Source organism: Flavobacterium sp. (assembly GCF_040379285.1).
GTDB lineage: Bacteria > Bacteroidota > Bacteroidia > Flavobacteriales > Flavobacteriaceae > Flavobacterium.
The window spans coordinates 1-101,564 of sequence record NZ_JBEILJ010000003.1 but is presented as its reverse complement, the minus strand read 5'-3'; the positions used below and the strand labels follow the sequence as shown (position 1 = coordinate 101,564).

Sequence of the window (101,564 nt, the reverse complement as noted above, 5' to 3'; positions counted from 1 at the left end):
TAATGGTCATCGTTGCCGTAGTGGCACACTGTCCCGCGGTTGGGGTAAATGTAGAGGTAGTCGTTGCCGTATTGTTCAAAGCGGGTGACCATGTTCCGGTAATGCCATTATTAGACGTGGTCGGCAAGGCCGTTAGTGTTGCGCCTTGACAAATGGGAGGCACTTGCGTAAACGTCGGAACGATATTCGGATTCACCGTAATGGTCATCGTTGCCGTCGTCGCACACTGTCCTGCTGTTGGGGTAAACGTATAGGTAGTCGTAGCAGTATTGTTTAAAGCGGGTGACCAAGTTCCGGTAATGCCATTATTAGACGTAGTCGGCAAGGCTGTTAGTGTTGCGCCTTGACAAATGGGAGGCACTTGTGTGAAGGTCGGAACGATATTCGGATTCAACGTGATGGTCATCGTTGCCGTCGTCGCACACTGTCCCGCGGTTGGGGTAAAGGTATAGGTAGTCGTAGCAGTATTGTTTAAAGCTGGAGACCATGTTCCGGTAATGCCATTGTTTGACGTGGTCGGCAGGGCTGTTAGTATGGCCCCTTGACAAATAGGAGGAACTTGTGTGAAAACGGGAGTTATACCTGGCGTCAATGTTACTGTAACATTAGCAGAAGCATTCGTACAAGGTGGTATTCCTATAACCGTGTAGGTATAGGTTCCAGGCGCATCCACCAAAGGATTAAAAACCCCAGTACCACTTGCTAGTGCAGGGGACCAAACACCACCCGATTGCGGCGTTCCTCCAAGAATAGTAAATAGATTTACAGAAGGACCCAAAGCACATACGGTTGTATTGGCTGAAGTCCCAGCATTGGCAGCTGTATTTACGGTAACCGTAACAATCGCTGTGTCGTTACCACAGGCGTTGGGACCTGTAACGGTGTAGGTATAAGTTCCCGATGAATCTATGGCTGGATTAAAAACTCCAGTACCACTAGCTAGCGGTGGAGACCAAACACCACCTGCTTGTGCAGTAGTCCCTAATAAAGGAAATAAATTAACAGAAGGGTTATTAGAACAAACCGTCAGCGACGCATCATTCCCAGCATTTACAGGATTAGAAACTGTGATGGTAACGGTTGCTGTATCGGGTGGACAAGCTGCATTGGTAACCGTGTAGGTGAAAACGTACGGACTTCCCGCTGCGGTTAAAGTATTTATATTAACTGTTCCGAGATGACCATTGGAGGTAGGTAAAGGTCCGCTCCATGTTCCAGTCGTTTGTGGACTACCGCCTAAAATTGAAAATAAATTGCGATTGGGATTTACGGTCAATGCGTTGGAACATAAGGCTAATGTACCATCAGTTCCAGCATCGGTAGGTGGTAATAATTGTACTGTAATTTCTAAACGGTTAACGCTTTCACACGGCGGATCCACTGTAGTGGCATAATAAGTCTCTCCATTAATCAGTGGTGTAGAGGAATCTAATACAACTGCCGAAGAAACTGTAGCATACCAATTATTAATTCCACTCGCTTGTAAATTAGCAACCGTAGGCGTATTTCCTGGTGAAAGACAAAAAGATTGTATCGCAGGACCTGATGGAACAGGAACCACACCCACATTAACAAAAACGGCCAAACGCGAAGTCTCACATCCCGTATCAGGATTCGTTTGACTTGCATAATAAATGGTGTTGTCTGTTAATACGGTAGTTGTTGGCAATGGCGTACCTCCCGAAGGCGTTGTATACCATCGAATGTTATTTCCATTGGCAATCAAGTTTGCAATTGTCGCTTCGAGAGGATTATCAACACAAACTCCCTGAAAATTTTGTCCTGTAGGTGCTGCGTAGATGGTTACTGTTACAGGTTGCCGTGTGCCACAATTCCCAGCCGCATTGTCAGCGAAATAGGTTGTTCCATTGACCAAACCTGCATCGGGTGAAAGGGGTGTTGTCGAAGAGTTTGAACTGAACCATTCTACTCCTCCTCCATTGTTAATCGCATTTAAACTAGCAATCGTGGGCGATTCTGTATTACAAAAAGATTGAGAGGCATTGGGTACGGTGGGACATTGCGCGTAAGCCCATTGGGAGAAAATGAATATAAAAATCCCAAGCCCGTTATAGAGAGATTTGAGTGTAAAACGTTGTAAAGAACGATTCATAGGCGAAATCAAATTAGGGTATTACTACTTCTTTTTGATTTTTCCCTTTCCGAGTCTTTCAAAGATACAAAAAAAAAACAATCATCGCTTTTATCAAGGCTTGATTTCTTTTATTGTTCCGTTAATTTCTCGTTGTAAAAGAAAAATAGTACGATTCTCATAGTGGTCAAGACTTTTTGAATCGTATTCAAATTGAAGAAGTGTTTGTTTTGTTTTATCGTGTTGCAATGAATAGGACAAACCTTGTACTTGCGCCATTCGTAAAGCGGTATCAAATACTATGTCAAACCCGTGCATATAGACCGAATCGGGGTCATCGCGATATACTTTTCGATATTGGGACACAAAATTTATGTAGGACTGATTTTTTTCTATGGGTGCGTATGTTGGATATAGTGTTCGCAAAATGTTCATGCGAAGCGGGGAAATGTTTTTATAGTAATCAATCAACTTGGGTTCCAATAAAGCCACTTGAATATTGTAATCAGTTACAGCATTGAGCAAAGTATTGGTTGAACTAATAATCATACTATTCTTGGTAGTTTCCAAGATAATTACATTCATTTTACCTTTTACCAACAACCGTTTTAAGTCCTCATTATCCAATCCTGTTCGTTCAGATACCACTGCGTATTGGGCTTGAGGTAATTTTTTGAGAATTTGCTGTTTTTTATTGTCATCCGTATAACTACTCACTACAATTACATTCGCATTTAAGGGCACCAATACATCAAGCACCCGCTCTCTCACTTTCATTTCGGGTTGAATGGCTAACACTTTTTTGGATTTCAACCCTTCTACTTCCACTTCTGTAATCAATGGTAGTGGCAGAAATGCCATCTTTTGAATGGAACAGTTACCACTTAAAAAGGCAGCATCCATTCCTTTCCATACGCGATCAGCTGTCATTTTCTTTAGATCAAACGATTTTTTAGCGCCTTCCGCATGAATCATTTTTGAAGAAATCGTATATCCTAAAGTATTTAAAGAATCTAGTGCTTTTTCAACCCCCATGTGATATATAATCTCGAGTCGGGAACTTTCATCAGCTATCTGAATATCGGGAAATGTTTGCTTGGCGCGTTGCCAATCGGATTCTGAAAAAGAGACCATAAAAGCAAATCGCTTTACTGATGTAAAATCGGCTGTTTTAAGCACATCTTTATACTCCATCGTTGAGGAAGCTTCTTTTGAACTAACACCTTCTTGGGTTGGATTTGGCGCTTCTTTTGTTGAAATTACTTCAGGGAAAGGCACAACTTCAACGGCCGATGTTGCAACGGTATTGGAAGTTTCATGTATAACTGTAAGAGCGTCTTTTGGCATTTTTATCACCATTCCAATTTGCACTCCCTTAGAAAGTATCGGATTTAGTTCTAAAAAATTCATGATTTTCATATTAGCCCGTTTCGACAAACCAAATAAAGTCTCTTTAGGCTGAATGGTATAATCCACCAAATCATCACGATTTAAACGCGCTGAAGTATCAATATTTTGAGTTAGTGATTCCGCGGGAACTTCATTAGATATTTTTACAGATTCGGGAGCGATTTTCGTTTCCACAGGAGCCGAAATCTTACTTTCCGCTAAAACCGCTTTTGTTGGAGGAGGAACTAAATCGTTTTTTAAATCGTCTTGCGCTTTCGCAACTGGCGCAATGTCGTTTCCTTCAGCGATGCTCGTCGATGATTCGATTGGAATACGTATGCGCTGTCCCGTTTGTAACATGCGTACAATTTGCGGATTTGCTGACTCTAAAGCATTTATGGTTACCTTATATCGACGCGACAATCCAAACTTAGTTTCGCCAGCAACTACCTCATGCCAAATCCCTTTATTATTGGTATTTTGGCCTGCAGGAACATACAACAACTGTCCTTCTTTTAAAATCCCCGCAATACGATCCCGATTCATCGCCATCAATTCGGCTAACGATATACCAAACCGCTTTGATAAGCCAAATAGCGTCTCCCCTTTCAACACGGTGTAATCCCGAAGATTCTTACTTTGCACCTGTCGTCGATTCGAAGACAAATCTTGTTGATATGAAGTCGTTCCTTTCACTTTCAGCACATGTCCTGCTTGCAATCCCAGAACAATATGTGGATTTTGCTCCTCCAATACCGAAATGCTAATCCCATACAACTTCCCTAAACCAAATTTCGTCTCACCGGGTTGCACGATATGAGTTTTGAATTCATTCAAGAAATTTTCAGACTTTACCGCAACAGCAGTTGATTTTTGTGAAAGAATATTCTTGCTTTCCTCAGAGCTTACTGCCTCCGAAGCACGGTCAATAACCATTGATTTAGGAATAACCAACACATCATTTGCCTTCACCCCTTGCGCAGCATTGGGATTCAATTTAATAATATCGTAAGGAGTTACCTTGTAACGTTGCGCTACTTTTGCAAGCGTCTCACCCTCAGCAACTACATGGGTCTTTTGGCCTTCTTGCGCTAAAACCAATTGGCCCGCAAAAAGCAATGTTATTAACAACCTATGAAGCGTGATTTTTTTAGGGTTTTTCATCAATAAAATTATGTGAAAATCACACTAAAATTAAAGAAAAAACCGCTGTAGGAGACCTCCAACAACGGTAGTTATTAACACGTTATTAACACTAAATTAAAAGTTATTAATAATTTTAGGCAAGTTATTAAAAATTAGAAGACAAACATCGCACGCTCCCCCATCAAGGCATTAACTTCTTCTGTCACTTGCGCAATAACGTCTTCATCGTTGGGATTCATCAAAACGCGATCGATAAAATCAACCACCGCCTCCATATCGGCTTCTACCAAACCACGGGTAGTGATAGCAGGCGTTCCCACACGTATTCCAGAAGTCACAAATGGGGACTTATCGTCAAAAGGCACCATGTTTTTATTCACCGTGATATCGGCTTTTACCAATGCATTTTCGGCATCTTTTCCGCTGATTCCTTTGTTGCGCAAATCAATCAACATCATATGATTGTCGGTACCTCCCGAAATCAAATGATAGCCTCTTTTAACAAAGGCATTGGCCATGGCTTGGGCATTTTTTTGAACTTGTAATGTATATCTAAAAAATTCATCGGTCAACGCTTCCCCAAACGCAACGGCTTTAGCTGCAATGATATGCATTAAAGGACCGCCTTGGTTCCCAGGGAAAACCGACATATCCAACACATGTGACATCATACGAATCTCCCCTTTTGGAGTGGTCAAGCCCCATGGATTTTCAAAATCGTTCCCCATCATAATCATCCCGCCACGAGGTCCGCGTAAGGTTTTATGGGTTGTTGTCGTTACGATATGGCAGTGTGGAATCGGATCGTTTAACAAACCTTTGGCAATCAAACCCGCGGGATGTGAAATATCGGCCAACAATAAAGCGCCAACGCTATCGGCGATTTCTCGGAACCGCTTGAAGTCCATGTCTCTCGAATAGGCCGAAGCCCCTGCAATAATCATCTTAGGCTTCTCTCGCAAGGCAATCTCTTGAATTTTATCGTAATTCAACAATCCCGTTTCTTGGTCCACACCATAAAAGACCGGACGGTATAATTTTCCTGAAAAATTGACTGGAGAACCATGCGTCAAGTGCCCTCCGTGCGATAAATCAAATCCTAAAATCGTATCCCCAGGTTTTAAACAAGCGGCAAAAACTGCCGTATTCGCTTGCGAGCCCGAATGCGGCTGCACATTCACATAGGCGGCACCAAACAAGGCTTTGGCACGATCGATGGCGATTTGCTCCACAACATCGACGACTTCACAACCCCCATAATACCGTTTTCCAGGATATCCTTCGGCATATTTATTGGTCAAACAGGAGCCTGCCGCCTCCATCACTTGATCACTCACGAAATTCTCGGAAGCAATCAGCTCAATTCCATGTATTTGTCGGTCCTGTTCATCCAGGATTAAATCGAAGATTTGTTCGTCTCGTTGCATTTTTTAAGGGTTTTTCATTAAAGCTCCCCAAAATTACAAATTCTGTTGGTCAAATAGATTGGAACATCTATATTTGGTTGTAATTTTTTCAACAATAAATCAACATAGACCCTATGCCGCATTACGCAAATAACCCCGATCGAAAAACTTGGCTTACTGTGCCCGAAAACAGCGATTTCCCTATTCAAAATATTCCTTTTGGTGTTATTTTAACCAAAGAAGATGTGATCACCATTGGCACTCGGATTGGTGATTTTGCTATTGATATGGGTGCTTTACAGCAATTAGGCTATTTTGACGACTTGGGACTCCCCGACGATATGTTCCTACAAGATTCCTTAAATGATTTTATTGCCTACGGGAAAAAGACATGGCGTCAAGTGCGCAACCGGCTCTCTGATTTGTTTGAAATCAACAATCCAATCTTACGCGACAATGTTGAACAGCGTAAAATTGTGATTTTCCAAGTACATGATGTAGAAATGTTATTGCCAGTTCAAATAGGAGATTACACTGACTTTTACAGTAGTAAAGAACATGCTACCAATGTTGGGAAAATGTTTCGCGATCCCGAAAATGCATTACTCCCCAACTGGCTTCATATTCCAGTAGGATACCACGGACGCAGTTCCACCATCATCCCCTCGGGTGTTCCCGTCCACCGACCCTTAGGTCAGACGCTACCCGCCGATGCCACAACCCCTGTTTTTGGCCCTTCCAAATTGGTTGATTTTGAATTGGAAATGGCATTCATTACCACCGATGCAAATGTTATGGGGGAACCCGTACCAATATATGAAGCGGAAGATTATATTTTTGGTATGGTACTTTTCAACGATTGGAGCGCTCGTGATATCCAAAAATGGGAATATGTTCCGTTGGGTCCCTTTTTGGCCAAAAACTTTGCCTCTTCGATCTCGCCTTGGATTGTGATTATGGATGCGCTTGAACCCTTCCGTGTAGCCAGTCCAACGCAAAACCCACAACCCCTTCCCTATTTGCAACACGAGGGAAATCATGCTTTCGACATTCATTTGGAAGTAGCTTTGCAACCTGAAAATAGTACTGAAACTGTAATTTCCCGATCCAATTTTAAATACATGTATTGGACCATGGCACAACAACTCGCGCATCATACCATCAACGGTTGCCGGGTAAACTCGGGTGATATGATGGGAAGTGGAACGATTTCGGGTCCCACAGAAGACAGCTTTGGCTCTATGCTTGAACTAACCTGGGGTGGGAAAAATCCGTTGCGTCTTACCGATGGTTCTGAACGAAAATTTATTCAAGATAACGACACTGTCATCCTCCGTGGGTATTGCCAAAATGATCGGGTACGAATAGGTTTCGGCGAATGCAGTAGCAAACTTTTACCTGCGGTTACTTTTAATGTGTAAAACCATGAAACAAATTAGTGTATTCTTTATTGCCTTCTTTTTCGTAGTAAGTTGCGGCGTTCGCCAAACACAAAACGCTTTAGCCGAAGGAAATTACGATGAAGCCATCCAAATCGCTATCGATAATTTACGCCAACGAAAAGACGCCAAAGGAAAACAAGACTATGTTCTTTTTCTCGAAGAAGCCTTTGCCAAAGCCAAAGCACGCGACTTGCAACAAATTGAACTTTGGTTTAAAGACGCCAATCCTTCCAATACCGAAAAGATTTACAATACCTATGTCGCCCTACACCAACGGCAGGAACGTATCAAACCCTTATTACCCCTTCGGGTTATCAGTCAAAACCGAAAGGCAACCTTTGATTTTGACAACTATAGTGATGAAATCGTGAGCACCAAAAATGCTCTGGCCAAACACCTTTATGATAATGCCAAAGCACTGCTTGCTACTCGAGATAAAATGAATTTTCGCCGAGCTTTCGACGACCTTAACTATTTGCAAGAGCTTAGCCCCGGATTTAAAGACAGTGCCAAACTAATCGATGAAGCGCGTCAAAAAGGAACCGATTACGTTCATGTATACACCAAAAATGAAACGCAAATGGTTATTCCTATTCGCTTGGAAAATGATTTGTTGGACTTTAGCACCTTGGGGCTCAATGATCCGTGGACTGTCTACCATAGCAATCGCTTGAAAGGAATTACTTATGATTATGGGATTATGGTCAATTTTAGAGCGATCAACATCTCCCCTGAACAAGTAAAAGAACGTGAATTTGTGAAGGAAAAACAAATCAAAGACGGGCAAAAAAGACTTTTGGATGCCAATGGCAATCCCGTGAAAGATCAACAAGGAAATTTCGTCATGGTCGATAATATGAAAAATGTATCGATCACGATTTTTGAATTCCGCCAGTTCAAAACGGTACAAGTTACGGCCAAAATTGACTATTTGGACCTAAAAACCAATCAATTGCTTAACACCTATCCGTTGAGTAGTGAATTTGTATTCGAACATATCTATGCGCGTTACAAAGGCAACAAACAAGCCTGTGAAAGCAATTATCTTCCCTTTTTCGAACGGGTAGCCGTCCCTTTTCCAAGCAATGAACAAATGGTGGCCGATTCGGGACAAAATCTTAAAAATAAATTGAAAGAAATTATCAGTCGGCATCGTTTGCGAAACTAAACCAATATAAATCCATTTGATACGAAAAATCATCATCAGCGGCATCACTTTATTCGTATTACAAATACTTAATTTTGTTCTATGCACTGAAGTTTTTTGTAGTAGCTGTGATTATGATGCGACCCATTTCTTGTTTCAATTCTTTTTTGAAATTGATGCCCTAAATGAGTTCAGCGTTTCTCCTTCCCCAATGAATATTATTACGTGCTTAGCGGTTAGCTTGTTGATGGGACTCATTTATCCCGACCGAAAATAAATACAAAAGAAAAGCTTCCCCTATTCACGTTTTATTTTTAGCTACTTTTGCAAAAATTTTTCAAATACTATGGCAAATGTAAATGTAGGTTTGGTACAAATGTCGTGTACCCACGATAAAGCCGCCAACCTTGAAAAAGCAATTCGCGAAGTGCGTGTAGCCGCCGAAAAAGGCGCCCAAATTGTTTGTCTTCAGGAATTATTTACTTCCTTATATTTTTGTGATGTCGAAGATTACGACAACTTTCAACTTGCCGAAGCCATTCCGGGACCGAGTACGGATGCACTTTCTGCAGTTGCTAAGGAACTTGGTGTTGTAATTATCGCCTCTCTTTTTGAAAAACGTACACACGGCATTTACCACAATACTACTGCGGTACTAGATGCCGACGGTACCTACCTCGGAAAATACCGCAAAATGCATATCCCCGACGATCCAGCATTTTACGAAAAATTCTATTTCACTCCCGGCGATTTAGGATACAAAGTATTCCAAACCAAATTTGCCAAAATCGGAATCCTCATTTGTTGGGACCAATGGTATCCCGAGGCAAGTCGTATCACGGCTTTGATGGGTGCCGAAATCTTGTTCTACCCTACCGCTATCGGATGGGCTACCGATCAAGACGAAGAAACCAACCAAGACCAATACAACGCTTGGCAAACCATTCAACGCTCCCATGCCGTAGCCAACGGCGTTCCTGTTGTCAGCGTGAACCGCGTAGGCTTTGAACAAAACGGGGCTATGAAATTCTGGGGCGGTAGTTTTGTCGCCAACGGTCAAGGTAAATTGTTATACCTAGGCACCCACGACCAAGAGGAAACTACGGTCGTACCGCTCGATTTAAACCAATCGGATTATTTCCGAATGCACTGGCCTTTCTTACGCGATCGCCGAATTGATAGCTATGCTCCAATCACCAAACGTTTTATTGATGAAGACTAATTTGGCGACCCCAAAAGCATTAGGCTATTATTTTCCCGCCGAATTTGCCCCTCAAGATGCACTCTGGCTCTCGTGGCCGCATAAAGAAGAATCGTGGCCGGGTAAAATTCATACCATTTTTGATCCCTATGCCGAATTTATTTTGCAAGTGGCTTCGCACCAACGCGTATGTATCAATGTAGCCGATGCGGCCATGCAATTGTTCGCTGAAAATAAAATTAAAACCTCCGCATACGCCCAAAGAATCAGCGATTTCGCTAACCGTTGGGCACGCATCACATTTTACCATCATCCCACCAACGACGCTTGGTGCCGCGATCACGGTCCAGCCTTCCTTCTACACAAAACAGAAGCCAAAAAAGCCATTGTGGATTGGGGCTATAATGCCTGGGGTGGTAAATATCCTCCGTTTGATTTGGATGATGTGATTCCGACGAAAATCGGTGAAAAACTTGGTTTACCCGTATTCAACCCAGGCATCGTCATGGAAGGTGGCAGTGTAGAATTCAACGGTCGCGGTACGCTCATGACCACCACCGCTTGTTTACTCAACGAAAACCGCAATCCGCACCTAAACCAAGCCCAAATTGAAGACTACCTCCACAAGTATTATGGAGTCGATCATATTCTTTGGCTCGGCGATGGCATCATCGGTGACGATACCGACGGCCATATTGACGACATAACCCGATTTGTCAATGAAGATACCGTGTTGACCGTAGTGGAAGAAAATAAAAACGACGAGAACTACGAAATCCTTCAAGAGAACTTGAAATTGTTGCACCAAATGCGTTTGGAAAACGGCAAGCAGTTGAATGTGGTGGAACTCCCCATGCCGAAACCGGTGATTTATGAGGACCAAATTCTTCCCGCTTCGTATGCCAATTTCTATATTTCCAACGAAACGGTGATCGTACCTACGTTCCAAGACTTGAAAAACGACGATCGCGCGTTAGACATTATCCAGCAATGCTTCCCCACCCGCCGTGTGGTAGACATCAACTCCGTCGACCTCATCTGGGGTCTCGGCAGTTTCCATTGCTTGAGCCAACAAGAACCATCAATTACCGTATAAAAAATGAAAGACCCTCAATTGGGGCTTTGTTATTTTTAATAAGGAGCAAGAACCAAGAACTACAATCACGCATCACCCGCTTTTCGTTATATCCCCGATAAATCGGGGGATGCCACTTCTATCGGGGCTAAAAAAGAACACGAGGACTTCAAAACACGTTACCCTAACGATGCTAAGGCCGAAACCTGAATAGCTTCGTGAGAAGCATCATACACCGCTTGCCCCGCTTTGACCACAATCACTTGCGGCGATTGATGCACCACGCTCAAACGCTCGGCAATAGCATTGGAGATAGGTCGGTATTCCAACAAATCTAAAAAGTAAGGGGTGATTTTACCCTCCAAATTCCAATCGGTTTCAAATTGGCGCAACGCCATCCGACTGATACTGCAACGGGTACTGTGCTTAAAAACCAGTACTGGATGCGCGTGCGATTCCTGAAGCATCGACTCTAAATAGTTTAAATCCGTTAATTTAATCCATTTTATTTTCGAAGAGGGTTCGGGGGTGTTTCCGCCAAATAATGATCCAAATAGACTCATAGTTCCTTTTTTTCAAAATTACAAAAAAAATGAGGATTAGATTACTGACATTGAAGCTTGTATTTCACGCCAAAAAGACAGCAAAGGAGATGGAAAGAACACTGATTTTCAGCCAATTTGACAGCCAAATACCAATGGAACGTTTATTGACGAATACATAATGACGTTTTTAAAAACGTTTATTCCACAACACACAAAAGAGAACCATACCATGAATTTAAAAAACTTAACCATCAAGTCCCAAGAAGCCGTGCAACAAGCCCAACAAATTGCACAAGCTTTTGGACACCAACAACTCGAAAACGAACACCTTTTCAAAGGGATTTTGGAGGTCGATGAAAACGTAACGCCTTTTCTCTTGAAAAAGCTAAACGTGAATGTCGAGTTGTTCCAGCGTATTCTCGACAGCACATTACAAAGCTTCCCCAAAGTATCGGGGGGCGAAATCATGCTGTCGCGTGACGCCAATACCGCCCTTACCGAAGCGGGTATTATCGCCAAAAAAATGAACGATGAATACATTTCCATCGAACACTTGGTATTGGCCATTTTTAAAACCAAAAGTAAAATCGCGCAAATACTTAAAGACCAAGGGGTAACTGAAAAAGGACTCGAAGCCGCCATCGCTGAATTGCGTAAAGGCGAACGCGTCACTTCTGCCTCCGCTGAAGAAACCTACAACGCCTTGAACAAATACGCCAAAAACCTCAACGAGTTAGCCCGAACCGGAAAACTCGACCCTGTAATTGGTCGTGACGAAGAGATTCGACGCGTATTGCAAATTCTCACCCGCCGCACCAAAAACAACCCCATGTTGATTGGCGAACCCGGGGTAGGAAAAACAGCTATCGCTGAAGGTCTCGCCCACCGTATTGTCGATGGCGACGTACCTGAAAACTTGAAAGATAAAATCGTCTATTCCCTCGATATGGGTGCCCTAATTGCGGGAGCAAAATACAAAGGGGAATTTGAAGAACGACTTAAATCCGTGGTGAAAGAAGTCACCTCAGCCGAAGGCGATATCGTTCTTTTTATTGATGAAATCCACACCCTTGTAGGAGCCGGAGGTGGTGAAGGCGCTATGGATGCGGCTAATATTTTGAAACCGGCTTTAGCACGTGGCGAACTCAGAGCTATTGGTGCAACCACCTTAGACGAATACCAGAAGTATTTTGAAAAAGACAAAGCGCTTGAACGTCGTTTTCAAAAGGTCAATGTGGACGAACCCGATACGGAAAGTGCGATTTCGATTTTGCGCGGTATCAAAGAAAAATACGAAACCCATCACAAGGTGCGTATCAAAGACGATGCGATTATAGCGGCGGTGGAATTATCACAGCGCTACATTACCAATCGTTTTTTACCCGACAAAGCCATCGACTTGATGGACGAAGCCGCTTCCAAACTTCGCATGGAAATCAATTCCAAACCCGAAGAATTGGATGTATTGGATCGTAAAATCATGCAGTTGGAAATCGAAATTGAAGCCATCAAACGCGAGCAAGACGAAACCAAATTAAAGTCCTTGGGCTTGGATTTGGCCAACTTAAAAGAAGAGCGCAATGAGATTTTCGCCAAATGGAAGTCGGAAAAAGAAGTCGTAGAAAACATCCAAAATGTAAAACAAAGCATCGAGGACTATAAACTGGAAGCCGAGCGTGCCGAACGAGAAGGTGATTACGGAAAGGTGGCCGAATTGCGCTATGGAAAAATCAAAGAAGCGCAAGAACAGCTCAATGCGTTGCAAACCCAATTGCAAGAAAATCAAAAGGGCGATTCGTTAATCAAAGAAGAAGTTACCCATGATGATATCGCCGAAGTAGTAGCCAAATGGACTGGCATTCCCGTTACCAAAATGCTGCAAAGCGAACGCGAGAAATTGTTGAAATTGGAGGACGAACTCCACAAACGCGTCGTGGGTCAAGAAGAAGCGATTGCCGCCATAAGCGATGCAGTGCGTCGTAGTCGGGCCGGATTGCAAGACGCCAAAAAACCTATTGGTTCTTTCCTATTCTTAGGAACCACCGGTGTTGGTAAAACCGAATTGGCCAAAGCACTAGCCGAATACTTGTTTGACGATGAAAATGCCATCACCCGCATCGACATGAGTGAATACCAAGAACGCCACAGTGTGAGCCGTTTAGTAGGTGCACCACCCGGTTATGTTGGATATGACGAAGGGGGCCAATTGACAGAAGCCGTGCGCAGAAAACCGTACAGTGTGGTGTTGTTGGACGAAATCGAAAAAGCCCATCCTGATACCTTCAACATCTTATTGCAAGTCTTGGACGAAGGACGTTTAACCGACAACAAGGGTCGTTTGGCTGATTTCAAAAACACCATTATCATCATGACCTCCAATATGGGTAGTGCCATCATCCAAGAGAAGTTTGAAAACCTCAAAGGAAGCGTAGAAACGGCAGCCGAATTGGCCAAAGACGAAGTGCTGGGCTTACTCAAACAAATCGTGCGCCCCGAGTTTTTGAACCGTATCGATGAAATCGTCATGTTCACGCCTTTGACCCAAGACAACATTCGTCAAATTGTTAACTTGCAATTGAAACACGTGACCAAAATGTTGGCGCAACAACACATCACCATGGATGCAACACCCGAGGCGGTCGATTATTTGGCAACCAAAGGTTACGATGCTGAGTTTGGCGCACGCCCTGTAAAACGGGTAGTGCAACGCGAAGTCTTGAACCAATTGTCCAAAGAAATTCTAGCCGGAACTATCACCACCGACAGCATCATATTATTGGATAGCTTCGATGGTAAATTGGTCTTCCGCAATCAATAAGTAAAAATAAAAAGGTTGGTTTAGTTGAAAACCTAACGTGCACTTCGGTGTGGGTTAGGTTTATTTTTTGCGTTTAAATTTGTACTTTTCAAACAAAAAAAACATGGAATATTCACTCTATGCCACCGCTTCTAACGGAAAACGTTTAGCCGCCTACCTCGTTGACATTATCCCTATCATGATTTTGGTTTTATGTTATTACCATTGGGTTCATGGATTTTCGATTTTTGATGTCCAATTGAAAAAAGAGAATCCTGAAGGGTACGCGACCCTTCGAAGTGCAATTCGCCTGCATAGTTTTGGTTTTTGGGCTTTGATGTGTTTTCTATTGGAAGCATCCCCATGGCAGGGTACGTGGGGCAAAAGGTTGATGGGCATCAAAGTGGTCAATGGGATGAATGAGCCCCTGAGCTGGGGACAATCCCTTAAGCGAAATGTATTAAAAGTTCCAGCCTATTTGTGCTTTGGTTTGGGATTCCTTTGGATACTCCTCAATAAAAACCGCTCGGGAATTTATGATGCCTTTGCCCATACCAAAGTGGTAAACCGTTGAGAATAAATTCATTCGGAAACGCATTTTGACCAAATCATATTTTTTGTACGTTTACATGAGCCAACCAAAATAAACAATGTATGAAAAAATATGTTTTACGCTACAGTATAATCGCCTCCCTCATTATTGTAGTATGCATGATCATTTCAACGGTTTTGTATGCACATTACAATCAAAAACCGGCTTCCATGGCCATTGGTTTTGCTGGCATGTTGCTGGGATTTTCAGCCATTTATTTTGCATTAGAACGTTACAAAAGAGATCATTTAGGACATCTTCCCTTCTTAGAAGCACTAAAAATCGGACTTAGTATTGCAGTCATTGCCTCACTCAGTTATACAATAGTGTGGATGCTTGAATTTCAATGGGTATTTCCTAACTTCATGGACCATTTTTCTGCCGATCAAATTGCGCAACTCAAGGCTTCTGGTTTAACAGGCGAAGCGCTTCAAACGGAATTAAATAAAGTTTCAGAAATGGCAGAAAACTACAAAAATCCATTATTTCGTTTTGGGATAACGTTTTCAGAAATATTTCCATTTGGATTGATGATTGCGTTGTTAGCTGCCTTTATTTTACGCAAAAACATAACCTCTTAAAAAAAGAATGAAGCCGTTTCACAACCAAAGACGGTTTTTATATATCACTTGAAGCCTACGATTTGCTCCTCTGCGGCAATCACATCTTCTACATACTTTTTGTAATTGAGGTATTCGGCCGTGTCAATATCATTCCAATCCAAGGTCACATCACGGGTTACTTTTAACACATTCGGACTCACACTTTCAAAGCGGACGCTATACGAGTGTCCTTTATATTGATACGATTTACTCTCGGGAATCTCCGAAAATTTTTTGCCCGCAGGTATGGTCAAAATAACCTCACTGTGGTAGGCATTTGAATTTTCATACTTAAAGTACTGAATTGGATAATTGCGTTTGTCAAGAGCCACGATATCGCGCGTATACACTTTATCCAAGAAGGGAATTTCCGTAATTTTTAAGTTCCCTACATTTTGTAAACGCTCGGCTATGGTAAAACGCGTTTCAAATGTGATTCCTTTTTCAAACGTATCGTTTTGAATAGATTTTGCACTTTGGAAGGTTACATTTTTCTTCAATTTATTGTTGTAATCTTCTTCTATACGCTTTTTGCGAATGTCTTCAGTAGTCGCGTCGGAGAACAATTCGTTGTAATACGATTTGTTGGCGCCTTCTACGGTAAATGTGTTGACAAAGGTTTTTACATTTTCATCTAAAGTCACTTCGGTTTTGGCGCGCGCCACATTGCGAAGGACATTGTCAAAAGGAATACGAATAATTTGGGACTTTTCATTCTCCGCTTTGTCAAATGAAATTACCAAAGCATTGGCCGTATACAAACTGCTAGGCAACGCTTTAAAAGGTAAATACTTATCGGTCAATTCCAAGAAATGATCTTTACCATCCAAAGTCACTCGTACAATACAATGGTTGAATTCATTGGTAGGAAGGGCCATGGAAGAAAATCCGTTATCATTGGTCATCACCAAAACCAAATTCGCTTTTAATCCTGCTTGCTCCGCCAAAGCCACAAATAAGGTGGAGACATCTTTACAATCGCCCAACCTCGTGGTGATTGTTTTGGATGGTTTTTGAGGCACGTGACCACTTTGACGAAAATCTTGATAGCTGTACTTGATGTTGCTTTCTATATAGGTGTAAATCGCTTTGGCAATAGCTTCTTGAGACATCCCTGTTACTCCTTTTGGGAAAATTTCGGCAAACGTTTTACGCGTCACTTTATCTTGCTTCAATTGCTTTTTCACCAAATCCGAATACCAATTCGTTATTTCTTTCCAACTCTTAATCGTTCCAATGCGAATCGTATTGGTCAAATCCGAATTATCGGCGGCATAGGGTTCTTGCAAAGGCATCGCGGGAACATTCGTGCGTTGGTACAACGTGAGGTTCTTTCCGTTAATTTTCTTTTGCGTAGGAGTCACATTTCCATTGGAAAAATGTGTTAAAAACTGAACGTCTTGCGGATAAATAATCCCAAAAATCACCTCAACTGCAGGATAAAAACTATTGAAATAGCAGGAAACATCAAAATCGCGGTAAAAACGTCCATACGAGTTTTCATAACGCTCATATTGAATGTAAATCACATCGCCCACTTTTAAATCGGTGAATACCAAAGTTCCACTACCCTCTTCGGCAGGAACAATTGTACCGTCTTGTTTCACTACCTCCGACTTTAAAAGCGAATTGCGATACGATTGCATATTGTATTCTTTCATTTCCTCGATTCCTTGCTCGGAAGTAATCTCATACAGGTAAGTCACTTTTGACTTACGACCTCCTTCAGGAAGTACGTTGACAATGTATTCGTCCAACAAAACGGTTACCCCAAAATCGCCTTTTAAAGTCGTATTGCGTCGTTTTTTGATAATTTCATTAATGTCTTTGGAAGCCACTTCCTCGATTTCATCGGGTGTTTTGGTCATATCATACAACTGTTTACGCAAATTACTATTTCCCGAATTGTGGATCAAAGACTTACGGAAATACACCTCTGCTTCTTTGAGTTTGTTTTGATTATTGTAAATGGTTCCCTTTTGCTGCATCAAACGGAACGAATACGGGAAGTTTTGTAACGCCCGATCAATTTCTACCATCGCTTCATCATAGCGTTTTTCTTTGATTAACAAATCGGCATAATCATCGCGCAATCCGTTATGGAAAGGATAACGGTCGGATATTTCTTTGGTCAAACGCATCACATCTTCTTTACGGTTGGCATCGTCATAGTAAGAAATCAAATTCTTTAGCGCGGTAAAATTCTCCCGCTTGGTCAGCATTTCCTCCATCATGGCGATTGCTTTACTTTTATCGTTTTTCAACCGTTCGTATACATTGATAAAAGAAGTGATGTAAAATTCGTTGTAATTTGAATTAGAAAACAATTCTTCCAATTTGGTGGTCATCTGATTTAAATCGGATTTCCGTGATGCCAATATAAAATCAAAAACCGTGTTGATTGCTTCCGATTTTACGGATTTCAATTTCTCTCTAAACTTTTCCAATTCGATAATTGAAGTCGACCGCAACCAATCGCTGTCTTGCACTTTCATCAAGAAATTGTAATAATATCCTTCATCATTGACCTCAATGTTTTTGGCTACCTCTTCCGATTTTTGATTTTCCTCGCGATTGTTCAAATTGGCAATTTGCATCACTTGTATCAAGGAAGACTTCGGATAAAGCTTAGTCAATTCTTCAATAATATCGGTCGCTAGTTCGTTTTTACTATTGTTATTGTACGCTTCTAATAGCAAAATTTTGTATAAAACATTATCGGGATTTTGAACCAATTTTTGTTTAAAAAAGGCTTCATGTTCCACTTCCAATTCAATAGGATTGAGTTGCTCAAACGTTGATTTTTGATAGGGCTTAAACGTATTGTATTTGTTCAACCCCTGAATTTCATTTCCTTGAGCGTCCAAAAGCGATACAAAGAAATTGTCGTTAGATCCATCCGTAGAAATTTTCACCAACAAACGATTCATTCCTTGGGGCAAGGTAAACTTCATCCGAAACGCATTCATGTCAGTTGCGTCAACATCATTATTGCTGTAAATTTCGGTATCGTTGAGGAAAAACTTGATCGAACTACTTGCACCAAAATTCAAATACACTTCTTGCGCTTTGGGGTTGTCCAAAAACAATTGGGCGTACATGATTCCATCGCCATACTCTGCTTCGTTATTAAAAATATGATACCCTTCTCGATCGAGGTCAACAGGGTTGTACCAGCCTACTTTTCCGTTGCTGTTGGCATCAAATAATTTGTCATTATTGGCATAGGTTTCAGGTTCATATTCCGTATCAAAACCACTGTCATTTAGGTTTTCAAATACCCCACAGTATTGCCAAGAATCAAGCGCTTTCAATTGGGCAATAGCTTTTTCAAAACCCGCAAAATCGCGACGTCGACGGTCACAGATGGCTTTGAAATAAAGTACTATAGGGTCTGTTCCAAACAAGGGATGGGCTGCGAGTAAATCAATCTTTTTGTACGTGTACTCGTTGTAACCATTCCCATTGGGACTGTCCATCACATAGGGTTTGTAGAAAATTGGGTACAAATACGCACGATCTTTACAAGTCGCTAGAAATTGTTTTACAAAAGTGTCATCAAAGGACATTTGCCCCATTTCGTGCGTTAAAATCGCATCAAGAATTAAATACTCAGCTTGCGTTTCTTTCTTGGATTTCAACTCTTTATCAAAGAGTTTCCGTGCTTCTTCTCGCTTGTTGGCGAGTAGTAAATCCCATACTTTTTTTTCTGAAGTTTGGGCTGTAAGAGTTTGTACCAATACCAGGCAGATAATTACAATTTTTTTCATAAAATAAATTGGTTTCTAATAGAACGCCAATATAGAAAGAAAATTGAATATCTTTTTAATTTTTATTTTCCAGTAAGGGAACAAATTTAAACTCACCCAATTCGTGCTTTTCAAACTGGGTTTCATTTTTTCGGATCAACAAGGTCATCACCTGCTCTTTTTCACCTACGGGAATGACAAGTCGACCGCCAATTTTTAACTGTGCCAGCAAGGCTTGGGGTATCGAAGGGGCTCCAGCAGTAACGATAATACGGTCAAAAGGCGCATGTAGAGGCAGTCCTTTATAACCATCGCCAAACGACAAATGCTTGGGGCGGATACCCAACTTGGGAAGGAGTAAGGAAGTGGCTTTGAAAAGTTCGTTCTGACGTTCTACCGAATATACTTTGGCACCCAATTTACATAGCACGGCCGTTTGATACCCACTCCCCGTTCCGATTTCAAGGACCTTGTGTTCTTTTTGAACTTGTAGCACTTGCGATTGAAAAGCAACGGTATAGGGATGTGAAATGGTTTGTCCAGCGCCAATGGGAAATGCCTTGTCTTGGTAGGCAAAATCTTCAAAAGAGGAGTTGAGAAATAAATGGCGTGGAATTTGTCGAATGGCTTCCAAAACGGCAGTATCACTAATTCCTTTGGATTGTAATTGGGTAACCAATTGATTACGCATGCCTTGATGTTTTGGGGTGTCTTTCACAAAAACTATTTTTTCGAGCGTAAAAGTACACGGAAATCTGCCAAGTTGCAAATGGAAAAGCACCTGAAAAAAGGGGCAAAAAATCGAGAATATTTTCTGACTCTTGCCCATGATTGTTTTTTGATTTATTGCTACTTTTGATAAAAATATCAAACTATGCTGAAGGTAGGCGTTCTCGGTGCAGGCCACTTAGGAAAAATTCACTTACGACTTTTACAACAATCTGAAAAATACGAATTGGTAGGCTTTTATGATGAAAATGCTGACTATGCTGAAAAAATAGCCGCCGAATTGGGATACCACCGGTTTGAAACCATCGCCAAACTGATTCACGCGGTGGATGTTGTCGATATTGTAACACCTACCTTATCGCATTATAAATGTGCCAAAGTAGCTATTAAATCGGGGAAACATGTATTCATCGAAAAACCCATCGCTACTACGGTGGCCGAAGCCGAAGAAATTATTGCTTTAGCGCAAGAATATGGTGTTCAAGGGCAAGTGGGTCATGTGGAGCGCTTTAACCCCGCATTTCAAGCCGTTCGGGATAAAATTGAGAATCCCATGTTTATTGAAACCCATCGTTTGGCAGAATTTAATCCGCGGGGAACCGATGTGCCTGTAGTTTTGGATTTAATGATTCACGATATCGATGCGATTCTAAGTGTCGTAAAATCAAAAGTGATAGCGGTACATGCTAGTGGCGTATCGGTATTAAGTCAGTCGCCCGATATTGCCAACGCCCGTTTGGAATTTGAAAACGGTTGCGTTGCCAATATTACTTCGAGTCGAATTTCGATGAAAAACATGCGTAAGTCGCGCTTTTTCCAGAAAGATGCCTACATCTCAGTGGATTACCTCGATAAAGTTTGTGAAGTCGTAAAAATGAAAGAAGCTCCTGAAAATCCGGGGGATTTTGATATGATTTTGCAAAATGCGGAGGGCGAACGGAAACAGATTTACTTCGATAATCCTGCTGTGCCCCCCAACAATGCTATTTTGGAGGAATTGGAAACCTTTGCAGAGGCCATTCAAAACCATACTACGCCTGTTGTTACCCTAGAAGACGGAACCGAGGCATTACGGGTCGCTTGCCAAATTATTGAAGCGATGGAGCGTCAGAAATAAGAGGCTCATTTTAAAAACAAAAACAAAAACAAACTAAGATAAAACACGAATGAAAACAGTTGCAGTTATCGGTGCAGGAACGATGGGAAATGGCATTGCTCATACGTTTGCACAAAGCGGATTCACCGTAAAATTGATTGATATTTCTGAAAAGTCTTTGGAAAAAGGCATGCAAACCATCGCCACCAATTTGGATCGTATGGTAGCCAAAGGAAGCATTTCTGAGGAAGACAAACACAAAACCATTGGCAACATAATTACTTATACCGACATGAAAGATGGTGTGGTCGGAGTTGATTTGGTGGTTGAAGCCGCTACGGAGAATGTAGGTTTAAAATTGAATATTTTCAAACAATTAAGTGATTTGTGTGCGCACCATGTCATTTTAGCCACCAATACTTCTTCCATTTCCATCACCCAAATCGCGGCACAAGTCGTGCATCCAGAACGTGTCATAGGGATGCATTTTATGAATCCCGTACCGATTATGAAGTTGGTGGAAATTATTCGCGGGTACAATACCTCCGATGAAGTAACCAAAATTATCATGGATTTATCGGCGCAATTAGGTAAGATTCCCACTGAAGTTAACGATTATCCCGGCTTTGTCGCCAACCGAATTTTAATGCCTATGATCAATGAAGCCATCGAGACCTTGTACAATGGTGTGGGCGGCGTCTATGAAATTGATACGGTTATGAAACTAGGTATGGCACACCCGATGGGACCCTTGCAATTGGCTGACTTCATCGGATTGGATGTGTGTTTGTCCATTCTGAATGTCATGTATGACGGCTTTAAAAATCCGAAATACGCCCCCTGCCCCTTACTAGTCAATATGGTAATGGCGGGTAAATTGGGTGTGAAATCAGGCGAAGGCTTTTACGATTACAACGAAAGTAAAAAAGCGGAAAAAGTCGCTAAGCAGTTTTTGAAGTAGCGATGAGACGTTGGACTTTAGACTTTAGTCGTTAGAACAACTAACTCATAATTCATAATTTATAATTCATAATTCATAATGTCCACCTTGCTCCCTTTCAAAGCGGTTCGACCCGTAGCGGATAAAGTTGCCTTAGTGACGTGCCGAAATTACGACGATTACAGTCCGGCTGAATTGGCAGCATGGCTCAATTTTAATCCCTATTCGTTTTTGCACGTTATCAATCCAGCCTATATGTATGCCCAAAAAATTACCTTAGACAAACGGTTCAGAGGCGTGGCGCATAAATATCAGGACTTCAAAGAGGATGGCATTTTCGTCTCCGAAAACACGCCTGCTTTGTATTTGTATGAGATTCAAACGAAAAATCAAACCTTTACGGGCATCGTAGGAGGCACTTTGATTGAGGAATATAAAAAAGAGGTCATCAAAAAACACGAAGACACCTTACAATACCGCGTAGAGTTGTTTAAAGATTATCTGCATCAAACCGGATTTAACACCGAACCCGTATTGATTACTTATCCTGACAGTCAGGCGATAAATTCTTGGATTGACAAGAAAAAACAAGAGGCACCGCTTTACCATTTTTCGACAACCAACAAAGAGAAACATACGCTTTGGCGCATCGATCGCCCTGAGGAAATCCAATGGATTCAAACACAATTTGAGGCCATACCCGAACTTTATATTGCTGATGGTCACCACCGTTCGGCTTCGGCTGAATTGCTGTATGATGAAGTAGGCGATGAAAACCATCCCAATGTAAATGCTTTTATGAGTTTTTTGATCGCCGAAAGCAATGTAAAAATTTACGAGTTTAATCGAATCATTCGAGATTTAAACGGCCATTCCCTAGAAGCATTTCTAGAAGCATTGGAGACCCATTTTATCCTTAAACCCAAAGGACAAGAATTGTGGAAACCTCAGGATAAGTTTGAATTTGGGATGTATTTGGATGGTATTTTTTACGCCTTATTTTATAAACAAGAGCATCCCAATGCTGGACTTTTAGAAAATTTGGACGCACAAATTCTGTACGATTATGTTTTGCATCCCATTTTGGGTATTGAAGATCTTCGCAATGATGAACGCATTGAATACTTGCCGGGAAAACAATCGTTGCTTAATTTGAAAGAATTGGTCGACGAAGGAGAATTTGAAGTGGGATTCATGCTCTACCCCTCCGATATTTCTGAAATCAAAGCCTTGGCCGATCAAAAATTGATTATGCCTCCAAAGAGTACGTATATCGAACCTAAATTTCGAAGTGGCCTGCTGGTCTATGAATTATAACCCCAAACGCTATGCGCATCGCCGAAAACATCCAAAACATCAAAGCCACACTTCCACCAGAAGTTACGTTGGTAGCGGTGTCTAAGACCAAACCCGTAAGAGACCTGTTGGAAGCCTATCAAGCAGGGCAACGCATTTTTGGTGAAAATAAAATCCAAGAAATGACCGAAAAATGGGAACAACTTCCCAAAGACATTGAATGGCACATGATAGGTCATGTACAAAGCAATAAAGTCAAATACATGGCCCCTTATGTGACATTAATACACGGCGTAGACAGTTTGAAATTATTGCAAGAAATCAACAAACAAGCGGCAAAAAACAACCGTGTTATCGACTGCTTACTCCAAATCCACATTGCCGAAGAAGAGACCAAATTCGGCTTGGATGCTAGCGAACTCGAAGCGATTCTAAACGCAGCGTCATTTCATAGCCTGCAAAATATAAAGGTCATCGGACTCATGGGAATGGCCACATTTACCGAGGACAACGCACAAATTCAAAAAGAATTCCAATTTTTAAAATCGCTTTTTGACCAGTACCAATCGGTTCAATGGCCCAATTTTCAACTACAAACTCTTTCCATGGGGATGTCCGGCGATTATCAACTCGCTATAGACTGCGGTAGTACCATGGTACGAATTGGGAGTAGCATTTTTGGAAAAAGATAAAAGTGGTAATCACAATGGCAATGGCAATGGCAATGGAAATAGCAATGTAAATTACAATAGCAATGACAATGGCGATGGAAATGTAAATTACAATAGCAATGACAATGGCGATGGAAATTACAATATCAATGGCAATGGCAATGGCAATGGCAATCGCAATAGCAATGTAAATTACAATATCAATGACAATGGCAATGGAAATGTAAATTACAATAGCAATGACAATGGCAATGGAAATTACAATATCAATGGCGATGGAAATGGAAATTACAATAGCAATGACAATGGCAATGGAAATTACAATATCAATGGCAATGGAAATGTAAATTACAATAGCAATGACAATGGCAATGGAAATTACAATATCAATGGCAATGGAAATGTAAATTACAATGGCGATGGCGATGTTTGCTGCAAAATTCTTTTAGTTTATTATGGAGGAAAACAATGTTTTTAATGATAAAATTTTCAATTTTGAAGATAGATTAGTTCGTTTTGCGGGAGAATGTATTTTCTTTACTAGAAATTTGAACAAATCATTTGAAAATAAATATTATAAAAATCAATTAATCAGATCTTCTGGAAGTTCTTCATTGAATTTTGGTGAAGCACAGGGTACTATTAGCAATAAGGATTTTGTTTTTAAAGTTAGTTTAGCAGTTAAAGAGTTAAAAGAATCTAGAAACTCTTTTAAAAATTTTTGACTACATTAAAGAAGGTGATGAAAATATTAGAATTTTATTACTCAAAGAAGTTGAAGAATTATTTGCAATTGCCTCCAAAATGATAATGAACAAAAAATGATTTATAAATAGCAATGACAATCAAAAAATTCAATTTTTTAAATTTTAAAGATTCTATTTGATTTTTGAAATTGATATTGAAATTGATTTTTGACATTGATATTGCCATTGATTTTTGAAATTGATTTTTGACATTGATTTTTGACATTGATATTAAAAAATGTACGTAATACTCGACATAGAAACTACCGGCGGCCAATACAACGAAGAAGGCATTACCGAAATTGCTATCTACAAATTTGATGGAAATGAGGTTATCGATCAGTTTATTAGTTTGGTCAATCCCGAGATACCCATCCAACCCTTTGTAGTGAAGTTAACGGGTATCAATAATGCTATGCTTCGTAGTGCTCCCAAATTTTTTGAAATTGCCAAACGCATTATCGAAATTACCGAAGGCTGTATCGTTGTTGCGCACAATGCCTCTTTTGATTACCGCATTCTCCGCACGGAGTTCCAGCGATTGGGGTACGAATTTAAACGGCCCACCTTATGTACGGTGGAATTGTCCAAAAAATTAATTCCCGATCAAGTATCGTATAGTCTTGGAAAATTAGTTCGTGCCTTGGGCATCCCTATGGCCGACCGACACCGTGCGAGTGGTGATGCGATGGCTACCGTGAAATTATTTAAACTATTGCTCGCCAAAGACACCGAAAAAGAAATTCTCAAAGGGTTGGTGAAAACCGAAATTAAGTCGGGACTTTCCCCAAAACTTCTCGATATAGTGGAAGCCTTGCCTACGAAGACAGGAATTTATTACATCCACAATGAAAATGGCGATTTGATTTATATCGGGAAAAGTAAAAACATCAAAAAACGGGTTAATCAACATTTTACGGGCACCACCAGCAAAAGCAAAAAAATTCAACGCGAAGTGTTTGCCGTCACTTACGAAGAGACGGGCAGCGAACTCATTGCTTTGCTTAAAGAAAGCGAAGAAATCAAGATTAACAAACCCATTTACAACCGCGCGCAACGCAAAAGTATTTTTCAGTGGGCCTTGTATGAAGTCCTTAACGATCAAGGGTATTTAAGTCTTTTACTTCAAAAAGCCGATGGGCGAAAAAAAGAAATTACGGCTTTCAGTAGTGTTCAAGAGGGTAAAAACTATCTATTTCGCATCACCGAAAAATTCCAACTTTGCCAAAAAATCAATGGGTTGTATGAAACCCAAAACAGTTGCTTTCAATACAAAATCAAAGAGTGCACTGGGGCTTGTATCGGTGCCGAATCCCCCGATAGTTATAACGCTCGTGTCGAAGCCTACCTTGAAGAAACGCAATTGGGTAACCAAACCCTTGTGGTTATCGATCGCGGCCGACGTACCGACGAACGCAGTGCTGTTTTGATTGAAAATGGTATTTACAAAGGCTATTGTTTTTACGATTTGAATTACCAAATTCACAACCTCGAGATTTTAAAAAATCTTATCATCCCTATGCAAAACAATCGGGATACCCGCTCTATAATTCAGGGCTATTTACGCCGTCATAAAGTCTTGAAAGTGCTCACTTTTTAATTTTTTTGAAGGGCTACTGAAAAACAACATCTCCCCTCTTTGTTGGTTAACCTTTGGTTTGAGGTAAAAATTGTAAGTCGCATCCAAACCAAAATTACCTGTCAATAGAACCATTTTGCTACCTTTGAACCCATGCAAGCGCCACCTCTTTTAATTACGGTTATCGGTCCCACCGCCATCGGGAAAACAGCTCTGGCCATTGCATTGGCGAAGCATTTTGGCAGTGAAATTTTATCCTGTGACAGCCGTCAATTTTACAAAGAAATGCGCATCGGTACCGCAGTTCCTAGCCCCGAAGAACTTGCAGCCGTACCCCACCATTGCATCCAACATATTTCGATACAGGACACCTATAATGTGGGCAACTTTGAAACAGAAGCATTGCAATTGCTAAACCAACTGTTTCAAAAAAATCCGATTCAAATTATGGTGGGGGGCTCGGGCCTCTATGTTGATGCGGTCTTGCGCGGCTTTGATGAATTTCCAACTCTAGAGGGGACAATTCGAGAAACGATAAACCAACGATTTAAGGAAGAAGGTTTGGCCTATTTGCAGGAAACATTGCAAAGGTTAGACCCCCAGTACTTCAACAAATTGGCCGCTGAAAATACGCAAACCCTACAAAATCCACAACGGATGAAACGTTTTGTCGAAGTTTGCTTAGGCACGGGAAAACCCTACTCCTCCTTTATTGGAAAAAAAGAAAAGGTACGTCCTTTTCAGTCGATTTGTATCGGATTGGAAGCCGAACGCCACGAATTGTACGACCGTATCAATCGAAGAGTGGATCAAATGATGGCCGACGGACTTTTGGAAGAAGTTCGTGCCCTCTACCCGCAACGCCATTTAAACGCCCTTCAAACGGTAGGTTATCGCGAACTATTTTCTTATCTTGACGGCGATGTGGACTTGCAAACTGCTATTGAAAATATCAAAATGAATACCCGTCGATTTGCGAAACGACAAATGACCTGGTTCAAGCGCGATCCTGATACGCTTTGGTTTTCTTACACCACTCCATGGGAAGAAATTGTTAAATCGTTGCCCTTTTCGACCAAGCAACGCAACCTATAGCGCTTGAATTCATCATCTTTATAAACCTTGTTTTATGCGCTTATTTAGTGGCTTACTCCTCTTGTTTTTGGCCAGTTGTGGCATTCCGTATGACGGAGAAACTATTATTAATATCGAAGGACGTGTTGTCGATGCGTACAACCAACCGCTCCCAAACCAGCGAGCCTACCTCGGAGCTTCGTATGGTGACGATGGGTATGACACCGCTACCTACAGAACTGTAACCGATGGGCAAGGTGCTTTCCGCTTAACGCTATTTCGACCGAATGAGGGGGCTGACTTGATTTTTGAAGAAAACAGTACTTATTTGCCCTTGATTTGTACTGGATTGCATAAATCCAACTTTTCTGGATTGCAATGGAATCTCGGAACGCTTGTTCGGTATAAAGCCTCTGACTTGGTTTCGTTGACTATTGTTGTCAATACGGTGAATCCCAATAGTATTTTGGAGCAATTAAATCTTACGGGAATGATTTACACTCCCAACTATGATTTTCATACCCTCACCTCAGGAGATCCAATTACGTTGGATTATCAAGTGCGAAAAAATCAAACCTGTACGTTGCAGTATAAAGTCAAAAATGGACTTACCCAACAAGTGTCCGAATTGGCTATACCCCTTGTGATTGCTGAAACGAATGTAACCTTCACCTTAAACTTATGAAACGAAAATGCTTAGTAATGGTACTTGTCGTTTGGAGTACACTTGGACTTCAGGCGCAAAAAGTAAAAAAAGAACCTTGGATTGATTTTAATCCCGCTTTTCGTTTTGGATTTCAGTATCCTCAGCTGGTTGGTTCCAATTTTTTTGCCGACGATTTAACCGAATCCTTAGGATTTCACAGCAGCTTGTCTCTGGTTAAAATAGCCAATTTTAGGGCCACCGTGGGTTGGGAATTGCAAGGCTATCGCAACAACAATCCGAATCGGATTGGCAATTTTAGTCATATTCAATCGAGCACTGCCCTATTTCAAGTTGAATATGAACATCCGCTTAACGGACGGTGGGTGTTAAATCCAACGCTAGCGTACGGCCAAAGTCGGATTACCTATCGTGCCACGCGTAGCGGCACAACCCTTGCCCGTCAAAGTTGGGAAGAAATACGCTTGGGATCGTATCTGAATTACAGTTTTGATAAAACCTTTGTAGGGTATGTAGGATTGCATTATGCTTTTTTATACAATGACGATATCAAGGCGTCTCCCGCCGATGAGGACTACTTTGGAAAAGGAAAGAAACTCGTGCTTTCGCTGGGCATTTTAATTCACTAATATGGCTATATCGCCTCAATTTACGTCGCGCTATTTGCAAGAATGGACCATTAATTTTTTACAGTGTTACCCAAACGGAATGTTGAAATACACTGATTTGTGCAATCTATTGCAACTCACCGCAGGGGCACATGCCGATCTTGGCGGACTTAGTTATAGGGCCATGCAGCGCCACCATCAGGCGTGGGTATTGAGTCGGATGCGGGTCGAGATAAACGCCTTACCCCGTTGGCAGGATACGGTAACGGTGAAAACGTGGATTCATGCCTTGGAGAACTTCCGATCGACGCGTTGTTTAGAATTATGGCACGGAGATGAGAAATGCGTGGGTTGCGAAACCTATTGGGCGGTTTTGAATACCCAAACCCGTCGCCCTGATACGCTGGTTTTACCGAACGATCATTTTTTGCGCTATGACGAGCGAGCTACGGCTTTACCAACGCAAAAGATAGCTTTACCGAGCTCGATTGACACGATTGAACATTATCACATTCGTTTATCTGATTTGGATATAGTGAATCATGTAAATAATGTAAAATACTTGGAATGGTGTTTGAATCATTGCGATCCGCATCGTTTGTTTGAAGGACGTTTGCGGGCTTTTGACATGAATTTTATGCGGGAAATGCATTTAGGTCAAGAAGCCGAAATCGGGCACCACAATGGCGTCTTTGTTGTATCGCATGAAGGAAAAAACTGTTTCGCTTTGGCGATGGACTGGGTCGATTGATGCAGTATGTAGCGCCGGGATAGTCGTGGAAAGTTCGCCTTTACGGCCCAACTAGCAAAACCCCGAAAACAATGCGACCTTGTGAAGCGCTTGTTTTCGGGATTTTTTGCTTTGGGGCGTTGGGTGGCTTGAAACAGATAGCCCGAAAAGCGCCCAAAAAAAAATCCCCATCTTACGACAGGGACTGGAATTATTTTTTGACAACCAAACGGAATCCTTCGCCGTGGATGTTGAGGATTTCGACATTGGGATCGTCTTTCAAATATTTACGCAATTTGGCGATATATACGTCCATACTACGAGAGGTAAAATAATTGTCATCGCGCCAGATTTTGGTCAGTGCCAATTCGCGCGGCATCAAGTCCTCGACATACAACGCCAAGAGCTTCAACAACTCATTTTCCTTGGGTGAAAGTTTGATGGGTTCATCGCCTGGGAAGGTAAGAAAACGCAATTTGGAATTCAAATGAAACTTTCCGATAGTGAATTCGAACTGGGTATTTTCGGCCTTTGTTTCGGACGATTTACGTTGCATAATCGCTTTGATTTTCATCAATAAAACTTCTGAATCGAAGGGTTTATTGAGGTAATCATCAGCGCCCACTTTATAGCCTTTGAGCACATCCTCTTTCATGGTTTTGGCGGTTAAGAAAATCAAAGGAATTTCTTTATTTTTCTCACGAATTTCTTTGGCCAAGGTATACCCGTCTTTGTAGGGCATCATAACGTCCAATATGCAGAGGTCGTAGGCATCTTTTTTGAATTTTTCGAAGCCTTCCATACCGTTTTTGGCCAGTGTCACTTCAAAGTCGTTAAGGGTTAAGTAGTCTTTGAGGATAGCACCAAAATTTTGGTCGTCTTCTACAAGTAGGATTTTTTTTGTCTCTTTTTCCATGGTAATCTAGTTTATCAGTGGGATTTTAATGATGAATGTACTTCCTTTTCCTTTTTCGCTTTCCACGAAGATTTGACTGTTGTGATCGTCCACTATTCGCTTCACATATGCCAAACCTAACCCGTGTCCTTTTACGTTGTGCACGTCACCGGTGTGTTCGCGATAGAATTTTTCAAAAATTCTTTTTTGAGCGGTTTTGCTCATCCCTATCCCATTATCCTTTATTTTAATCAGTATAAAATCCTTAATATTTTCAGTGCGTATTTCTATAACGGGTTCTTCGGTAGAATATTTTATCGCGTTATCCAAAATATTAACAATTACATTTGTGAAATGTACATCGTTGAGTAACACGGTGCTTCGGGTAGCTTCACAATGACTTTGAATGCTTCCGTTGCGATCTTCTACAATTAAATTCACGTGCTCAATAGCATCATCAATAATTTCATGGATATCACGAGGTTCTTTGCTAATGTCGAGCTCTTTCTTTTCGAGCTTGGAAATACGCAGAACGTTTTCTACTTGAGCATGCATTCGTTTATTTTCATCGCGAATCATTTGAAGGTAACGAAAAACCTTCTCTTTATCTTCAATGACTTTGGGATTTCGAATGGCATCGAGGGCCAAGTTGATTGTCGCAATAGGTGTTTTGAACTCATGCGTCATGTTGTTGATAAAGTCCGTTTTGATTTCAGAAATCTGACGTTGTTTGATCAACTGATGCAATGCATTGGCATACGCAATAATGATGATGAGTGTAAATACGATGGACAAAAGGGTAATGGCTAAAATTTCGGAGAAGAGAAACCTCTTCTTTTGTGGAAAATTAACCAAGAGATTGTAACGGTTGTGACCGTCATTATCGATAAGAATCGGAATGGAATAGGTCGAATATTTATCGTAATTAAAATGCTCTGATTTGATTTTGGTCGCCAATCCGTTGCTATAGACATCAAATTCAAAGGGCGTATTGATACCGTATTCTTTGAGTTCGGCGTTGAGCAAATTCTTGAGTTGTGCTACCGTAATTCGCTCTTGAATCGGTTTTTGTGCAGCTACGTCTTTGTAGGCAATTTCAAACTGAACATCTTGAAGAATATCCACAGTTCCGTCGCGTTCGATAGAAATATCGGGCGTCAATTTATTCTGCAAGCCTTTGTCTTCAAATTCTTTACCGTTAAAAACAGTGGTTTTTCGCTTTGTGGTAAAGTTTTTTACGGTAGTACTATCATCATTTTTATCAAAGAACGACTGCATGATATAATAATCCTCCATCGTGATGCTGTTGGAGTAGATTATTGTTTGGTTTGTTTTTTTGTTTCGCTGTACGTATTTATACTCCAAAAAATCTTCTTTTTGAGGTAGTTTACCCGTACTTTCCTTGAGTTGGTTGTAACGATTTAAAAACGAGTATTTTTCTTGTTTTTCAAGCTTTTCGGCTACATTCCCAAGGACTTGCTTCACGTGAAATTTGAATTGTTCTTCGCTTTTTTCAAGGGAACTATTGAACCAATACACCTGTACCAAAATGATTCCCAAAAGGGAAATACTCATTAAGAAAACCAGGAGGCGAAAAACAAATTTATTCATCACCTCAAAATTAAGATTTTAACATTTTGGATGTTAATGTATTAACCAAACATTAACACAGGCGTGTTTTATTGCTTTTTTTTCAAAGAAATGAGGATTCCCTCGATTTGACGCTTGGTTTCTTCAAAATTTTCATTTTGAATGACATACTGACTGCGTGCGACACGTTCTTGATCGGAGAGTTGATTGTTGATTCTTTGTAGAATTTTTTCTCGAGTAGTTTGATCGCGTTTCAAAACACGGGCGATGCGTAATTCTAAAGGAGCGGTTACAGTAATCACAGCATCACAATCTTTATAGCTTCCACTTTCAAAGAGAATGGCAGCTTCTTTAAATACAATGGGTTCGCGTTGGTGTGTGATAAGCCACTGCTCAAAATGTTTTTTTACCGCGGGATGCACGATGGTATTGAGTTGTTTGAGCTTTTCGGGATTATTAAAAACAACGGCCGCCAACTTCTCACGGTTCAATTTTCGTTCTTCATTGTAAATTTCAGGACCAAAACAAGTCGCAATTTGAGCTACAATTTCGGGAAAATCCATAACTTTTTTGGCCTCGAGGTCGGATATATACACTGGATACCCTTTGGCGATAAGATACTGGGCAAGTGTTGTTTTCCCACTTCCGATTCCTCCTGTTAAACCGATAATTTTGGTTTTTACAGGGGTGGTATCTACGATTTTCTGAATGGGAGCTATGAATTTATCAAGTGCCTTTTCGACCGACTTGTGAATAGGCTCTTCGGCTTCTTTATGAATATGAATTTCTTCGGTGAGACGGGTTTCTTTAGTAGTAAAAAACAATTCAGGGAAAGCCTCTTGCGGATTTTTCTTTAGCCAATGGATTTGATAATGGGATAAAAGATAGCCGCTTCCATATCCTTTAAATTGTTTCCACACCGCAACAATCGAGAGTAGGCCGATCCATGGATTGCGGTTTTGAATCGAGGACACTAGAAAAATTAGGGCAAAATACCCCATATACATTCGCATTCCCCAATCCCATAAAAATAGTAACCCCAAAAAGGAAACCAAGAATCCAGCCATAAACAAAGTAGGAAACCAAAAAGTAATCTTGGCATATTCGGGATACCAACGGTTTAAAATAGGCCGTGCTTTACCGAATTTGTTGACTTGCAGGCTAAATTTATCCCAGTCAATTCGTCGTTTGTGAAAGACATAGGCCTTTTTAAACAAACGTGTTTTGAATCCCATTTTCCACAACCGTATGGACAAATCAGGATCTTCACCGGGATGTATATTTCCGAAACCTTGTGAGGCTTCGAAGGCCTTTTTGGAAATCCCCATATTAAAACTACGGGGTTGAAACTTATCAATTTTCTCCGATCCACCGCGGATTCCACCGGTAGTTAAAAAAGAAGTCATGGCAAAATTGATGGCCCTCTGAATCGAGGAAAATGACTTCAGGGCTTGATCGGGCCCTCCAAAACAATCTACATAATTCGAATTTAATTCTTTAACTACCTCCGACATGTAATGTGGTGGAATAATACAATCGGAATCAAAGATGATAAAGTAATCTCCCTTGGCCACTCGCATCCCAAAATTTCGGGAATCGCCAGGCCCCGAATTGGTTTTATAATAATAGGACAGCTGCAATTTTTGCGCATATTTTTGCACAACGGCTTTACAATCAATACTGGATCCATCTTCTACAATAACGACTTCAAAGTCGGGATAGGTGGATTGCACCAAACTCGAAAGAAGTTCATCGATTTCGTCAGGTCGATTGTATACAGGGATAATGATCGAAAACTGCATTCCTATTTTTTTGGCAAATATACTCGATACCAAAAGAAAATGTCCCGATACTTCGGGACATTTTTTAAGGTTTAACTAGGATAAAATTATTGTTTTATCACTTTAAGTGTTTTTACTTGTTGATTTACAGTGGAACGAACTAAGTAGGTTCCGGCAGGCAATTGCGAAAGATCAATTTGCGAAGCCGTAGCTTGAATGGTTTGTGACCAAACTGATTGACCTAACATTGTAATCACTTCAATACGGTCAATAGGCTCAGAAGCTGTTACTTGCAAGATATCTTTCACAGGATTTGGATAAGCGGTAAACTGTACATCGTTAAACCCAGTGGTGTTTAAAGAAGCATCATATACCGAAAGTCCAAAGTTACCTTGTCCACCGTTATACCCGAATGCACGAACCAATACTGTAACTCCAGGCGTAAGTCCGGTGAGAACTAATCTAGAATGACCTACAGCTACTTCAGGAGCACCATCATCATCACAACCCACAGCAGTTAATACTGTACAGTCGCCAATGTAAGCTTGAAGTACGGTATCAATTCCGGCACCCCCTGTGGAAGTACCTGCAGTTTCAATGGTGGCATTTCCTGAGGTAGGAACAACAAAACTATACCAAACATCTTTTCCTGACGTTGCAAATCCAAGAGCACCGCAAGGCGGAGCTGGAGTTTCAGTACTCAATGTAGCGCCTAAGTTGCTTGTATCAATATCTTGATCGGCATATACACCGCCAACGGTCAACGCAGTCGGTGTTGCACAAGAATCATTGTTGGGTACAGGCGGTGGCGTTCCACAAGTTACTGCACGTGTTCGATCTTCTTGATTGTCAGTACATTGGTCATCGGCATGGGTAATAAAACGGATAACACCTGTCACAGTAGCCGTCCATGTTACTGGAGTTATCCCTGAAGTATAAGCCAACGTAGCGTCAGCATTAGCAATTGTAATAAAGTCCGATGCTAATGAACTTGTGAAAGTATACTGTACCCCAGCAGTCACATTTACATTGGAATATTCTCCTGCCCAACCAACTGTGGTGATGGCTTGTGCCGTTCCAATACAGGCAGGAGTAAACGTTTGAGTGGGGAATATTCCATTAGGCGTATCCAAACAAACAGTAGTAGCACAGATATCATTTACAGTAATTGCCAAACGGGTAGTACTTTCACATCCCAATTCATTTTGAGAAGCAAAATAGGTAGCGCCATCCACTAAAGGAATCGAAGTTGGAAGCACATTTCCTCCCGTTGCGCTGTCATACCATACAATTTGTGTCCCTATAACCGATAAATCGCCAATAGTTCCATTGGTACAATAATCTTGCGTTGGATTTCCTGAAGGCGCAGCTGAAGGCGCTGTAACGACCAACACCAATTCAACAATTGAAGTACAACCCAAACTATTTTGTCCTACAACAAAGATTATCTCGCCATTGGAAGCTACATAAGCTGTAGGATTAGGAATTTCATTCACGAGATTTTCAGCATCGAATAAATCCAAATAAAAGCTGTAAGTAAGACCCGTTTCATTGGAAATTAAAGAAATTGCACTTGTCAAATCTACTACCTCATTCGTATTATTATTCAAATCACACAAAGTAAGCGACGCACCTGATAATACTGGTAGCGGAACAACATCCACTGTAACCTGTAAACGTTGAAAACTCTCACAATTTAAGGTCTGCGAAGCATAATACGATGCACCATCCGCCAAAACTGTCGAGGCACTTAGTGGGGTACCCCCGGTTGGTGTTGCATACCACTGAACAGCGGTTCCATTGGCAAATAAATTGGCAACAGTAAATCCGTTCCCACAAAAACTTGCGATAGCATCCCCTGTTGGAGCTGGCGTTGTTGAAGCACAATCGTAGGCAGCTATTAGAAACTCACCAAAAGCATCGTTGAAATATTCCCAAGCGTTAACGTATAATACTTGTCCCGGATTTAATCCGTTTAAACTGATTAACGAAAAGTTACCATTGGTACTGCTATCATCATCGCAAGCGAGTAATGTTAACGCGCCACAAGTCCCCGAGTAAACTGCCATTCCAGTATCGGTAACGGCACTGCCCGACAAAGCATTAGTTTCCAAAGTCACACTTCCTGAGGCAGGAACTGTCACGGTAAACCAAACATCACCTCCAGCAAATTCAGCACATCCTGGTGCTGGCGGATTGGAGTTAGTAGCAGAAACGTTTGTAGTTGTAATTGGAATGTTGTTAACATTTGTACCGACTGTTAATGCAGTTGCATTAGCACAATCGTCGTTGGCAGGTGGTGGAATCAACGTACGAAATGAAAACGGACCCGTCCAAAGACTTGACTCATTTGGGTTACAAATCGCACTGATGTAAATATCATATAAAGTATTTGGGGTTAAACCAACCAATACATAAGGATTTATTGTAACAACAGTTCCATTACCGGCTGTAGGGGCTGCTCCTCCACTAGGAGTGACATAGATTGTCCACTGTGTTTCAGTACAACCAGCTGTCCAACCAATAGTTGCTGATGTAGTCGTAACATTTGTTGTAATGATATTGGAAGGTTGAGGACAAGCTACCGCGGTGGTAATCGTCACATCGTAATCTTCGGTTTCTCCATAACCATATGAAGCACAGGGATCAATTGTATTTCCGGGCGTATCCCACACATCACGAATGCGCAGACGATGGGTTCCTAGCGGTGGATTACATGCTAAAGTTATGGTAAACGTCGCTGTACCATTGGGGCCAATGGCAGCCGTTGTAAATCCAACACGCTCATTAGTTTCAAACACTCCATTATCGTTGTAATCAATCCAAGCGGCCATATTTTGATTGCCAAATGTTCCCACCGTTACTGAAACAGTATACGTTCCACCTGCTTGTAAGTCAGCTGTATAGTTAGGCTGCCCTGTAAAATACGTATATGAAGGATTCACAGGATTCGTTCCTGAGTTGTTTGCCAAAGTAGTGCCATTGATTACAATATTTGAAATCAAATCGCCATCGGTTTTCCCAACGGTATAAATAGGTACACAATAACAAGCATTTGGGGCGGTCATGCCAACTAAAATTGGTGTACTTTCAGCACTTTGGCCAGAAGCGGTACAGGTTACCACACATTTATAATAGGTTGCCACAGTTTGTGACGCCGTATAAGTTTCTGCATTTGAAATTCCTGTTGCATTGGTATACGTAACATTATCTGAAGAAACCAACCATTGGTAGGTCACCCCCGAACCCGAAGTAGTATTTTGTAATGTCACGTTAAAAGGGACAGCTGCACATGCTGTAGCACTCGGAACAACAGTATTCCCTGGATTAGGAGCTCCAGTACACGAAGGAGGTGGTGTCCACGCAAAAGTCAATCCCGAAGTTGGTGCAATGGTATTGGAGAGTAATACTGTAGCCGTAGCCGTAGTTCCAGCAATAGTCGCATTCCAATCGGTAGCAGTACTTCGGTTAGAAAAATTAGAAGCTGGATTATTGGGTGCAGCACGTAAACCACAATCGGCTGTAGTAGCTGTTGCATTATTGGTCATTGTTCCGTAAATAACTTCAACAGCATTGGTAGTTTCTTGTAGACGAATTTGAAAATTGAATAAATCGCCTAAAGCCAAGTACTTTGCATAATTTTTCCATTGCACTACCAAAACACGGTTAGGCGCTGAACCTATTAATTCATAGCGAATTTCAGACCCCGCTTGAGCTTGTAAATCGCGTGAAAAACCAGCAATTCGAGCCACTCTATTACTAGCGACAACAGTAGAAATTGAAGATAGTGGCGTATATGATGAAGAGGAGTTCATGTCCACGGCCGGCGTAAATGTGGAAGACCCTAAAGAAATCCATCCGTTGGTATTCACGGCAAAACGGTCATAGGTTGTACCATTAAAAACAAAATTGAATCCGATGGGTAATCCCACACCTGTGAAAGCATTCCCCCCCAGAGGAACAGCCGGATCCAAGAATCGTTCATCATCGCTTGCTGTGTTTCCTAAGACAGTCCCTCCAGAAATAGCCGAATACGTGCCATTACTTTGTGAAAAAGTATATTGACTTAACGTTTGACTAAATCCTAACTGTAGAAACAACAACGCTAAAATCATTGTAATTTTCTTCATAAAATACTTTGTTAGGTTTAATTTTTTGCGTGTTAAATGTAGTCAAAAAAAACAGCCTGAAAAAATATTCAGGCTGTTGGTATTTTAATGTTTAAAATTACTGGGAAATACTAGGAATGGATACCACTTCATTTACATCAGCTAAATAGTCCACTCCTTCAAATCCGAATCCGAATAAATTTAGAAAATCATTTTTATAACCGGCCAAATCGCCCAAATCCCCTAGTGATTCTGTGTTGGCTTCCTCCCACAAACGGGCAACTTCTGCCTGTACATCGTCACGCATTTCCCAATCGTCAATACGAATTCGATTTTCAGCATCTACTGAAATGGGGGTTCCAGCATACAAACGTGCACGATACAAGCGGTCCATTTGCTCGATACAGCCTTCATGAATACCTTCCCGTTTCATAATTTTATACAATAAAGAAATATAGAGCGGGATAACTGGTATAGCCGAACTTGCTTGCGTTACTAAAGCTTTATTGACAGAAACGTACGCTTTTCCACCTAGACCTTGTAATTGCTCGGTGATGGTTGCTGCCGTAGCCTCCAAATGATCTTTTGCGCGACCGATGGTTCCATTACGATAAACCGCTTTGGTCACCTCAGGACCGATATAAGAATACGCCAAAGTCATAGCTCCTTCGGACAGTACACCTGCTTTTTGCATGGCGTCGATCCACATACTCCAGTCCTCGCCTCCCATAACTACAACCGTATTATCAATATCCTCTTGCGTTGCGGGTTCGATTGAGACTTGAGTTACATTTCCCGTATGAAAATCAACAGTTTTGTTGGTAAATGTTCCTCCAATTGGTTTTAATGACGAACGATGTAAAACACTCGTCGTTGGATGCATCCGCACTGGGGAAGCTAAACTGTAAATCACTAAGTCAACCTGACCCAAATCGGCTTTAATGGTTGCAATCGTTTGCGCTTTGATGGCCTCCGAAAAAGCATCGCCATTGATACTTTTGGCATACAATCCTGCAGCATGAGCTTCTTGTTCAAAAGCAGCTGAATTATACCACCCTGGTGAAGCTGTTTTCCCTTCTGTACCGGGCTTTTCAAAAAAGACACCAATGGTAGACGCGCCACATCCAAATGCACTTGTAATGCGAGAAGCCAAACCAAAACCGGTTGAGGCTCCAATGACCAAAACGCGTTTTGCTCCGTCAATCTTCCCTTGCGCCTTGACATAATTAATTTGATTTTTTACATTTTGCGCACAGCCTGTTGGATGAGCCGTCAAACAAATAAATCCGCGCATTCTGGGTTCGATAATCATACTTTTCTATTTAAAGTTTTATGTACTTCGCCAAAGATAAGGCATTTTTTTAGTTAAGCAATTCACGGGCTTGCCCGATTGCAGCAGCAGTAACTAATTCTCCCGAAAGCATTTGGGCGATTTCTTGAATTCGTTCTTCTGCATTCAAGGCTTTTATATTGGACTTGGTTCGGGTATCGTCGTCCTCTTTGTATACTTTAAAATGGTGTTGCCCTTTCCCTGCAATTTGTGGCAAATGGGTAATTGCAAAAAGTTGGATATTCCGACTCATACCGCGCATGATTTCACCCATTTTATGGGCAATTTCTCCTGAAACACCGGTGTCAATTTCATCCAAAATTAAGGTAGGTAACTGAATTTTTGTAGACAATATCGCTTTAACAGCCAACATGATACGCGACAATTCACCCCCTGAAGCCACTTTCTTCAAACTACCTAACTGGGCGCCTTTATTGGCCGCAAAAAGCAATTGAATTCCTGTATTCCCTTGCAATGTAAAGGTTGTTTTCGCTGGAAATTCTATCGCAAACTGTGCATTTGGCATTCCTAAATTGGCTACAATTTGCTGTATTTCTCCAACTAATGGGCCAACAGCTGCTTGACGATTTTGTGTAAGTGTCTGGGCCAATTGCTCTAATTCTTGAAGATACCCACTCACCTCCTGCTCCAATTGTACAATTTCGTCATCTAAGTTGGTGAGGGAAACCATTTTCGATTGAAGCGACGCTTGAATCTCCAACAAAGCATCGATGGTGTGCACTTGATGCTTCTTTTGTAGGGTGTAAATCGTTTGCAACTGATCTTGAAGGCTTTGCAATGTTTCAGGATCGGCTTGTAATTCTTCCGTCCCTTGATGCAACTCGGCAGCGATATCATCAATTTCGATTAAAACACTCGATATCCGTGTTAAAAATTGTTGGTATTCGGGTGAAAAAGAGGCAATTTTAGAAAGCGCATTTTTAGAATCTTTCAATTGATCGACAACGCCAAACGACTCACTTTGCATTGCACTGAGGACTTTAGCCAATTGGGTTTGAATCAGTTCAACATGGGTTAGCTTCTCCAATTGCGATTCCATTTCTTCCTGTGAGCCCGCAATCAATTGAGCGGCTACCAATTCTTCCCACAAAAAAGAATGGTAATCTTGTTCTTGAAAGGCTTGCGCTCGAGCCACTTGCTTTTCTTGTAAAGTTGTTTGTGCTTTTCGATAAGCCTTTAAGGCATGCTGATAGGTAGTGACGATTTCGATATTTCCTGCAACAGCATCAACGAGTTGAAATTGAAAATCGTCGTCATTCAGCGCTTGCGTCTCATGTTGGGAATGCACATCAATTAACTTAGCGCCCAACGCTTGCAACTCCGATAAATTGACAGGCGTATCGTTGATAAAAGCTCTTGACTTGCCTGAGGGTAATATTTCACGTCGAATGATTGTTTCGGATTCATAATCCAAATCGTGTGCTGCAAAGAAATCCTGAAGTTGATAAGAGGAAATCGAGAAATGCGCTTCAATCACACATTTTTGATTTGAATTTTTTAGTGCAGATAAATCGGCGCGGTTGCCCAAGACCAAACCCAATGCACCCAATAGAATCGATTTACCGGCTCCCGTTTCACCTGTAATTACCGTAAAACCAAAAGAAAAATTAACCGAAAGTTTTTCGATTAAAGCGTAATTTTCTATCGAAAGGGCTGTAATCATCTAGGTATTTTCGATACAATTAAAATTTTATTGAATTCCACTTGCTGCTGTTAAGAGGAGAAATTCGCGATAACTTATCAACGATTCCTTCGGCAGGAACGGCTGGACCACCTGACAATATTGCCACCAATTCATCGGCTTTGGCATCAAAAAACAATCGCGTTAAAAAGGCATTGGGACGTGTTTTGTGCAATGCTTCCAAACTGTTGATCGACTCTACAATCGCCTTTTTACCTGCCTTTAGGTCTTTATGCATCAAATCTAAACCTTGAAAATGATACTTATAAATGGCTTCCAAATAGGGTTTGAAGGTCCCCGACAACAAATCGGCTACCAAATAGTAGCGATTATTCGTTCGATCCGATTGCTGCCAACCCTTTCCACCCGCTGGCATGGCCAAATTGACGACTTCTTGCGCTTTTTGGAAATAGGGTAAGCCACTATCCAACTCAAAACTTTCGGCATCAATACCCAAAATAATATAGATGTAAAACGCCAATGTCGACAAGAGGTTGGAGTCATAACTGTTGGGGTTGAAATACATTTGCTGAAATTCAACATATTGAAATTGAAAATCTTTATCATTGATATTTAACAAGTTGGAGCTGTATCCCGAGTTAAAAATAGGTCGCGAGGATTGTACTTGAATACTCGCGTCAAAATTGTTGTTCTCATACGCGTTAATCGTAATAAACATGCTACAGCTAATTTTTTCTTGGTTTTCAAAAGTCTTCTCCGTCCAAACCGTTTTATTGATAAAATCATTGATAGAGGTCTCCAACGATTTAAATATTTGAGTGTTGACATTGGTAATTTTATCGTAGTTGATTACCACCCTACAGTTGATTTCTTGAGCATTTACGGTCCATACGGATAAAATCAAAACCAATAAAAGGAGCAATTTATCTTTCATAATGTTGTATTACTTTTTGCAAAATTTCATGGGCAACAGCCTCTTTCGACTGTAAAGGCTTGGGTTCTACTGATCCATTCCGATCGATGAGCGTTACTTTGTTGGTGGGTGTTCCAAAACCAGCACCGGCATCACGAAGGGAATTTAGCACAATCAAATCTAAGTTTTTTTTCGCAATTTTCAACTTCGCATTTTCAATTTCATTTTGCGTTTCTAGGGCGAAACCAATTAAAAATTGGGCTTTCTTTTGCGCACCTAATGCGGCTAATATATCCTTGTTTTTGACTAAAGTTAAGGTCAATGTTTCGTCTGATTTTTTGATTTTCTCCTGTGCAACAACTTCGGGTCGATAATCGGCCACTGCAGCAGCACAAATCGCCGCATCAACCTCTGGAAAATAGTGGATACAAGCGGTATACATTTCCTCAGCCGTTTGCACATCAATACGGTTCACCGCTGCATTTTTCGAGGTCAAAGCCGTTGGACCTGTAACCAAATAAACCGTAGCACCTAAAGAAGCAGCTACTTCAGCGATATCAAACCCCATTTTTCCAGAAGCATGATTTCCAATAAACCGAACCGGATCAATGGGTTCGTAAGTGGGACCGGCGGTTATCAATATTTTTTTATCGTGCAAAGGCATTTTCCCGAGTAAATCGTTTTCGAGAAATGCCACAATATTTTCGGGTTCGGCCATACGTCCTTCGCCCGATAATCCGCTGGCTAATTCTCCTTTTTCAGCGGGTATCATGATGTTTCCGAATTGCTGCAACAACTGAAAGGAAGCCAACGTTGAGGAATGTTTGTACATGTCCAGATCCATGGCAGGTGCAAAATAAACGGGACATTTTGCCGAAAGATAGGTAGCAATCAACAGATTGTCACAGTTCCCATGGGCCATTTTGGCCAATGTATTGGCGGTAGCTGGAGCAATCAACATTAGGTCGGCCCACAATCCTAATTCCACATGATTGTTCCATTGTACCTCCTCATCGTCGTTGTAGAACGAACTGTAAACAGGGTTTTTGGAAAGCGTGGCGAGCGTTAGGGGAGTTACAAAATCAACAGAAGCAGGTGTCATGACCACACGGACCTGAGCACCTGCTTTGATGAGTAATCGAACCAATGTAGCGGATTTGTAAGCAGCTATGCCTCCGGAAACCCCGAGAACTATTTTTTTACCGCTCAACACTGCCATGGGATCAATTTTTATTTCGATACGTCTTTATGATAAATTTTACCATCCGCCCATTCTTGTACGGCAAGCGCATGGGGTTTAGGCAACTTCTCATAGAATTTTGAAACTTCGATTTGTTCTTTATTTTCAAAAATCTCCTCCAAGCTATCATTATACGTCGCAAACTCTTCTAATTTTTCAATCAATTCCTTCTTGATTTCCGTATTGATTTGCGTAGCTCTTTTGGCCATAATAGTAATAGCTTCGTAAATGTTACCGGTTTGCTCTTCGATAACAGCACGGTTGTACGTAATTGTATTTACGGGTGCTGTTGTCTTTTTTAAATCCATTTTACTCATGACTTTGAAAATTGTTGTAAATCTTTATCAATTTGTTCCAACATAACGTCGGCTTTGCTTTTAAATTTTGAATCGCCTTTAAATTTAACTAAAGACTGGTAAGCGCCTTTGGCATTGTTTAAGCGCTCTTGCATTTTGGAAGGAACACTGTTAATGGCCAATTGAAAGGCAGAATCCAATTTAAGGTACAGTGCTTCTTCTTTGAAAACTGTCCCCGGAAAATCAGATAAAAAGATATCGAAAGCTACTTGCGCTGCCTTGTGATCACCAATAGTGTTATACTGTTTGGCTACTTCAAAAAATTTGCGTTCTAATTTGACGCGCAAGTCTTTTGCAATAGCATTCGCCTGAGACATGAATGTTGAATTGGGGTAACGATCAATGAACTCTTGCATTTTAAAAATGGCTTTATCTGTTTCTGTTTGATCCAAACTATAGGTTGGAGACAATTCTGCAAAACACTTGGCCGATAAAAAGAACGCTTCCTCAGCACGAGGATCTTTGGGATATGAAGAAGCAAAACCTTCCAATTGATAGGCCGCTAGATAATACTGTTTCGTATTGTAATACGACATCCCAAAACTGTAGGACATGTCCTCTTCTCCCGATTTGCCTTTGTAAACTGGGGCAATGATTTCATACAACCGTATTGCCTTGTTGTACTTTTGTTTGTCGTACATTTTTTTGGCCACCGCTTTTTTTACTTCGGTATCTTCCGATTTAAATGCTTTTTGGTATTCGCTACAGCTTACCAAAAATAATCCAAGTATACTAAGAATCAATCGTTTTTTCATTCGGAAATAGGTTCTTTCGACTTTCGCCAAAACGAAACGCAAAAGTAGGTATTATTTGTATAGCTTTAAAATATTTTTTTATAAGGGAAATGCATCCACAAATTGCTTCAATCGTTGCGATAAATCGGAAGAAACGTTAACCAAAGGCAGACGAACAGTATTCTCGGATAACCCTAAATGCATAAACACCTCTTTGATTCCTGCAGGATTTCCTTGTTCAAAAATCATATTAATCGCATCAGCCAACTGGTAATGAATGGCATAGGCTTCATCCACTTTTCGATTCAAACCCAAACGTACCATATCAGAAAACGCTTTGGGAAATCCTTCGCCGATCACAGAAATCACACCACTTCCACCTGCCAAAACCATCGGTAATGTGATCATATCGTCGCCCGAAATCACATGAAAATGAGCGGGTTTATATTGCAACAACTGCATCGCTTGTACAATATCGCCTGCTGCTTCTTTAATGGCCACAATATTGATAAATTCTTGCGCCAAACGAATCACGGTAGCTGGCAATATATTGCTCGAAGTTCGACCTGGAACATTGTACAAAATAATGGGTAAGGGAGAGGCTTCTGCGATTGCTTTAAAATGCTGATAAATTCCTTCCTGCGTTGGCTTGTTGTAATAGGGCGACACGGATAAAATTGCGGTAAAAGCAGATAAATCTCGTGTCTTCAACTCATCAACCACTTGTGCTGTACTATTCCCTCCTACTCCCAAAACAAGCGGCAAACGACCTTGGTTGGCCTGAATTACGGTTTGAATTACCAACTCTTTTTCCTCAGACGTCAGGGTAGCACTTTCGGCAGTTGTGCCTAAAACGACCAAATATTCAATTCCGTTTTCAATTTGAAAATTGACAATTCGAGTAAGTGCTTCTGTATCAACAGCACCCTCTTTTTGAAAAGGAGTTACCAGCGCCACACCGGTACCAATTAATGCTCGCATGCTATATTTTATTAAGGATTTTTAAGTATTTAAATAATTCTTCAGTGAATTGTGAATGATTTTCTGTTTCGGTTGCAATAATCAAATCATTCAATTTCTTGTCTACGCTGGCAAAACCTGCTTTAAAACCAGAGCGGGCTGATTGCGAAATGAATTGCAATATCCCTTTATTAGTAGGATAATAATTGATGAGTAAATCGTAATATTGAGACATAAAACGTTGCACAACGGCACTTTCAAACGACCCCGTCCATTTAAAATCGCGGTATGAAAAAACGGGATAATCAAAGGTTTCTTTTTTTGAAATATGGTCTCGGAAAACTAATATCTCAATATTTTCAGGGCGTATCCCTTTTTTGATTAACCCACGAATCAAAGCGTCTTTGTCCTGAAAGCAAGTTTCATCCAAGATAATACCCACCTTTTTCACTAAATCACTGGAGGTCAATTGCTTGATTTCAGTCCATTTACGTTTAACGATTTTTTTAAGTGATATGTCCTTTAATCTTTGGAAAAACATAGTATTTTTACTTACTACAAATTTAATTAAATTCAACTGCATTGCACATGGTAAAGCTAAAAAAGTATCGCAGCTTGCGAAAGTACTTTGTTTTTATCTTAACATTTGGCATCCTTGTGGCTTGTCACCGAAATCCGTGGACTTCCACGCGGGTTACGGGAACTAAAATCGCTATAGCAGAGAGCCAGCCGATTGATTCCACTGTCGAAGCGGTAATACAACCCTACCGTCAACATATTGAAAAAGACCTGAGCACGGTGTTGGCTTATAATCCCGAACCTTTAGACAAATCAAAAGGAAAATGGCAAACGAACATCGGGTGTTTTATGGCCGATGTCACCCTTGAATATGTCAATAAAACTTTGGTGCAACGCGGTTCAGCGCCCGCTGCGATTTGTTTGCTCAATCATGGGGGAATTCGAGCGGTTATTCCTCAGGGTGACGTTACCGCACGAACGGCTTATGAAGTCATGCCCTTTGAAAATAGTGTTGTGGTTCTTGCGTTAAAAGGGACCCAGATTAGCGCGATGGTCGATTATCTCCTGCAAGAAAAAAAACCGCATCCTTTGTCGGGTTTAAGCTTTACCTTACATGATAACCATGCTGAAAGTATTTTAGTGCAAGGCATTCCATTGGACGAAAATAAAATTTACCGTGTTGCGACTTCAGACTATTTATCCAATGGTGGCGACAACATGACCTTTTTTAGCAAAGCCTTGGAAACGGAACAAACGGATTATAAAATCCGAAATTTACTCATCGATTATTTTAAGGCTACCGATACGATACGGGTAAATTCCACTCCGCGAATTATCATTAAAGAATAACAAAACAGCATGAAACGTAGAGAATTTATCAAAACAACAGGAGCTGCAGGGGCTTGTGTAGGGCTAGGAAGTCTTGGGTTAAGTAGTTTTACGAATGCTGAAACAAAACAGATAACTATTTTGCACACCAACGATGTCCATAGTTATGTTGATCCTTTTCCCGCCAACCACCCAAAAAACCCTAATAAAGGGGGAGTGGCACGTCGAGCAGCGGTCATCAAAATGATTCGGGAGGAAAATCCCAATGTATTGTTGCTAGATGCGGGCGATATTTTCCAAGGGACGCCCTATTTTAATTATTATGGGGGCGAATTGGAATTCAAACTCATGAACTTGATGGAATATGATGTGGCTACGATTGGGAATCATGATTTTGACAACGGCATTGACGGCTTAATGACCCAACTAAAAAAAGCTAATTTTGAGATGGTCTCTGCCAATTACGACCTGAAAAACACGGTGTTGGACGGACTTGTCTCGCCGTATACCTTGAAAATGGTTGACGGAGTAAAGATTGGTATTTTTGGATTAGGCATTGCCTTACAAGGACTTGTCGATGTTCGCAACAGTAAAGAAACCAAGTACTTGGATCCTGTGGAAATTGCATCGGATACAGCCCGAGTGCTACGTGATGAAAAAAAATGTGACCTGGTCATTTGCCTTTCCCATTTGGGATTTAAGTATAACGATGATGCTTCAAAAATTTGCGATGTTCTTTTGGCGCAAAAAACAGAAAACATCGACTTAATCATCGGGGGACATACCCACACTTTTTTGGACAAACCGGTTGTTGAGTTGAATCGTGAAGGGAAAAAAGTGTTAATTAATCAAGTAGGATGCTACGGTTTGAATCTAGGACGTATCGATTTTTACCTTACCAACGATAAACAGTTAGCGTCGAAAGGTACTTCGATTGAAATTGGGTGATTCGGTGGCTAACGCAAAACGATAAAAAGCATAAAACCCTAATACATTCAACAACATCGCTAAGGGACGCATGATTTGCGAGTGAACCTCAGCTAAGTAATACTTTTCGATATAAATCACCAATTGCAAGCCCAAAAATAACAAGATACTGATTAAAAGAAGTGAATGTACTTGGTTGTCATCCATCACATAGACTGAAATGGCTATTCCTCCAAATACTGCGGCAATGATGTTGTGAAAAAACACCATAGCAACAGCATTATCGGGCACATCATTGGCAGCAAAAAGATAAAAAAAGATAAAAGCTAAGGGCAGTGTTGCCAATATAAAAGCAAGCCAATATTTAATTTTGACATGATTCAAAATAAAATACAAAAGAAACAATCGGTGCATGGTAAAACAAATGATTCCATAAAACAAACTTTCAACGGTGTTGGGGATAAACAGAAGATTGGTCAACGCGGAAAAAACCATTATTCCCACAAAAACAAAGCTTCTTTGCTTTGAAATCAAAAAGTACATACCTAACAAAATAAGAGGAATCATGGGCTTTGAAATGTATATAACAGGCAAGATTCGAAAATACTCACCCACCAATTCAATGCCTCCGTTACTAAAATAGAGCACCGTAAATTCAGATACTAATTGATGTGAAAGTCTTGAATTCATTATATAAAATTAACTTATTTTTTGTAATAAATATCCTTTACAGCTGATTTTTTCATTAAAATATCCGAAGTCAAGACCATGTATTTGCATAAAAACACATGCCCTAAAAGAAAGAAAATCATAGAGAAAGGCTTTAAATAATCGATATTTAGATAGTATAATTTCACGCCAAGCACAAATAAATTGAGTGCAAAACATAAAGCACTCATAAAAAGGAATTTGCTCGCATTATCATGGATTAAAAAATAAGCGCCGAAAGCAATTCCACCCAACAATGCCATAACTAGGGCTTGAGCAATTAACATATATAATTCGTATTCAATTACATCGGTATAAACCAAATGAATAACACTCAAAAACAAAAACAAAAAGGGAGCTGATCCCATCAACACCGGTTTTAATCGTATCCCACGAGAAAACTCAAATTTCCAGATTTCAAAAACAATGATAATCCGAAATACAATAAAACAAAGTGTGGCAAAAAAAAGGAAATTAGAAGAAGGAAAAATAAAAGCCATATTAGCCAACCAGTTGAACAACAAAGCGACTAAATACCCTTTGTTTATTGAGGAAGCCTTTAAAAAATAACAGTAAGCCAGCAAGGGAAGAAGCAACGGCTTGGTTCCATAAATAATCGTTTGTTGTTGGAAAAACTCGGCAGCAATTTCAAGCAACGAAACCATCCAAAAAAGATGAAACACAATGGAAATGCGTGCCTCCGAATTCAATAATGCCATTAGTTTATTTCTTTACTTTTGGGATGATTCAATACAAAAAGAACAAGGGAGATATAGGACAAATAATGGCACAAATGATGCAATACATCCAAAACAATAAGATTAATTTTTATTGTAAATAAAACATAAAACACTTGTGAAACCAAAATGGAAACGGAAGTGATTAATAGAAACAAATTAGACAACTTCATCGAATAAAGTCCGTTGTAGGTTGTCAGTCCATTCATCGCTACCAACGTCAGTCCAAAAATGGCAATTGCAAAAGGAAGTATTCCCTTTTCTTCCCTGAAAATACTCACTACGGTAACCCATAAATAACCCAAGAATAAAAACACTAATACTAATGAAATAGCATTAATTGTATCCCAATAAAAACGCTTACTTTCGCGCAATGCCAAACGAACAATAATCAGGTTTCCTATAAAAAAGGGAGCTAATAAGTAAAGTATTTCCTGTTCAAAATTAAATAAGGCTATCGCGTCACCAATAAAACAGACTATCAGGAAAAGTGCAACACTTCGAGAAACTTTTTTGGTATTGCCTAAATAATAAAAAGCAAGTGAAGGAATGATTAATGGCTTGCAAAACAACAAAATACCATTCCACTCCATAGCTCTGGAAAGGGAAGCCATGATTGAAAAAACAACAAAAAAAGCTAAGGCTATTTTATCAATTTTCATGCAACAAGGTTAAATATTCATCTTCAGAAATAATTGGAACTCCTAATTGATTTGCTTTTTCAAATTTTGCGGGTCCCATATTGGCACCAGCGATGACATAATCAGTTTTGGCTGAAATCGAACTCCCTACTTTACCCCCATTATCTTCAATGGACTGTTTCAATTCATCACGGTTAAATTTTTCAAAAACACCCGAAACAACAAAGGTTTTACCCAATAACTTCTGTGTGGCATTAGGGTTAAATTGCTCGAATACAGCAAACTGAATTCCATACTCCTTCAATCGTTGAAGGATGCGTTGGTTGTTGGTATTGTCAAAAAACTCAATAACGCTTTGGGCAATTCGTTCGCCTATTTCATCCACCAACATCAAATCGAGTACCGAAGCATTTTGCAACGCTTCAATAGATTTGTAATGTCGCGCTAACTTTTTGGCTACCGTCTCCCCCACATAGCGAATGCCCAAAGCAAATAAAACCCGCTCGAAGGGAACTTCTTTCGACTTTTCAATCCCAAAAATTAAATTTTCCGAACTTTTCTGAGCCATTCGATCCAATCGAATCACTTGATCGACCGTCAAGGTATACAAATCGGCATAATCCTCTACCAATCCATTGGTATACAACAAGGCCACCGTCTCACCTCCTAACCCTTCAATATCCATGGCTTTCCGCGAAATGTAATGCTCTATACGGCCGATAATTTGAGGCGGACATCCGTAGTAATTGGGACAGTAATGCTGGGCTTCCCCTTCTTTGCGAATCAATTCGGTTTTACACTCAGGGCAATGGGTAATGTATTCTACAGGATGCAGTGCAGGACCTCGTTGAGCAACGCCAATAATTTTGGGGATAATTTCACCCCCTTTTTCCACAAAAACTTGATCCCCTAAACGTACATCCAACTTCACTATTTGATCGGCATTGTGTAAAGACGCCCGTTTGACAATCGTTCCCGCCAACTGCACAGGTTCGAGATTCGCCACCGGAGTTATCGCACCGGTTCGCCCTACTTGGTACGTGATTGAATTTAAGGTGGTTGTTACTTGTTCCGCTTTGAATTTATAGGCTATGGCCCAACGGGGTGCTTTGGCCGTAAAACCCAATTCTTCTTGCTGGTGCAAATCGTTTACTTTAATCACAACACCATCGGTTTCATACGGCAACTGATGACGGTGCACATCCCAATAGTCGATAAATTCAAAAACCTCTTGTAAATTCTGGGCTAACTTGGATTGATTAGGGACTTTAAATCCCCATTGTCTTGCCGCTTGAAGTCCGTCAAATTGGGTTTGAAAGGGGAGGTTATTTCCCACGATATTGTACAGCAAACAATCGAGGGGACGTCGTGCGACTTCGCTACTATCTTGTAATTTTAAACTGCCCGAAGCAGTATTTCTTGGATTGGAATAGGGGGTTTCGCCTTTTTCAAGTAATTCTTGGTTCATTTTTTCAAATCCATCCAGTGGCAGAATAATTTCCCCGCGGATATCAAACTTAGGTGGAAAATTTCCTTTGAGTTTTAATGGAATCGATTTAATCGTCTTGATGTTGGCGGTAATTTCATCGCCTTGAAATCCATCACCACGAGTGACAGCATGTACTAAGGTTCCCTCTTCATAAGTAATACTGATTGAGGCACCGTCATATTTTAATTCGCACGTATAGTGTACCGGAATAGCGCCCAACATCTTTTGAATGCGATTTTCCCAATCGATCAAATCCTCACGTGAATACGAGTTATCAAGCGAGTACATCCGTGATTCATGGACAATCGTCTCAAAGTTTTTGGTTATCATCCCTCCTACACGTTGGGTGGGAGAATTTGGGTCAAAAAATTCGGGATATTGATTTTCAAGCGCTTGGAGTTCTTTCAATAATTGGTCAAACTCATAATCCGAAATCGTGGGTTGATCCAACACGTAATAGTTGTAATTGTGTTGGTCTAAAGTTTCACGTAACTGAAAAATACGTTGCGCTGGCTCCATAAATACTGTTTTTTTTCAGGACTAATGTAGCCATTTTTTAGAAAATAGATTAAGATTGATTTAGGATTTCATACAACTGACCATACAACTGACCTTCACTCAGAATCGCACCTTGGGTAATCAATTTAAACAAAGCCAGATTGCGTTCGCCATCGTACTTTTTCATACCCGTATGAATTTCGACTTCGGGGGTAAAAAGGTGTTGCGATAACCATGTTAATCCTTCTTTTTGTAAAAAATCAACGCCAGGAACGTTGGTTTTGATGATGATGGAATGCATGGAGCTCTCTTGGCAATGGAACAGAAAAATATGTAGGGGAGAAAAATGCTCTAAATAGGAAGCCTTGTCCAATACCCCTTCCCAAATTAAATCGGAAAACACATCGAGTTCTTGCTCGGCTACTTCGGGTTTTTGCGCTTTCAATTCGTCCCATTCTTTTTTATCAATGGATTGTGAAGCTAAAAAATTGGCAAATTCAACATGCAACGCTTCAAATTGCTCTTTGGTCAGTCGTTTGTATTTCATAAGGAAAAGGTCAAAAAAAATCCCGTCCATAAGAACGGGATTGAATAGTGATGGGATTTAGATTATTGCTCGGCAACGATTTCGTAAGCCAAATCAACAATCACTGAACGATGTAAACGAACGCTAGCAGTGTATTTTCCGGTACGTTTAACGGTACCGCTAGTGATAAATTTACGATCAATGGTATGACCTGCTTTTTCTAATGCTTCAGCGATATCAATGTTGGTTACCGAACCAAACAATTTATCACCCCCTGCTTTTGCAGTGATTTTAATATCTAATGCTTTCAAAGCCTCTGCCAAAGCTTGTGCGTCAGCAACAATTTTAGCTTCTTTGTGTGCTTTTTGCTTTAGGTTTTCAGCCAATACTTTTTTGGCTGAAGGAGTAGCCAACGTAGCCAATCCTTGAGGAATTAGGAAGTTGCGACCGTAACCGGGTTTTACACTTACGATATCGTCTTTAAAACCTAAATTCTGAACGTCTTGTTTTAAAATGAGTTCCATAATCTTTTCTCCTTATTATTTTAATAAATCTGCAACGTAAGGCATTAAAGCCAAGTGACGCGCTCTTTTGATAGCTACAGAAACTTTTCTTTGGTATTTCAAAGAAGTTCCAGTTAAACGACGGGGTAAAATTTTACCTTGCTCGTTTACAAACTTTAATAAGAAGTCTGGATCTTTGTAATCTACATACTTAATTCCAGATTTTTTGAAACGACAATATTTTTTGGTTTTGTTGGTTTCAATGTTCAAAGGCGTTAGATATCTAATATCTCCGTCTTTTTTTCCTTTTGCTGATTGTTCGATTGTCGACATGATCCTTACGCTTTAGATTTTAATTTTTCTCTTCTTCGTTCTGCCCAAGAAATAGCGTGCTTGTCTAACGCTACTGTCAAGAAACGCATCACACGCTCATCGCGACGGAATTCCGTTTCAAATTGGATTAACACTTCTGGAGAAGCTTGGAATTCGAATAAATGGTAAAAACCACTTTTCTTGTGTTGGATTTCGTAAGCTAATTTTTTTAAGCCCCAATCCTCTTTTGATACCATTTTAGAACCCTTGGAAGTAAGAAAATCCTCGAACTTGCTTACTGTTTCCTTTACCTGAACTTCAGATAAAACGGGATTTAAAATGAAAACAGTTTCATAATGTTTCATAATAGAAATGATTAAAAAATTCAAATTGGGCGCGAATCTAGTGAAAATATTTTACAATGCAAGCAAAATTTAAAAATATTCGCTTAAGTGCAAAAAAAGACGATAAAAATTAGGTTTTTTAATTTAAACCTTATACTTTAGCGGAACCAAATCTATAATAACATTAAATTATGAAGTTAAATTGTGTAGTAGTTGACGACAGTTCATTACAACGAATGGTAATTGCAAAATTAGTAAATAATCATCCTAATTTACATTTAATAGGTGATTTTTCTAATGCAATTGAAGCGAAGAACTGTATGACCGTACATACCGTGGATTTAATATTCCTGGATGTGGAGATGCCTGTCATTAGTGGTTTTGATTTTATTGACGGTTTAAAAGTTAAACCCCAAGTAATTTTCATTACTTCAAAAGCAGAATACGCACTCAAGGCTTTCGATTATGACGCTACCGATTACCTACAAAAGCCGATCGTTTTAGAACGTTTTAACGCCTCTGTAAAACGTGCCTTAGAACAACACATGTTGCGTCGTGAAAACCATGAAGAAGAAGGTGAGCACATCTTCATTAAGAGTAATCTTAAAAAACTTAAGGTTTATACGAACAAAATTAAGTGGATTGAGGCCTATGGTGATTATGTAAAAGTTGTAACCGAAGAAGACACCAACTTGGTACTTTCGACGATGAAATCTTTTGAAAAGGATCTTTCTAAAGAAAAATTCATTCGCGTACACAAGTCGTATATTATTAATATAGACAAAGTAGAGCGCTTCAACAGTAAATACGCTGAAATTGGTGTTACCAAAATACCGTTGAGTCGCAACAAAAAAGATGATTTAATCAAAGCTTTGGCTATCGCTTAATAGTAATCCACATTTACCGTAACTTTTATCGTTCGGTATTGTGCCACCGTATCAAAACTATCCAAAAGGCGTTGGATAGTTTTTTTTACGCCTGTTACCGACTGATTGGCCGGTGTTTTGATCAAAATCGTACGCAAATATTCATTGCGAATTTTGTTGATTGCAGGTTCCTCGGGACCCAATACAGGACTGTCAATTTGTTGTTTCAAACCTTGGTACAACCATAAACTTCCTTCCTTTAGTTTCCCAAAATCACGGTGTTTGAGTGTAAGACGAATTAAACGATAGTAGGGCGGATATTTGTAAATCTGACGATCATACAATTGCTCTTTGAACATTTCTGTATAATTGTGATGCGTCACTTGTTGAATCGTGTTATGTAACGGATTATAGGTTTGGATAATCACTTTACCCTGCTTTTCGGAACGACCGGCGCGCCCTGCAACTTGTGTTAGCAATTGAAAACTGCGTTCAAACGCTCTAAAATCGGGATAGTATAACAAATTATCGGCGTTTATAATTCCGACAAGCGATACATTATCAAAGTCCAAACCTTTGGCCAACATTTGGGTACCTACTAAAATGTCGATTTCCCGATTCTTGAAACTGTCAATTAACTTTTCGAAACTGTATTTGCCACGCGTCGTATCTTGATCCATGCGCTTGATATTGCTTTGGGGAAAAATTTGTGCCAAATCCATTTCTATTTGCTCTGTTCCAATTCCTTTAGTTATCAATTCGGTACTCGAACAAGCATGGCAATGGGAGGGTTTGGCAATTGCATAGCCACAATAATGACAGCGCAACTGGTTTTTGAACTTATGATACGTTAAACTCACATTGCAATTGGTGCATTGAGGTGTATGTCCACAAGTCACACACTCCATAACCGGTGCAAATCCACGGCGGTTTTGAAACAAAATCACTTGTTCTCCCAACGCTAAGGCTTCGGCTATGGCGTCTATCATAACCACACTGAAATGCCCTTTTATTTGTTTTTTGAAATAAGCTTCTTTTAAATCAACCAATTGAACTTCAGGGAGTGGCGTTTTTCCAAATCGTTCCAAAAGATTCACCAAACCGTATTTTCCAATTTTTACATTGTGGTAGGTTTCAATACTAGGAGTTGCCGAACCCAACAGTGTATTGGCGGCATGGGCTTGAGCTAAAACAATGGCTGCATCACGGGCATGATAGCGAGGCGCAGGATCTTGTTGCTTGAAGGTTTGCTCATGCTCTTCATCGACCAAAACCAACCCTAAATTGGAAAATGGTAAAAACAAAGCCGAACGCGCTCCAATTACAATTTGCGCCGTTGGATTTTGCTGTAAAACATTGTGCCAAACTTCCACACGCTCGTTATTGGAATATTTCGAATGAAACACACTGACTGTATTTCCAAAGTAACGCGTTAACCGTTGCACCAATTGGGTGGTTAAGGCTATTTCGGGCAACAAATACAGTACTTGCTTCCCGGTTTGAATCGTAGCCTCAATCATTTTTATATACAATTCCGTTTTGCCCGAACCCGTGACACCATGCAATAAAACTACAGGTTTGGCTTTGAAAGCAAGTTGCAACGCATCATATGCCTCCTGTTGGGCAGCACTCAAGGTGATGGTATACGGTTGAAATGCATTTGTGAAATGAACCCGATCTTCTTGTAACGAATAGGTCTCAAAAACACTTTTGGATACGAGTGCGTTCAAAACCGCATCGCTTACCCCTGATTTTTCTTTCAATTGTTTGACAGAAATGGGCTTTCGGCTTTCTGCTTGGCATTGAAAGTATCCAAGTACGGCCTCTTTTTGGCGCGAACTTTTTAAACTATCCAACAAGGCAACCAATTGGGATTCTTCGGCAAAGGCAGCGGACAGTCGTACATACTTCACCCACTTGGGTTTGTAGGTATGCTGCACTTCCTCATGCAATGCGAGTACGCCTTTTTGCAACAAAGACTGCACGACAGGGTATACATTTTTTCGATTTAAAATTGAGGAAGCCAACTGCATCGTCAAAGAAGATTGGTGTTGCAATGCCTCATAAATCAAATACTCGTCGTCGGTCATGGCGCTGTTATCTACTTGTGCCTCGGGTCGAAAATGAAGCTGCGTTTCACTCTCCAAAATAAATGCTGCAGGTAAAGCGCCTCGAAACACCTCGCCCAATGTACACATATAATACGAGGCAATCCACTGCCAATGGTTCAACTGTATTGCATTGACCAAAGGCGACTCATCCAAGATATGGTCAATCGATTTGGCTTCATACAATTGAGGTGGGGTTTGATGCACATGATGCACCAAAGCGGTGTAAATTTTCCGTTTTCCAAAGGGAACAACAATACGCATTCCGGGTTGTAAAAAATGGTATTCGGCCTCGGTCACCGCATAAGTAAAGGTTCGAGGTAAGGCTAACGGCAAAATGACTTCGGCAAAATACACCTAGCTTTTCTTAACTTTTATCCAATATTGTGTACGTCCCAAAAGCGAAAAACCAACGTAACCGCGCACTTTGAGCTTATCATTTCCATCGAGTGAGATCGTGCATTTGTATACTTTCCCAGTTTTGGGATCTGTAATGGTGCCACCAGTAAATTCATCATCGTCTTTCTTTAAACCTTTGATAATAATTAATCCTTCAATGGGCTTGTTTTTGTCAGCACCCTCACATTGGTCGCATTTTTTATTCTTAGCGGCGGGGTCGATCACTTCGATGATACGTCCGTAAATTTTCCCGTTTTGTTCATAAATTTCAACGATACTTTTCTCTTTACCTGTAGCATCGTCAATGGTTTTCCATTTCCCTAAAATGGTCTGCGAATAGAGGGATGTAGTTAGGAATAATCCCAACAAAATAAGACTTTTTTTCATAGCGTTTCTTCGTTTTGCTTTTTTAATTCTTCTCTATATTTCAATGTATTAATGGTTCCATTCAATTCAAATCCCAACAATAAAATGGCACTGTTGATCCAAATATAAAACATCACGACTAAAAGTGTACCAATCGATCCGTATAACTCATTGTATTTAGAAAACTTGACCACCCAAATCCCAAAAAGATACGAGGTACCGATTATCAATAAAGTGGTAAACACTGAGCCTATAGAAATAAAGGAACGTCGTTTGTCGCGTTTAATACCGTATTTAAACAAGATGGAAGTAGTGAGCAAAATCATTAGAATTACAAATGCATACCGCCCCATTTGAATGAGGGGAATGTCTTCGGAAAGTACATCTTGTATTTTAATTTTTTGGATAAAAACTTCAAAAACTACAATGGCAGCCACCGTGATTAACAACAAAAGCGATAACAACATAGAAATGCCAAATGCTACCAAATATTGACGAATAAATTTTCGTTTAATTCGAACATGCGGGGAAGATTCAAATCCGGTGAGAATAGCATTTACCCCATTGGTCATCAGAAAAACAGACATGAAAAAACCAATAGAAAGCAAGCCGGAATGGGAATGATGCAAGATATCGTCTACAATTTTGGAAATGGCTTCAAATGTCGTAGGCGGCACGCTTTCCTGCACAAATCCCATAAAATCATTTTGAAATCCTTCCATGGGAATGAAAGGGATAAGGTTGAAAATGAATAATGCAAAAGGGAAAAGCGCCATAAAAAAGCTGAACGCAATCGAGGCAGCGCGATTGGAAACTGCATTTTCGAAAATACCGCTGATGTAAAAGGCAATCAATTCATAGAGGGACAATCCATAAAGCCAGGGCAAAGTAATCTGATCCAACAACTGAATAAGCTGCCGAAGGATTGGAATTTTTTGAAGAAGTTCCTCTTTACGATGTGTCATTATTCGATGGCTTTTAAACTCAAATCCATATTATACACCGAATGGGTAAGAGCACCCGAGGAAATATAATTCACCCCACATGCAGCGTATTCGCGTATGGTTTTTTCATTGATATTTCCCGATGATTCCGTTTGACAGCGATTCCCGATTAGCGCAACCGCTTTTCGGGTATCTTCAAAATTAAAATTATCAATAAGAATGCGATGAATCCCTTCGGATTGAAGGATTTCTTCAACTTCAGCTAAATTTCGAGCTTCAACAATAATCTTCAAATCGCGTTGTGTTTCGGCCAAATACGCTTTTGTTTTTTGAATGGCCGATGTGATTCCGCCCGCAAAGTCGTTGTGATTGTCTTTCAACATGATCATATCATACAAAGCAAATCGATGGTTCTCTCCTCCTCCTATTTTTACAGCCCATTTTTCACACGCTCGAAATCCAGGGGTGGTTTTGCGGGTATCCAAAATTTTAGTTCCCGTTCCTTTCAATAAATCCACATAATGCCTTGTCTTTGTGGCAATAGCACTCATGCGTTGCATGGCATTCAATACCAATCTTTCGGCTTTTAAAATGGATTGCGAACGACCTGTAACATGAAAAACGACATCGCCAAAGTGAACGCGCGTGCCGTCCGCAATGAAAACATCCACCTGCATGTCAGGATCGACATAGTAAAATACCTTTTGTGCAAAAGTGACTCCCGCAATTACGCCTTCATCTTTGACCAACAATTTGGCCTTTCCATGCGCATTTGTTGGGATACAAGCGAGTGAACTATGGTCGCCATCACCCACATCTTCACGAATGGCATTGGCAATAATAGTTTGTATTTCGTATTCAAATTGTTCTTCTGAAATCATTCCTTTTTAACTTAAAAAATTATAAATGGTCGGGGAAAATTTTTCCTGGATTTAAAATATTATTGGGGTCAAAAACATGTTTAATTCGTTCCATTAGCTCCAAATGCACTTTGGAAAACGCAATATCCATATAATTCTTTTGAACTAACCCAATACCGTGTTCCCCTGAAAGCGTTCCTTTTAAACGAACCGTAAGTTCAAATATTTCACGAATCCCTTTGGGCACTTCATGCATCCAATGGGCATCGGTCAAATCGCCTTTAAGGATGTTGATATGAAGATTTCCATCGCCTGCATGTCCGTAGCACACGGATTTGAACCCGTACTTTTCGCCTATTTTTTTTACCCCAGTCAACAATTCGGGCAACATGTAGCGGGGCACCACCGTGTCTTCTTCTTTATAAACCGAATTGGCTTTAACCGCTTCAGCTACCGAACGTCGCATTTTCCAGAGGGCTTTCTTTTGGTCTTCGGTATCGGCAAACAATATTTCATCGATGGCAAACTGTTCCACCACATGCATGATTTTCTCCGCCTCTTGCATTAACACTTCGGGATAATTTCCATCAACTTCAATCAACAAATGGGCTTGCACGGCATCGGTAACTGCAACGGAAATTCCCTCTACATAGCGCAATGCAAAATCAATCGCATCGCGTTCCATAAATTCCAAAGCACTGGGCACAATCCCTGCTCGGAATAGCGCTGAAACAGCTTCACACGCTTCTTCTGCTTTGAAAAACGGGACCAACATAAGGATATTATGAGAGTTTAGCGGAATCAACTTCAACACAATTTTTGTGATGACGCCTAAGGTACCCTCGCTTCCTACCATTAATTGTGTCAAATTGTAACCCGTTGAATTCTTTAAGGTATTGGCTCCGGTCCAGATGATCTCACCATTAGGCAATACCACTTCTAAATTCAACACATAATCTTTGGTTACCCCGTATTTGACAGCACGTGCTCCTCCTGAATTTTCAGCCACATTCCCGCCAATGAAACAGCTTCCCATACTACTCGGGTCTACGGGATAAAAGAGCCCTTTTTCGGCTACTGCTTCGCGCAACACCTGAGTGATTACAGCGGGTTCAACCGTAACTTGTAAATTTTGTTCGTCAATCTCAATAATCGTATTCAATCGCTCCATTGACAACCCAATACCCTCGTATACGCACAATGCGCCTCCACTCAAACCCGTACGTGCACCAATAGGAGTTACAGGTATTTTATAACTATTGGCCACCTTAATGAGCTCAGCAATCTCTTGAGTTGAACCGGGTTTTACCACCACATTGGGAGGAAAAACCAAATCTTCCGTTTCGTCATGTCCGTAGTACTTCAATACGTCGGGGTCGATGGAAATATAGGAAGGCCCGACAATCGCTTCAAGACGGGCTAAAAGTTCTAAAGAAATAGCCATTTTTATTTTCAGTATAGTTCGCGTAAAAATAAAGTTTTGTTCCCAAAAAATGAAGCTTTCAGCCTATTAAATCAGTAATCTGTACCGCAAATATTCCGTTAACCATAAAATTGGAAATTCAATGTAGAACATACTCCTTTTTAACATCAACAAAAAAAGTAGTAAAAGCTTGAATGAAAATAAAATTTAATGGTTTAGCAGATTCCTCTTTAAACCCTAAATTTGATGCGTTAACCCATGTTGAAATTAATATCTTTACGAAAACTTTTGTGGTAGCAAAACAAATGGGTAAAAAATCGGCTTTACAAGAAAAGGAAGGAATTCCTCCTCCTCCAACTGTCAATGCGAAAGCGTTGCAACAGGTGGTGTCTAAACGCCGTATACAACCCACCGCTACCGATTTAATTCAGGGTATACGTCAAGGCGACATCACCGCATTGAGTCGGGCGATTACGCTTATTGAAAGTACCCAAACCCAACACCTTGAAAAAGCGAATGCCGTTATCAATGGTTGCCTTCCTTTTGCCAATCAATCGCTGCGTATTGGAATTACGGGTGTTCCTGGCGTAGGAAAAAGTACGTTTATTGAAGCGTTAGGGATGCACTTGACTGGATTGGGGAAAAAAGTTGCCGTTTTGGCCGTTGACCCTAGTAGTATGTTATCGCATGGTAGTATTTTGGGTGACAAAACCCGTATGGAAGAATTGGTAAAGGAACCCCATGCGTACATTCGTCCCAGTGCCGCAGGGGATAGTTTGGGTGGCGTAGCCCGAAAAACAAGGGAAACCATTATTTTATGTGAAGCGGCTGGATTTGATACCATCATTATTGAAACCGTGGGTGTCGGACAAAGCGAAACGGCGGTACATAGCATGGTAGACTTCTTTTTACTCTTAAAAATTGCGGGAGCCGGTGATGAACTTCAAGGCATCAAACGCGGAATAATGGAGATGGCCGATGCAATTGTAATCAATAAAGCCGATGGAGATAACGTTGCCAAAGCGAAATTAGCTAAAACCGAATTTCAACGTGCCTTGCATCTTTTTCCTGCCAAAAAAAGCGGCTGGACACCACTTGTGAGTACTTGCAGTGCATTTGAAAAAAAAGGTATTGATACCGTTTGGGAAACCATTACCACCTATCAAACATTGGCTCAAGAGAATGGATATTTTGAAACCAAACGCCGTGCTCAAAATGAATATTGGATGCTAGAAACCATACAAGAACAATTGAAAACAACCTTTTTTACGCATCCTAAAGTAATGAACGCACTTGACCATTACAAAGAAGCGGTTTCTCAACATCAAATGTCGCCTTTTGCGGCAGCTCATTCATTATTAGAATTGGCGAAAACGCCCAACGATTAAGTAATCAATCGCCAAGACCGAACTAACCAGCGGTATATAAGCTGAAATACCATGGCATACATCACAAACGGAATCACAAGCGCCATTACTCCCAACCAAGGATCTAGATACGGTGAAAGCATGCCTTGACTCAGGGAAAGTTTTGATAGTGAATATTGAGCTATGGAGAGAATTCCTAGCGTAAACAGCAAAATTACCAACAACATTCGGCTAAATCGAAAACTAATTTGTTGCACCATTTTTTTGGGTGAATAGCCTAAAGCGTATTTGATGGAAACTTCCTCCCGACGTTCTAAAAAGGCCATTTTAATGTAGTTAATCACCAACACAACACTCAACAATAGTATAAAAACGCCTAGTAAAGCGATAGCTTGTAATACCAACATGATTTTCCCTTTAATCTTGGCCGAACGAAGCGATTCTTGATTGGATTCGTATCCTTTTTTCTCCATTTTGGCAATCAACCCACCATCTTTTGCATCGTTAACTTTTACCAAAACACGGGTGTAAATATCACGATGTTTTTGTGAAAAGGATTGGGTAGCATTGAGTGAATCCAAAAAGGCTTTGGGGACTAAAACCGAGTGTATGCGATCACTGAGTCCGATCAACCGCCCTTTGTAGGTTACATTTTTATCTTTTAGGGTCAAATTGATATTGACTTCAATTTTTTTGGCAAAATCTTCAGTAATCTGGGGTAAGCCTTGGTTAAGCGCAAATCCGTAGTTGTACAAATTCAAATATTCCCTAGAGATAACAATGGGAATTACATTGTTTTCAACTTTAAACGCTGACAAATCTTGAATATCGATCGCCTCATTGTCAACGGCCTCTAGGTACATATCGGTATAAAACGGAATGAAATTACCGCCATCGGCTGAGACTTTAAAATCATTGGAAATGATCGGAAATACTTGCTTTACTTCACTCCATTTTCGCAATTCGGCCAAATCATTGGCATTGAAACCGATTAATTCTTTTCGTCCGATATTGTCTGGGGTAATCGTTTTGGATAAGGTAATCCAATAGTTATACGACTCGTTTTTGGCACCAAAAAGCGCATTGGCATTGCTATACAATTGGACACACCCCAACACCAGCAAAAAGGCCAGTAAAAGTCCTGGGATAACCCAAACCGATTTGGAAACAGATTGATTCATTAGAGCTGTAAAACGTGACATTGGTGAGGGAACGCAAAAGCATTCAGTTCAAAGAATAGGACCGCAGATTGGTGGGAAAAAGCTACTTCAACAATCAAATCATAAGCTACTTTCCGGTTGGCGGAATCCAAATGACTAAAACATTCGTCATAGACCAAAAAATCGGCGGGATGTATCAAACTTCGTAAGATGGCACCCCGTTGCCGCTCGCCATAAGAGCATTGCGTCGCCTTTTGATCGAGCACTTTGGCAATACCCAAACGTTGGGCATAGGTTTCTAACAGGTTTTGGGTTGCCGCATCAGCTTTACCAAACGTTCGCATCAGTATATTTTCACGAATGGTTTGTTCAGGAATAAGACGTACATCCTGAAAAAGCAGTTGAATTCCTTTTTGACGAAAACGCACCAATTCCTCCAAGGATAAATTTTGGAGGATTTGGCCGTCGTAGGTGATTGTCCCTTCATAGTGGAAATGATTCCCGAAAAGCGCTGTAGCTAAGGTAGATTTCCCACTCCCAGAAGGGGCAACAATTAAATATTGGTTGCCTTTTTCAAAGGTGATTTCTTGTTTCCAAAGCGAAGATTCCGCCAATTTAGGGGAGAAATAAACGGGGAAAACCGCATGTAATCCGAGTTTATTCATACCCCATGAAGTAATGAATCGCGTTTTCTTTATTCTTGTCTAAAGTGATTTTAATTTCCGAGGTAAAAGAGCCATCGGTTACTTTGGCTGTAGAAACAATATCTTTGATATTAGCGCGCATGTTGGTATAACGCAAACCTTCATTAATTTGCGAGCCATCCATCCACGAGATACTGTTTAACCCTGATTCCTTATTCAACTTGGTATTGTTGGCGACTTTACTCTTTTTAATACCTTCCAATTTGGCAGGTTCTGTAGCAAATACCATCATCGAATTTGTCATGAGAACGGTACCTTGACTTTGAATCATAGGCATCATTTTGGTATTGATAAAATCCATCATCTTTTTACCTTTTGCTTTATCGATGCCCAAAGCAAGTAGCATATTTTGTTTGGGATAAACCCCATATTGCATATTGTCTTCGCTGTAATTTTGGAAGAACTTAAAGTTGGCATACGCAAAATCCCCTGTAAACGCATTCATCACATCATCTAGGGTTAACTCTTGAGAGGCCAACATGTTATTGGCAGCCGACTCCAAGCCTGCTTCTTTGACCATATAACGCACCAAATCCATGCTGAAAAATCCAATTCCATAGCCCGAAGTATCGTCCAATTCTATGTTTTTTACCATATCATAGTTGACTCCTTTTCCTTGGTAATATTTTTCAACCACCTTACGCATTTCGTCATTAAAATGCGTTTGCGATGCCATAACAATCTCCCCTTTTTCAAAACGAACTGAAACTGCTAAAGCGGCATTTAAGAGCAATTTATTCACCGCCAACGACTCAATATATCCTTTGGAAGCCGTATTGATCACCCCATGCAAATTCACCCAAAGACTCATATCGGTTTCTTCGGTAAGCGCCGTTTTTATTTGCTCCTGAACGGATTCGTTTTCGGTAGCCTTCCGTGCTCGGAAATCGGCGTAATATTTCTCATCCGTTTCTTGGTAATTTTGACCGTAACTGTTGTTATAGTTGGTGAACTTTGACAAAATAAGCACATCATCATCGAGTGTTCCTATCAGCTCACTCCCGGCATAAACCGTTTTTTTAGCAGCATCTACTTTAACTTCTTTGCGGGTGAGTTTTGAAAACTTTTGTTCAAAAATTTTGACATCATCCAAACTCATGATGATAGAAACCGCCATATCATTATTCACATTATCAACCATCACATACATGGGTTCGTCCATGTTGATCCCCGCACTTTCGCCATTCATGAGCAATTGAAAAGCTTCTTTCTCATTGTCAGACATGTTTTGCATATTGGGATCTTTGGCAATTTCCTCTTTGGGAAGTTTCCCATCGAGTTCGTTTAAATTGATTCTAGAAACGGCCAACGTTTTGTCGGTTACATATTTCAATACTACTTCATTGGAATTGCCTCCACATGAAATCATTACAGTGCTTACTAAACAAAGCAATAGTAAGGCTTTCAAATTGTTCTTGATCATAATAAGATAGGATTATAGATAAAAAAATGTTTATTCAAAATCTTCCATTTCAGCATCGTAGAATTCGCCTGCTTGTTGGATTAGGGCTTCCATTTCGGCCTCCAATTCAGCCTGATCTTCATCATCGACATCATCAAATATTTCGACCTCATCATTGGCCAAGTTAATAATGAATCGAGGATAATCTAAATGAATAACGAAAAGGTCGTCGGGAAACTGAGAGTTATCAGCCAGTACAAATTTTGGAAGATTCATGAAAAATAATTAATTAAAGTAATAAAACAAAAGGCAGCGTTGCGACTAAATTTGACTTTAAATCTAGATCTACAACTTGAAGTAGTAGCGCAATGTAGTGATGTGTTTTAAATTACTGTGTTTTGGGTTAATTTCTTGGTTAAATAATGAAAACGAATATACAAAAAAATTGCAGCAAACGTCAATCCAGCCAATAATCCTATCCAAACCCCAACAGCACCCAACGCGGTATACTTCCCAAGGTAAAAGGATAATGGAAATCCAACAATCCAATAGGCGATAAAGGTAATATACATGGGTATTTTTACATCTTGGAGTCCCCGTAGCGCTCCCAAAACCACTACTTGTATCCCATCGGAAATTTGAAAAAAAGCAGCGACAATCAATAAATTAGAGGCAATAGTTAGTACTTCGAGTGTATTAGACCATTCGTTACTGTTGTCTACATCGAGAAATAGTTGAGGCAAATGGGTATGAAAGAGCAGGAAAAACAGCGCAAATACGATTTCAACCAAAACAGCTAGCAAGAAAACAGAACGGGCAACGCGCACTAGTCCTCTATAATCTTGCATTCCTTTGAAGTTGCCCACACGAATCATCGAAACTACGCTAAGGCCCATAGCAAACATGAAAGTCAGCGACGCCAAACTCAACGCGATTTGGTTGGCCGCTTGACTTGTTTTTCCTAGGGTTCCACATAGCCAAATGGCCGCGGTAAACAAAACCACCTCAAACAACATTTGCAATGCCGAGGGGATTCCCAAATCAACAATTTGTTTCGCAACCCGATACTGTAAATTTTTAAAATGAAATTTCGAAAAATAGGCTCGAAGTTGCGGTTGCCGAAAAAGTAAAACATGCATAAAGACCAGCATAGTGATACGAGACAAAACAGTTCCTAAAGCCGCCCCTTGAATGCCCATTTTTGGAAAAATCCACCACCCATAAATAAAGATGTAATTGAGTATGATGTGCACCACATTGGCCAACAAAATAGCATACATAGAATACTTGGTAAGCGATAATCCATCAGCAAACTGTTTGTAAGCCTGATACATAATTAAAGGAACTAATGAGAAAGCCACCTGTACTAGGAAAGGTTCGGCAAGTACCAGCACTTCCGCTGGCTGTTCCAATAGTTTAAGTAAAGGAATTGACAATACGACGAGACCAAATAACATCCAACCCAAAAGGGTGCATAAAATCCACCCGTGCTGAAAATAGGTGCGAATTTGTTGGATATCGCTAGACGCATCTGAATGCGCAATCAAAGGAGTCAAAGCGGTTGAAAACCCAATTCCCAGAGACATTGCTACAAAAATGAGACTATTACCAAGTGATACCGCGGCCAATTCAGTACTTCCCAATCGACCTACCATAATATTATCAACGATACCAATTAAAGTATGTCCCACCATTCCCAAAATCACAGGATAGGCCAATTGTATATTATAGGTAAATTCTTTACGGTACGATTGCCAAGTCATCGTTATCAAATAAGGAACAAATGTAGACCCCTTTTTTGAGCTATGCAAAAAGAATCCATGTATCAAATAAAATATTTTGTAATATTATTCTTATAATTATTAATGTAGATACTTCAAAACTCGATGAAATGCACTTTTGTGTAGTTAATATTATTATTTTATCGCTATTTGTAAGTATTACATTACTTTAATTGTAATTTAGTGTGGTCAAATCAAAATAAAACCGATGAAAACAATTACCTTATTTCTATTTCAACTATTAGTGCTTAGTGCCACTGCTCAAAATTTTTTTCGCGAAGATTTTAACAGTTATATAGTTAATCAAAATCTCTCAGGACAAGGTCTTTGGACGAATTCCGAAAACACCTACGGATTAGGTTCATGCAACACGTCTAATTGCTCTAATGCTAAAGTGATTCAACAAACGGTTGGATTTTTAAATTGGGGAACCGCTAATCGTTCTGTTGAATTAATTGCCAATGGTGACGGCTGTGGCGTTCCTTTTCCAGCTCAAATTGCAGGTGAAATCTACATTGGATTTGTATTACGATTGTCAAGTTGCGCCTATTCGAGTCAGGAATTTTTTAGAATCAGTGGTACAAGTACTACAACTGCGGCGTTAAAAGTATATGTGGTTCGATTGAATTCTTCACAATATAGTGTAGGTATTTCTAAAAATAGTGGAAATATTGTTTGGTCTTCCATTCCCTACGCTTTAAACACAAATCAATTAGTGGTGGTTCGATACAGCATGTTCAGCGGTGGTTCGGATGATATCTTGCGTTTGTATACTAACCCCGTTGTAATGGCCGATGAACCTACCTTACCTAATGCCTTGACTAATAACGGTGAAGATGCAAGCAATACGTTAGATCGAATGGTAATCAACTTACGAAATGCCAATGCCCCTTTGGGCCGTATGGGATTGATAAGTATTGCTCAAACATGGGAAAACTTGCGCTATAGTGCTTTAAGTCAAACGGAATTTAATGCCGCGCAATTTATGGCGCAGTATGATGCTGGTGAAATTGCCGTCCAAAATTCTCAAGAGTCCATTCCAGCAACCATAACATTATATTCTACCTTGGGACAATCCATTACAACTACAAAAATAATTTTAGATTCGGGAACTACTCGTATTCAGATTCCCTCAAATTTAAGTCCGGGCATGTATATCCTACATTTCCAAGATGAATACAAAAATGAATTCATAAAAAAATTGATGGTTAATTAAGAAAGCCTCCTTCGGGAGGTTTTTTTTGGCTATCACTCTCCTTAAAATCAATACTTTTGAAAAAAAACCATTGGGTTTCCAACCTTTTGAGAAGAAGGTATCTCTTTACTATAAAAACACCTACCCCGTGATTGATGAAAAATTAATAGAGGGCTGCCGAAAAAAACAACGTGAGGCACAACGACAGGTCTATGAAAAATTAGGTCCGTATTTGTACCGTTTGTGTAAAAGGTATTTAAAAAAGGAGGAAGAAATTGAGGAAGTATTAGCCGATTCATTTTTTATTCTTTTTACAAAAATTGATCAACTCAACGAAAACAAAGCGTTTTGGAGTTGGGCGAAACGCATCACTATAAACGAATGTTTACGGCATTTGAAGAAGAAAGTCAATTTCAACTTGTACCTTGAAGACCGCCCGCAAATTCCTGGTGTTGAAGCCGAGCAAGAGCAACCGCTTTTGGAAGCTGACTTACTGAAATTGTTGGACACATTGCCGCATGGAAGTCGAACTATTTTTTCGCTATTTGTCATTGAAGGCTATAGTCATAAAGAGATTTCAACCCTACTCTCGATCACGGAAGGAACCTCAAAATCACAACTCAATTTTGCCAAATCCAAACTTAAGGAATTGGTCAACCTACATTATTACCAACAGGCGAAATAAATTATGGAACATAACGATAAATTTTGGAGCCAATTTCAGCAACTCGATGCGACGACGACCGAAGATACTTTTCCAGGTATGGAAAAAATATGGGACCGTGTTGAAACCAAGCTGGATCATAAAGTAGCGGTACAAGAACAATGGAAATGGAAGAAAATTGCTGTAGCTGCATCGGTTACGTTGCTCATTTCTATCAGCTATTTGATTTGGAATAGCTCAGAAAGTCCTACGCCGACTTCACCCCTTTTGCCTAAAAAGGAAATCCTTTCAAATGAGGTAACCGTTCAACCCAGTAACAATCCCTCAGCGGTCGATCACCCTGTGGAAACACCCAATCATCCTGCACTGCAACCCAACCTTGAGACTTTGGTTGAAAAATCAGTTCAAGCGACACCCATAGTAGCCGAGGCTGAGAAAAAACAGGAAATTCAAGAGGAAGTTCAAAAAGAAGCTGATATTGTTACGCAAAATAGTAGAGTTCCCAAAGAAGTAATCGTACAACCCGGAGCTTACAATACCGCCTCGTCTAATTTGAGAAGTACATTAGTTCCGCAACGAAAATTTGACGCTATTGGCGTACAAGAAAGTCCGAAAATGGTCTTACGAGGGAAAAGTAAAAATACAGCGCAAAAAGAGGAACCGTTGGTTGTCGTAGATGGCGAGGTTACCGAAAATTACAATCTTGAGGATGCCGATTCTGTGGTGTATTTAAATAATCCGCTCTATATTATTGATGGAACAGAATACACTGAAAAGGAAGTGTTTGGCCCCAACCCGACTTGTCCTTATGCCCCACTTAAAGAACAACCTATTGAATCGGTTACGGTACTGCAGGCCGAAAAAGCGATCGAAATCTATGGTAAAAAAGCTGAAAATGGTGTGGTGATTATCACTACGAAAACAGGAAAACCTACACCGAAGAAGTAAATCAAACTATTGTTTAACGTAAAAAAGTAACGCCATGAAATATGTAAAACATCTTTCGTTAGCCCTTGCTATGCTTATTCATTTCGTAAGCTTTGGGCAATTAAAAACCATCACAGGGCAAGTTGTCGATGACCAGGAAACATTACTCCCCGGAGCCTACATCGCAGTTAAAGGAACAAAAAAACAAATTACCTCCGACTTGGATGGGAAGTTTAGTATGTCGGTGAATATTGGCTCCACATTAAGTGTGAGTTATATTGGGTACCAAACCAAAGAAGTGGTCGTGGGTAAAGCCAATCATTACCACATTCAATTAAATGCTGAAGCAAAGGTATTGGATGAAGTTGTTATTACGCATGGATACCGGCTCGTCACAAAAAAAACAAGTGTGTCAGCCACTAGCGTTGTTGTCAATGGTAAAATAGTAGAAAACCGACCCAATACCAATGTGATACAAACTTTACAAGGACAAATTGCAGGGGCTCCTATTAACGTAATGGAAGAAAAAAACAAAAGCGATTGGAAGTCAAAAAACATTAATCCCCAACCGGATGAAGAATATGGTGCATTGATTGAAAACGTCTTCGAAAGTCCACGCGCCAATCCATTATCGACCTTTTCTATTGATGTGGATAATGCTTCATATACCAATATTCGACGTATGATTAATAGTGGCCAAAAAGTTCCCAAAGATGCCGTTCGTATTGAGGAAATGATCAATTTTTTCAAATACAATTACGCACAACCTTCAAGAGAACATCCTTTTGCCATACATACCGAATACAGTGCATGTCCCTGGAATACAAACTCCAAACTGTTGCGTATTGCGCTTCAAGGAAAAACATTGGAAAGCGACCTTTTGCCTCCTTCCAACTTGGTGTTTCTTATCGATGTTTCGGGTTCAATGGGTGCTGCCAATAAATTACCTCTCGTCATTCAATCGTTAAAGGCTTTAACCTCACAGTTGCGTGAAAATGACCGTATCGCCATCGTGGTGTATGCTGGGGCTGCTGGGTTGGTATTGCCTTCTACAGCGGGAAATCAGAAAGATAAAATCATTCCTGCACTCGATAATCTCTCGGCGGGAGGAAGCACCGCTGGAGGCGCTGGAATTGAACTAGCCTACAAAGTAGCGCAGGAAAACTTCATCAAAGGAGGCAATAATCGGGTTGTTTTGGCCACCGACGGCGACTTTAATGTCGGTTACAATTCATCCAGCGATTTGGGCCAATTGATTGAAGAAAAAAGAAAAACTGGGGTCTTTCTAACCTGTTTAGGCTACGGTATGGGGAACTATAAAGACACTACTTTGGAAACATTGGCCAACAAAGGCAATGGAAATTACGCCTACATTGATACCTTGCAAGAAGCCAACCGTTTTTTGGTCAAAGAATTCAAAGGAACGATGTTTGCAATAGCGAAAGATGTCAAGATTCAAATCGAATTTAATCCCTCCTTAGTCAAGGCCTATCGGTTGATTGGATATGAAAATCGAAAATTACGACCCGAAGATTTTAAAAATGATGCCATTGATGCAGGCGAATTGGGAAGTGGTCATACGGTGACGGCTTTTTATGAAATCATTCCCACAGGCGTAGAATCCAATCTATTTGTGGCTACTGATGATTTGAAATATACCCCAAAAGTTGCCACTAATGCGCAATTAAATAGTGAATTGGCAACGGTCAAATTTCGATATAAAAAACCTGACGGTGATCGTAGTACCGAAATGACCCGTGTGATACAAAACATAGAGATCGGTGCCCACAATGCATCTCCCGATTTTCGTTTTGCGGCAGCTGTGGCTTGGTTTGGCTTATATTTGAGAGATTCAAAATTGATTCAAAACAAATCGGTTACGGATATAGAAAACTTAGCCAATACCGCAATTGGACAAGATAAAGAGGGCTATCGCTACGAACTGATTCGATTGGTTAACACATTTCACCATAATTAGTTAGGGTTAATTTTGGTTAACGAAAAGGCCGGGAGTTGAGTGCTTCCGGCCTTTGATTTATTTTTCAATCTCTTTTAAGTTTTCCATTTTTTTATATTCCAAGAATCCTTTAATATCCTCAAAATGCTCTCGTACGCGCTTGTTTCCAAATTCAAAAACCTTAGTAACCAAGCCATCTAGGAAATCCCGGTCGTGCGATACCAGGATTAAGGTGCCGTCAAAGTCTTTAAGCGCCTCTTTGATGATATCTTTTATTTTCATGTCTAAATGATTCGTAGGCTCATCCAAAATCAACACATTAACAGGCTCAAGCAATAATTTAATCATTGCCAAACGGGTACGCTCGCCGCCCGATAAAACTTTTACCTTTTTATGTACATCATCGCCGCCAAACATAAAGGCGCCGAGAAGATCTTTGATTTTGGTTCGAATCTCACCCACAGCTATTCGATCAATCGTTTCAAATACTGTTAATTCACCATCCAACAATGCCGCTTGATTTTGGGCAAAATAACCCACTTGTACATTGTGACCGATTTCTAATTTTCCATCAAAATCGATCTCATTCATAATAGCTTTGATCATTGTAGATTTCCCTTCCCCATTTTTCCCTACAAAAGCCACTTTTTGTCCCCGTTCAATCACCATACTGGCCTCCTTAAACACCACATGATCATCATATTTTTTGGATAAATGTTCTACAACAACAGGATATTGCCCGCTTCGAGGTGAAGGTGGGAACTTTAAACGAAGCGCCGATGTATCGACCTCATCTACCTCAACTAACTCGAGTTTTTCCAACATTTTCACCCGCGATTGTACTTGCAACGTTTTGGAATAAGTTCCTTTGAATCGTTCGATAAATTCGGTGGTTTCAGCAATCATTTTTTGCTGCTCTTCGTACGCCTTTTGTTGGTGCGCTCTACGTTCTTTTCGCAATTCTAAATAATGAGAATATTTGGCACGGTAATCATAAATGCGTCCCATAGTTACTTCAATGGTACGGTTGGTGATGTTGTCCACAAACGCACGGTCGTGAGAAATCACCATCACGGCTTTGGCTTGATTCAATAAAAAATCTTCCAGCCATTGAATACTATCCATATCCAAGTGATTGGTGGGCTCATCGAGCAAAATCAAATCGGGTTTTTTCAACAATATTTTGGCCAATTCAATGCGCATTCGCCATCCCCCCGAAAATTCAGAAGTCGGCCGATGAAAATCCTCTCGCTCAAATCCAAGACCTTTCAAGACTTTCTCGACTTCAGCTTCGTAATTGATCTCTTCGATTGAATAAAATTTTTCGCTTAATTCAGAAACTCTTTCAATCAACTTCATATAATCGTCGCTTTCATAATCGGTGCGCACCGTAAGCTGCTCATTGAGCGCATCGATTTCTTCTTTCATCGAAAAAATTTCCGCAAAAGCTTTGGAAGTCTCTTCAAAAACCGTCACATCATCTTGCGTCAATAAATGCTGGGGTAAATAAGCGATTACCGCTTCTTTGGGCGCCGAAACAGCACCGCGTGTAGGTTTGTTTTGACCGGCTACTATTTTTAATAAGGTCGATTTTCCCGCACCATTTTTGCCCATCAAGGCTATTTTATCGGTTTCATTTACAGCAAAAGTAACTTCACTAAAAAGGGTAGTTCCTCCAAATTCAACAGCGATATCGTTTACGGTAATCATAGATGTAATAGCTTTAAAATAAAGCGGCAAAGATAGCGGAATTAAGGACTTCTTGAGAATGGAGTAAAAGAAAAAAGACAACCCTAAAGTTGTCTTGTTCTGCGACGGTTTTGTATGTAATCAGTGATCGCTTTACGGGTGGTGTACCAGTTTTTGCCTTCTTTATAGGCGTCAATCTTACCTTGACGAGCTAATAAACTAATGTACTCCTGACCGTATGGAGTACCTGGCTCACTCACTATTGTGGCAATCGATTCGTAAGGCTCTTGACCCGGAAAAGCATTTAAATAAATGTTTAAGGTGCGTTCTACAGCTTGACACATCAACAAAATGAGCTTTTGATAATTACCATTATTCGCTTGATTGAGCGCTTCGTAGTATTTTTTACGGTCATTTTTTAAGATGATGGCTGGTGGAAAACCCGCTTGCATTAACAATAAATTCATCACCAAACGAACCGTTCTGCCGTTGCCATCAAAAAATGGATGTATCCAAACAAATTTATGATGGAAAATTGTTGCCAATTCTAGGGTGTTTAAGTCTAATGGGTTATTGTGTACAAAGGCAATTAACTCATCAATGAGTGTTGGGACTTTAAGCGCATTGGGAGGGATAAAATTTGCGCCTGAAATACGTACTCCTCCATTGCGAAGTCGACCCGCGAACTCTTCTTCGATCGAACGCAACACATAAGCATGTAACGTTAAAATATCGCGGCTTTGAAGCTGATAGGAATCATGCACAATAGAATACAAATACGCAATGGCGACTTCATGGTTTTTGACTTCAAAATGCTCTCGCAACGACTTCCCTTTGATGGTAATCCCCTCTTGAAGCACAAGCTGGGTTTCGCGAAGGCTCAAGGTGTTCCCTTCGATACTATTGGAATTGTAGGTCCATTCGATGGTTAAGGATTCTTTGATTTTTTGGAGGGCACTTTGAGGCAATGGTCGTCCTCGATCTAACATTTGTTTTTTGTCAAACAAGCGTTGGAACGTTTCTTCAAATTCTACATAGTAACTTCTATCAATCTCCCACATACCACAAATGTATCGTTTTGTCTTTGATTTATCATTATCCGATATTAATTTTAACAAAAATAAAAAATCCCGAAGATATCGGGATCGGTTAAATAACGTATTCTTTTATTGTACGTCGTCTTCGTCCTAGTCGTCCATTTCAAAAAACAAGGGTTCGATCATGATATTTTCAGCGACAATTTCGAGGCGCTCCGTAATTTGAGAACAAAAGAATATTCGCTGTACTTTTTCAATACTTTCCGATAAACGAAGAATCTTGGGTTCATAGCGATTTTTTAGGATCACTTCAGCATCATCTAAAATAAACATTTTCAATTGGTTTACATCAAAACCAGCCGAACCAAACATAATCGTCAATTGATTGGGTGTGCCAATTAATACATCAATTCCTAGAGAAATTTGATTTTTATCTTCGTCCAAATCCGAACGATCATGAACATGATGAATGCGCAAAGAATTATACTTATTCATTTGATTAAAAATGTCAACCATCTCCATGACTTTGGGTTTGTCATTACATATAATCAAGGCTCTTGGAGATAATTCAAAAGGTTTGTCCAAGCGCTGAATAACATGGAGTGCTATTGTGGTTGACTTCCCCGAACCTGCGTCACTTTGAATAACCATATCGGCACCACTTTTTATAGCTGCATAGGTTCCCTCTTGTAGGCCATTAGCCGTCGTTAAACCCGACTCAATCAAGGCTTGCTGAAGTAATGGGTTTATTTTTTTTAACTGCATAAATCCTTTTTAAATTTATTTACTCGCAAATAATTTCACATCATTTTCTGAAATCTCTTGGCCTCCCAAAATAATCAAACGCTCGACCACATTGCGTAATTCGCGAATATTTCCTGTCCAATCGTATTCTTGCAGCAATTGAACCGCAGCTTGGGAAAACTGCTTGGGAGCATTTCCTTGTTCTTCAGCAATTTTGGCTGTAAAATGCTCTATCAACAACGGGATATCATCACGACGATCATTTAACGCAGGAACTTTGATTAAAATTACAGCCAATCGATGGTATAAATCCTCCCGAAATCTTCCTTCTTCAATTTCCTTTTTTAAATCCTTGTTTGTTGCTGCAATGACGCGAACATTGACTTTAATATCTTTATCAGCACCAACCCGCTGAATTAAATTCTCCTGCAATGCCCGCAAAACCTTTGCCTGGGCAGCCAAACTCATATCGCCAATCTCATCCAAAAAAATAGTACCCCCGTCGGCTGCCTCAAACTTCCCGGCACGATCTTTAACCGCCGAAGTAAAAGCTCCTTTCACATGTCCAAATAATTCACTTTCAATCAACTCTGAAGGAATCGCCGCGCAGTTTACTTCAACAATAGGGGCCTCAGAGCGATCGCTTTTTTGATGTAATTGGTGGGCGACTAATTCCTTACCCGTTCCATTTGGCCCCGTGATTAAAACGCGGGCATCAGTTTTGGCAACCTTTTCAATCATTTCCTTGATATGCTGAATAGGTGCGCTATTCCCGATGATTTCATAGTTCTTGGAAACCTTCTTTTTTAAAATTTTATTCTCAACAACCAATTGCTTGCGATCCAACGCATTGCGAACGGTATTGAGTAATCGATTTAAATCAGGGGGTTTGGAGATATAATCAAAAGCTCCTAATCGCATGGTATTGATGGCTGTTTCCATATCACCATGCCCTGAAATCATCACAATAGGAATTTCAGGCTTTATTTTTTTTACCGCCTCAAGGAGTTCTTCCCCATCCATTTTGGGCATTTTTATATCGCACAAAACCAAATCAAAATCAGTGACTTTGATTTTTTCCAGGCCTTGCACTCCATCTTCAGCTTCTTCCACTTGATAGGTATCGCTTTCTTCTGTCAAAATTCGTGTAAGCACACGACGGATGGAAGCTTCGTCTTCTATGACCAATATTTTAGGCATAAGTTGTATTTTTTAATTTTGAGGTTGTTACAAAGGGCATGCCACTTTCGGCATTAATAGGAAATCCAACGCAATAATTCCTTCCAAGTAGGTCGTTTACCATACATCAAAATTCCTACACGATAAATTTTGGAAGCAAACCACACTACAAAAACAAACGTTCCAAACAATAATACCAAAGAAATCGCCAATTGCCACAAAGGCACTCCAAAGGGAATTCGCATCATCATTACAATGGGGGAAGTTAGAGGTACCATAGAAAATGTAGTAGCAATCGTGCCGTGTGGATCATTCATGACCGTGAAAAATCCAATATAAACGCCCAAAATTAAGGGCATAATAATGGGCAATAAAAACTGTTGCGAATCGGTTTCGTTATCGACAGCGGCTCCAATAGCGGCATAAAACGAACTGTATAGAAAATACCCTCCGATAAAATAAAAAATAAATGAAACGAGTATCGTCCCCACCGGCAACTTCCATAACTCATTCAAGTACAAGGCAACTTTGCTTAAATCTTGTCCTGAAGTAGCCATTATTTTTTGCGTTTGCCCAGAGGTAGCCCCCAGCGGCACATCAAACACAACAGATAAAACAAACATGGCGGTCAATCCCAACAAGGCCCAAATCAAAAACTGAAGAATCCCTGCAATGGACGTACCAATAATTTTGCCCATCATCAACTGAAACGGTTTTACTGAGGAAATAATTACTTCAATAATACGCGATGTTTTTTCTTCAATGACACTACGCATCACCATATTTCCGTAAATAACGATAAACATCATGATGAGATAACCAAAGGCACCACCAATCCCAATTTTTATTTCATTGATCCCTTTCAAGGCTTGTTCCCCTGAAGCTTTGACCAAATTAATGGCAACTTTAGCTTGGGCTTGTTGTATTTTCAGTGTATCTAAACCGACTGCTTTAAAATTTTCTTGGGTCATTTTTTTGGTAATAACCGACTCTAAATCGGCAATAAACATGACGCTCGGACTATCATTGGAGATGTATTCTATCGTTTTTTCCAAGTCCTTGTTTTCAGTTTCATTCGGAATCAATAACAAACCCTCATAATGTTCGGCTTGGATGCTATCTTTTAGAACAGGTACAGGTGTTTGTGAAAAATCAACATATTTATACTCTTCGTCACTTTTAAACTGTCAAAAAAAACGACCCGTTTCGTCATGAATGGCAATGGTTTTTTGATCGGCTTTCAACGTACTCAAATAGCCTACAAAAACGGCAATTCCAACAAAAAGGAGCGGACTCAAAAAAGTCATCACAATAAAAGACTTATTGCGCACTTTGGCGGTAAATTCCCGCTTAATTATCAATAGAAGTTTGCTCATAATAGCCTATTAATCCGTTACGGTTTGGATAAAAATATCATTTACAGTGGGTATTTTCTCTGCAAAATGGGTTACTTGCCCACGTTGCATCAGCGTGTGTAAAAGTTCATTGGCGGAATGATTTCCTAATTGAATTTCCAATTTCAACTCTTGATTCAACGACTTGAAATCGGTTGTTTTCAGGATGAATTTTTGAGACAAATCGTGCCAAACGCCTTCCACATTGTCGGTTAAAATCCCCACATCATAGGAATGTGTTCTATACTGCTTTTTCACCTCCGATAGCTTTCCTTCGATCAATTTATTCGATCGATGAATTAAAGCGATATAATCACACATCTCCTCCACCGATTCCATGCGATGGGTTGAAAAAATAATCGAAGTTCCCTGACGATTCAATGCGATAATCTCATCTTTAATCAAATTGGCATTCACAGGATCAAAGCCCGAAAAAGGTTCGTCCAAAATCAAAAGCTTCGGTTGATGTAATACCGTCACGATGAACTGTACTTTTTGCGCCATTCCTTTGGACAATTCTTGTATTTTTTTGTCCCACCAGGAAGTGATTTCAAACTTTTCAAACCAATACTTGAGTTGCGTCTTGGCATCGTTTTTTGACATTCCCTTGAGTTGCGCGAGATACAAACATTGCTCTCCTACTTTCATCGTTTTATACAATCCACGTTCTTCGGGCATGTACCCAATTTCGTGAACATGTTTGGGTTGAAGGAGCTCCCCATCTAAAACCACCGAACCGCTATCGGGCAAGGTAATTTGATTGATAATGCGAATGAGAGACGTTTTTCCGGCGCCATTGGGTCCCAATAACCCATATATACTTCCTTGGGGTACCGTGAGCGAAACGGCATTCAAAGCCGTGTAGTCACCATATTGCTTGACAACATTATCTACAGTTAAAATGGATTGCATAGGTTTTAAAAATCTTCGGGTAAAAATACAGAATTCCCAACAGAATAGGGCATAACTAAAAACAAAAAACCCACCCTTATGGTGACACAAGGATGGGAAAAATTGCTATGAAAAAGAAATTACTTGTTTCCAAGTAATGCTCAAAAGTAAAATTTTTTTTTAAACTACGAAAACATATCTTTAACTTTTTCAAAAAAAGATTTTTCGCTCTTTTCAGGATGTGGTATAAAGTTTTCGTCGGTCAAGGCTTTTTCAAAAAATTGTCGTTGCTCTTTGGATAATGTTTTTGGGGTCCAAACATTAACATGCACCAACAGGTCGCCATTCCCATAACTGTTTAAACTAGGAATTCCTTTGCCTTTTAATCGTAAAATTTTTCCCGATTGAATGCCTTCTTCCAACTTAATACGGACTTTTCCATTAACCGTATCTAATTCCTTCGAAACCCCTAATGCGGCTTCTGCAAAACTGATGTATAAATCATAGTGAAGGTTTTCACCATCCCGTTTAAGCCATTCGTGTTCCGTCTCTTCAATTACAACAATTAAATCGCCAGGGATTCCATTTCCTGGAGCATCGTTTCCTTTGCCTGACACTTTTAATTGCATTCCATCAGCTACACCGGCGGGTATTTTGATAGAAACAGTCTCGTCTTCCATAATCATCCCGTACGCATCTGCACCATTGGGTTTACTTTCTATAGTTTGCCCTGATCCGCCACACACATGACACGTTGTTGCGGTTTGCATACGACCTAGAATCGTATTGGTAACTTTTAACACTTGACCCGCACCATTACAAGTAGGACAAGTTTTATAGCGAACACCTGGTGCTTGTATTTTTCGCTTAACTTTTACTTTCTTTTCAACGCCATTGACGACTTCTTCAAGGGTGAGTTTGACTTTAATTCGTAGATTACTGCCTTTCATTCTGCGGGAACCACCGCCTCCAAATCCACCGCCAAAACTTCCGCCAAAAGCACCTCCAAAAATATCGCCAAACTGACTAAAGATATCATCCATATTCATGTGATGACCACCACCAAAGCCACCTGCCCCATCAAAAGCGGCATGACCGTATTGATCATAACGTGCTTTTTTTTCGGGATCACTCAAAACCTCATAGGCTTCTGCGGCTAACTTGAAGTTCTCTTCAGCCTCTTTGTTGCCGGGGTTTTTGTCCGGGTGAAATTCAATTGCTTTCTTACGGTAGGCTTTTTTAATTTCCTCCGCACTGGCATTTTTACCGACGCCTAGTATTTCGTAAAAGTCTTTTTTACTCATATTTTCAATTATTGTCCGATGACCACTTTAGGAAAACGGATAATTTTATCGCCTAATTTATATCCTTTTTCAATCACATCTACGATTTTACCCTTCAAATCCTCAGTAGGTGCTGGAATTTGAGTTATCGCTTCTGCAAAATCCGCATCAAAGGCATCCCCCGCTTTAAGGGAGACTTGTTCAAGACCTTTGGCGACCAATGTAGATTTAAATTTTTCATGAATCAATTCAACTCCTTTGAACAAAGCTTCGTCGGCTGATTTTTGAATTTGCTCCATCGCACGATCAAAATCATCTAAAACCGGCAACATGGCTACCAAAACTTCTTGATTGGCTGTTTTAAACAATTCTAAGCGCTCTTTAACAGTGCGTTTTTTATAATTTTCAAATTCGGCAAACAAACGCAAAAATTTATCTTTTTCTTGGGCCAATTGCAACTCCAACTGTTGTTCTACTGACAATTCTTCCGCTGGCGCACTACCTTCAGTTTCCGATACCTCAGGGGCTAACTCAGGAGCTTCATGTTCGTTTCTCTCAGTATTCATGGTATTCTTTCCTTTAAATGGGTTGTTGATTTTCATTCGAATGTATTGCTTCGCAAAATTCCGTGCAAAAGTACTGCCATTTCCTTAAAAATGTCAAATTGTCATTTATTTTTATTAAAAAAAAGGAGGAGCAATTCTATTGCATTCTCGAAATCGCTAAGCATATGGCATTGGATTAAGAATGCCGCGAAGGACAGCAGATTCGACAATAAATAAAAAATCTGCTCTGGAAGAGAATGCTAGGGTAATAAATCGTTGAACGCCTTTTCAGCATCAGGATACGTGAAAGTAAATCCCAAATCCAAGGCTCGTTGGGGAAGAATTTTTTTATCATTGAACAACAATTCATGCATATCGCCCAAAAAAAGTTTCATGACCCATCGCGGGACAGGAGGTAACCAAATGGGGCGTTTCAGTAAACGTGCTATAATTTTGGTTTGCACTTTGTTGCTGACGGCATGAGGAGCGACACCGTTAAAAACCCCTGCATGTCCCTGCTCTAGTAACCAAGCGTACAATTGCACAATATCGTGAAGGTGTATCCATGATTGCATTTGCTTACCCGACCCAAAAATGGCACCCATTCCCCAACGAATGGGCTGAACGATAGGCTTAAAAGCACCGCCCTCACGAGCATATACAACGCCAGTTCGCACTTTGGTTACCGGTAGGTGGAGTTTTGAAAATTGATCTACGGCAGCTTCCCAACGTTGCACTAATGTTCCTAAAAAAGTATTGGATTGAATTTGGGAATCTTCTGTGTAAACAGCTATGGAATCATCGGGATAAATGGCTGTTCCCGATGCAGATAGTATATGCTTTACTTGGTGTTGTGGTAACTTTTTTAAACTGGCATACAATACATTGGCCGAAACCACACGACTTTCCAATAAAATCGTTTTGTAATGGGAGGTCCACCGTTTAGCAATGGTAGCTCCCGCTAAATGCACGAGGGCGTCAACTCCATTCCAACATTGATCGTCAATTTTTCCTTCGGCGGGGTTCCAATAAAAGGTTTGTACACCTTCAGGCACATTCTTGGGTGATTTTTGCGTGGTCAACCAATGGACATGGTGGCCTTTTTGCATCAAATATTTCGTCAAAGCATGACCGATTAATCCTGAACCTCCTGTTATTAAAATGCGCATACTTCCTTTTTGGTTCAAAATTATCCAATTTGAAACAAAATTAGCGCTCCCCTATAAAAGGTTTAACGTCTGTTTAGGGTTGTAATCAGGCAAAAAAAATCCCAGCCGAAGCCAGGATCTTTAACGCAAAAAAACAAATTAGTCAATTTTTCGAACACTGCCTCCCGAGGATTCATTCTTATCAACGGATTTAGCAATTCCTGTGTACTTTATACTGGCTCCACTGGAAGCACTCGCCTCCAGCGTTACTCTTGCATTGACAGAAGATTCACTACCACTGCTGGCATCGGCATTGACGTCATTGGCCAACAATCCTCTGGCATTCAGTGTGCTTCCGCTAGACGAACTCGTTTTCAACTTCAAAGCGATTCCTTTAATATCCATAGAACTACCGCTTGAGGTTTCGGCATCTACGGTGTCATATTCAACTTTACCTTCTAAATGGGCTCCACTACTAGAATCCACTACCAAATTGGTCCCCACAAACGTTCCCGTGAGTAGTACATTGGCCCCACTACTCGAGGTTACTTTTTTTAGTTCGGGCATGTGGATATATACCTTGAGTTCTTTGGCTCCCGAAATACTTTTATCGATATACACTTTTAGCGTCTCACCTTCTAATTCTGTTTTAACAAACTCCAATAAATTAGAATCGGCCTCTACCTCGACTTTGGTGGTACTGTCTTGTTTCATTTCGACTTCAATGCCCGCTGAAGCTTGAACTGCTGTAAATTTTCCTGAAATGTTTCGTACTTCGGCAGTCACATTTCCATTTCCATCCACGCCATTCAGCATGAGATTACAGGACGAGAGCAATAATGCAGCAATAATGGCTACTAAAAAATTGGTACAATAAACTACAACTCGTATCATACTTAATTTGATTTTTTGATGACAACGCCATCTTTGTTAATAATAAGACTTCCTTTTTCACCCGTTTTTTCTTCACGAATAATTTCGACTCCGTTGACTCGCACAATTACCTTATTGACTGAATCATTTACCTTTTCAATCGTTTCAGTTTCGATAACGTCATCGTATTCATCTTCGTCGGGAGGACAATTGGTACATTTTACTTGATTTTCCTCAACAAGGTACACATAATCTTCCGAAGAATGATGCATGTTAAAGTAAGAATTATCACTGTCATCGTAGTAACGTACCGAGCGGTCAGTTTTGAACTTCACCCCTTTGGGCAAATACAAGTAAACGGTGACTTCTTGCTGACGAAACTTGTTATTTATCGCCGTTGTCCAGTAGTTATTTAACAACAATTGATTGCCTTCAATTTTGAAACCATACGCTATTTTTTGCGCTCTAGCATTGGCTTCACCTACTGTTTTCCCTACGGCTACTTTTTCAATTCGAACATAAGGAGTTGTGGCATCCGTGGGCAATACTTCAAAACTAATTTGATTGGAGTAAATCACCTCTTTTTGTTGCTCGTTGGTCGTCAAACGATAATCGTGTGAAGGATTCATGTCTTTGGCATAAAAATCATTATTCACAAATCGTATTTGCAGCGTATCTTGAGGTTGTAAGAGAATTTGCTCTTTCACAATATCCTTACCGTCGAAGGCTGCTTGCGTTACTTCATTGATGATTATGGTAATCAAAGCCCCCAACGAAACAATCCACACGGCAAGCAAGGTATATTTTACCACATTACCCAAAGAGCGAACATGATTCATGAGTAGTTTTAAACCCAATAACATTAAAAAGAAAAGCGGAATCCCAAAGCAAAACATAAATAAGAGCCCTTGAATCCAGTACGGCGTTTCTAATCCGATAGGCGTCACCACCATATTTATCGCAGCATTTTGAGGCAATTGAGAGGTGAAAATCAGAATGACAGAACCGATTAACACTCCTAACAAGGATAAAGACGCGAAAATCAGTACAAAGGCCCCAATAATTTTGGCAAAAACACCAAACACTGTTGTTATAAATCCACTTAACCGGTTGCCGAAAGATTCAGCTCCTGATTTGACTTTTTCGCCAATTTCGTTATAGTCTGCATTTTGAATTCGCTGGGAAACTTGTTCAAATTCTTCCCGTACTTTTTTCTCAATATTAGAGATGGTAACGGGCTCTCCTGTCATTTCTAACTTTTCAGCAGTGGTGATGGCTTTGGGCATAGCAATCCAAAGGATCAAATAGGCTAAAAATCCCATTCCAGTTCCAAAACCTAGTATCAAAAATGCCAATTTAAACCAAAACGAATCTACACCGAAGTAATGTCCTAAACCAGTACAAACTCCCCCAATTACGCCGCGTTCTTCATCACGGTATAATTTACGACGACGTGGAGGCAAGGCGTATTTAAAATCGGTCTCTTTTTGGGTCCCCCCTTCATTATCCAAACGATAATCTTCGGGTTGCCCCATAACATTGACAACTTCATCTACATCTTGACTGTTGATTACATGTTTATCCGAAAGTTGGCGCTCAGCAAAGAGTTCGGCTACACGCATTTCGATATCTTTCATGATTTCATCTTTTCCGGTAGCGTCTGTGAGCGAATTTTTTATCGCATCAAAGTAGCGGGAAAGTTTTTGGTAAGCGTCTTCATCAATGTGGAAAAATAAACCACCTATGTTGATATTTACGGTCTTGTTCATGATTATTGGTTTTGTTTAGTGATAATGGTTACGGCATCAGAGAGTTCGGTCCACGTGCCATTTAATTCGTTTAAAAATGTTTTTCCTAATTCGGTCAACTCGTAATATTTACGCGGTGGTCCCGATGTCGATTCTTCCCAACGATAATTGAGCAAGCCATCATTTTTTAGGCGGGTCAGCAACGGATAGACAGTTCCCTCGACCACGAGTAACCGGGCCGCTTTTAGCGTATCCAAAATTTCGGAAGTGTAGGCCTCTTTGTCTTTTAGAACCGACAAGATGCAGAACTCCAAAACGCCTTTTCGCATTTGTGCTTTTGTGTTTTCGATATTCATAAAATTACTTTTTTTTTAATCCACAAGGATGTCGTTTTTTGATTGATGATTGATGATATTATTCGGATGTGGAAATAGCAGGTTTAGAAGCATTTTCAATGGCTTGGGCATTATTGTTTTGAGCGCGTTGTCTTAAAAACGGAATGGATAAAGGGTAATGATAAACCTTTCCTCGGCTAGCCTCCAACGCTCCGTAAACGATGAGCACAAATTCCGTAATTTTTAGCAAAGCGAATAAGACAAAGGCAGTAATTCCAACGACAAACCTGGTCGAAAAGGAAAGATCTTCAAGATTTCGAATGGCAAACGACTGGTCATCCCATTGAAAAGCGATCATTCCTTTGGTAAAAGCACTTATAGTGAGTATTAGCCCTAACCCAACTAAAACTATGGTGTACACTAAAACACTCAATTGAAAATTCAATACTCTTCTTCCTTGCGCTTCCAGTATGGGGGACGTTTCTTTTTTGGCCGACCATATAAAAGCAGGTAAGATAAAGTTTCCAAAAGGAAATAAATATTGCCCCAGCGGACTTAGATGTAAGATGGTTCCTATATTTCGTTCATTAGCATTCATAACACTTGATTTTGATGACTAAAATACCATAATACTTTTTATAAGCTATTATTTTCTTAAACAAAGATACAACCAAAAACAAGTATTATGTATTACAAAGTACTAAGATTTAACAATATATTAACATTTAGCAGAGCGCACCTTTTTCAAAAGGTATGTGTATATTTACCGAAAATAAAGGCTTTATGCAACTTTCTCCTCGCAAATTAAATATGTTTTTGGCATGGCGATTACCGGCAGCATTTTGGTGTGGTGTTCGGGTTAAAAGCATTTCCGAAACCACTTGTATAGCTACGGTCACCCACCGCTGGATCAATCAAAATCCATTTCAATCCATATATTTTGCTGTTCAAGCCATGGCGGCCGAGTTGACAACAGGAGCTTTGGTTATGGCTGAAATTCAACGTAAAAAAATGCCCATATCTATGTTAGTCCTCAACAATAAGGCAACCTATACCAAGAAAGCAACGGGAAAGATAACATTTACTTGTCAACAAGGCGCCGCAATTGCAACATTAATTCATGAAGTGGTCCTATCGGGGGAAGGAAAAACGATTTGGTTGCAATCAGTAGGGGTTGATCAGCAAGGGGAAGTGGTTTCTGTCATGGATTTTGAATGGACATTAAAATTGAAATCAAAATAGTGAGAATTGTTACCTTTGAAAAAAAATAATTCATGAATCGTATCTATTTTATAATTGCCCTTGTGGTTACATTGGGGGTACAAGCACAAAAAAAGGAAAAAGTAAAAGGATCCAAAATTGTTACCGTTGAGCAAAAAAAGATTGAGGCCTTCAATGCTTTAGAAATTTCCGATAATCTTGAAGTCTTTTTGATAAAAGGGAATGAATGCGGACTTGAAATTGAAGCCGACGATAATTTACACGACGCCATTGGTATTAGTGTGGTGGGGCGTCAGTTGCGTTTATCCACATTAAAGAGTACTTTCGGCTACAAGAAGTTGAGCATTCGGGTTACCTATACCGACGATTTTATCGCGGTAACCACTAAAGATGAAGCTAAAATTAATGCCCTTGCGGAAATGAAATTGGATGCCATTACTTTTACCAGTTTTGACGATTCTAAGGTTTTTGTAAATGCCCAATGCAAAAAGTTTGAACTCATTGCCAACGACCATTCGAAATCGGAACTCAATGTAAAAAGTGATGAATGTCGGATCAATTTGAGCAAAAGTGCCCAGTGCAAAGCTTTGATTACCGGGCATGACCTTACCTTTGATGCCTATCAAAAAGCTACGGCCGAAGTGGAAGGCGATGTTGAAAACATTACCCTACGGTTGGACAACAACAGCGGTTTTACCGGAAAAAATCTCGATTGTAAGTCAGGAAAAATAACCACGGAATCTTATTCTCGTGCCAGTATTAAAGTAGATAAGCAACTTACCCTTTCTATGGCCGGAAAATCACAATTGGATTTATATGGTGAACCCAAAATTGAATTAGTTGTTTTTACAGACAGCGCGGTGTTATCGAAAAAACCCCTGAATTAATTGGCAAACACGCGATACAATGCAAAAAATAATACTATATTTGCGCACGCGAAAAAAACTTCGGGGTGTAGCGTAGCCCGGTTCTCGCGCCTGCTTTGGGAGCAGGAGGCCGCAGGTTCGAATCCTGCCACCCCGACCAAAAAAAGTGGAACGAGAGTTCCACTTTTTTTGCACTACACGTGCCAAAAGTTCACTTTTGAGCTAAGTGTAGTGCAAAAAAAGTGCGAACACAGCCTGATAAGGCGTGTTCCCTTTTCTTGAGCAACTTCCCCACTTCAGGATATGCAATCCTGCTTTTTTATGTTCAAATCTATTATTTGAATATACTGCGAACACAGCCTGATAAGGCGTGTCTACTTTTCTTGAGCAACTTCACCGCTTTAGGATATGCAATCCTGCTTTTTAAAACTAAATTCATTTTCACTTTTAATCAGTATAACCTGAGCTAATGATAAAATTGTTAATTACAATTTAGTTTTCACGTAAATCAAAAAGAGAAAAAAGTAACTTTGTGTCGCTTAAAAAATACATTACATCATGTCAGACGCAATAGAAAAAGTAAAATGTCTAATCATAGGTTCGGGGCCAGCTGGCTACACCGCTGCAATTTATGCCTCCCGCGCCAATATGTTTCCTGTGCTTTACCAAGGAACACAACCTGGTGGTCAGCTAACCACCACCAACGAAGTAGAAAATTTCCCAGGCTATCCTGAAGGTGTTACGGGTCCCGAAATGATGGTGCAACTCCAAGAGCAAGCCAAACGCTTTGGGGCTGACATCCGTGATGGATGGGTGACCAAAGTTGATTTCAGCGGTCCCATACACAAAGTTTGGATTCATGACAATACCGAAATTCACTGTGAAACGGTCATTATTTCCACAGGAGCCTCTGCCAAATATTTAGGATTACCTTCTGAGCAACATTACCTTCAAATGGGAGGCGGTGTTTCCGCTTGTGCGGTATGCGATGGTTTCTTTTACAGAAATCAAGAAGTGGTTATTGTGGGAGCCGGAGACTCAGCTTGTGAAGAAGCCCATTATTTATCCAAACTTTGCAAAAAAGTAACGATGCTTGTGCGTAGTGAGAAGTTTAGAGCGTCCCGTATTATGGAAGATCGCGTGCGAAAAACCGAAAATATTGAGATTCTCATGCACACCGAAACGGTAGAAGTTTTAGGTGATGGACAAGTTGTCACGGGCGTAAAAGTGGTCAGTCGCGCGAGTGGGGAAACCCGTGAAATCCCAGCAACTGGTTTCTTTGTAGCCATTGGACACCAACCTAATACTGAAATTTTTAAGGACTTTATCACCTTAGATGAGACGGGGTATGTCATAAATACACCGGGAACATCAAAAACGAATGTACCAGGTGTTTTTGTAGCGGGTGATGCCGCCGATCACGTGTACCGTCAAGCAATTACAGCAGCGGGAACAGGGTGCATGGCCGCTTTGGATGCCGAGCGCTATCTTGCCGCCAAAGAATAACGTAATATAAATAGAACTTAGAGAAGAGTCGCACCTATAGCGGCTCTTTTTTTTTAATAAAACTGCTTACGGAACACTGCTCACTGATTCGGGCGATCCCCTACGGGTCGGGCTTTCGGCAGTCGCTGCCTCCGTTCATTCGGCGAGCTTCAACAATGCCTCAATCCCTATCGCGGGATGGTGAGAAAAACAACTTAGTTAAAAAAATAAAACCTAACAGGTTTTAAAAACCTGTTAGGTTTACTACTATTTCAATACAAAACCTCTTTAAGCCTGCACTTATTAATCATTCATCGAAATCAAAAACTCGTCATTCGTACGCGTCTTTTTGATTTTATCATTGATAGTATCCATCGCTTCCACAGGATTCATATCGGCCAAAAACTTGCGTAAAATCCACATACGTTGTAACGTTTTCTCATCCAACAACAAATCATCACGACGCGTACTCGACGAGGTAAGGTCGATCGCTGGGAAAATACGTCGGTTGGCAATCTTGCGATCCAATTGAAGTTCCATATTCCCCGTTCCTTTAAATTCCTCAAAAATAACCTCGTCCATTTTCGATCCCGTTTCCGTTAATGCCGTAGCAATAATACTTAATGAACCTCCATTTTCAACATTACGCGCCGCTCCAAAGAAACGTTTTGGTTTTTGTAACGCATTGGCATCTACACCACCACTCAACACTTTTCCAGAAGCCGGCTGAACCGTATTATAGGCACGAGCCAAACGGGTAATCGAATCCAATAAAATCACTACGTCATGACCACATTCAACCAATCGTTTGGCCTTTTCCAAAACAATATTGGCAATTTTTACGTGTTCTTGCGGTTCACGATCAAAGGTAGAAGCAATCACTTCCCCACGCACACTGCGCTGCATATCGGTCACCTCCTCAGGACGCTCATCAATTAATAACACCAAAAGATAGACCTCAGGATGGTTGGCTGCAATCGCATTGGCAATATCCTTCAACAGCATAGTCTTTCCTGTTTTAGGCTGCGCCACAATCATCCCGCGTTGCCCTTTACCAATCGGAGAAAACAAATCAATGATTCGGGTAGAAACCGACGCTTGCTTGGCATCCATTTTGAACTTTTCCTGGGGAAAAATCGGGGTCAAATGGTCAAAAGATACCCGATCACGTACCACTTGCGGGTCATGTCCGTTTATTTTTAAAACTTTAACCAAAGGGAAGAACTTCTCACTTTCTTTGGGAGGTCTAACCACCCCTTTGACCGTGTCTCCAGTTTTCAAACCAAACAAACGAATCTGAGATGTTGATAAATAAATATCGTCAGGAGAAGCCAAATAATTATAATCTGAAGATCGTAAAAAACCATAGCCATCGGGCATCATTTCCAAAACGCCTTCACAGTCGATAATGCCGTCAAACTCGTAGTCAGCATCCCGAACATTTTGGGTCTTTTTAAATTTATTGTTTTGGTTGGCATAGGATGAATTTCCGTTACCATTCGCATTTCCATTGGGGTTTCCATTGCCATTTCCATTGGCATTCGAAACATAAACGGGTTCAGTTATCGGAATATCAACATTTGGGCCTGGGGGTACAAACTCAGGGCGACTTTTTTGGGGTGGTGTTCCGACTGGTTTTCGCTCCTCTTGTTTCGCTCCACGGATAGGCTCCATAAAATCCGATGGAAGCGATTCTGTAGTGATTTGTGGCGGCATAAAGGGCTCATAATCCACAGGAGCTCCAGTAATATTAGGCGTCACAATGTTACGTTGAAACGGTTTTCGTTGACGCTCCAGAGCGTTTTCACGACCCTCGCGAACAAAAGATTTTGGTGTTTCCTCCGCTGGAGCTGCTGAAGGTGTGGTCTCAGCAACGGGAGTAGGCACGGACTCAGGCTGCTTTGGTTTTCGTCCACGGCGCTTGGGTTCTTCTGCATGTTGTTCTTCCGCAGCAGCTTCTTTTACCGTCATTTCCGAGGGTGCGTCAGCCGTAAATAAATTACCCACAGCAGATTCTTGCGACGAAATTCGAGGTCTTCTTCCGCGTTTAGAAAAAGTTGTCGGTGGCGTTTCTCCTCGATTGACCGCTTCTTGATGCGCAATAATCAATTCAATAAGTGCCTCTTTTTTTACACCAGCAAATTTTATGGTTTGTGCCAACTTGGCAATATCCTGAAGCTCAGAAAGCTTCATGGTTTTTAACGTTGAAATGTCAAACATATAATGATAACAAAGCGATTAAATTAGGGGTCTTTCTAAATACAATACAGTGGAGTTTTGCTCGAGAAATAAATTCCGTGAGATTGAAGTGTTTACGGAATTGCCATGCAATAATACGAATAAAAATTCAGGGCGCAATAGTTTTTTAAAAAAAGAAATACTATTTTTGAGCCTCAAATTTGAACAGGTAATGTTTCAACGTATTCAAACACTTTACATGGCTGGAGCCATTCTTACTTCTGGATTTCTAGGCTATGTTTTTCCGCTGTGGAAAGACGCCAATGGTAAGGATTTCTTTTTCATGATGGAGGTTTCGTACTTAGTCCTCTCTGGGGCAGCCACTGCACTCATTGCTATGAGTATAATTTCCTTTAAAAACCGCAAACAACAGTTCGTTTTCAACCGACTGTCCATCATATTAAATTTAATTTTATTAGGATTATTGATTTACCGCTCACTAAATGTATCCGGAGAAACCCCAACGGTTTCAGAGAAGGGTATTGGGATGTTCCTTCCTATTTTTTCTATCGTACTTTTGGCTTTAGCCAATAAAGCCATCAAAAAGGATGAAGATCTCGTAAAATCTGTGGACCGTATTCGGTAAACCTGTAAACTTAGTTTATTAGTGCGTTAAAATCCGTTTCCAAAGAAACGGATTTTTTATTTTTACCACGTTAAATAACCTCTCCATGGCAACCACCCTGCACATCCCGCAAAAGAAAACAAAACTTTGGATTTCATTACTCGGCGCAATTTGCTTTGTAAGCATGGGTTTCTTTATCCTTTCCAAACCGCAATCCAAGGATACATGGGCCCCAATTTTTGGATGGGCTAGCATCCTTTTCTTCGGACTCACAGGCTTGTTAAGCATAATAAAACTCCTTGATACCCGACCCGCTTTGATCATTAATGATAAAGGGATTTGGGACAATACCTCGTTTATGCAAGTTGGACTCATCACATGGAATTCTATAACCAAAATAACCCACCAAAAAGTAGTTAATAATCACTTTATTTTTATTTATACCAAAGACCCTGAAGTATACCTCAACAAAGTTTCTGGAATATCCTTACGCATCCTGCGAAAAAACCAACATGGATTTGGCACCCCTTTTACCATCAACGGCAATGGCGTTCGCTATAATATCACACAATTGTATCAACTGCTTCAGTCAGAATGGGAAAAACACCATTAAAAAAACGCTTAAATCACTTTTTCAAGCCATGGTACAATGATTGATTCGTGTTTTTCGTTACTCTGTAAAAACATGTCCCATGAAAAAGTATTTCGTCATTCTACTGCTTTGCTTTAGCGCTAGTCCATTCGTAAACGCTCAATTTTTAAAATTTGGGGTCAAAGCCGGAGTCAATTTTGCTAACTTTAACGGTGGATCTCTACAAGGCATAGATTTCTCCACACTCACCAGCTACCATGGAGGCTTGGTACTTAAAGCCAAACTATTGGAAAACTTCGCTTCAATCGGAATTTTTATACTCTACCCAAGACGCCAAATTAAGTGGACTCGGTACGCAAGTAAAAAATGAATTGGGGTATCTCGCGGTTCCCGTTTTAGCCAAATTCTACCTCACCAAAGACGGCCTAAGTCTTGAAATGGGACCACAAGCCTCGCTATGGTGAGTCAACGCAATTCGTTTTCCTTAGGAGATACCCAAACCTTTGACTTTGCATTGGCAGGTGGACTAAGTTATAAAATCACCAAAGAGGTATTTGTTTCGGGAAGGTATCTCGCTGGTCTTACCGAACCCAAACGCGAGGTCGACATTAAAAATGCCGTTGTATAATTCTCCGTAGGCTATTTATTCTAAACCTCACGAGGCAAAGCACGCGGACCCAATTCAACAATTTCCAAATCTTTAATGTTCGACCCCTCAATAACCATGCGCAATAGGGTTCGAACTTGATGAAATCCATGAATGCCGGCCGCACCTGGATTTAAATGCAAAAGATTTAGCGTTTTGTCAAACTGCACTTTTAAAATATGAGAATGTCCACAAATAAACAGTTGTGGGGGTTGCGCTTTCAATTCTTCTCGAATCGCAGGATGATACTTCCCAGGATACCCTCCAATGTGGGTGATCCAAACGGAAACCTCTTCGCAAAAAAACCGGTTATGCAACGGAAATTCAGCACGCGCTTGATGATCGTCAATATTGCCATACACAGCGCGCAAAGGTCTAACCTTCTTAATCGCATCCGTAACCGCCAAATCGCCAATATCTCCCGCGTGCCACACCTCATCGGCCCACGCTACATGATGCATAATTCGGGCGTCTATATGACTGTGGGTGTCGGATAAAACTAAAATTTTTCGCATCAAAACAAACTAAAAAAGCAGCTGCAAGATACATGGTTTTCTTAAGAAATGATTCACTATTCCCTGAGCAAATCTTTGTACCTTTGCCCCTGAAAACCCCATAATGCTTTGAGATATTTCATCGAATTTGCTTACAAAGGCTCTAACTACCACGGCTGGCAATACCAACCCAATGCCTCGTCGGTTCAAAAAACACTAACCCAGGCATTGTCGTTAATGCTTCGGGAACCGATTGAACTCACCGGCGCTGGACGAACCGATACAGGTGTGCATGCCCGTCAAATGTTTGCGCATTTTGATAGTGAAGTTCCCTTTGTTTTCCCTGATTTAATCAAAAAATTAAACGCTTACCTCCCCAAAGACATTGCCGTTTGGAACTTTTACACGGTTGCTCCCGAAGCACATGCGCGCTTTGACGCAACAAAACGAACCTATGAATACCACATTCACCGTCGTAAAGATGCCTTTGAATGCCATAATAGTTGGTTGTTTCCGCATCCTTTAGACATCGATCGGATGAATGATGCCTGTAAACTGCTTCTAAATCACACCGATTTTAAATGCTTTTCGAAGTTGCATACCGATGTAAAAACATTTTTTTGTAAACTAACCCATGCCGAATGGACATCCCTCGGTGACCGCTGTATTTTCACCATCAGCGCCGATCGTTTTCTCCGCAATATGGTGCGCGCTATAGTGGGAACTTTAATCGATATAGGAACAGGAAAAACAAGTTTAGACGACCTAGAACAAATTTTAGCAAGTAAAAATCGAAGTAAAGCAGGATTCTCTGTTCCCGCGCACGGACTCTACCTTACCGAAGTGCATTACCCCTATATCCCCTTTCGGGCACGTTAACTTATGAAAGCAAAAGCCTTTGATTACAAACTTTTCCGGCGAATTCTCACCTATACTACCCCCTACAAACTTTTGTATCGGGGCGTTGTGGCAACAGCAATTCTTCTTTCTATAGTTACAGCCTTACGCCCCTTTTTATTGAAAAAAACGGTCGATGTGTATATCGAACCCAAGGACAGCTATGGCTTGTTATGGTACGTAATCCTCATGGGGATTGTGCTAATCTTGGAGGGCGTTTTCCAATTTTTCTTTGTCTACTGGGCCAATTTGTTGGGACAAAACATCATTCGCGATATTCGTCAGCAATTGTTTTCCCATTTACTTCACTTTCGAATGAAATATTTTGATACCGCACCCGTAGGGCAATTGGTGACCCGCACGGTTTCGGATATTGAACAAATTGCACGTATCTTCAGCCAAGGCCTTTTTATGATTATCAGTGATTTACTGAAAATGGTCGTTGTGCTCGGATTTATGTTTTATATGAACTGGAGGCTAACCCTTATCGTGGTGGCTGCCATGCCTCTTTTGGTCTACGTTACTCGTATTTTTCAACGCAAAATGCAAGTGGCCTTTGAAGAAGTTCGCCACCAAGTAGCCGCCATGAATACTTTTGTGCAGGAACGGGTCACTGGTATGAAAATCGTTCAACTTTTCAACCGCGAAACCATTGAATACCAAAAGTTTAAAGAAATCAATCAAAAGCACAATAAAGCGTGGATGAAAACCATTTTGTACAACTCTATTTTCTTCCCGATTGCCGACATCATCTCCTCGCTTTGTCTTGCTCTGGTGGTCTTGTATGGTGGATTACGAATTTTGGATGGGGACAAATTTACTACGTTTGGCGACTTGATTTCGTATACGATGTTCATCGGGATGCTTTTCAATCCCCTACGTCAAATTGCCGATAAATTCAACGAAATGCAAATGGGTATGATTGCTGGAAATCGTGTTTTTGATGTCCTCGATGCCCAAGATGACAAACAAGAAGGTGGGACTGTAGAGGCTCCTCAGTTCAAAGGTAAAATTGAATTACAAAATGTACGTTTCAGTTATATCCCCGGTGAAGAAGTTTTGAAAGGGATATCGATTGGCATTCAACCCGGACAAACTGTTGCCATTGTGGGAGCCACAGGAGCTGGAAAATCGACGATCATTAATTTATTAAATCGTTTTTACGAAATCGATTCGGGAACCATTACCATTGATGATACCCCAATCCATGCCTTTACGCTTCCCAGTCTGCGTCGACAAATTGCCGTCGTTTTACAAGATGTCTTTCTTTTTGCCGATACAATTTACAACAACATTACCTTAGGCAACCCCAATATTAGCCGAAAAGACGTAGAAGCAGCAGCGGCCCGAATAGGAATTGCCGATTTTATCGAATCACTCCCAGGAGGTTATGATCATGACGTAAAAGAACGCGGGGTTATGCTTTCGTCAGGACAACGTCAACTCATTGCGTTCTTGCGGGCTTACCTTAGTAACCCGAGTATTTTAATTCTGGATGAAGCCACCTCCTCTATCGACACCCACGCCGAAGAGCTTATTCAACACGCTACCGAAACCATCACCAAAGGACGAACAGCTATAGTGATTGCACACCGTTTGGCCACCATTGTCAACGCCGATACCATTATTGTGATGGAAAAAGGAGAAATCGTTGAAACAGGAAACCACCAAGAACTATTGCAGTTGAAAAAAGGCTATTATCGAAAACTCTACGAATCGCAATTTTCGGAAACACCACTGCAATAAATCGGTATTTACTTTATTTTTTCAACCCAAATTCATCCACGGTTTTATCCCGTTCAAACCCTTGAATAAGTAGCGGTAACGAATCGGAAGCTACCTCAAAAAAAGGAAGACTACCTTGTTGAATTTTTTGATCCAAATCGGTTTTGGATTCGAAATGACGCGCTATGTCCAAATACGTGCCTCCCATCAAGTGTCTAAATTCGTGCTGAAAAATGACTGCAGCAAATCCGTCCAATCGACCCTCACGCCAGCTTCCATCCAAATTTTGACAGCGGTAGGCAATCCAATCAAAGGTAGCCACATTCCCCCGTTTTTCATCGGCAGCACTCAAACAACCATGCCAAAAGTTTTTTTGCCCTGAGGAAACCTGAGTGATCATCGGATTAATAAACAACTGCTTGGACACGGGCCCCAAAACCTTGTACCGCGGATTCGTTGCCTTGGCCTCAATAAAAAAAATCTGCAATTGTTTCCCAATCTGATTGGCCGCAATCCCCACCCCCGCTTGACGAACCATCACCGCATACAAGCTATCGGTAAACCGCTGTAACTCGGGTGTTCCGAATTCCTCTGGTCGAATGCTTCGCGGCGTTTGATAGAGTGCACTCGTGGTTCTACCAGGTGCCCCAGCGGGCTGTTGTTGGACAACCGAAAACCCTTCTTTGGGAATGGCTAAAGTCAGCGCCATCGGTTCGTTTTGACATTTTTGCATAGCCAAAAAAACAAATGTAACAAGGAGCCAACGGAAAGGAATAGATACGGCCATACTTTAATCTTTAAAATTTACTTTGAAAACTGCTTTGACGTCAACAAATACAAAACTGCCAACGAGGTTTGATCGGCCCATTACGCTGCCACTGCTTGCATTTGGACTTTTAATTTTACTTTGGGATTCGATTGCCGCAAGTGTTGAATGGTTAAGTGATCTGATTTCAACTCCATAAAAACAAAGATAGAAAGAAGTTACCAATGAATACCCTTACGAAAATACAATCGTTCTTTAAGTTAAGATTTGAAATGAAATCCATCGCCTTTTCAAGGCAACATCGCTTCGCTAATTGCTCGCAATAATTTCATCTATCTAAACCATAAATACGACATAGAGGACTAAAAAAAAATCCGTAAATTCGCAATCGAATTGACAACTCGTCAATACACTAATTTAAGAAATACCTTTTTGCAATGAAATACGATATTATTGTTTTAGGAAGCGGACCCGGTGGATATGTAACGGCTATCCGTGCTTCTCAATTGGGCTTTAAAGTAGCGCTTATTGAAAAAGAAAATCTAGGTGGAATCTGTTTGAATTGGGGATGTATTCCCACCAAAGCCTTGTTGAAATCAGCACAGGTTTTTGACTATTTAAAACACGCCTCCGATTATGGATTGACCGTGAAAGAATTTGATAAGGATTTTAATGCGGTAATTGCACGTTCACGTTCGGTCGCTGACGGCATGAGCAAAGGGGTACAATTTTTAATGAAAAAAAATAAAATCGAAGTCATTGACGGCTTTGGAAAAATCAAACCCGGAAAAAAAGTCGATGTCACTGCGGCCGATGGTAAAGTGACCGAATACAGCGCCGACCACATAATCATCGCCACGGGAGCACGTTCAAGGGAATTGCCCAACTTGCCGCAAGATGGTAAAAAAATCATCGGCTACCGTCAAGCCATGGCACTTCCTGAGCAACCTAAAAAAATGATTGTAGTAGGTTCAGGAGCAATTGGTGTTGAATTTGCACATTTCTACAACACCATGGGCACCGAAGTGACCATTGTTGAATTTATGCCCAACATCGTTCCTGTAGAAGATGAAGATATCTCCAAACAATTTGAGCGTTCCTTGAAAAAATCAGGCGTAAATATCATGACCAATGCTTCTGTGGAACGTGTAGACACTTCAGGCAAAGGCGTAAAAGCATTTGTCAAAACAACCAAAGGAGAAGAAGTCTTGGAAGCCGATATCGTACTTTCTGCCGTTGGTATCAAAACTAACATTGAAAATATTGGTCTTGAAGAAACCGGTATCGCTACCGATCGCGATAAAATCTTAGTCAACAGCTATTACCAAACCAATATTCCAGGATATTATGCAATTGGCGATGTAACTCCAGGACAAGCTTTGGCGCACGTAGCCTCTGCTGAGGGGATCATCTGTGTTGAAAAAATTGCAGGACTCCATGTTGAACCCCTAGATTATGGCAATATTCCAGGATGTACGTATGCGACTCCTGAAATTGCCTCTGTTGGCTTAACCGAAAAAGCCGCCAAAGAAAAAGGCTACGAAATCAAAGTCGGAAAATTCCCGTTCACCGCCTCTGGAAAAGCGAAAGCAGCAGGAACCCCCGATGGTTTTGTGAAAGTGATTTTCGATGCCAAATACGGAGAATGGTTGGGCTGCCACATGATTGGCGCTGGTGTAACCGATATGATCGCCGAGGCTGTAGTGGCTCGTAAATTAGAAACCACTGGACATGAAATTCTCAAGGCAGTTCACCCCCACCCTACAATGAGTGAAGCGGTGATGGAAGCCGTTGCCGATGCGTATGGCGAAGTGATTCATATGTAAGACAAGCTACTAAGACACTGAGCTCCTAAGCTTCTGAGTCGAGGGTAACCCTGTAAAAAGTCACTAATTACTAACCACTAGTCACTCCAAAAAACCGTTCGTTTGAACGGTTTTTTTTATGCGGCTTCTCCTGCTGTCCGCTACAAGTCCTCGAAGTTGGCCCTGTTTTTTGGGCGCTGTAGTGGGCTTCCAAGGGCGCCACAGAGCACCTCAAAAAAACGTCGGTCCACCTACTCCGGGCTTTTCACTTCCATCAGGGCCGGACCTGCGATGGCGTTGAAAGTAAATGCATCACAGAAAAATGTATTTTTACGTGTATATTCGCAACACTATGGTAAGCAAAACCTACCCTATTTCCCGCGCGATACATTTTATCAATATTGCATTATGGCTCACGTTTCAAGGCTGTGGGTTCGTCTGGAAAAACACCATCACCTCCATACTCCAATTGGAATACCTACTCTTGAGTGAACATCAATTCCTCTTTGCGAACCTCTCACATCCTCTAATTATCCTTGGAGTACTCGGTCAAATTCTATTGCTTGTCCATGCTTTTCGACGCCGTTGGAACCGCGCCTTAAACACCCTTACGGTAAGCATCCTGACTCTTCTTGTCGCGTTTTTGGTACTCGTGGGGTTCCTCACACAGCAATGGACCATGGTAGGAATGCAACTCCCCTTTCTGATTTGTGTTTGTATTTACTTTTTCTTCGCCTATAAAAAAACCGAAGGGAAAGACCTTCGGTAGCTTGTATTACACCCCTTTCAAGGCATCGCATAACGCATCTATATCGTCTTTGGTATTAAACCTACTGAAGGAAATCCGCAACGCAGGTCGTTTTAAATCGTCTTCTGCTACAAATTGCGCCAAAACATGTGAAGGCTTCGAACTCCCGCTTTGACAAGCACTGCCGCGGGAAACCGCAATTCCTTTGATATCTAAATTAAACAACAACATCGCTGCCTTTTCTTCAGGCATGGGCAAGGTTACATTCAAAATATTGTAAAACGTATGTTCCCCGTTGACTTTGATTCCCGGAAACGCCATTTGCAACTGTTCCCAGCAGTAAAATTTCAACGCCTCAATATACCCTTGATCATGCGCCAAATCGGTCATATCCAATTCCAAAGCCTTGGCCATCCCTGCAATTTGATGCACCGCTTCTGTCCCGGCCCGCAACCCTTTTTCTTGCTCGCCACCGACTATCATGGGTTTTAACACCACATTTTTTGAAATATAAGCAAATCCAACGCCTTTCGGTCCGTGGAACTTGTGCGCACTCGCCACCGCAAAATCTAGTGGTAAATCATGAAAATGCAAGATTGTTTTTCCCACCGATTGGACCGTATCGCAATGAAAAAGGGCCTTGTGTGCATGACAAAGTTGCCCAACCTCATTAATATTCAAAATAGCACCCGTTTCGTTATTGACATGCATCAAAGTAACCAAGGTCGGAATCTCCTGTTGCAACAAGTCGGCTAAACCATCAATGGCAACTGTCCCATCAGCATTTGCAGGAAGATACTCAACTATAACATCAAAATCCTGAGCTAATTTTTCTACCGTATACAAGGTAGCATGATGTTCCATTCGAGACGTAATCAATCGTTTAATGCCTAAATCACGGACCGCACTGGTCAAAATCATGTTGGTTGCCTCCGTGGCATTGGCCGTAAAAATCAGTTCCCGCGCCTCACATCCCATCCATTGCGCAATGGATTTTCGCGCCGACTCAATAATCGACTTGGCACTTCGCCCGTAACTGTGAGTAGAGGAGGCATTCCCGTATTCCGATTGCATGACGTCTACCATACAATCGATTACCTCAGGGTGTAAAGGAGTAGTGGCAGCATTATCCAGATAAACTCGTTTCATGTTGTTCATTTGACCGACAAAAGTAGACTATTTTACATTTTGTTGAAAATAGATTTCGGTGGCACCCATTCCATATTTTTGATAGCTCGCCTCTTGGAAAGAAACTTGCGGGTACTTGCGCATTAAAAATTCCAATTCAGTACGTAGAACACCTTCACCTACACCATGAATCAATACAATTTTTGGAATGCGATTTTTTAACGCAAATTCAATATGACGTTGCGCCGTTTCGAGTTGCAATGTGAGTATATCATAGTGCGATAAGCCCGCTACTTTTTTGACTAATTTTTCAATGTGCAAATCAAATTCAGGCGTACCACGATCGCGATTTTCCGACTTAAAAAGGATTTTTTTGGAAGCGTTTGAAGGCGTTTTGTCAACTTTTAATTTATGTAATGCCTCACTTTTATTAAAAGACTTTAATATATTGGCATCGTGTTCTTTAACCAACTCGTTGACAAAAAATGTCATCACAAAATCATCGGTTGTTTTGAGGGTAATTTGATCGTTTTGCACCGCCATGACAACGCCGCGAATTGCCTCATCCAAAACCGCAACGGTGTCCCCTACTTCGAACTTATTCTGTTTCATCGTGCTCTTTTTTGGATGGTATTTTTGCTGATAATTTGGCCATGCAAAAAACAAAAACGAGTCCTGCAAAAGCCATTAAATGATAATTAGGTTCTGCCTTACTTTGTTCATACAAGGCTACTCCTGCTGCCACCAATAAAAGTGGAATCAACCATTTATCCATAAGAATTATGTTTTGTTTTCAAAAATAACGAACCTGCCTCCAGTTCCCAGTATTTATGTTTCTTTTTTTTGTAAAATTGTAAAAAAGTTCAAGGTATGGAAGACTACATGTTGCCATGTGTGTTTAAACAAACTTTTGGTTTTGATTGTATGGGATGTGGTTTACAACGCGCCTTGTACCTTCTTGTTCAAGGCGATTTTTACGGCGCCTTTGTGCTTTACCCCCCCGTATATACCTTGCTCCTTCTCCTTGGGATTACAGCGCGTTTTGCCTTAAAACCTACACAAAAAAATGGACGTCAGGTGTTGGTTATTGCCTTACTCAACGTAATCGTAATTCTGGGCGCCTATTGCATTAAAATGAAAGATTTCTTTTTTTAACCTTAAAAACAAACACTATGGAAAAACAAAAATTACCGAATGCCACCGCCGTGCTCATCTTAGGAATCCTCTCTTTTCTGACTTTCTGTTGTTATGGGATATTTGGAATTGTCTTTGGGCTTGTAGGCTACCTCATGAGCCGCAGTGACTCCAGAAGATTACAAGAAAATCCTGGAGAATACAGCAACCAAAACGTTCACACGATCGGTAAAATTTTATCACTTATCGGTTTGATTTTAGGGACATTAACACTCATTTTCTTCATTTGGATTATCATGAAGATTGGCGTAGAGAACATGCAGGACGAAGAAATGGTTCGCCGTCGAGTCGAAGAGCTCTTCGGAAAACGTTAAAGTTAAACACAAAAGAGGCTGTCTGAATAACGACAGCCTCTTTTTTTTAATTTAGGGACGTGATTAAACCCCACTCGCCATACGCATCATGTAGACAACCATTCCAATCACCATAAGGATATACAACGCAATTAAGACAATCATCGAGATGCCGAGATACTTGTGGTGTGACTTTAAGTTTTGCAATGCAAAAGCCAGACTTTCAGAATTATTGATTCGCAAAGCTTCTGTCGTGGTGGTGGCATATCGATACAAATACACTATTGGCGGAATGTACAAGGCGGCACATATAAAATAAAAGACACCTATGCCTTTTTTGGCAACTCCAAAGATGCCAAAACCAGGATTACTTTGTGTGCTAAATCCCCAAAAAATACCTACCAACAACATTAAGGCGAGTCCAATAAAACCCAACACCGCCAAAAACAAGCACCAACGCGCACTCACCCGAAGGGCTTCTTTGGCCAAATCATTAAGATAAAGCGAATTTTGATTTTCCATAGCTTAGTTCGATTTAGGTTCAAACCCAGTTAAAGTTTTAGTAATAATCGCCACACATTCCAATAATTGCGCCTCTGTCATCACCAAAGGCGGTGCAAAACGAATAATATTTCCATGGGTGGGTTTGGCCAATAAGCCATTTTCAGCCAACTTTACGCAGATATTCCAAGCCGTTTCACTTTCTTCCGTATCGTTGATTACAATGGCATTCAACAGACCTTTGCCGCGAACCAAGCGAACAATGTTGCTTTGCGCCACATACTCCCCTACTTGCTCACGGAAAATCTGACCCACTCGACGGGCATTTTGTGCTAAATCTTCCTCACTAACCACCTCCAAAGCCGCAATTGCCGTGGCCGCCGCTACTGGGTTTCCACCAAAGGTCGAACCATGCTGTCCTGGTCGAATAACATCCATCACTGCATGATCTGCCAAGACCGCCGAAACAGGATAAACTCCTCCTGATAATGC

94 protein-coding genes, 1 tRNA gene and 3 pseudogenes are annotated in these 101,564 nt (G+C 40.6%); 40 read left to right on the top strand and 58 right to left on the bottom strand.

The window, feature by feature from the left end:
* The 3 genes from ABWO12_RS01615 to glyA form a co-directional block, all read right to left on the bottom strand.
* A partial coding sequence (locus ABWO12_RS01615; protein WP_502902902.1) for an Ig-like domain-containing protein occupies positions 1–2,113 on the bottom strand: 2,113 nt, incomplete at its 3' end.
* Between the two features lie 93 nt (positions 2,114–2,206).
* On the bottom strand, positions 2,207–4,645 hold the full coding sequence (locus ABWO12_RS01610) for a muramidase family protein (protein ID WP_353086638.1): 2,439 nt from the start codon (positions 4,643–4,645) through the stop codon (positions 2,207–2,209).
* Positions 4,646–4,779: 134 nt separating this feature from the next.
* Entirely contained in the window at positions 4,780–6,054 is a 1,275-nt protein-coding gene (gene glyA / locus ABWO12_RS01605; protein WP_353086636.1) for a serine hydroxymethyltransferase, read from the bottom strand.
* Between the two features lie 113 nt (positions 6,055–6,167).
* On the opposite strand from glyA, the gene fahA reads away from it, so the two are divergent.
* The 5 genes from fahA to ABWO12_RS01580 all read left to right on the top strand — a co-directional run bounded on the left by fahA (position 6,168) and on the right by ABWO12_RS01580 (position 10,919).
* Positions 6,168–7,454, top strand: coding sequence for a fumarylacetoacetase (gene fahA, locus ABWO12_RS01600; protein WP_353086634.1), 1,287 nt, complete (start codon positions 6,168–6,170; stop codon positions 7,452–7,454).
* A 4-nt stretch (positions 7,455–7,458) separates the two neighbouring features.
* Complete coding sequence (locus ABWO12_RS01595; protein WP_353086632.1) at positions 7,459–8,643, top strand: hypothetical protein; 1,185 nt, start codon at positions 7,459–7,461, stop codon at positions 8,641–8,643.
* A 16-nt stretch (positions 8,644–8,659) separates the two neighbouring features.
* Positions 8,660–8,899 (top strand): hypothetical protein, encoded by a 240-nt coding sequence (locus ABWO12_RS01590; RefSeq protein ID WP_353086630.1) that lies wholly within the window; start codon positions 8,660–8,662, stop codon positions 8,897–8,899.
* 69 nt (positions 8,900–8,968) lie between these two features.
* Entirely contained in the window at positions 8,969–9,844 is an 876-nt protein-coding gene (locus ABWO12_RS01585) for a carbon-nitrogen hydrolase (RefSeq protein WP_353086628.1), read from the top strand.
* Positions 9,834–10,919: an agmatine deiminase family protein gene (locus tag ABWO12_RS01580; RefSeq protein ID WP_353086626.1), complete on the top strand. Its 1,086-nt coding sequence runs from the start codon at positions 9,834–9,836 to the stop codon at positions 10,917–10,919. Before ABWO12_RS01585 ends, ABWO12_RS01580 begins: the two co-directional genes overlap by 11 nt.
* Before the next feature lie 158 nt (positions 10,920–11,077).
* Here ABWO12_RS01580 and ytxJ read toward each other — a convergent pair whose 3' ends face one another.
* Complete coding sequence (ytxJ, locus tag ABWO12_RS01575) at positions 11,078–11,461, bottom strand: bacillithiol system redox-active protein YtxJ (protein WP_353086625.1); 384 nt, start codon at positions 11,459–11,461, stop codon at positions 11,078–11,080.
* A gap of 211 nt (positions 11,462–11,672) precedes the next feature.
* Here ytxJ and clpB point away from each other — a divergent pair, with 211 nt between their 5' ends.
* The 3 genes from clpB to ABWO12_RS01560 all read left to right on the top strand — a co-directional run bounded on the left by clpB (position 11,673) and on the right by ABWO12_RS01560 (position 15,413).
* Positions 11,673–14,261: an ATP-dependent chaperone ClpB gene (gene clpB, locus ABWO12_RS01570; RefSeq protein ID WP_353086623.1), complete on the top strand. Its 2,589-nt coding sequence runs from the start codon at positions 11,673–11,675 to the stop codon at positions 14,259–14,261.
* A 103-nt stretch (positions 14,262–14,364) separates the two neighbouring features.
* Entirely contained in the window at positions 14,365–14,814 is a 450-nt protein-coding gene (locus ABWO12_RS01565; RefSeq protein ID WP_353086621.1) for an RDD family protein, read from the top strand.
* An 80-nt stretch (positions 14,815–14,894) separates the two neighbouring features.
* Entirely contained in the window at positions 14,895–15,413 is a 519-nt protein-coding gene (locus ABWO12_RS01560; protein WP_353086619.1) for a DUF4199 domain-containing protein, read from the top strand.
* A gap of 44 nt (positions 15,414–15,457) precedes the next feature.
* Here the strand turns inward: ABWO12_RS01560 and ABWO12_RS01555 are convergent, their stop codons facing one another.
* Both ABWO12_RS01555 and ABWO12_RS01550 read right to left on the bottom strand, forming a co-directional pair.
* The gene (locus tag ABWO12_RS01555) at positions 15,458–19,204 is read right to left on the bottom strand and encodes a transglutaminase domain-containing protein (protein ID WP_353086617.1); all 3,747 of its coding nucleotides are present in this window, start codon (positions 19,202–19,204) and stop codon (positions 15,458–15,460) included.
* Positions 19,205–19,259: 55 nt separating this feature from the next.
* Positions 19,260–19,901, bottom strand: a complete 642-nt coding sequence (locus ABWO12_RS01550; RefSeq protein ID WP_353086615.1) for a protein-L-isoaspartate(D-aspartate) O-methyltransferase — start codon at positions 19,899–19,901, stop codon at positions 19,260–19,262.
* Positions 19,902–20,057: 156 nt separating this feature from the next.
* Between ABWO12_RS01550 and ABWO12_RS01545 the strand changes: the two genes are divergently transcribed.
* The 11 genes from ABWO12_RS01545 (at position 20,058) to ABWO12_RS01495 (ending at position 29,337) form a co-directional block, all read left to right on the top strand.
* Positions 20,058–21,029, top strand: coding sequence for a Gfo/Idh/MocA family protein (locus ABWO12_RS01545; protein ID WP_353086613.1), 972 nt, complete (start codon positions 20,058–20,060; stop codon positions 21,027–21,029).
* A gap of 49 nt (positions 21,030–21,078) precedes the next feature.
* On the top strand, positions 21,079–21,969 hold the full coding sequence (locus ABWO12_RS01540; RefSeq protein ID WP_353086611.1) for a 3-hydroxyacyl-CoA dehydrogenase family protein: 891 nt from the start codon (positions 21,079–21,081) through the stop codon (positions 21,967–21,969).
* 78 nt (positions 21,970–22,047) lie between these two features.
* Complete coding sequence (locus ABWO12_RS01535) at positions 22,048–23,265, top strand: DUF1015 domain-containing protein (protein ID WP_353086609.1); 1,218 nt, start codon at positions 22,048–22,050, stop codon at positions 23,263–23,265.
* Between the two features lie 11 nt (positions 23,266–23,276).
* Positions 23,277–23,936: a YggS family pyridoxal phosphate-dependent enzyme gene (locus ABWO12_RS01530; RefSeq protein ID WP_353086607.1), complete on the top strand. Its 660-nt coding sequence runs from the start codon at positions 23,277–23,279 to the stop codon at positions 23,934–23,936.
* Positions 23,923–24,393: a hypothetical protein gene (locus ABWO12_RS01525; RefSeq protein WP_353086605.1), complete on the top strand. Its 471-nt coding sequence runs from the start codon at positions 23,923–23,925 to the stop codon at positions 24,391–24,393. The genes ABWO12_RS01530 and ABWO12_RS01525 overlap by 14 nt, the downstream gene beginning before the upstream one ends.
* On the top strand, positions 24,371–24,640 hold the full coding sequence (locus tag ABWO12_RS01520) for a four helix bundle protein (RefSeq protein WP_353086603.1): 270 nt from the start codon (positions 24,371–24,373) through the stop codon (positions 24,638–24,640). The genes ABWO12_RS01525 and ABWO12_RS01520 overlap by 23 nt, the downstream gene beginning before the upstream one ends.
* A gap of 259 nt (positions 24,641–24,899) precedes the next feature.
* Entirely contained in the window at positions 24,900–26,261 is a 1,362-nt protein-coding gene (locus ABWO12_RS01515; RefSeq protein ID WP_353086601.1) for an exonuclease domain-containing protein, read from the top strand.
* Between the two features lie 132 nt (positions 26,262–26,393).
* Entirely contained in the window at positions 26,394–27,335 is a 942-nt protein-coding gene (gene miaA / locus ABWO12_RS01510) for a tRNA (adenosine(37)-N6)-dimethylallyltransferase MiaA (protein WP_353086599.1), read from the top strand.
* 34 nt (positions 27,336–27,369) lie between these two features.
* Positions 27,370–27,999: a hypothetical protein gene (locus tag ABWO12_RS01505; RefSeq protein WP_353086597.1), complete on the top strand. Its 630-nt coding sequence runs from the start codon at positions 27,370–27,372 to the stop codon at positions 27,997–27,999.
* On the top strand, positions 27,996–28,607 hold the full coding sequence (locus ABWO12_RS01500; protein WP_353086595.1) for a hypothetical protein: 612 nt from the start codon (positions 27,996–27,998) through the stop codon (positions 28,605–28,607). Before ABWO12_RS01505 ends, ABWO12_RS01500 begins: the two co-directional genes overlap by 4 nt.
* 1 nt (position 28,608) lies before the next feature.
* Positions 28,609–29,337 (top strand): acyl-[acyl-carrier-protein] thioesterase, encoded by a 729-nt coding sequence (locus ABWO12_RS01495; RefSeq protein ID WP_353086593.1) that lies wholly within the window; start codon positions 28,609–28,611, stop codon positions 29,335–29,337.
* 190 nt (positions 29,338–29,527) lie between these two features.
* Here ABWO12_RS01495 and ABWO12_RS01490 read toward each other — a convergent pair whose 3' ends face one another.
* From ABWO12_RS01490 to ABWO12_RS01430, 13 genes and pseudogenes are all read right to left on the bottom strand, one after another.
* The gene (locus tag ABWO12_RS01490; RefSeq protein WP_353086591.1) at positions 29,528–30,232 is read right to left on the bottom strand and encodes a response regulator transcription factor; all 705 of its coding nucleotides are present in this window, start codon (positions 30,230–30,232) and stop codon (positions 29,528–29,530) included.
* Positions 30,233–30,238: 6 nt separating this feature from the next.
* Positions 30,239–31,822: a sensor histidine kinase gene (locus tag ABWO12_RS01485; RefSeq protein ID WP_353086589.1), complete on the bottom strand. Its 1,584-nt coding sequence runs from the start codon at positions 31,820–31,822 to the stop codon at positions 30,239–30,241.
* 68 nt (positions 31,823–31,890) lie between these two features.
* Positions 31,891–32,625, bottom strand: a complete 735-nt coding sequence (gene coaE, locus ABWO12_RS01480; protein ID WP_353086644.1) for a dephospho-CoA kinase — start codon at positions 32,623–32,625, stop codon at positions 31,891–31,893.
* A pseudogene (locus tag ABWO12_RS01475) lies at positions 32,617–33,603 on the bottom strand (glycosyltransferase family 2 protein); the annotation flags it as partial. The gene coaE and the pseudogene ABWO12_RS01475, both read right to left, overlap by 9 nt.
* Positions 33,604–33,689: 86 nt before the next feature.
* A complete protein-coding gene (locus tag ABWO12_RS01470; protein ID WP_353086587.1) occupies positions 33,690–37,712 on the bottom strand; it encodes an NIDO-like domain-containing protein in 4,023 nt (1,340 codons plus the stop codon).
* Positions 37,713–37,809: 97 nt separating this feature from the next.
* Entirely contained in the window at positions 37,810–39,003 is a 1,194-nt protein-coding gene (gene fabV, locus ABWO12_RS01465) for an enoyl-ACP reductase FabV (RefSeq protein ID WP_353086585.1), read from the bottom strand.
* 49 nt (positions 39,004–39,052) lie between these two features.
* Complete coding sequence (gene recN, locus ABWO12_RS01460) at positions 39,053–40,705, bottom strand: DNA repair protein RecN (RefSeq protein WP_353086583.1); 1,653 nt, start codon at positions 40,703–40,705, stop codon at positions 39,053–39,055.
* Positions 40,706–40,724: 19 nt separating this feature from the next.
* Positions 40,725–41,618: a type IX secretion system protein PorD gene (gene porD, locus ABWO12_RS01455; RefSeq protein ID WP_353086581.1), complete on the bottom strand. Its 894-nt coding sequence runs from the start codon at positions 41,616–41,618 to the stop codon at positions 40,725–40,727.
* Positions 41,608–42,816, bottom strand: coding sequence for a bifunctional phosphopantothenoylcysteine decarboxylase/phosphopantothenate--cysteine ligase CoaBC (gene coaBC, locus ABWO12_RS01450; RefSeq protein ID WP_353086579.1), 1,209 nt, complete (start codon positions 42,814–42,816; stop codon positions 41,608–41,610). Before coaBC ends, porD begins: the two co-directional genes overlap by 11 nt.
* Before the next feature lie 11 nt (positions 42,817–42,827).
* On the bottom strand, positions 42,828–43,145 hold the full coding sequence (locus ABWO12_RS01445; protein ID WP_073362712.1) for a DNA-directed RNA polymerase subunit omega: 318 nt from the start codon (positions 43,143–43,145) through the stop codon (positions 42,828–42,830).
* A 5-nt stretch (positions 43,146–43,150) separates the two neighbouring features.
* The gene (locus ABWO12_RS01440; protein ID WP_353086577.1) at positions 43,151–43,948 is read right to left on the bottom strand and encodes an outer membrane protein assembly factor BamD; all 798 of its coding nucleotides are present in this window, start codon (positions 43,946–43,948) and stop codon (positions 43,151–43,153) included.
* A gap of 78 nt (positions 43,949–44,026) precedes the next feature.
* Positions 44,027–44,908: a 4-hydroxy-tetrahydrodipicolinate synthase gene (gene dapA, locus ABWO12_RS01435; protein ID WP_353086575.1), complete on the bottom strand. Its 882-nt coding sequence runs from the start codon at positions 44,906–44,908 to the stop codon at positions 44,027–44,029.
* A gap of 1 nt (position 44,909) precedes the next feature.
* The gene (locus tag ABWO12_RS01430; protein ID WP_353086573.1) at positions 44,910–45,428 is read right to left on the bottom strand and encodes a DUF6913 domain-containing protein; all 519 of its coding nucleotides are present in this window, start codon (positions 45,426–45,428) and stop codon (positions 44,910–44,912) included.
* Between the two features lie 47 nt (positions 45,429–45,475).
* Between ABWO12_RS01430 and ABWO12_RS01425 the strand changes: the two genes are divergently transcribed.
* Positions 45,476–46,255 carry a 5'-nucleotidase C-terminal domain-containing protein gene (locus ABWO12_RS01425; protein WP_353086571.1) on the top strand — a complete coding sequence of 260 codons (780 nt, stop codon included), beginning with the start codon at positions 45,476–45,478 and terminating at the stop codon, positions 46,253–46,255.
* A 9-nt stretch (positions 46,256–46,264) separates the two neighbouring features.
* Positions 46,265–47,182, top strand: a complete 918-nt coding sequence (locus ABWO12_RS01420; RefSeq protein ID WP_353086569.1) for a metallophosphoesterase — start codon at positions 46,265–46,267, stop codon at positions 47,180–47,182.
* Here ABWO12_RS01420 and ABWO12_RS01415 read toward each other — a convergent pair.
* The 8 genes from ABWO12_RS01415 to rpsF form a co-directional block, all read right to left on the bottom strand.
* The gene (locus ABWO12_RS01415) at positions 47,147–47,851 is read right to left on the bottom strand and encodes a hypothetical protein (protein ID WP_353086567.1); all 705 of its coding nucleotides are present in this window, start codon (positions 47,849–47,851) and stop codon (positions 47,147–47,149) included. The two genes, ABWO12_RS01420 and ABWO12_RS01415, sit on opposite strands and share 36 nt — an antisense overlap.
* A 14-nt stretch (positions 47,852–47,865) precedes the next feature.
* The gene (locus ABWO12_RS01410; RefSeq protein WP_353086565.1) at positions 47,866–48,588 is read right to left on the bottom strand and encodes a hypothetical protein; all 723 of its coding nucleotides are present in this window, start codon (positions 48,586–48,588) and stop codon (positions 47,866–47,868) included.
* Entirely contained in the window at positions 48,588–49,268 is a 681-nt protein-coding gene (locus ABWO12_RS01405) for a hypothetical protein (RefSeq protein WP_353086563.1), read from the bottom strand. Before ABWO12_RS01405 ends, ABWO12_RS01410 begins: the two co-directional genes overlap by 1 nt.
* Positions 49,258–51,255, bottom strand: coding sequence for an NAD-dependent DNA ligase LigA (ligA, locus tag ABWO12_RS01400; RefSeq protein WP_353086561.1), 1,998 nt, complete (start codon positions 51,253–51,255; stop codon positions 49,258–49,260). Before ligA ends, ABWO12_RS01405 begins: the two co-directional genes overlap by 11 nt.
* 49 nt (positions 51,256–51,304) lie before the next feature.
* On the bottom strand, positions 51,305–51,781 hold the full coding sequence (locus tag ABWO12_RS01395; protein ID WP_353086642.1) for a DUF6495 family protein: 477 nt from the start codon (positions 51,779–51,781) through the stop codon (positions 51,305–51,307).
* A 62-nt stretch (positions 51,782–51,843) separates the two neighbouring features.
* On the bottom strand, positions 51,844–52,284 hold the full coding sequence (gene rplI, locus ABWO12_RS01390) for a 50S ribosomal protein L9 (RefSeq protein WP_353086559.1): 441 nt from the start codon (positions 52,282–52,284) through the stop codon (positions 51,844–51,846).
* Between the two features lie 15 nt (positions 52,285–52,299).
* On the bottom strand, positions 52,300–52,596 hold the full coding sequence (gene rpsR, locus ABWO12_RS01385) for a 30S ribosomal protein S18 (RefSeq protein WP_073362644.1): 297 nt from the start codon (positions 52,594–52,596) through the stop codon (positions 52,300–52,302).
* A 5-nt stretch (positions 52,597–52,601) separates the two neighbouring features.
* Positions 52,602–52,940, bottom strand: coding sequence for a 30S ribosomal protein S6 (gene rpsF, locus ABWO12_RS01380; RefSeq protein WP_073362646.1), 339 nt, complete (start codon positions 52,938–52,940; stop codon positions 52,602–52,604).
* Positions 52,941–53,110: 170 nt separating this feature from the next.
* Here rpsF and ABWO12_RS01375 point away from each other — a divergent pair, with 170 nt between their 5' ends.
* On the top strand, positions 53,111–53,806 hold the full coding sequence (locus ABWO12_RS01375; RefSeq protein WP_353086556.1) for a LytR/AlgR family response regulator transcription factor: 696 nt from the start codon (positions 53,111–53,113) through the stop codon (positions 53,804–53,806).
* Here the strand turns inward: ABWO12_RS01375 and priA are convergent.
* The 5 genes from priA to ABWO12_RS01350 are packed head-to-tail and all read right to left on the bottom strand — an operon-like array spanning position 53,803 to position 59,906.
* Positions 53,803–56,250 (bottom strand): replication restart helicase PriA, encoded by a 2,448-nt coding sequence (gene priA / locus ABWO12_RS01370; RefSeq protein ID WP_353086554.1) that lies wholly within the window; start codon positions 56,248–56,250, stop codon positions 53,803–53,805. The genes ABWO12_RS01375 and priA overlap by 4 nt on opposite strands.
* Positions 56,251–56,679 (bottom strand): DUF2147 domain-containing protein, encoded by a 429-nt coding sequence (locus tag ABWO12_RS01365; protein ID WP_353086552.1) that lies wholly within the window; start codon positions 56,677–56,679, stop codon positions 56,251–56,253.
* Positions 56,676–57,623: a YihY/virulence factor BrkB family protein gene (locus ABWO12_RS01360; RefSeq protein ID WP_353086550.1), complete on the bottom strand. Its 948-nt coding sequence runs from the start codon at positions 57,621–57,623 to the stop codon at positions 56,676–56,678. Before ABWO12_RS01360 ends, ABWO12_RS01365 begins: the two co-directional genes overlap by 4 nt.
* A complete protein-coding gene (gene nadC, locus ABWO12_RS01355; protein ID WP_353086548.1) occupies positions 57,623–58,483 on the bottom strand; it encodes a carboxylating nicotinate-nucleotide diphosphorylase in 861 nt (286 codons plus the stop codon). Before nadC ends, ABWO12_RS01360 begins: the two co-directional genes overlap by 1 nt.
* A 19-nt stretch (positions 58,484–58,502) precedes the next feature.
* A complete protein-coding gene (locus ABWO12_RS01350) occupies positions 58,503–59,906 on the bottom strand; it encodes an FAD-binding oxidoreductase (protein ID WP_353086546.1) in 1,404 nt (467 codons plus the stop codon).
* Positions 59,907–60,190: 284 nt separating this feature from the next.
* Between ABWO12_RS01350 and meaB the strand changes: the two genes are divergently transcribed.
* Positions 60,191–61,273: a methylmalonyl Co-A mutase-associated GTPase MeaB gene (meaB, locus tag ABWO12_RS01345; protein WP_353086641.1), complete on the top strand. Its 1,083-nt coding sequence runs from the start codon at positions 60,191–60,193 to the stop codon at positions 61,271–61,273.
* Here meaB and ABWO12_RS01340 read toward each other — a convergent pair.
* The 5 genes from ABWO12_RS01340 to ABWO12_RS01320 all read right to left on the bottom strand — a co-directional run bounded on the left by ABWO12_RS01340 (position 61,270) and on the right by ABWO12_RS01320 (position 66,281).
* Complete coding sequence (locus ABWO12_RS01340; protein WP_353086544.1) at positions 61,270–62,433, bottom strand: FtsX-like permease family protein; 1,164 nt, start codon at positions 62,431–62,433, stop codon at positions 61,270–61,272. The two genes, meaB and ABWO12_RS01340, sit on opposite strands and share 4 nt — an antisense overlap.
* Positions 62,433–63,077, bottom strand: a complete 645-nt coding sequence (locus ABWO12_RS01335; protein ID WP_353086542.1) for an ATP-binding cassette domain-containing protein — start codon at positions 63,075–63,077, stop codon at positions 62,433–62,435. The genes ABWO12_RS01340 and ABWO12_RS01335 overlap by 1 nt, the downstream gene beginning before the upstream one ends.
* Positions 63,070–64,539, bottom strand: coding sequence for a DUF4836 family protein (locus ABWO12_RS01330; protein ID WP_353086540.1), 1,470 nt, complete (start codon positions 64,537–64,539; stop codon positions 63,070–63,072). Before ABWO12_RS01330 ends, ABWO12_RS01335 begins: the two co-directional genes overlap by 8 nt.
* Positions 64,540–64,569: 30 nt before the next feature.
* A complete protein-coding gene (locus ABWO12_RS01325; RefSeq protein WP_353086538.1) occupies positions 64,570–64,794 on the bottom strand; it encodes a DUF8828 family protein in 225 nt (74 codons plus the stop codon).
* 107 nt (positions 64,795–64,901) lie between these two features.
* Positions 64,902–66,281: an MATE family efflux transporter gene (locus ABWO12_RS01320; RefSeq protein WP_353086536.1), complete on the bottom strand. Its 1,380-nt coding sequence runs from the start codon at positions 66,279–66,281 to the stop codon at positions 64,902–64,904.
* A 226-nt stretch (positions 66,282–66,507) separates the two neighbouring features.
* Here ABWO12_RS01320 and ABWO12_RS01315 point away from each other — a divergent pair, with 226 nt between their 5' ends.
* From ABWO12_RS01315 to ABWO12_RS01300, 4 genes are all read left to right on the top strand, one after another.
* A complete protein-coding gene (locus ABWO12_RS01315) occupies positions 66,508–67,515 on the top strand; it encodes a T9SS type A sorting domain-containing protein (protein ID WP_353086534.1) in 1,008 nt (335 codons plus the stop codon).
* Positions 67,516–67,645: 130 nt separating this feature from the next.
* The gene (locus tag ABWO12_RS01310; RefSeq protein WP_353086639.1) at positions 67,646–68,179 is read left to right on the top strand and encodes an RNA polymerase sigma factor; all 534 of its coding nucleotides are present in this window, start codon (positions 67,646–67,648) and stop codon (positions 68,177–68,179) included.
* Between the two features lie 3 nt (positions 68,180–68,182).
* Positions 68,183–69,106, top strand: coding sequence for a hypothetical protein (locus tag ABWO12_RS01305; RefSeq protein WP_353086532.1), 924 nt, complete (start codon positions 68,183–68,185; stop codon positions 69,104–69,106).
* 34 nt (positions 69,107–69,140) lie between these two features.
* Positions 69,141–71,063 carry a vWA domain-containing protein gene (locus ABWO12_RS01300; protein ID WP_353086530.1) on the top strand — a complete coding sequence of 641 codons (1,923 nt, stop codon included), beginning with the start codon at positions 69,141–69,143 and terminating at the stop codon, positions 71,061–71,063.
* Positions 71,064–71,120: 57 nt separating this feature from the next.
* Here ABWO12_RS01300 and ABWO12_RS01295 read toward each other — a convergent pair whose 3' ends face one another.
* The 13 genes and pseudogenes from ABWO12_RS01295 to ABWO12_RS01235 form a co-directional block, all read right to left on the bottom strand.
* Positions 71,121–72,752 (bottom strand): ABC-F family ATP-binding cassette domain-containing protein, encoded by a 1,632-nt coding sequence (locus ABWO12_RS01295; RefSeq protein ID WP_353086528.1) that lies wholly within the window; start codon positions 72,750–72,752, stop codon positions 71,121–71,123.
* Positions 72,753–72,835: 83 nt separating this feature from the next.
* Positions 72,836–73,792: a Fic family protein gene (locus ABWO12_RS01290; protein WP_353086526.1), complete on the bottom strand. Its 957-nt coding sequence runs from the start codon at positions 73,790–73,792 to the stop codon at positions 72,836–72,838.
* A gap of 126 nt (positions 73,793–73,918) precedes the next feature.
* Complete coding sequence (locus ABWO12_RS01285; protein ID WP_353086524.1) at positions 73,919–74,533, bottom strand: DEAD/DEAH box helicase; 615 nt, start codon at positions 74,531–74,533, stop codon at positions 73,919–73,921.
* 15 nt (positions 74,534–74,548) lie between these two features.
* A complete protein-coding gene (locus ABWO12_RS01280; RefSeq protein WP_353086522.1) occupies positions 74,549–75,712 on the bottom strand; it encodes a sigma-54-dependent transcriptional regulator in 1,164 nt (387 codons plus the stop codon).
* A gap of 53 nt (positions 75,713–75,765) precedes the next feature.
* Positions 75,766–77,067 (bottom strand): annotated as a pseudogene (locus ABWO12_RS01275) (ABC transporter permease).
* A gap of 9 nt (positions 77,068–77,076) precedes the next feature.
* Complete coding sequence (locus ABWO12_RS01270) at positions 77,077–77,997, bottom strand: ABC transporter ATP-binding protein (RefSeq protein ID WP_353086520.1); 921 nt, start codon at positions 77,995–77,997, stop codon at positions 77,077–77,079.
* Between the two features lie 164 nt (positions 77,998–78,161).
* Entirely contained in the window at positions 78,162–79,280 is a 1,119-nt protein-coding gene (gene dnaJ / locus ABWO12_RS01265; protein WP_353086518.1) for a molecular chaperone DnaJ, read from the bottom strand.
* A gap of 8 nt (positions 79,281–79,288) precedes the next feature.
* Positions 79,289–79,861 carry a nucleotide exchange factor GrpE gene (locus ABWO12_RS01260; protein WP_353086516.1) on the bottom strand — a complete coding sequence of 191 codons (573 nt, stop codon included), beginning with the start codon at positions 79,859–79,861 and terminating at the stop codon, positions 79,289–79,291.
* A 203-nt stretch (positions 79,862–80,064) separates the two neighbouring features.
* Complete coding sequence (locus ABWO12_RS01255) at positions 80,065–80,973, bottom strand: TIGR01777 family oxidoreductase (RefSeq protein ID WP_353086514.1); 909 nt, start codon at positions 80,971–80,973, stop codon at positions 80,065–80,067.
* Between the two features lie 138 nt (positions 80,974–81,111).
* Complete coding sequence (locus ABWO12_RS01250; protein WP_353086512.1) at positions 81,112–81,846, bottom strand: head GIN domain-containing protein; 735 nt, start codon at positions 81,844–81,846, stop codon at positions 81,112–81,114.
* Positions 81,847–81,848: 2 nt separating this feature from the next.
* Positions 81,849–83,594 (bottom strand): PspC domain-containing protein, encoded by a 1,746-nt coding sequence (locus ABWO12_RS01245; RefSeq protein WP_353086510.1) that lies wholly within the window; start codon positions 83,592–83,594, stop codon positions 81,849–81,851.
* A 2-nt stretch (positions 83,595–83,596) separates the two neighbouring features.
* Complete coding sequence (locus tag ABWO12_RS01240) at positions 83,597–83,929, bottom strand: PadR family transcriptional regulator (RefSeq protein ID WP_073362689.1); 333 nt, start codon at positions 83,927–83,929, stop codon at positions 83,597–83,599.
* Between the two features lie 58 nt (positions 83,930–83,987).
* Positions 83,988–84,506, bottom strand: coding sequence for a DUF4870 domain-containing protein (locus ABWO12_RS01235; RefSeq protein WP_353086507.1), 519 nt, complete (start codon positions 84,504–84,506; stop codon positions 83,988–83,990).
* A gap of 185 nt (positions 84,507–84,691) precedes the next feature.
* Between ABWO12_RS01235 and ABWO12_RS01230 the strand changes: the two genes are divergently transcribed.
* From ABWO12_RS01230 to trxB, 4 genes are all read left to right on the top strand, one after another.
* Entirely contained in the window at positions 84,692–85,150 is a 459-nt protein-coding gene (locus ABWO12_RS01230; RefSeq protein ID WP_353086505.1) for a DUF4442 domain-containing protein, read from the top strand.
* A gap of 32 nt (positions 85,151–85,182) precedes the next feature.
* The gene (locus ABWO12_RS01225) at positions 85,183–86,016 is read left to right on the top strand and encodes a GIN domain-containing protein (RefSeq protein WP_353086504.1); all 834 of its coding nucleotides are present in this window, start codon (positions 85,183–85,185) and stop codon (positions 86,014–86,016) included.
* Positions 86,017–86,077: 61 nt separating this feature from the next.
* A tRNA-Pro gene (locus ABWO12_RS01220) sits at positions 86,078–86,155 on the top strand.
* Positions 86,156–86,553: 398 nt separating this feature from the next.
* Positions 86,554–87,501, top strand: a complete 948-nt coding sequence (gene trxB, locus ABWO12_RS01215) for a thioredoxin-disulfide reductase (protein WP_353086503.1) — start codon at positions 86,554–86,556, stop codon at positions 87,499–87,501.
* A gap of 282 nt (positions 87,502–87,783) precedes the next feature.
* Here trxB and rho read toward each other — a convergent pair whose 3' ends face one another.
* Entirely contained in the window at positions 87,784–89,700 is a 1,917-nt protein-coding gene (rho, locus tag ABWO12_RS01210) for a transcription termination factor Rho (RefSeq protein ID WP_298203393.1), read from the bottom strand.
* Positions 89,701–89,890: 190 nt separating this feature from the next.
* Between rho and ABWO12_RS01205 the strand changes: the two genes are divergently transcribed.
* The 3 genes and pseudogenes from ABWO12_RS01205 to ABWO12_RS12295 all read left to right on the top strand — a co-directional run bounded on the left by ABWO12_RS01205 (position 89,891) and on the right by ABWO12_RS12295 (position 91,503).
* Positions 89,891–90,304 (top strand): DUF4293 family protein, encoded by a 414-nt coding sequence (locus ABWO12_RS01205; RefSeq protein ID WP_298203392.1) that lies wholly within the window; start codon positions 89,891–89,893, stop codon positions 90,302–90,304.
* Between the two features lie 85 nt (positions 90,305–90,389).
* The gene (locus tag ABWO12_RS01200) at positions 90,390–90,896 is read left to right on the top strand and encodes an STM3941 family protein (protein WP_353086502.1); all 507 of its coding nucleotides are present in this window, start codon (positions 90,390–90,392) and stop codon (positions 90,894–90,896) included.
* A 79-nt stretch (positions 90,897–90,975) separates the two neighbouring features.
* Positions 90,976–91,503 (top strand): annotated as a pseudogene (locus tag ABWO12_RS12295) (porin family protein).
* Between the two features lie 20 nt (positions 91,504–91,523).
* Here the strand turns inward: ABWO12_RS12295 and ABWO12_RS01185 are convergent.
* Complete coding sequence (locus ABWO12_RS01185; RefSeq protein ID WP_353086496.1) at positions 91,524–92,036, bottom strand: metallophosphoesterase family protein; 513 nt, start codon at positions 92,034–92,036, stop codon at positions 91,524–91,526.
* Between the two features lie 108 nt (positions 92,037–92,144).
* Between ABWO12_RS01185 and truA the strand changes: the two genes are divergently transcribed.
* On the top strand, positions 92,145–92,894 hold the full coding sequence (gene truA / locus ABWO12_RS01180) for a tRNA pseudouridine(38-40) synthase TruA (protein WP_353086494.1): 750 nt from the start codon (positions 92,145–92,147) through the stop codon (positions 92,892–92,894).
* A gap of 3 nt (positions 92,895–92,897) precedes the next feature.
* The gene (locus tag ABWO12_RS01175) at positions 92,898–94,658 is read left to right on the top strand and encodes an ABC transporter ATP-binding protein (protein ID WP_353086492.1); all 1,761 of its coding nucleotides are present in this window, start codon (positions 92,898–92,900) and stop codon (positions 94,656–94,658) included.
* 13 nt (positions 94,659–94,671) lie between these two features.
* Here ABWO12_RS01175 and ABWO12_RS01170 read toward each other — a convergent pair whose 3' ends face one another.
* Positions 94,672–95,424 carry a peptide deformylase gene (locus tag ABWO12_RS01170; protein ID WP_353086490.1) on the bottom strand — a complete coding sequence of 251 codons (753 nt, stop codon included), beginning with the start codon at positions 95,422–95,424 and terminating at the stop codon, positions 94,672–94,674.
* 416 nt (positions 95,425–95,840) lie between these two features.
* On the opposite strand from ABWO12_RS01170, the gene lpdA reads away from it, so the two are divergent.
* Together lpdA and ABWO12_RS01160 are read left to right on the top strand one after the other, a co-directional pair.
* Entirely contained in the window at positions 95,841–97,229 is a 1,389-nt protein-coding gene (gene lpdA, locus ABWO12_RS01165; protein WP_353086488.1) for a dihydrolipoyl dehydrogenase, read from the top strand.
* 331 nt (positions 97,230–97,560) lie between these two features.
* Positions 97,561–97,977 (top strand): hypothetical protein, encoded by a 417-nt coding sequence (locus ABWO12_RS01160; RefSeq protein ID WP_353086487.1) that lies wholly within the window; start codon positions 97,561–97,563, stop codon positions 97,975–97,977.
* Between the two features lie 6 nt (positions 97,978–97,983).
* Here ABWO12_RS01160 and ABWO12_RS01155 read toward each other — a convergent pair whose 3' ends face one another.
* The 3 genes from ABWO12_RS01155 to ABWO12_RS01145 are packed head-to-tail and all read right to left on the bottom strand — an operon-like array spanning position 97,984 to position 99,859.
* The gene (locus ABWO12_RS01155) at positions 97,984–99,105 is read right to left on the bottom strand and encodes a cysteine desulfurase family protein (RefSeq protein ID WP_353086486.1); all 1,122 of its coding nucleotides are present in this window, start codon (positions 99,103–99,105) and stop codon (positions 97,984–97,986) included.
* Between the two features lie 27 nt (positions 99,106–99,132).
* Complete coding sequence (locus tag ABWO12_RS01150) at positions 99,133–99,696, bottom strand: DUF8465 domain-containing protein (RefSeq protein WP_353086485.1); 564 nt, start codon at positions 99,694–99,696, stop codon at positions 99,133–99,135.
* Positions 99,683–99,859, bottom strand: coding sequence for a hypothetical protein (locus ABWO12_RS01145; protein ID WP_353086484.1), 177 nt, complete (start codon positions 99,857–99,859; stop codon positions 99,683–99,685). The genes ABWO12_RS01150 and ABWO12_RS01145 overlap by 14 nt, the downstream gene beginning before the upstream one ends.
* Before the next feature lie 95 nt (positions 99,860–99,954).
* Between ABWO12_RS01145 and ABWO12_RS01140 the strand changes: the two genes are divergently transcribed.
* A complete protein-coding gene (locus ABWO12_RS01140; protein WP_353086482.1) occupies positions 99,955–100,239 on the top strand; it encodes a DUF2752 domain-containing protein in 285 nt (94 codons plus the stop codon).
* Between the two features lie 17 nt (positions 100,240–100,256).
* The gene (locus tag ABWO12_RS01135) at positions 100,257–100,592 is read left to right on the top strand and encodes a CCC motif membrane protein (protein WP_353086480.1); all 336 of its coding nucleotides are present in this window, start codon (positions 100,257–100,259) and stop codon (positions 100,590–100,592) included.
* A 63-nt stretch (positions 100,593–100,655) separates the two neighbouring features.
* Here the strand turns inward: ABWO12_RS01135 and ABWO12_RS01130 are convergent, their stop codons facing one another.
* Both ABWO12_RS01130 and ABWO12_RS01125 read right to left on the bottom strand, forming a co-directional pair.
* On the bottom strand, positions 100,656–101,093 hold the full coding sequence (locus ABWO12_RS01130; protein ID WP_353086478.1) for a DUF5362 family protein: 438 nt from the start codon (positions 101,091–101,093) through the stop codon (positions 100,656–100,658).
* Between the two features lie 3 nt (positions 101,094–101,096).
* A partial coding sequence (locus ABWO12_RS01125; RefSeq protein ID WP_353086476.1) for an aminotransferase class III-fold pyridoxal phosphate-dependent enzyme occupies positions 101,097–101,564 on the bottom strand: 468 nt, incomplete at its 5' end.

Excerpts from the sequence above, each read along its gene's own strand:
- ABWO12_RS01335 (WP_353086542.1), bottom strand. The coding sequence starts at position 63,077 with ATGAATAAACTCGGATTACATGCGGTTTTCCCCGTTTATTTCTCCCCT.
- ABWO12_RS01245 (WP_353086510.1), bottom strand. The coding sequence starts at position 83,594 with ATGAACAAGACCGTAAATATCAACATAGGTGGTTTATTTTTCCACATT.
- ABWO12_RS01610 (WP_353086638.1), bottom strand. The coding sequence starts at position 4,645 with ATGAAAAACCCTAAAAAAATCACGCTTCATAGGTTGTTAATAACATTG.
- porD (WP_353086581.1), bottom strand. The coding sequence starts at position 41,618 with ATGAAAGATAAATTGCTCCTTTTATTGGTTTTGATTTTATCCGTATGG.
- ABWO12_RS01340 (WP_353086544.1), bottom strand. The coding sequence starts at position 62,433 with ATGAATCAATCTGTTTCCAAATCGGTTTGGGTTATCCCAGGACTTTTA.
- ABWO12_RS01495 (WP_353086593.1), top strand. The coding sequence starts at position 28,609 with ATGGCTATATCGCCTCAATTTACGTCGCGCTATTTGCAAGAATGGACC.
- ABWO12_RS01255 (WP_353086514.1), bottom strand. The coding sequence starts at position 80,973 with ATGCGCATTTTAATAACAGGAGGTTCAGGATTAATCGGTCATGCTTTG.
- ABWO12_RS01350 (WP_353086546.1), bottom strand. The coding sequence starts at position 59,906 with ATGGCTATTTCTTTAGAACTTTTAGCCCGTCTTGAAGCGATTGTCGGG.
- ABWO12_RS01280 (WP_353086522.1), bottom strand. The coding sequence starts at position 75,712 with ATGCCTAAAATATTGGTCATAGAAGACGAAGCTTCCATCCGTCGTGTG.
- coaBC (WP_353086579.1), bottom strand. The coding sequence starts at position 42,816 with ATGGCAGTGTTGAGCGGTAAAAAAATAGTTCTCGGGGTTTCCGGAGGC.
- clpB (WP_353086623.1), top strand. The coding sequence starts at position 11,673 with ATGAATTTAAAAAACTTAACCATCAAGTCCCAAGAAGCCGTGCAACAA.
- ABWO12_RS01490 (WP_353086591.1), bottom strand. The coding sequence starts at position 30,232 with ATGGAAAAAGAGACAAAAAAAATCCTACTTGTAGAAGACGACCAAAAT.
- ABWO12_RS01305 (WP_353086532.1), top strand. The coding sequence starts at position 68,183 with ATGGAACATAACGATAAATTTTGGAGCCAATTTCAGCAACTCGATGCG.
- ABWO12_RS01300 (WP_353086530.1), top strand. The coding sequence starts at position 69,141 with ATGAAATATGTAAAACATCTTTCGTTAGCCCTTGCTATGCTTATTCAT.
- ABWO12_RS01175 (WP_353086492.1), top strand. The coding sequence starts at position 92,898 with ATGAAAGCAAAAGCCTTTGATTACAAACTTTTCCGGCGAATTCTCACC.
- ABWO12_RS01555 (WP_353086617.1), bottom strand. The coding sequence starts at position 19,204 with ATGAAAAAAATTGTAATTATCTGCCTGGTATTGGTACAAACTCTTACA.
- ABWO12_RS01445 (WP_073362712.1), bottom strand. The coding sequence starts at position 43,145 with ATGGATTTAAAAAAGACAACAGCACCCGTAAATACAATTACGTACAAC.
- ABWO12_RS01320 (WP_353086536.1), bottom strand. The coding sequence starts at position 66,281 with ATGACTTGGCAATCGTACCGTAAAGAATTTACCTATAATATACAATTG.
- ABWO12_RS01405 (WP_353086563.1), bottom strand. The coding sequence starts at position 49,268 with ATGAAAATTGATAAAATAGCCTTAGCTTTTTTTGTTGTTTTTTCAATC.
- ABWO12_RS01260 (WP_353086516.1), bottom strand. The coding sequence starts at position 79,861 with ATGAAAATCAACAACCCATTTAAAGGAAAGAATACCATGAATACTGAG.
- ABWO12_RS01145 (WP_353086484.1), bottom strand. The coding sequence starts at position 99,859 with ATGGATAAATGGTTGATTCCACTTTTATTGGTGGCAGCAGGAGTAGCC.
- ABWO12_RS01505 (WP_353086597.1), top strand. The coding sequence starts at position 27,370 with ATGCGCTTATTTAGTGGCTTACTCCTCTTGTTTTTGGCCAGTTGTGGC.
- fabV (WP_353086585.1), bottom strand. The coding sequence starts at position 39,003 with ATGATTATCGAACCCAGAATGCGCGGATTTATTTGTTTGACGGCTCAT.
- ABWO12_RS01485 (WP_353086589.1), bottom strand. The coding sequence starts at position 31,822 with ATGAATAAATTTGTTTTTCGCCTCCTGGTTTTCTTAATGAGTATTTCC.
- ABWO12_RS01560 (WP_353086619.1), top strand. The coding sequence starts at position 14,895 with ATGAAAAAATATGTTTTACGCTACAGTATAATCGCCTCCCTCATTATT.
- ABWO12_RS01315 (WP_353086534.1), top strand. The coding sequence starts at position 66,508 with ATGAAAACAATTACCTTATTTCTATTTCAACTATTAGTGCTTAGTGCC.
- rpsF (WP_073362646.1), bottom strand. The coding sequence starts at position 52,940 with ATGAAACATTATGAAACTGTTTTCATTTTAAATCCCGTTTTATCTGAA.
- ABWO12_RS01430 (WP_353086573.1), bottom strand. The coding sequence starts at position 45,428 with ATGTTTTTCCAAAGATTAAAGGACATATCACTTAAAAAAATCGTTAAA.
- ABWO12_RS01200 (WP_353086502.1), top strand. The coding sequence starts at position 90,390 with ATGGCAACCACCCTGCACATCCCGCAAAAGAAAACAAAACTTTGGATT.
- ABWO12_RS01270 (WP_353086520.1), bottom strand. The coding sequence starts at position 77,997 with ATGCAATCCATTTTAACTGTAGATAATGTTGTCAAGCAATATGGTGAC.
- nadC (WP_353086548.1), bottom strand. The coding sequence starts at position 58,483 with ATGATTTCAGAAGAACAATTTGAATACGAAATACAAACTATTATTGCC.
- trxB (WP_353086503.1), top strand. The coding sequence starts at position 86,554 with ATGTCAGACGCAATAGAAAAAGTAAAATGTCTAATCATAGGTTCGGGG.
- ABWO12_RS01130 (WP_353086478.1), bottom strand. The coding sequence starts at position 101,093 with ATGGAAAATCAAAATTCGCTTTATCTTAATGATTTGGCCAAAGAAGCC.
- ABWO12_RS01580 (WP_353086626.1), top strand. The coding sequence starts at position 9,834 with ATGAAGACTAATTTGGCGACCCCAAAAGCATTAGGCTATTATTTTCCC.
- lpdA (WP_353086488.1), top strand. The coding sequence starts at position 95,841 with ATGAAATACGATATTATTGTTTTAGGAAGCGGACCCGGTGGATATGTA.
- ABWO12_RS01330 (WP_353086540.1), bottom strand. The coding sequence starts at position 64,539 with ATGATCAAGAACAATTTGAAAGCCTTACTATTGCTTTGTTTAGTAAGC.
- ABWO12_RS01365 (WP_353086552.1), bottom strand. The coding sequence starts at position 56,679 with ATGAAAAAAAGTCTTATTTTGTTGGGATTATTCCTAACTACATCCCTC.
- ABWO12_RS01325 (WP_353086538.1), bottom strand. The coding sequence starts at position 64,794 with ATGAATCTTCCAAAATTTGTACTGGCTGATAACTCTCAGTTTCCCGAC.
- ABWO12_RS01500 (WP_353086595.1), top strand. The coding sequence starts at position 27,996 with ATGAAACGAAAATGCTTAGTAATGGTACTTGTCGTTTGGAGTACACTT.
- ABWO12_RS01515 (WP_353086601.1), top strand. The coding sequence starts at position 24,900 with ATGTACGTAATACTCGACATAGAAACTACCGGCGGCCAATACAACGAA.
- ABWO12_RS01285 (WP_353086524.1), bottom strand. The coding sequence starts at position 74,533 with ATGCAGTTAAAAAAAATAAACCCATTACTTCAGCAAGCCTTGATTGAG.
- ABWO12_RS01230 (WP_353086505.1), top strand. The coding sequence starts at position 84,692 with ATGCAACTTTCTCCTCGCAAATTAAATATGTTTTTGGCATGGCGATTA.
- ABWO12_RS01295 (WP_353086528.1), bottom strand. The coding sequence starts at position 72,752 with ATGATTACCGTAAACGATATCGCTGTTGAATTTGGAGGAACTACCCTT.
- glyA (WP_353086636.1), bottom strand. The coding sequence starts at position 6,054 with ATGCAACGAGACGAACAAATCTTCGATTTAATCCTGGATGAACAGGAC.
- rpsR (WP_073362644.1), bottom strand. The coding sequence starts at position 52,596 with ATGTCGACAATCGAACAATCAGCAAAAGGAAAAAAAGACGGAGATATT.
- ABWO12_RS01530 (WP_353086607.1), top strand. The coding sequence starts at position 23,277 with ATGCGCATCGCCGAAAACATCCAAAACATCAAAGCCACACTTCCACCA.
- ABWO12_RS01290 (WP_353086526.1), bottom strand. The coding sequence starts at position 73,792 with ATGTGGGAGATTGATAGAAGTTACTATGTAGAATTTGAAGAAACGTTC.
- meaB (WP_353086641.1), top strand. The coding sequence starts at position 60,191 with ATGGGTAAAAAATCGGCTTTACAAGAAAAGGAAGGAATTCCTCCTCCT.
- ABWO12_RS01420 (WP_353086569.1), top strand. The coding sequence starts at position 46,265 with ATGAAACGTAGAGAATTTATCAAAACAACAGGAGCTGCAGGGGCTTGT.
- fahA (WP_353086634.1), top strand. The coding sequence starts at position 6,168 with ATGCCGCATTACGCAAATAACCCCGATCGAAAAACTTGGCTTACTGTG.
- ABWO12_RS01565 (WP_353086621.1), top strand. The coding sequence starts at position 14,365 with ATGGAATATTCACTCTATGCCACCGCTTCTAACGGAAAACGTTTAGCC.
- ABWO12_RS01440 (WP_353086577.1), bottom strand. The coding sequence starts at position 43,948 with ATGAAAAAACGATTGATTCTTAGTATACTTGGATTATTTTTGGTAAGC.
- ABWO12_RS01250 (WP_353086512.1), bottom strand. The coding sequence starts at position 81,846 with ATGATACGAGTTGTAGTTTATTGTACCAATTTTTTAGTAGCCATTATT.
- ABWO12_RS01150 (WP_353086485.1), bottom strand. The coding sequence starts at position 99,696 with ATGAAACAGAATAAGTTCGAAGTAGGGGACACCGTTGCGGTTTTGGAT.
- ABWO12_RS01185 (WP_353086496.1), bottom strand. The coding sequence starts at position 92,036 with ATGCGAAAAATTTTAGTTTTATCCGACACCCACAGTCATATAGACGCC.
- ABWO12_RS01425 (WP_353086571.1), top strand. The coding sequence starts at position 45,476 with ATGGTAAAGCTAAAAAAGTATCGCAGCTTGCGAAAGTACTTTGTTTTT.
- ABWO12_RS01520 (WP_353086603.1), top strand. The coding sequence starts at position 24,371 with ATGGAGGAAAACAATGTTTTTAATGATAAAATTTTCAATTTTGAAGAT.
- recN (WP_353086583.1), bottom strand. The coding sequence starts at position 40,705 with ATGATTACAGCCCTTTCGATAGAAAATTACGCTTTAATCGAAAAACTT.
- dnaJ (WP_353086518.1), bottom strand. The coding sequence starts at position 79,280 with ATGAGTAAAAAAGACTTTTACGAAATACTAGGCGTCGGTAAAAATGCC.
- ABWO12_RS01160 (WP_353086487.1), top strand. The coding sequence starts at position 97,561 with ATGGTAAGCAAAACCTACCCTATTTCCCGCGCGATACATTTTATCAAT.
- ABWO12_RS01540 (WP_353086611.1), top strand. The coding sequence starts at position 21,079 with ATGAAAACAGTTGCAGTTATCGGTGCAGGAACGATGGGAAATGGCATT.
- ABWO12_RS01360 (WP_353086550.1), bottom strand. The coding sequence starts at position 57,623 with ATGACACATCGTAAAGAGGAACTTCTTCAAAAAATTCCAATCCTTCGG.
- rho (WP_298203393.1), bottom strand. The coding sequence starts at position 89,700 with ATGTTTGACATTTCAACGTTAAAAACCATGAAGCTTTCTGAGCTTCAG.
- ABWO12_RS01545 (WP_353086613.1), top strand. The coding sequence starts at position 20,058 with ATGCTGAAGGTAGGCGTTCTCGGTGCAGGCCACTTAGGAAAAATTCAC.
- ABWO12_RS01205 (WP_298203392.1), top strand. The coding sequence starts at position 89,891 with ATGTTTCAACGTATTCAAACACTTTACATGGCTGGAGCCATTCTTACT.
- ABWO12_RS01155 (WP_353086486.1), bottom strand. The coding sequence starts at position 99,105 with ATGAAACGAGTTTATCTGGATAATGCTGCCACTACTCCTTTACACCCT.
- ABWO12_RS01235 (WP_353086507.1), bottom strand. The coding sequence starts at position 84,506 with ATGAATGCTAATGAACGAAATATAGGAACCATCTTACATCTAAGTCCG.
- ligA (WP_353086561.1), bottom strand. The coding sequence starts at position 51,255 with ATGGAGCCAGCGCAACGTATTTTTCAGTTACGTGAAACTTTAGACCAA.
- ABWO12_RS01535 (WP_353086609.1), top strand. The coding sequence starts at position 22,048 with ATGTCCACCTTGCTCCCTTTCAAAGCGGTTCGACCCGTAGCGGATAAA.
- ABWO12_RS01415 (WP_353086567.1), bottom strand. The coding sequence starts at position 47,851 with ATGAATTCAAGACTTTCACATCAATTAGTATCTGAATTTACGGTGCTC.
- miaA (WP_353086599.1), top strand. The coding sequence starts at position 26,394 with ATGCAAGCGCCACCTCTTTTAATTACGGTTATCGGTCCCACCGCCATC.
- ABWO12_RS01225 (WP_353086504.1), top strand. The coding sequence starts at position 85,183 with ATGAATCGTATCTATTTTATAATTGCCCTTGTGGTTACATTGGGGGTA.
- ABWO12_RS01410 (WP_353086565.1), bottom strand. The coding sequence starts at position 48,588 with ATGGCATTATTGAATTCGGAGGCACGCATTTCCATTGTGTTTCATCTT.
- dapA (WP_353086575.1), bottom strand. The coding sequence starts at position 44,908 with ATGCGAGCATTAATTGGTACCGGTGTGGCGCTGGTAACTCCTTTTCAA.
- ABWO12_RS01595 (WP_353086632.1), top strand. The coding sequence starts at position 7,459 with ATGAAACAAATTAGTGTATTCTTTATTGCCTTCTTTTTCGTAGTAAGT.
- ABWO12_RS01135 (WP_353086480.1), top strand. The coding sequence starts at position 100,257 with ATGGAAAAACAAAAATTACCGAATGCCACCGCCGTGCTCATCTTAGGA.
- ABWO12_RS01240 (WP_073362689.1), bottom strand. The coding sequence starts at position 83,929 with ATGAATATCGAAAACACAAAAGCACAAATGCGAAAAGGCGTTTTGGAG.
- ABWO12_RS01585 (WP_353086628.1), top strand. The coding sequence starts at position 8,969 with ATGGCAAATGTAAATGTAGGTTTGGTACAAATGTCGTGTACCCACGAT.
- ABWO12_RS01170 (WP_353086490.1), bottom strand. The coding sequence starts at position 95,424 with ATGGCCGTATCTATTCCTTTCCGTTGGCTCCTTGTTACATTTGTTTTT.
- rplI (WP_353086559.1), bottom strand. The coding sequence starts at position 52,284 with ATGGAACTCATTTTAAAACAAGACGTTCAGAATTTAGGTTTTAAAGAC.
- ABWO12_RS01375 (WP_353086556.1), top strand. The coding sequence starts at position 53,111 with ATGAAGTTAAATTGTGTAGTAGTTGACGACAGTTCATTACAACGAATG.
- ABWO12_RS01395 (WP_353086642.1), bottom strand. The coding sequence starts at position 51,781 with ATGAAATACAAACGACTGACCAAAGAGCAATTTGAAGCGTTGCATGTT.
- ABWO12_RS01470 (WP_353086587.1), bottom strand. The coding sequence starts at position 37,712 with ATGAAGAAAATTACAATGATTTTAGCGTTGTTGTTTCTACAGTTAGGA.
- ABWO12_RS01140 (WP_353086482.1), top strand. The coding sequence starts at position 99,955 with ATGGAAGACTACATGTTGCCATGTGTGTTTAAACAAACTTTTGGTTTT.
- ytxJ (WP_353086625.1), bottom strand. The coding sequence starts at position 11,461 with ATGAGTCTATTTGGATCATTATTTGGCGGAAACACCCCCGAACCCTCT.